Origin of the sequence: Nocardioides ochotonae (assembly GCF_011420305.2) — a bacterium.
GTDB classification, from domain to species: Bacteria; Actinomycetota; Actinomycetes; order Propionibacteriales; family Nocardioidaceae; genus Nocardioides; species Nocardioides ochotonae.
This window is the reverse complement of record NZ_CP061769.1, coordinates 280,026-391,578: the sequence shown is the minus strand read 5'-3', so window position 1 is coordinate 391,578 and position 111,553 is coordinate 280,026. Positions and strand designations below refer to the sequence as shown.

At 73.1% G+C, this 111,553-nt stretch carries 108 protein-coding genes and 1 riboswitch (2 of these 109 only partly in view); of the genes, 33 read left to right on the top strand and 75 right to left on the bottom strand.

What is annotated here, in order from left to right; translation table 11 throughout:
* A protein-coding gene (locus HBO46_RS01935; protein ID WP_166137480.1) for a glycosyltransferase crosses the window boundary here: on the bottom strand, positions 1–125 show its 5' end (the start). 2,671 nt of this gene lie to the left of the window's left edge; 125 of the gene's 2,796 nt are visible here — the first part of the coding sequence; its start codon is at positions 123–125; its stop codon lies off the left edge, out of view.
* A gap of 126 nt (positions 126–251) precedes the next feature.
* Between HBO46_RS01935 and HBO46_RS01930 the strand changes: the two genes are divergently transcribed.
* Entirely contained in the window at positions 252–1,343 is a 1,092-nt protein-coding gene (locus tag HBO46_RS01930; RefSeq protein ID WP_224769330.1) for a glycosyltransferase family 2 protein, read from the top strand.
* 31 nt (positions 1,344–1,374) lie between these two features.
* Here the strand turns inward: HBO46_RS01930 and HBO46_RS01925 are convergent, their stop codons facing one another.
* From HBO46_RS01925 to HBO46_RS01915, 3 genes are read right to left on the bottom strand one after another with little or no spacing between them, the layout of a single operon-like run.
* Positions 1,375–2,325, bottom strand: coding sequence for an ABC transporter substrate-binding protein (locus HBO46_RS01925; RefSeq protein ID WP_166137483.1), 951 nt, complete (start codon positions 2,323–2,325; stop codon positions 1,375–1,377).
* Between the two features lie 18 nt (positions 2,326–2,343).
* Positions 2,344–3,099, bottom strand: coding sequence for an ABC transporter permease (locus HBO46_RS01920; protein WP_224769329.1), 756 nt, complete (start codon positions 3,097–3,099; stop codon positions 2,344–2,346).
* Positions 3,096–3,821: an ABC transporter permease gene (locus HBO46_RS01915; RefSeq protein WP_224769328.1), complete on the bottom strand. Its 726-nt coding sequence runs from the start codon at positions 3,819–3,821 to the stop codon at positions 3,096–3,098. Before HBO46_RS01915 ends, HBO46_RS01920 begins: the two co-directional genes overlap by 4 nt.
* Positions 3,822–3,824: 3 nt before the next feature.
* Between HBO46_RS01915 and HBO46_RS01910 the strand changes: the two genes are divergently transcribed.
* Positions 3,825–4,832, top strand: a complete 1,008-nt coding sequence (locus HBO46_RS01910; protein WP_224769327.1) for an ABC transporter ATP-binding protein — start codon at positions 3,825–3,827, stop codon at positions 4,830–4,832.
* Positions 4,833–4,915: 83 nt separating this feature from the next.
* On the opposite strand, the gene HBO46_RS01905 is transcribed toward HBO46_RS01910, so the two are convergent.
* From HBO46_RS01905 to HBO46_RS01860, 10 genes are all read right to left on the bottom strand, one after another.
* Positions 4,916–6,007, bottom strand: coding sequence for a GNAT family N-acetyltransferase (locus tag HBO46_RS01905; RefSeq protein ID WP_166137486.1), 1,092 nt, complete (start codon positions 6,005–6,007; stop codon positions 4,916–4,918).
* A 101-nt stretch (positions 6,008–6,108) separates the two neighbouring features.
* Positions 6,109–6,714, bottom strand: coding sequence for a hypothetical protein (locus HBO46_RS01900; RefSeq protein ID WP_166137489.1), 606 nt, complete (start codon positions 6,712–6,714; stop codon positions 6,109–6,111).
* Positions 6,715–6,724: 10 nt separating this feature from the next.
* A complete protein-coding gene (locus HBO46_RS01895) occupies positions 6,725–7,234 on the bottom strand; it encodes a DUF3180 domain-containing protein (RefSeq protein ID WP_166137492.1) in 510 nt (169 codons plus the stop codon).
* Positions 7,235–7,249: 15 nt separating this feature from the next.
* Entirely contained in the window at positions 7,250–7,819 is a 570-nt protein-coding gene (gene folK / locus HBO46_RS01890) for a 2-amino-4-hydroxy-6-hydroxymethyldihydropteridine diphosphokinase (RefSeq protein WP_166137495.1), read from the bottom strand.
* Entirely contained in the window at positions 7,816–8,232 is a 417-nt protein-coding gene (gene folB, locus HBO46_RS01885; RefSeq protein WP_166137498.1) for a dihydroneopterin aldolase, read from the bottom strand. The genes folK and folB overlap by 4 nt, the downstream gene beginning before the upstream one ends.
* The gene (gene folP / locus HBO46_RS01880; RefSeq protein WP_166137852.1) at positions 8,229–9,056 is read right to left on the bottom strand and encodes a dihydropteroate synthase; all 828 of its coding nucleotides are present in this window, start codon (positions 9,054–9,056) and stop codon (positions 8,229–8,231) included. Before folP ends, folB begins: the two co-directional genes overlap by 4 nt.
* 91 nt (positions 9,057–9,147) lie before the next feature.
* Positions 9,148–9,756: a GTP cyclohydrolase I FolE gene (gene folE, locus HBO46_RS01875; RefSeq protein WP_263457783.1), complete on the bottom strand. Its 609-nt coding sequence runs from the start codon at positions 9,754–9,756 to the stop codon at positions 9,148–9,150.
* Positions 9,757–9,764: 8 nt separating this feature from the next.
* Entirely contained in the window at positions 9,765–11,849 is a 2,085-nt protein-coding gene (ftsH, locus tag HBO46_RS01870) for an ATP-dependent zinc metalloprotease FtsH (RefSeq protein WP_166137504.1), read from the bottom strand.
* A 112-nt stretch (positions 11,850–11,961) separates the two neighbouring features.
* A complete protein-coding gene (gene hpt, locus HBO46_RS01865) occupies positions 11,962–12,513 on the bottom strand; it encodes a hypoxanthine phosphoribosyltransferase (RefSeq protein WP_166137507.1) in 552 nt (183 codons plus the stop codon).
* A 75-nt stretch (positions 12,514–12,588) separates the two neighbouring features.
* Complete coding sequence (locus HBO46_RS01860) at positions 12,589–13,437, bottom strand: carboxypeptidase-like regulatory domain-containing protein (RefSeq protein ID WP_166137510.1); 849 nt, start codon at positions 13,435–13,437, stop codon at positions 12,589–12,591.
* 229 nt (positions 13,438–13,666) lie between these two features.
* Between HBO46_RS01860 and HBO46_RS01855 the strand changes: the two genes are divergently transcribed.
* The gene (locus tag HBO46_RS01855; RefSeq protein ID WP_166137512.1) at positions 13,667–14,503 is read left to right on the top strand and encodes an LppM family (lipo)protein; all 837 of its coding nucleotides are present in this window, start codon (positions 13,667–13,669) and stop codon (positions 14,501–14,503) included.
* On the opposite strand, the gene tilS is transcribed toward HBO46_RS01855, so the two are convergent.
* Genes tilS through dacB form a run of 3 tightly spaced genes read right to left on the bottom strand, consistent with a single transcriptional unit; the run spans position 14,494 to position 18,098 of the window.
* Complete coding sequence (tilS, locus tag HBO46_RS01850; protein WP_166137515.1) at positions 14,494–15,522, bottom strand: tRNA lysidine(34) synthetase TilS; 1,029 nt, start codon at positions 15,520–15,522, stop codon at positions 14,494–14,496. The two genes, HBO46_RS01855 and tilS, sit on opposite strands and share 10 nt — an antisense overlap.
* 4 nt (positions 15,523–15,526) lie before the next feature.
* Positions 15,527–16,570 (bottom strand): zinc-dependent metalloprotease, encoded by a 1,044-nt coding sequence (locus tag HBO46_RS01845; RefSeq protein ID WP_224769326.1) that lies wholly within the window; start codon positions 16,568–16,570, stop codon positions 15,527–15,529.
* Positions 16,571–16,604: 34 nt separating this feature from the next.
* Positions 16,605–18,098, bottom strand: coding sequence for a D-alanyl-D-alanine carboxypeptidase/D-alanyl-D-alanine endopeptidase (gene dacB, locus HBO46_RS01840; protein WP_166137518.1), 1,494 nt, complete (start codon positions 18,096–18,098; stop codon positions 16,605–16,607).
* A 161-nt stretch (positions 18,099–18,259) separates the two neighbouring features.
* Here dacB and HBO46_RS01835 point away from each other — a divergent pair, with 161 nt between their 5' ends.
* Positions 18,260–18,754, top strand: a complete 495-nt coding sequence (locus HBO46_RS01835) for an inorganic diphosphatase (protein WP_166137521.1) — start codon at positions 18,260–18,262, stop codon at positions 18,752–18,754.
* Between the two features lie 63 nt (positions 18,755–18,817).
* Here HBO46_RS01835 and HBO46_RS01830 read toward each other — a convergent pair whose 3' ends face one another.
* The 6 genes from HBO46_RS01830 to HBO46_RS01805 all read right to left on the bottom strand — a co-directional run bounded on the left by HBO46_RS01830 (position 18,818) and on the right by HBO46_RS01805 (position 27,338).
* Positions 18,818–20,863: an acyl-CoA dehydrogenase family protein gene (locus HBO46_RS01830; protein ID WP_166137524.1), complete on the bottom strand. Its 2,046-nt coding sequence runs from the start codon at positions 20,861–20,863 to the stop codon at positions 18,818–18,820.
* Between the two features lie 62 nt (positions 20,864–20,925).
* Positions 20,926–22,233 (bottom strand): C40 family peptidase, encoded by a 1,308-nt coding sequence (locus tag HBO46_RS01825; RefSeq protein WP_191480190.1) that lies wholly within the window; start codon positions 22,231–22,233, stop codon positions 20,926–20,928.
* A 304-nt stretch (positions 22,234–22,537) separates the two neighbouring features.
* The gene (locus tag HBO46_RS01820; RefSeq protein ID WP_224769325.1) at positions 22,538–23,578 is read right to left on the bottom strand and encodes a phosphatase PAP2 family protein; all 1,041 of its coding nucleotides are present in this window, start codon (positions 23,576–23,578) and stop codon (positions 22,538–22,540) included.
* Positions 23,579–23,639: 61 nt separating this feature from the next.
* Positions 23,640–24,629 (bottom strand): ABC transporter ATP-binding protein, encoded by a 990-nt coding sequence (locus HBO46_RS01815; RefSeq protein WP_166137530.1) that lies wholly within the window; start codon positions 24,627–24,629, stop codon positions 23,640–23,642.
* Positions 24,629–26,269, bottom strand: coding sequence for an ABC transporter permease (locus HBO46_RS01810; RefSeq protein ID WP_224769324.1), 1,641 nt, complete (start codon positions 26,267–26,269; stop codon positions 24,629–24,631). Before HBO46_RS01810 ends, HBO46_RS01815 begins: the two co-directional genes overlap by 1 nt.
* Before the next feature lies 1 nt (position 26,270).
* Positions 26,271–27,338 (bottom strand): thiamine ABC transporter substrate-binding protein, encoded by a 1,068-nt coding sequence (locus HBO46_RS01805; RefSeq protein WP_166137533.1) that lies wholly within the window; start codon positions 27,336–27,338, stop codon positions 26,271–26,273.
* Positions 27,329–27,437, bottom strand: a riboswitch (TPP riboswitch). Its footprint overlaps the gene before it by 10 nt.
* Before the next feature lie 65 nt (positions 27,438–27,502).
* Between HBO46_RS01805 and HBO46_RS01800 the strand changes: the two genes are divergently transcribed.
* Positions 27,503–27,952, top strand: coding sequence for a GNAT family N-acetyltransferase (locus tag HBO46_RS01800; protein WP_166137536.1), 450 nt, complete (start codon positions 27,503–27,505; stop codon positions 27,950–27,952).
* A 12-nt stretch (positions 27,953–27,964) separates the two neighbouring features.
* Here the strand turns inward: HBO46_RS01800 and HBO46_RS01795 are convergent, their stop codons facing one another.
* The 3 genes from HBO46_RS01795 to HBO46_RS01785 are packed head-to-tail and all read right to left on the bottom strand — an operon-like array spanning position 27,965 to position 30,685.
* Positions 27,965–29,023: an MBL fold metallo-hydrolase gene (locus HBO46_RS01795; RefSeq protein ID WP_166137539.1), complete on the bottom strand. Its 1,059-nt coding sequence runs from the start codon at positions 29,021–29,023 to the stop codon at positions 27,965–27,967.
* Between the two features lie 9 nt (positions 29,024–29,032).
* Positions 29,033–29,863 carry an SDR family oxidoreductase gene (locus HBO46_RS01790; RefSeq protein WP_166137541.1) on the bottom strand — a complete coding sequence of 277 codons (831 nt, stop codon included), beginning with the start codon at positions 29,861–29,863 and terminating at the stop codon, positions 29,033–29,035.
* Positions 29,864–29,902: 39 nt separating this feature from the next.
* Entirely contained in the window at positions 29,903–30,685 is a 783-nt protein-coding gene (locus HBO46_RS01785; RefSeq protein WP_166137544.1) for an alpha/beta fold hydrolase, read from the bottom strand.
* Positions 30,686–30,727: 42 nt separating this feature from the next.
* Between HBO46_RS01785 and HBO46_RS01780 the strand changes: the two genes are divergently transcribed.
* Positions 30,728–32,500 (top strand): GNAT family N-acetyltransferase, encoded by a 1,773-nt coding sequence (locus HBO46_RS01780; protein ID WP_166137547.1) that lies wholly within the window; start codon positions 30,728–30,730, stop codon positions 32,498–32,500.
* Here HBO46_RS01780 and HBO46_RS01775 read toward each other — a convergent pair.
* On the bottom strand, positions 32,484–33,689 hold the full coding sequence (locus HBO46_RS01775) for an oxidoreductase (RefSeq protein WP_224769323.1): 1,206 nt from the start codon (positions 33,687–33,689) through the stop codon (positions 32,484–32,486). The two genes, HBO46_RS01780 and HBO46_RS01775, sit on opposite strands and share 17 nt — an antisense overlap.
* Before the next feature lie 30 nt (positions 33,690–33,719).
* On the opposite strand from HBO46_RS01775, the gene HBO46_RS01770 reads away from it, so the two are divergent.
* Positions 33,720–34,508: a putative protein N(5)-glutamine methyltransferase gene (locus HBO46_RS01770; protein WP_224769322.1), complete on the top strand. Its 789-nt coding sequence runs from the start codon at positions 33,720–33,722 to the stop codon at positions 34,506–34,508.
* On the opposite strand, the gene HBO46_RS01765 is transcribed toward HBO46_RS01770, so the two are convergent.
* Entirely contained in the window at positions 34,454–35,533 is a 1,080-nt protein-coding gene (locus HBO46_RS01765) for an NAD(P)H-dependent amine dehydrogenase family protein (protein WP_166137553.1), read from the bottom strand. The two genes, HBO46_RS01770 and HBO46_RS01765, sit on opposite strands and share 55 nt — an antisense overlap.
* Positions 35,534–35,595: 62 nt before the next feature.
* On the opposite strand from HBO46_RS01765, the gene ilvA reads away from it, so the two are divergent.
* Positions 35,596–36,864, top strand: a complete 1,269-nt coding sequence (gene ilvA, locus HBO46_RS01760) for a threonine ammonia-lyase IlvA (protein ID WP_166137556.1) — start codon at positions 35,596–35,598, stop codon at positions 36,862–36,864.
* Positions 36,865–36,942: 78 nt separating this feature from the next.
* Here ilvA and HBO46_RS01755 read toward each other — a convergent pair whose 3' ends face one another.
* Together HBO46_RS01755 and HBO46_RS01750 are read right to left on the bottom strand one after the other, a co-directional pair.
* A complete protein-coding gene (locus HBO46_RS01755) occupies positions 36,943–38,070 on the bottom strand; it encodes an acyl-CoA dehydrogenase family protein (RefSeq protein ID WP_166137559.1) in 1,128 nt (375 codons plus the stop codon).
* Positions 38,071–38,096: 26 nt separating this feature from the next.
* Entirely contained in the window at positions 38,097–39,263 is a 1,167-nt protein-coding gene (locus HBO46_RS01750) for an acyl-CoA dehydrogenase family protein (protein ID WP_166137562.1), read from the bottom strand.
* A gap of 121 nt (positions 39,264–39,384) precedes the next feature.
* Here HBO46_RS01750 and HBO46_RS01745 point away from each other — a divergent pair, with 121 nt between their 5' ends.
* Positions 39,385–39,990, top strand: coding sequence for a TetR/AcrR family transcriptional regulator (locus HBO46_RS01745; RefSeq protein WP_166137565.1), 606 nt, complete (start codon positions 39,385–39,387; stop codon positions 39,988–39,990).
* Positions 39,991–40,020: 30 nt separating this feature from the next.
* Here HBO46_RS01745 and HBO46_RS01740 read toward each other — a convergent pair whose 3' ends face one another.
* Genes HBO46_RS01740 through HBO46_RS01725 form a run of 4 tightly spaced genes read right to left on the bottom strand, consistent with a single transcriptional unit; the run spans position 40,021 to position 43,530 of the window.
* Positions 40,021–40,857 (bottom strand): SDR family NAD(P)-dependent oxidoreductase, encoded by an 837-nt coding sequence (locus tag HBO46_RS01740; RefSeq protein ID WP_166137568.1) that lies wholly within the window; start codon positions 40,855–40,857, stop codon positions 40,021–40,023.
* Positions 40,854–41,783, bottom strand: a complete 930-nt coding sequence (locus HBO46_RS01735; RefSeq protein WP_166137571.1) for an NAD-dependent epimerase/dehydratase family protein — start codon at positions 41,781–41,783, stop codon at positions 40,854–40,856. The genes HBO46_RS01740 and HBO46_RS01735 overlap by 4 nt, the downstream gene beginning before the upstream one ends.
* Positions 41,784–41,839: 56 nt before the next feature.
* On the bottom strand, positions 41,840–42,628 hold the full coding sequence (locus HBO46_RS01730) for a MaoC/PaaZ C-terminal domain-containing protein (protein WP_166137574.1): 789 nt from the start codon (positions 42,626–42,628) through the stop codon (positions 41,840–41,842).
* The gene (locus tag HBO46_RS01725; RefSeq protein WP_166137577.1) at positions 42,625–43,530 is read right to left on the bottom strand and encodes an SDR family oxidoreductase; all 906 of its coding nucleotides are present in this window, start codon (positions 43,528–43,530) and stop codon (positions 42,625–42,627) included. Before HBO46_RS01725 ends, HBO46_RS01730 begins: the two co-directional genes overlap by 4 nt.
* Before the next feature lie 100 nt (positions 43,531–43,630).
* Between HBO46_RS01725 and HBO46_RS01720 the strand changes: the two genes are divergently transcribed.
* Positions 43,631–44,383: an enoyl-CoA hydratase family protein gene (locus tag HBO46_RS01720; protein ID WP_166137580.1), complete on the top strand. Its 753-nt coding sequence runs from the start codon at positions 43,631–43,633 to the stop codon at positions 44,381–44,383.
* Between the two features lie 50 nt (positions 44,384–44,433).
* The gene (locus HBO46_RS01715; protein ID WP_166137583.1) at positions 44,434–45,504 is read left to right on the top strand and encodes an NAD(P)H-dependent flavin oxidoreductase; all 1,071 of its coding nucleotides are present in this window, start codon (positions 44,434–44,436) and stop codon (positions 45,502–45,504) included.
* 62 nt (positions 45,505–45,566) lie between these two features.
* On the opposite strand, the gene HBO46_RS01710 is transcribed toward HBO46_RS01715, so the two are convergent.
* Positions 45,567–46,118, bottom strand: a complete 552-nt coding sequence (locus tag HBO46_RS01710; protein WP_166137585.1) for a GNAT family N-acetyltransferase — start codon at positions 46,116–46,118, stop codon at positions 45,567–45,569.
* Between the two features lie 137 nt (positions 46,119–46,255).
* Here HBO46_RS01710 and HBO46_RS01705 point away from each other — a divergent pair, with 137 nt between their 5' ends.
* Positions 46,256–46,510: a hypothetical protein gene (locus tag HBO46_RS01705; protein ID WP_166137588.1), complete on the top strand. Its 255-nt coding sequence runs from the start codon at positions 46,256–46,258 to the stop codon at positions 46,508–46,510.
* Between the two features lie 49 nt (positions 46,511–46,559).
* Here the strand turns inward: HBO46_RS01705 and HBO46_RS01700 are convergent, their stop codons facing one another.
* Positions 46,560–47,828: an HNH endonuclease signature motif containing protein gene (locus HBO46_RS01700; RefSeq protein WP_166137590.1), complete on the bottom strand. Its 1,269-nt coding sequence runs from the start codon at positions 47,826–47,828 to the stop codon at positions 46,560–46,562.
* Between the two features lie 309 nt (positions 47,829–48,137).
* Between HBO46_RS01700 and HBO46_RS01695 the strand changes: the two genes are divergently transcribed.
* Positions 48,138–48,572, top strand: a complete 435-nt coding sequence (locus tag HBO46_RS01695) for a VOC family protein (protein ID WP_166137593.1) — start codon at positions 48,138–48,140, stop codon at positions 48,570–48,572.
* 79 nt (positions 48,573–48,651) lie between these two features.
* Here HBO46_RS01695 and HBO46_RS01690 read toward each other — a convergent pair whose 3' ends face one another.
* From HBO46_RS01690 to HBO46_RS01680, 3 genes are read right to left on the bottom strand one after another with little or no spacing between them, the layout of a single operon-like run.
* Positions 48,652–49,815: an acetyl-CoA C-acetyltransferase gene (locus HBO46_RS01690; protein WP_166137596.1), complete on the bottom strand. Its 1,164-nt coding sequence runs from the start codon at positions 49,813–49,815 to the stop codon at positions 48,652–48,654.
* A 34-nt stretch (positions 49,816–49,849) separates the two neighbouring features.
* Entirely contained in the window at positions 49,850–50,647 is a 798-nt protein-coding gene (locus HBO46_RS01685) for an SDR family oxidoreductase (RefSeq protein WP_166137598.1), read from the bottom strand.
* Positions 50,644–51,825: an acyl-CoA dehydrogenase family protein gene (locus HBO46_RS01680; protein ID WP_166137601.1), complete on the bottom strand. Its 1,182-nt coding sequence runs from the start codon at positions 51,823–51,825 to the stop codon at positions 50,644–50,646. Before HBO46_RS01680 ends, HBO46_RS01685 begins: the two co-directional genes overlap by 4 nt.
* 115 nt (positions 51,826–51,940) lie before the next feature.
* Here HBO46_RS01680 and HBO46_RS01675 point away from each other — a divergent pair, with 115 nt between their 5' ends.
* From HBO46_RS01675 to HBO46_RS01650, 6 genes are all read left to right on the top strand, one after another.
* Positions 51,941–52,846, top strand: coding sequence for an enoyl-CoA hydratase (locus HBO46_RS01675; protein WP_166137603.1), 906 nt, complete (start codon positions 51,941–51,943; stop codon positions 52,844–52,846).
* The gene (locus HBO46_RS01670; protein WP_166137606.1) at positions 52,843–54,036 is read left to right on the top strand and encodes an acyl-CoA dehydrogenase family protein; all 1,194 of its coding nucleotides are present in this window, start codon (positions 52,843–52,845) and stop codon (positions 54,034–54,036) included. The genes HBO46_RS01675 and HBO46_RS01670 overlap by 4 nt, the downstream gene beginning before the upstream one ends.
* Positions 54,033–55,013, top strand: a complete 981-nt coding sequence (locus tag HBO46_RS01665; RefSeq protein ID WP_166137609.1) for an acyl-CoA dehydrogenase family protein — start codon at positions 54,033–54,035, stop codon at positions 55,011–55,013. Before HBO46_RS01670 ends, HBO46_RS01665 begins: the two co-directional genes overlap by 4 nt.
* Positions 55,014–55,022: 9 nt before the next feature.
* Positions 55,023–56,126, top strand: coding sequence for an acyl-CoA dehydrogenase family protein (locus HBO46_RS01660; RefSeq protein ID WP_166137611.1), 1,104 nt, complete (start codon positions 55,023–55,025; stop codon positions 56,124–56,126).
* Positions 56,127–56,209: 83 nt separating this feature from the next.
* On the top strand, positions 56,210–57,076 hold the full coding sequence (locus HBO46_RS01655; protein ID WP_166137613.1) for a CoA transferase subunit A: 867 nt from the start codon (positions 56,210–56,212) through the stop codon (positions 57,074–57,076).
* Positions 57,073–57,834 carry a CoA-transferase subunit beta gene (locus HBO46_RS01650; RefSeq protein ID WP_153321832.1) on the top strand — a complete coding sequence of 254 codons (762 nt, stop codon included), beginning with the start codon at positions 57,073–57,075 and terminating at the stop codon, positions 57,832–57,834. The genes HBO46_RS01655 and HBO46_RS01650 overlap by 4 nt, the downstream gene beginning before the upstream one ends.
* A 104-nt stretch (positions 57,835–57,938) precedes the next feature.
* Here HBO46_RS01650 and HBO46_RS01645 read toward each other — a convergent pair whose 3' ends face one another.
* Positions 57,939–58,571, bottom strand: coding sequence for a TetR/AcrR family transcriptional regulator (locus tag HBO46_RS01645; RefSeq protein WP_166137615.1), 633 nt, complete (start codon positions 58,569–58,571; stop codon positions 57,939–57,941).
* 127 nt (positions 58,572–58,698) lie between these two features.
* Between HBO46_RS01645 and HBO46_RS01640 the strand changes: the two genes are divergently transcribed.
* Positions 58,699–60,303 carry a FadD3 family acyl-CoA ligase gene (locus HBO46_RS01640; RefSeq protein ID WP_317983888.1) on the top strand — a complete coding sequence of 535 codons (1,605 nt, stop codon included), beginning with the start codon at positions 58,699–58,701 and terminating at the stop codon, positions 60,301–60,303.
* A gap of 76 nt (positions 60,304–60,379) precedes the next feature.
* On the opposite strand, the gene HBO46_RS01635 is transcribed toward HBO46_RS01640, so the two are convergent.
* Positions 60,380–61,597, bottom strand: coding sequence for an acetyl-CoA C-acetyltransferase (locus tag HBO46_RS01635; RefSeq protein ID WP_166137618.1), 1,218 nt, complete (start codon positions 61,595–61,597; stop codon positions 60,380–60,382).
* Between the two features lie 72 nt (positions 61,598–61,669).
* Positions 61,670–62,440: an SDR family oxidoreductase gene (locus HBO46_RS01630; protein ID WP_224769321.1), complete on the bottom strand. Its 771-nt coding sequence runs from the start codon at positions 62,438–62,440 to the stop codon at positions 61,670–61,672.
* A gap of 66 nt (positions 62,441–62,506) precedes the next feature.
* Between HBO46_RS01630 and HBO46_RS01625 the strand changes: the two genes are divergently transcribed.
* The 3 genes from HBO46_RS01625 (at position 62,507) to HBO46_RS01615 (ending at position 65,637) form a co-directional block, all read left to right on the top strand.
* A complete protein-coding gene (locus HBO46_RS01625) occupies positions 62,507–63,328 on the top strand; it encodes an SDR family NAD(P)-dependent oxidoreductase (protein WP_166137643.1) in 822 nt (273 codons plus the stop codon).
* Positions 63,329–63,352: 24 nt separating this feature from the next.
* The gene (locus HBO46_RS01620; RefSeq protein ID WP_207949871.1) at positions 63,353–63,844 is read left to right on the top strand and encodes a nuclear transport factor 2 family protein; all 492 of its coding nucleotides are present in this window, start codon (positions 63,353–63,355) and stop codon (positions 63,842–63,844) included.
* Positions 63,845–64,011: 167 nt separating this feature from the next.
* Positions 64,012–65,637, top strand: coding sequence for an ABC transporter substrate-binding protein (locus tag HBO46_RS01615; RefSeq protein ID WP_166137645.1), 1,626 nt, complete (start codon positions 64,012–64,014; stop codon positions 65,635–65,637).
* Between the two features lie 225 nt (positions 65,638–65,862).
* Here the strand turns inward: HBO46_RS01615 and HBO46_RS01610 are convergent, their stop codons facing one another.
* A complete protein-coding gene (locus HBO46_RS01610) occupies positions 65,863–67,164 on the bottom strand; it encodes an HNH endonuclease signature motif containing protein (protein WP_166137648.1) in 1,302 nt (433 codons plus the stop codon).
* 190 nt (positions 67,165–67,354) lie between these two features.
* Here HBO46_RS01610 and HBO46_RS01605 point away from each other — a divergent pair, with 190 nt between their 5' ends.
* Positions 67,355–67,768 (top strand): VOC family protein, encoded by a 414-nt coding sequence (locus tag HBO46_RS01605; RefSeq protein WP_166137650.1) that lies wholly within the window; start codon positions 67,355–67,357, stop codon positions 67,766–67,768.
* Between the two features lie 61 nt (positions 67,769–67,829).
* On the opposite strand, the gene HBO46_RS01600 is transcribed toward HBO46_RS01605, so the two are convergent.
* The 6 genes from HBO46_RS01600 to HBO46_RS01575 all read right to left on the bottom strand — a co-directional run bounded on the left by HBO46_RS01600 (position 67,830) and on the right by HBO46_RS01575 (position 74,251).
* Positions 67,830–69,233: an amidase gene (locus HBO46_RS01600; RefSeq protein ID WP_166137653.1), complete on the bottom strand. Its 1,404-nt coding sequence runs from the start codon at positions 69,231–69,233 to the stop codon at positions 67,830–67,832.
* A gap of 10 nt (positions 69,234–69,243) precedes the next feature.
* Positions 69,244–70,233, bottom strand: coding sequence for an ABC transporter ATP-binding protein (locus HBO46_RS01595; RefSeq protein WP_166137656.1), 990 nt, complete (start codon positions 70,231–70,233; stop codon positions 69,244–69,246).
* Positions 70,233–71,297 carry an ABC transporter ATP-binding protein gene (locus tag HBO46_RS01590; protein WP_166137659.1) on the bottom strand — a complete coding sequence of 355 codons (1,065 nt, stop codon included), beginning with the start codon at positions 71,295–71,297 and terminating at the stop codon, positions 70,233–70,235. Before HBO46_RS01590 ends, HBO46_RS01595 begins: the two co-directional genes overlap by 1 nt.
* Positions 71,294–72,331 (bottom strand): ABC transporter permease, encoded by a 1,038-nt coding sequence (locus tag HBO46_RS01585; RefSeq protein WP_191480189.1) that lies wholly within the window; start codon positions 72,329–72,331, stop codon positions 71,294–71,296. Before HBO46_RS01585 ends, HBO46_RS01590 begins: the two co-directional genes overlap by 4 nt.
* Positions 72,324–73,274, bottom strand: a complete 951-nt coding sequence (locus HBO46_RS01580) for an ABC transporter permease (RefSeq protein ID WP_224769320.1) — start codon at positions 73,272–73,274, stop codon at positions 72,324–72,326. The genes HBO46_RS01585 and HBO46_RS01580 overlap by 8 nt, the downstream gene beginning before the upstream one ends.
* Before the next feature lie 215 nt (positions 73,275–73,489).
* Positions 73,490–74,251, bottom strand: a complete 762-nt coding sequence (locus HBO46_RS01575; protein WP_166137666.1) for an SDR family NAD(P)-dependent oxidoreductase — start codon at positions 74,249–74,251, stop codon at positions 73,490–73,492.
* A 203-nt stretch (positions 74,252–74,454) separates the two neighbouring features.
* Here HBO46_RS01575 and HBO46_RS01570 point away from each other — a divergent pair, with 203 nt between their 5' ends.
* The gene (locus HBO46_RS01570) at positions 74,455–76,104 is read left to right on the top strand and encodes a class I adenylate-forming enzyme family protein (RefSeq protein ID WP_166137669.1); all 1,650 of its coding nucleotides are present in this window, start codon (positions 74,455–74,457) and stop codon (positions 76,102–76,104) included.
* Positions 76,105–76,112: 8 nt separating this feature from the next.
* On the opposite strand, the gene HBO46_RS01565 is transcribed toward HBO46_RS01570, so the two are convergent.
* From HBO46_RS01565 to HBO46_RS01550, 4 genes are all read right to left on the bottom strand, one after another.
* Entirely contained in the window at positions 76,113–77,081 is a 969-nt protein-coding gene (locus HBO46_RS01565; protein ID WP_191480188.1) for an MsnO8 family LLM class oxidoreductase, read from the bottom strand.
* Between the two features lie 127 nt (positions 77,082–77,208).
* A complete protein-coding gene (locus HBO46_RS01560; RefSeq protein ID WP_166137676.1) occupies positions 77,209–78,675 on the bottom strand; it encodes an MFS transporter in 1,467 nt (488 codons plus the stop codon).
* Between the two features lie 7 nt (positions 78,676–78,682).
* The gene (locus HBO46_RS01555) at positions 78,683–79,309 is read right to left on the bottom strand and encodes a PaaI family thioesterase (protein WP_166137679.1); all 627 of its coding nucleotides are present in this window, start codon (positions 79,307–79,309) and stop codon (positions 78,683–78,685) included.
* A gap of 1 nt (position 79,310) precedes the next feature.
* Positions 79,311–80,183: a MaoC/PaaZ C-terminal domain-containing protein gene (locus HBO46_RS01550; protein ID WP_166137682.1), complete on the bottom strand. Its 873-nt coding sequence runs from the start codon at positions 80,181–80,183 to the stop codon at positions 79,311–79,313.
* A 174-nt stretch (positions 80,184–80,357) separates the two neighbouring features.
* On the opposite strand from HBO46_RS01550, the gene HBO46_RS01545 reads away from it, so the two are divergent.
* Positions 80,358–81,281, top strand: coding sequence for a 3-oxoacyl-ACP reductase (locus tag HBO46_RS01545; RefSeq protein WP_166137685.1), 924 nt, complete (start codon positions 80,358–80,360; stop codon positions 81,279–81,281).
* 28 nt (positions 81,282–81,309) lie between these two features.
* Here HBO46_RS01545 and HBO46_RS01540 read toward each other — a convergent pair whose 3' ends face one another.
* On the bottom strand, positions 81,310–81,909 hold the full coding sequence (locus tag HBO46_RS01540; RefSeq protein WP_166137871.1) for a TetR family transcriptional regulator: 600 nt from the start codon (positions 81,907–81,909) through the stop codon (positions 81,310–81,312).
* Between the two features lie 259 nt (positions 81,910–82,168).
* Here HBO46_RS01540 and HBO46_RS01535 point away from each other — a divergent pair, with 259 nt between their 5' ends.
* From HBO46_RS01535 to HBO46_RS01525, 3 genes are read left to right on the top strand one after another with little or no spacing between them, the layout of a single operon-like run.
* Positions 82,169–83,332 carry a Rieske 2Fe-2S domain-containing protein gene (locus HBO46_RS01535; protein ID WP_166137688.1) on the top strand — a complete coding sequence of 388 codons (1,164 nt, stop codon included), beginning with the start codon at positions 82,169–82,171 and terminating at the stop codon, positions 83,330–83,332.
* Positions 83,332–83,649 (top strand): ferredoxin, encoded by a 318-nt coding sequence (locus HBO46_RS01530; protein WP_166137691.1) that lies wholly within the window; start codon positions 83,332–83,334, stop codon positions 83,647–83,649. The genes HBO46_RS01535 and HBO46_RS01530 overlap by 1 nt, the downstream gene beginning before the upstream one ends.
* Positions 83,646–84,443 carry an SDR family NAD(P)-dependent oxidoreductase gene (locus tag HBO46_RS01525; RefSeq protein WP_166137693.1) on the top strand — a complete coding sequence of 266 codons (798 nt, stop codon included), beginning with the start codon at positions 83,646–83,648 and terminating at the stop codon, positions 84,441–84,443. The genes HBO46_RS01530 and HBO46_RS01525 overlap by 4 nt, the downstream gene beginning before the upstream one ends.
* 245 nt (positions 84,444–84,688) lie before the next feature.
* Here the strand turns inward: HBO46_RS01525 and HBO46_RS01520 are convergent, their stop codons facing one another.
* From HBO46_RS01520 to HBO46_RS01495, 6 genes are all read right to left on the bottom strand, one after another.
* Positions 84,689–86,140: an FAD-dependent oxidoreductase gene (locus tag HBO46_RS01520; RefSeq protein WP_166137696.1), complete on the bottom strand. Its 1,452-nt coding sequence runs from the start codon at positions 86,138–86,140 to the stop codon at positions 84,689–84,691.
* Positions 86,137–87,054 carry a VOC family protein gene (locus HBO46_RS01515; RefSeq protein ID WP_166137699.1) on the bottom strand — a complete coding sequence of 306 codons (918 nt, stop codon included), beginning with the start codon at positions 87,052–87,054 and terminating at the stop codon, positions 86,137–86,139. Before HBO46_RS01515 ends, HBO46_RS01520 begins: the two co-directional genes overlap by 4 nt.
* A gap of 79 nt (positions 87,055–87,133) precedes the next feature.
* Positions 87,134–88,318 (bottom strand): acyl-CoA dehydrogenase family protein, encoded by a 1,185-nt coding sequence (locus tag HBO46_RS01510; RefSeq protein WP_166137702.1) that lies wholly within the window; start codon positions 88,316–88,318, stop codon positions 87,134–87,136.
* Between the two features lie 124 nt (positions 88,319–88,442).
* Positions 88,443–89,468, bottom strand: a complete 1,026-nt coding sequence (locus tag HBO46_RS01505) for a ferredoxin--NADP reductase (RefSeq protein WP_166137705.1) — start codon at positions 89,466–89,468, stop codon at positions 88,443–88,445.
* Positions 89,469–89,474: 6 nt separating this feature from the next.
* Entirely contained in the window at positions 89,475–91,184 is a 1,710-nt protein-coding gene (locus HBO46_RS01500; protein WP_166137708.1) for an FAD-binding protein, read from the bottom strand.
* Entirely contained in the window at positions 91,181–92,050 is an 870-nt protein-coding gene (locus HBO46_RS01495; RefSeq protein WP_166137712.1) for an alpha/beta fold hydrolase, read from the bottom strand. Before HBO46_RS01495 ends, HBO46_RS01500 begins: the two co-directional genes overlap by 4 nt.
* 180 nt (positions 92,051–92,230) lie before the next feature.
* On the opposite strand from HBO46_RS01495, the gene HBO46_RS01490 reads away from it, so the two are divergent.
* Positions 92,231–92,848: a flavin reductase family protein gene (locus HBO46_RS01490; RefSeq protein WP_224769319.1), complete on the top strand. Its 618-nt coding sequence runs from the start codon at positions 92,231–92,233 to the stop codon at positions 92,846–92,848.
* 213 nt (positions 92,849–93,061) lie between these two features.
* On the opposite strand, the gene HBO46_RS01485 is transcribed toward HBO46_RS01490, so the two are convergent.
* Positions 93,062–93,952 (bottom strand): IclR family transcriptional regulator, encoded by an 891-nt coding sequence (locus HBO46_RS01485; RefSeq protein WP_207949868.1) that lies wholly within the window; start codon positions 93,950–93,952, stop codon positions 93,062–93,064.
* Positions 93,953–94,130: 178 nt separating this feature from the next.
* Here HBO46_RS01485 and HBO46_RS01480 point away from each other — a divergent pair, with 178 nt between their 5' ends.
* From HBO46_RS01480 to HBO46_RS01470, 3 genes are read left to right on the top strand one after another with little or no spacing between them, the layout of a single operon-like run.
* Complete coding sequence (locus tag HBO46_RS01480; RefSeq protein ID WP_166137714.1) at positions 94,131–94,988, top strand: TIGR03619 family F420-dependent LLM class oxidoreductase; 858 nt, start codon at positions 94,131–94,133, stop codon at positions 94,986–94,988.
* A gap of 30 nt (positions 94,989–95,018) precedes the next feature.
* Positions 95,019–95,513 (top strand): nuclear transport factor 2 family protein, encoded by a 495-nt coding sequence (locus HBO46_RS01475; protein ID WP_153321803.1) that lies wholly within the window; start codon positions 95,019–95,021, stop codon positions 95,511–95,513.
* Positions 95,510–96,298 (top strand): SDR family NAD(P)-dependent oxidoreductase, encoded by a 789-nt coding sequence (locus HBO46_RS01470; protein ID WP_166137717.1) that lies wholly within the window; start codon positions 95,510–95,512, stop codon positions 96,296–96,298. The genes HBO46_RS01475 and HBO46_RS01470 overlap by 4 nt, the downstream gene beginning before the upstream one ends.
* 80 nt (positions 96,299–96,378) lie before the next feature.
* Here the strand turns inward: HBO46_RS01470 and HBO46_RS01465 are convergent, their stop codons facing one another.
* The 14 genes from HBO46_RS01465 to HBO46_RS01400 form a co-directional block, all read right to left on the bottom strand.
* Positions 96,379–98,046, bottom strand: a complete 1,668-nt coding sequence (locus HBO46_RS01465; protein WP_166137720.1) for an AMP-binding protein — start codon at positions 98,044–98,046, stop codon at positions 96,379–96,381.
* A 70-nt stretch (positions 98,047–98,116) separates the two neighbouring features.
* Complete coding sequence (locus HBO46_RS01460; protein WP_166137723.1) at positions 98,117–99,550, bottom strand: MFS transporter; 1,434 nt, start codon at positions 99,548–99,550, stop codon at positions 98,117–98,119.
* A gap of 120 nt (positions 99,551–99,670) precedes the next feature.
* Entirely contained in the window at positions 99,671–101,266 is a 1,596-nt protein-coding gene (locus HBO46_RS01455; RefSeq protein ID WP_207949867.1) for an ABC transporter substrate-binding protein, read from the bottom strand.
* Between the two features lie 139 nt (positions 101,267–101,405).
* Positions 101,406–102,230, bottom strand: a complete 825-nt coding sequence (locus HBO46_RS01450; protein WP_166135875.1) for an SDR family NAD(P)-dependent oxidoreductase — start codon at positions 102,228–102,230, stop codon at positions 101,406–101,408.
* Positions 102,227–102,838, bottom strand: coding sequence for a PaaI family thioesterase (locus HBO46_RS01445; RefSeq protein ID WP_166135872.1), 612 nt, complete (start codon positions 102,836–102,838; stop codon positions 102,227–102,229). Before HBO46_RS01445 ends, HBO46_RS01450 begins: the two co-directional genes overlap by 4 nt.
* The gene (locus HBO46_RS01440; protein ID WP_166135869.1) at positions 102,835–103,965 is read right to left on the bottom strand and encodes an acyl-CoA dehydrogenase family protein; all 1,131 of its coding nucleotides are present in this window, start codon (positions 103,963–103,965) and stop codon (positions 102,835–102,837) included. Before HBO46_RS01440 ends, HBO46_RS01445 begins: the two co-directional genes overlap by 4 nt.
* A gap of 1 nt (position 103,966) precedes the next feature.
* Positions 103,967–105,190: an acyl-CoA dehydrogenase family protein gene (locus HBO46_RS01435; protein ID WP_166135866.1), complete on the bottom strand. Its 1,224-nt coding sequence runs from the start codon at positions 105,188–105,190 to the stop codon at positions 103,967–103,969.
* 71 nt (positions 105,191–105,261) lie between these two features.
* Entirely contained in the window at positions 105,262–107,493 is a 2,232-nt protein-coding gene (locus tag HBO46_RS01430) for an acyl-CoA dehydrogenase (protein WP_166135863.1), read from the bottom strand.
* A 40-nt stretch (positions 107,494–107,533) separates the two neighbouring features.
* Positions 107,534–108,673, bottom strand: a complete 1,140-nt coding sequence (locus tag HBO46_RS01425; RefSeq protein ID WP_166135860.1) for a steroid 3-ketoacyl-CoA thiolase — start codon at positions 108,671–108,673, stop codon at positions 107,534–107,536.
* Positions 108,670–109,503: an SDR family NAD(P)-dependent oxidoreductase gene (locus HBO46_RS01420; protein ID WP_166135857.1), complete on the bottom strand. Its 834-nt coding sequence runs from the start codon at positions 109,501–109,503 to the stop codon at positions 108,670–108,672. Before HBO46_RS01420 ends, HBO46_RS01425 begins: the two co-directional genes overlap by 4 nt.
* 24 nt (positions 109,504–109,527) lie before the next feature.
* Entirely contained in the window at positions 109,528–110,709 is a 1,182-nt protein-coding gene (locus HBO46_RS01415) for a lipid-transfer protein (protein ID WP_166135854.1), read from the bottom strand.
* Complete coding sequence (locus HBO46_RS01410) at positions 110,706–111,131, bottom strand: MaoC family dehydratase (RefSeq protein WP_166135851.1); 426 nt, start codon at positions 111,129–111,131, stop codon at positions 110,706–110,708. Before HBO46_RS01410 ends, HBO46_RS01415 begins: the two co-directional genes overlap by 4 nt.
* Complete coding sequence (locus HBO46_RS01405) at positions 111,128–111,550, bottom strand: Zn-ribbon domain-containing OB-fold protein (protein WP_166135848.1); 423 nt, start codon at positions 111,548–111,550, stop codon at positions 111,128–111,130. Before HBO46_RS01405 ends, HBO46_RS01410 begins: the two co-directional genes overlap by 4 nt.
* On the bottom strand, positions 111,547–111,553 hold the end of the coding sequence (locus tag HBO46_RS01400) for an FAS1-like dehydratase domain-containing protein (RefSeq protein WP_166135845.1). It continues 548 nt past the right edge of the window; 7 of the gene's 555 nt are visible here — the last part of the coding sequence; the start codon falls outside the window, past its right edge; its stop codon occupies positions 111,547–111,549. The genes HBO46_RS01405 and HBO46_RS01400 overlap by 4 nt, the downstream gene beginning before the upstream one ends.

Sequence of the window (111,553 nt, the reverse complement as noted above, 5' to 3'; positions counted from 1 at the left end):
GCGCCGCCGTTGCTCGTGGCCAGGCGCTCCGCGGCGGAGGCGGCGGCAGCGGTGCGCGCACGGAGGGACCGAGCCGCGCGACGTACGACGTCGCGGGACTCCGGCAGGGACGGAAGGGGGGACATGTGACCTCTTCGTTGAGACTGCGGTAGACCGACCATGGACGGTATCGCGCGGGGGGCGTCATCGCTGCGCCCACAGGTAGGTTGCGGGACGTGAGATTGCTCCGCCGCCGTCCGAGGAACCCTGTCGTGAGCCTGGTCGTTCCTGCCTACGACGTCGCCGACTTCCTGCCCGCCTGTCTCGACAGCATCCTCGCCCAGACCTTCGAGGACCTCGAGGTGGTCGTCGTCGACGACGGCTCGCCGGACGCCTCCGGCGACATCGCCGAGGCCTACGCCGCGCGCGACCCCCGGGTGCGGGTGCTGCACATCGCCAACCGGGGCCTCGGCGGGGCGCGCAACGAGGGCATGCGCCACGTGCGCGGCGAGCTGCTCGGCTTCGCCGACTCCGACGACCTGCTGCCGCCGGACGCGATCGCGCGGATGGTCGAGGCCCAGCGCGCGGACGGCGCCGACTTCGTGGTCGGCGGCGTCGAGCGGCTCCATGGCGACGGGGCCGACGTCGAGCTCGTCGGGCTGCCCTGGATGCGCCGGCTGCATCGCGAGCGGCGCACCGTCGCCATCGAGGAGCACCCCGAGATCCTCGGCGACGTGTTCGCCTGGAACAAGCTCTTCCACCGCGACTTCGTCGCCGCCGGGGCGCTGCACTGGCCCGAGGGGCTGCGCTACGAGGACCAGCCCGCCACCACCGAGGCCTACCTGCGCGCGCGCCGGTTCACGGTGATCCCCGAGGTCGTCTACCACTGGCGGCTGCGCGAGGACGGCGGCTCGATCACCCAGCAGCGCGCCACCCTGGCGGACCTGCGCGACCGGTGGCGGACCAAGCAGATGAGCCTCGACGCGGTCCAGGCCCACGGCTCGGCGAAGGTCACCCGGATCTTCCGCAACCGGGTGCTGCCCGGGGACCTGGCGCGCTACTTCACCGAGATCCCGGGCTGCCAGGACGAGTGGTGGAAGGAGCTGCGGGAGGGAGTCGCCCACTTCTGGGACGCCGAGTGGCCGATCACCGACACCCGGATGGCGCCGGTCTTCCGGCTGGTCGGGTGGCTGGTCCTCCAGGACCGTCGCGAGGACGCCGCGGCGGTGGTGACCTACGCCCGCGAGCTGGGCCGCCCTCTGGACCGGGTCCGCGAGGCCGACCACGTGCGCATCGACGTCCCGGTCCTCGACCTGGCGGGTGTGGATCCCGCAGCGCTGCGCCTGCACCCCGAGGAGACCTGAGCGAGCCGAGCCGCCGCGCCGCGGTGCCCGGTCAGGAGACCAGGCCCTGCTCCTGCAGCCACTCCTCGGCGACGTCGTCGGCCTGCTCCCGGTCGACGGTGACCCGGGCGATCAGATCGCCGAGCGTCTCGTTGTCGAGGGCGGCCATCAGCTCGTCGAGGCGCTCCTCGACGTCCGGGTGCTGCTCGAGGAACTCCTGGCTGATGAGCGGCACGAGGTTCTGCGCGGGCTGGATGGACTCGTCGTCCTCGAGGAGCACCAGGCCCTGGTCGTCGAGCGTGCCGTCGAGGGTGCCGGTCTGGCCCAGGTCGGCCTCGCCGTCGAGCACCGCCTTGAAGGTCTGCGGCGAGGCGAAGCCCAGCGGCAGCACCTCGGTGACGTCGATGCCGTAGGTGTCGACCAGCCCGGCCTCGCAGTCGGGCCGGCCGGGGCAGTCCTCGGCCGCGGCCAGCACCACCGAGCGGCCCTCGAGGTCGGACAGCGCGGTGACGCCCTCGCTGTCGGCGAACTCCTGGGTCACGAAGTAGGCGTTCTGGGAGGTGGCCGGGGACGGCTCGAGCAGTACCAGGCCCTTGTCCTCGAGGAGCGGGGTGACCGCCTCCACCGTCTCGGTGGTGTCGCTGGTCGTGATCGGCTCGGCCTCGGCGCCGTTGACGGTGGTGTTCATGAAGTCGGCGATGCCGCCGACGTACTCCGGGGCGACGTCGACCTGGTCGGGCATCTGGTTGACGTAGATGTCGCGGCGCCCGACCTCCTTGACGGTGACGTCGTAGCCGGCGTCGTCGAGGACCTGCTCGTACATCGCGGCGACCAGGACCGCCTCGTCGAAGTTCTGGGTGCCGATGGTGACCTCGCCCCCGGCCTGGGCCGAGGCGGAGGTCGAGGGCTCGTCGTCCTCGGCGAGGTCGTCACCGGCGCAGCCGGCGGAGAGGGCGAGGGCGCCGACAGCGGCGAGCGACAGCAGGGAGCGGCGTACGTGCATGGGTCCACCTTCGTGCGGTCAGCGACCGGGCTCCCCGGCCGGGGACTCCACCCTAGGGGCGTGCGCCGACGCTGTCCCCCGCCTCACCGCGCGCCGGTGCGGCGTCGCGAGCCGCTGCACCAGCGCCGCGAACACCTCCAGGCCGAGCGCGACGATGGCCACCACCACCGCCCCGGCGATGCCCTTGCCGTAGTCGTTGGCCGCGAAGCCGTCGGTGATCACCCGGCCCAGCCCGGGACCGGCGACCAGGGCGGCGATCGTGGCGGTCGCCCAGACCTGGACCAGCGCGAGGCGCAGGCCCGAGAGCACCAGCGGCAGCGCCAGCGGCAGCTCGGCGCGGGCGAACAGCTGCCAGCCGGTCATCCCCATCCCGCGTGCGGCCTCGACGACGTCGCCGGGCACCTCACGGACCGCGACGTAGGCGTTGGTGATGATCGGTGGGAGCGCGAACAGGGTCAGCGCGATCAGGGTCGCCAGCCCGGCGCGGCCGTAGGGGCCCAGGGAGGCGGTGCCGGGCCAGTCGGCGGTCACCAGCAGCGCCAGCAGGGCGAAGGTCGGCACCGCCCGGCCGATGTTGGACACGTTGATGGCGAGGAAGCCACCCCGGCCCAGGTGGCCCAGCGCGAGCGCGACCGGCAGTCCGATCAGCGCCGCGAGGGCCAGCGCGGTCACGCTGAGCAGCAGCTGCTCGAGGAGGAGCGCCAGCATCCCGCCGCTGCCGGTCCAGCTGGCGGGGTCGCTGAGGTAGGCCCAGGTGTCGGCGAGGATCCTCACGGGCGCGCTCCCCTGGTCTCCCTGCTCCAGGGCGTCAGCAGCCGTTGGGCGCCGACGATCAGGGCGTCGAGGAGCAGCGCGAGCAGCACGCACAGCACGGACGCGGTCAGGAGCTCGGCGCGGAAGTCGCGCGCGACGCCGTGGGAGATCAGGTTGCCGAGGCCGCCGTAGGACACCAGCGTGCCGACCGTGGTCAGCGCCACCGTGGAGACCGCGGCGACCCGCAGCCCGGCCATCAGCACCGGCAGTGCCAGCGGCAGCTCGACCCCGAGCAGCAGCCGGGTGGGGCCGTGGCCCAGCCCGCGCGCCGCCTCGCGCACGTCCTCCGGCACCGCGCGCAGGCCGTCGAGCACCGCCCGGACCAGGATGGTCAGCGCGTAGAGCGCCAGCCCGAGGATCACGGTGGCCGCGGACAGCCCGGTGAACGGCAGGAACAGCGGGAAGAGCGCGAGCGAGGGGATCGTGTAGATCCCGGTGCTGACCCCCAGCACCGCCGACTCCAGGCGCGGGTAGCGGCGGGCGATCAGCCCCAGCGGCAGCGCGACGGCGACCGCCAGCAGCAGCGCGGCCAGGGTGATGGTCACGTGCTGGGTGGTCGCGTCGATGAGCTCCTCGCGGCGGTCGGTGACGTAGTCCCAGCAGAACCAGTCGTTGCGCAGCTGGCTGTAGCAGGTCGGCCCGCTGGCCTGCTGCACGGGCGCTCCGGGCGACAGTAGGGTCACCGCATGGACGCTACCGGCACTCCGGACGCCCCGGCGATGATCCGGCTGAGGGGTGTCGCGAAGACCTACGACGACGGCACCCGCGCCGTGCAGGACCTCGACCTCGAGGTCCGCGCGGGCGAGCTGGCCTGCCTGGTCGGCCCCTCCGGGTGCGGCAAGTCGACGACGCTGAAGATGGTCAACCGGCTGATCGAGCCGACCCGGGGCACCATCGAGGTCGACGGCCGCGACGTCACGCACGGCGACCCGGTGGCGCTGCGCCGCAGCATCGGCTACGTCATCCAGCAGGTCGGGCTGTTCCCGCACCGCACCGTCGAGGCCAACGTGATGACGGTGCCGCGGCTCCTCGGCCGGGCCGGTCGGGGCGCCCGGCGCAACCGCGAGCGGGCCCGGGAGCTGCTGGAGCTGGTCGGGCTCGACCCCGCGGCCCACGGCGGGCGCTACCCCCACCAGCTGTCGGGCGGTCAGCGGCAGCGGGTGGGGGTCGCCCGCGCCCTCGCCGCCGACCCTCCGGTGCTGCTGATGGACGAGCCGTTCGGCGCCGTCGACCCCGTCGTACGCCTGCGCCTGCAGGACGAGTTCCTGCGCCTCCAGCGCGAGCTGGGCAAGACGGTGCTGCTGGTCACCCATGACATCGACGAGGCGGTACGCCTCGGCGACCGGGTCGCGGTCCTCGCCGCCGGTGGCCGGCTGGCGCAGTACGCCACCCCCGCGGACCTCCTCGCCCGGCCGGCCGACGACTTCGTCGCCGACTTCGTGGGCTCCACCAGCGGCCTGCGCCGGCTGCGGGTGACCACCGTCGACCCGGCCCTGCTCGAGCCGCTCGACGGGGTGCGCGCCGGCGACCTCGGCGGCGCCATCGACGTCGGCGCGACGCTGGAGGAGGCGCTCGCCGCCATGCTGCGCGACGACCGGCCGATGGTCGGCGTCCGCGATGGGGTCAGATTCCTCGGCGTACTCACCCCCGCCGGCGTGCACCGCACGCTGCGCGCCAGCCTGCGGACGGCCTGACGCTCCTCGGCGACCGGTGGCCCGGGGTTGCGCAGAACCGCCCCCGGCCGCGCCCCGGGTGGTGCCCCCCGGAGGGGCGAGGCTCAGTCGGGTACGACGACGTCCCGGTGCCAGGACTCGGTGATGTAGCGGGTCTCCCAGCCGAGGGAGGTGTAGAGCTTCTCGGCGCCGGTGGAGGAGTCGGCGTCGACCTCGAGGCCCACGCGGTTGCGGCCGCGCGAGGCGGCGTCCGCGATGATCGTGTTGAGCAGGCCCTTGGCCACGCCGCGACCGCGGGCCGAGGCGCGCACGCCGATGTAGGAGACGTAGGAGCCGTCGGGGCCCTCGGTGCTCTCCGAGACGGTGCCGATCAGCGCGCCGACCGGCTCGGGCGTGCTGCCGTCGACGAGCTCGGCGAGCCACCAGTGGTCCCAGCGGTGACCGGGGTCCTCGCGCAGCCGGTGGATGAACTCGTCGAACGTCTCCTCGCGGGAGTTGAAGTGGTCGAGGAACGCCTCCTCGAGCACGTCGTGCACGGCACGCAGGTCGTCCTCGTCGGGCATCCCGTCCGCGGCGCGACGTACCTGCCGGAAGCGGACGCCGCGGTCCTCCCACAACTCGATGTCCGGCACCTGGGCGGCCTCCTCCGGGCCCACGGGGCGGCTCATCTGCCACCAGGTGCGGACCTGCTCGAAGCCGGCGTCGGCGAGCCACTTGTGCTGGCGCTCGTCGTCGGCGAAGGCGCCGGTGTCGATCTGCTGGAGCTCCAGCCCGCGTGCGGCGCCGACGGCCTTGGCCTGGCCGACCGCCCACTCGACGAGGACGTCGGAGCAGGCCTGGGCGACCCGCTCAGGCAGGTCGCGCTCGACGATGTGGACGTAGAGCATCCGGCCACCGGCGCGGTCGTGGACGCTGCCCCAGGCCCGGATCTCGCCGGCCTCGTCGCGGACGACGACGTTCTCGCGGGTGCGCAGTCCCTGCTCGGAGACCTCGACCAGCACGTCGTCGACACCCGAGCCCGCCCAGCCGCGCCCGTGGCTCTCGTGGGCACGCAGCAGGTGGGTCAGCCGGGCGATGTCGAAGCGGTCTCCGGGGTCCGGGCTCGCGATCTGCCACCCGTCGGGGAGGCTGGGAGCCTCCGCCACGAGCTGGTCGGGATCACTCTCGAACCGGGAGTCCTGGGGAATCACAGTCATTGATTCTGCCCGACCGGCCCAGGGGTACACCCGGTGGGACCGTGAAGGAGGTCACCCGGGCGGGCGGGATCCGCCGGCGCGTCGCGCCGGGGATCGAGGTGTCAGGCGCGCTTGCGGACCAGCTCGGCCTCGCGCCAGGCGGCGGTGACCGTCTCGAGCTCGGCGCGCAGGACGAGGACCTCCTGCTCCAGCTCGACCATCCGCACGATGGCGTCGGCGGCACGCGACTCGGCGTCGTCGAGACGGGCCGTGATGCGGTCGCGCTCGTGCTCGGCGACGTCGCCGCGCCGGGCCTCGGCGTTCATCTTGCGGGTGACGTCGGCGGCCCGCTTCTGGGTGGCGCCGAGCTCCTCCTGCAGGACGACCAGGGTCTCCTCACGCTCCGCGATCCGGCTCTGCATCTCCTCGACGTACGCCGCGTGCTCGGCCGTGCGCTCCTCGGTGAGGCGCCGGTAGGCCTGGGCCTGCTCGGCACGGTCCCGCGCGGCGTCGCGGCGCGACTGGAGCAGCTCGGAGTGGGTGATCTTGGTGGCCGCGGCGCCCAGCAGCACGCCCAGCGGGGCGGCGAGGCAGACCAGCAGCCACGAACCGCTCAGCACGGCTCCGATCACGGCGACCGCGGCGATCACGAGGAGCGAGACCGCGACCGTCAGACGGGTGCTGCGCTGACGTCGACGGGTCACTCGTGATGCGGTTGCGGAAGCCATGGGGATCAGGTTAGGCGTCTTCGTCGTCGGAACGGACGCGACACGCACGTTCGAGGAGCAGCCCGCACACGATGATCGCCACACCGGCCAGGACGGACAGTCCGGACCACAGGATCCGGGCGCGCGCGAGGTCGCTGTCGACCCCCAGCCAGCTGACGGCGTACCCGCCGTAGCCGCCGGCGAGCAGCGCGCCGACGTAGGAGCAGGCGCGGGCGAGCGCGAGGCGGTTGAGGGCACGTCGCGGGTCCAGCCGCTCGTGGCGCACCTGCACCGCACGCCAGGTGAACCAGGCGGCGAGGCCGAGGATCAGCGCCACGACGAGGAACGCCGCGGGCTGCACCCACGTGACCACGGGTGCGTAGCCGCGCACCGACTCCACGAGCGGGTGCAGCAGCCAGCCGCCGATCAGGCCGACGACCGCGCAGGTCGTCAGGACGGCCGGCGAGGCCGGGCGGACCCGGCCGCCGCCCGGGGGCCCCGGGGGGTCCTCGTCGGGCGGGAGCGGCGGCTGGTCACGCACGTCGGTGCGCGCCGGTCACTCGACGACGAGCTCGAGGTCGTCGCGCCGCACCAGGCCGTCGACACCGACCTTGGCGAGGAGCTCGGAGATCGGGCCCTTGCCGGGCAGCTCGGCGTCGGGCTCGAGGTCGAACCACGGCTTGAGCACGAACGCGCGCTCGGCGGCACGCGGGTGCGGCAGGCGCAGGAAGTCCTCGTTGCTGCGTCGGTCGCCGACGGCGATCAGGTCGACGTCGAGGGTGCGCGGGGCGTTCGGGGTCTCGCCGCGCTCGCGCTCGAAGGCGTCCTCGATCGCCAGCGCGCGGTCCATGAGGCGCGTCGCGGCGAGCGTGGTGTCGATGAGCAGGATGGCGTTGAGGAACGGCTTCGCCTCCGGCGGGCAGTCCACGGGCTCGGTCTCGTAGACCGGCGAGACGGCGGTGACCCACACGTCGGGGGTGTCGGCGATCGCGTTGATCGCGCCCTGCAGGCTCGCCATCCGCTCGCCGAGGTTGGATCCCAGCGCCAGGACGGCGCGACGGATCGGACGCATCTCACCGGTGAGGGTGTCGGCGTCGATGATGTGCGGGTTGGGAGTCTCAGTCACTTGTCGGCCTCGCGTCTACGGGTGATCGTGAGGGTTACGTCGGTGAACGTTCCCTCGATGGGTGCGTTGGGCTTGTGGACCGTGACCCGCGCCCATTGAACACGCAGGTCCAAGAGGCAGACATCGGCGATGCGCTGGGCCAGGGTTTCGATCAGGTCGACCGGATCGTTCTCCACGGCGGTCCTCACCGCGGCCACGAGACTTCCGTAGTCGACGGTGTCGTGCAAGTCGTCCGAGCCGGCGGCCGGGCGGGTGTCGATGCCGAGCACGAGGTCGATGACGAAGGTCTGTCCCTCGCGCCGCTCGAAGTCGAAGACGCCGTGGTGGCCGAGGCACTCGATGCCGAGGACGGCCAGCTCGTCAGGGTCGCCCGGGGGGCTGGCAGCGGGTGTCCGGAGTGTTCCGGGGGTCACGACGGGTCCTCTCGGTGGTACGGCGGGGTGGTGAGCATCTGGTGGGCGGCGAGGGCGTCGCGACTGGCCCGGACCTCGTGCACCCGCACGCACCAGACCTGCTCGCGCGCGCAGTGCAGGGTGATCGCGACGTTGGCGTACTCGCGCTCCCCCACCGGTCTCGGCTCCCCGTCAGGATCGGCGAGCAGCCGGCCCAGGAAGGTCTTGCGGCTGGCGCCGACGAGCACCGGGAAGCCCAGGTCGCGCAGCCAGGACAGGTCGCGCAGCAGCTCCCAGTTGTGCTCGCCGATCTTGGCGAAGCCCAGCCCGGGGTCCAGCACGACCTGCTCGTCGCGCACACCGGCGGCGCGCATCGCCTCGACGCGCTGCGAGAGCTCCTCGCGCACCGCCGCGACGACCCCGCCGGGGCCGTCGTAGCGGGCGAAGTCGTTCATGTGGTGGGAGTGCGCGCGCCAGTGCATCGCGACGTACGTCGCCCCGGTCGCGGCGACCACGTCGAGGATCTCGGGGTCCGCCAGGCCGCCGGAGACGTCGTTGACGACGACCGCGCCGGCCTCGATCGCGGCCGCGGCGACCTCGGCGCGCATGGTGTCGACCGAGACCACCGCACCCGCGGCCGCCAGCTCGGAGATCACGGGTACGACGCGGGAGAGCTCCTCGGAGACCAGCGGCCGGGTCGAGCCCGGCCGGGTGGACTCACCGCCGATGTCGAGCAGGTCGGCGCCCTCGGCGAGCAACCGGCGGCCGTGCGCCACGGCCGCCTCCGGCTCGACGTAGCGGCCGCCGTCGGAGAAGGAGTCAGGGGTGACGTTGACGATGCCCATCACCGCGGGACGGGTGAGGTCCCGGAGCTCGGGGGGCAGCGTCGACACGGCCTTGACGCTACCGGGCCGCGGACGGCGCCGGCACCACGGGTCAGCGGCGCGGGCTGCTGATGAGCGCCATCGCCTCGCTGCGCGTCGCCGGCTCGGTGAGCATCGTCCCCCGCACCGCGGAGGTGATCGTGCGGGCGCCGGCCTTGCGCACGCCGCGCATGGTCATGCACAGGTGCTCGGCCTCGATCACGACGATCACGCCGCGCGCCTCGAGGATCCGCATCAGCGCGTCCGCGACCTGGCTGGTGAGGCGCTCCTGCACCTGCGGGCGCTTGGCGTAGACGTCGACGAGGCGGGCCAGCTTGGACAGCCCGGTGATCTTGCCGGTCTCCGCGGGGATGTAGCCGACGTGGGCCACCCCGGTGAACGGGACGAGATGGTGCTCGCACATCGACCACAGCTCGATGTCACGGACCAGCACCATCTCCTCGTGGCCGAGGTCGAAGGTGGTGGTCAGCACCTCCTCGGGGGTCATCCGCAGGCCGGCCGTCAGCTCGGCGTAGGCGCGGGCCACCCGCGCGGGCGTCTCCCGCAGGCCCTCGCGCTCGGGGTCCTCGCCGATGGCGTACAGCAGCTCGCGGACGGCCGCCTCGGCGCGCGGGTGGTCGTAGGCGGGGAGCTCACCGGGAGCGCGGTCGGGAAGGCTCACCGGGTCCGTCACACCGCACCCGGAGGGGTCGAGGATGAACCGGACGAGGGCGGGGTGGGCGTGCTGCCACCGCCACCGAGACCGGGGTCGCCGTGCACGTCGCCGCCGGGACCGGGCGGGGTCACCACGACCGAGGAGCCGTTCTCCTCGACGCGTCCGCCGTTGTGGGCGCGGGCGCGGATCTCGGCCGGGATCTCGACCGCGGGACGGTCCGAGGGGCGTCGCGTGGGCGACCCGGTCCATGCGGGGCGCACGGGGCGCCGGCGCAGCGGCTCGAAGATGCGGGCCACCTCGGCCTTGTCGAGGGTCTCCTTGTCCAGGAGCTCCAGGACGAGCTGGTCGAGCACGTCGCGGTTCTCCTCGAGGATGTCGAAGGCCTCCTGGTGCGCCGCGGCCAGCAGCTTCTTGGTCTCGTCGTCGACGATCGCGGCGACGTCCTCGGAGTAGTTGCGCGCGTGGCCCATGTCGCGGCCCAGGAACGGCTCGCCCTGCGTCTCGCCCAGCTTGATCGCGCCGAGGCGCTCGGTCATGCCGTACTGGGTGACCATCGCGCGGGCCAGGTTGGTGGCCTTCTCGATGTCGTTGCCGGCGCCGGTGGTCGGGTCGTGGAAGACCATCTCCTCCGCGGCGCGGCCACCGAGCATGTAGGCCAGCTTGTCGAGCATCTCCGCACGGGTCTGGGAGTACTTGTCCTCGTCGGGCAGCACCATCGTGTAGCCGAGGGCACGACCGCGCGGGAGGATCGTGATCTTGTGCACCGGGTCGGTGCCCGGCAGCGCCGCGGCGACCAGGGCGTGGCCGCCCTCGTGATAGGCGGTGATGAGCTTCTCGTTCTCGCTCATCAGCCGGGTCCGGCGCTGCGGGCCGGCGATGACGCGGTCGATCGCCTCGTCCAGGGCGGCGTTGGTGATCAGCTTCTGGTTGGTGCGCGCGGTGAGCAGCGCGGCCTCGTTCAGCACGTTGGCCAGGTCGGCGCCGGTGAAACCGGGCGTACGGCGCGCGACGGAGCGCAGGTCGATGTCGGGGGCCATCGGCTTGCCGCGCGAGTGGACCTGGAGGATCTGGTGGCGCCCGGACAGGTCGGGGGCGTCGACCTGGATCTGGCGGTCGAAGCGGCCCGGCCGCAGCAGCGCGGGGTCGAGCACGTCGGGACGGTTGGTCGCGGCGATGAGGATGACCCCGCCGCGGACGTCGAAGCCGTCCATCTCGACCAGCAGCTGGTTGAGGGTCTGCTCGCGCTCGTCGTGACCGCCGCCCATGCCGGCGCCGCGGTGGCGGCCGACGGCGTCGATCTCGTCGATGAAGACGATCGCCGGGGCGTTCTCCTTGGCCTGCTCGAACAGGTCGCGGACGCGCGAGGCGCCGACGCCGACGAACATCTCGACGAAGTCGGAGCCGGAGATCGAGTAGAAGGGGACGCCGGCCTCGCCGGCGACGGCGCGGGCCAGCAGGGTCTTGCCGGTGCCGGGCGGGCCGTAGAGCAGCACGCCCTTGGGGATCTTGGCGCCCACGGCCTGGAACTTGGCGGGCTCCTGGAGGAACTCCTTGATCTCGCCGAGCTCCTCGATGGCCTCCTCGGCGCCGGCGACGTCGCTGAACGTCGTCTTCGGCATGTCCTTGGTGATGAGCTTGGCCTTGGACTTGGCGAACTGCATGACGCCGCGGCCGCCGCCGCCCTGCATGCTGTTGATCAGCCAGAAGAACACCACGACGATCAGGATGATCGGCAGGAAGGTCAGCAGCAGCGAGCCGAGGAAGCTGGCCTCCGCGACCTCGGTGTTGTACTCCTCGATCTCGTCGGCGTCGATCTGACGCTGCACCTCGTCGGCGATGCCGGCCTGGGTGCCGTTGAGCCAGTGCGTCATCACCTCGTCGCCGTCGTCGCGCACGCCCTCGTCGAGGGTCGCGCGGATCTCCTGGTCACCGTCGACGAAGGTGATCTCCTTGACCTGGCCCGCCTCGATGTAGGCGGTCATCTCCGAGGTGCTGATCTCGTCGCCACCCGCATTGGGAGCGAGGTACTGCAAAGCGAGCAGCACACCGACCACTGCGACGACGATCCAGACCCAGGGACCCTTGAATATGCGCTTCACTGACTTCTCTCGACTCGAGCACGACTGAAGTGCCGACGGTACAGCCCGTCGACAATCATGATTCTCTCAGGAACCCGGCGCACCCGGGCCGACGTCCGCCGGCGCCCGGCGCTCAGGAGTAGACGTGCGGCGCCAGGGTGCCGATGTCGCGCAGGTTGCGGTAGCGCTCCTTGAAGTCCAGGCCGTAGCCGACCACGAACTCGTTGGGGATGTCCCAGCCGACGTACTTGACGTCGACCGGCATCGTCAGCGCCTCGGGCTTGCGCAGCAGCGTGCAGATCTCGACGCTCGCGGGGTTGCGCGAGGTGAGGTTGCTGGTGAGCCAGGACAGGGTCAGGCCGGTGTCGATGATCTCGTCGACGACGATGACGTGACGGCCCGAGATGTCGGTGTCGAGGTCCTTGAGGATGCGGACCACGCCGCTGGACTTGGTGCCGGAGCCGTAGGAGGACACCGCCATCCAGTCCATCTCGATGTGGCGGGAGAAGGAGCGGGCCATGTCGGCCATCACCATCACCGCACCGCGCAGGATGCCGACGATGAGGAGGTCCTCCCCCTCGTAGTCCCGCTCGATCTCGCGGGCGAGTTCACCGATCCGCTCCTGGATCTGGGCCTCGGTGAAGAGAACGTTGACGAGGTCCTGCTCGACGTGGGCTGCGTCCATGGGCGACACCCTAGACCCGCCGGCCGGGTGGTCCCGACGGCGGGCGCGGGGGCGGGCGGCCGCCCCCGCGACGGCTCACCGGCGGAAGGTGACCGCGAACCGCACCACGGCGGCCGAGGAGGCCTTGAACTGGGTCGATCCGGCGTAGGAGACCCGGACCGAGTAGTCCCGCTTCTGCGGCTGCACGGGGCAGCGCTTCTTCTTGCGCTGGGCCTTGGTGCAGGTGACCTTGGCCGGACCGGCGAGCTTGGCGGTGCGCACCCGGACCGCGCCGTTGCGCAGGGTGGCCGTGCCCGCGTCCACGGTCTTCCCGCCCGCCTTCACCAGGTAGGTCACCTTCCCCGCGGGGACGAGCGTGCTGCCGGCGCCGGGTGCGACGCGCACGGTGAGAGCCGCCCGGGAGCGGTTGCCGAGGGTGCTGCGCACGGCCTTCGCCGTGGTCCGGGAGGCGACCTTCTGGTACCGCACGGTGATCGGGTCGAGCTCGAGCACCTCGCGCCGCTTGAGCTCGATGCCGTCGTCGACGCCGACCCAGGTGGTGCGGATCGGGTGCGCGGAGTCGGGGCCGGTGCTGACCCGGAGCATGTACAGCGCGTCGGGGCCTCCGGGCAGCCGGTAGAGCTCGAAGTCCCCGCCGTACGTCAGGCCGCTGGACATCACGCCGTCGACCTCCTCCCAGTAGTCGTAGGCCTCGACGCGGGCGTTCTCGACGGGGTTGCCGGAGGGGTCCACGACGGTGCCGAAGATCCAGCCGCGGCCGGGGTCGGGCTGGCCGGCCAGCTGGGCGGCGCTGAGGGTGGGTGCGGCGAAGCGGGGTGCGTCGCCGCCGTCGACGGCCTGGGCCGTGACGGGGCCGAGGCCGGCGGCGAGCAGCCCGGTGAGGGTGAGTGCGAGCACGCCGGAACGGCGGGGGCGGAGGGCCATGAGGGGGAGGTTCCTTCGTGAGATCGGGTGCCCGGGACCCGGGCCGACCGAGCCTAGGGCGGCCCGCGGGGTCGGGGCAGGGAGAACTCCCGGAATGACCCGGCCGCGCGCCGCCTGGTCCAGATGGGCCAGCGTGCGCGCTCCCGCCCGCGCACCCGTTCGCGCCATCCTCGTCCCAGCCCTCCCGCCGCTCGGTCAGCCGGCCGGTGTACCGACCGAAGGACAGCCCATGAACCGCCCCCTCGCGACCGCTGCGGTTGCCGCCACCGCGCTGCTCACCCTCACCGGCTGCTTCCGGCTCGACCTCGACCTCGCGGTCGACGCCGGCGATGTCGTGTCGGGCACGATCGTGACCGCCGTCGACACCGAGGTGCTCGAGGAGCTGAGCACGGTGTTCGCCGACCTGGAGGACGCCTTCCCCGAGGGCGGCGCCGGCGGGGAGACCGGCGGCGAGGCCACCGACCCCGCCGAGGGCTTCCCGGGCTTCGAGGGCCTGGCCGACTCCGATGAGCTCTCCGCGGAGACCGTCGAGTCGCTGAAGGCCCAGGGCGCGCAGGTCACCGTCACGGAGTACGCCGAGGACGGCTTCGCCGGCGACGAGGTCTCCTTCACCGACCTGCCCCTGGCCGGCCTCACCGAGGCGTTCACCGACGGGGACGGCGAGGAGACCCTGGAGATCACCCGCGACGGCGACACCTACCGGGTGGCGATGGTCCTCGACCTGAGCGACGCCGCCGGCGAGAGCCCGGTCGAGGAGATGGACCCCGCAGCGCTGGGGATGCGTGCGCCGGAGGCGCGGGTCAGCGTCACCCTGCCCGGGCCGATCGTCGAGGCCAACGGCGAGATCGACGGGAACACCGTGACCTGGGAGCTCGCCGCGACCGAGGGCAACGAGCTGACCGCGACCGCGACCCTCGCCGACGAGACCGGCCCGGCGGCGGCGCAGGAACCCGCGGAGGACTCCTCGAGCACCGGCGTGGTCGCGGCGGTGGTGGGCGGAGCGGTCCTGCTCGCGCTGGTCGGCGGGCTGGTGCTCGCGCGGTCGCGCCGCCGGTCTCAGGCCTGAGCGGCGTCCGGCGGTCCGTCTCCCGGGCGGTGGGCCGCCACCCGCAGCAGCCCGGCCGAGCGCGTCCCCCGCACGTGGCCCGGCAGGTCGACCCACTTCTGCCCCCGCCACCCGGTGACGAGCGCGTCGAGGGCGAGCACGTGGTCGTGGAAGAGCTCCGAGGCCGGTGAGCCGGCGGCGAGCGCGGCCAGCCGCAGCACCCGGCGGCGTACGGCGTCGGGCAGCGCGGCCAGGCCGGCCACCGCCATCCCGTCGGCCGTCCCCTCGGCGGGCCGGCCGGGCACGAGGTCGGCGTAGGCCTGCTCGGCGAGGTCGTCGAGCAGGTCCATGTCGACGCGCAGCTGGTCGGCCGTGCGCGCCAGCGTCGCGGCCACGCCGGGGCCGAGGTGCTCCTCGAGCACCGGCAGCACCGAGCGGCGCACCCGCACCCGTGCGTAGCCGGGGTCGTCGTTGTGCGGGTCGTGCCACACCTCGATCCCCTCGACCTGGCAGGCGGTCACGGTGTCGTCGCGGGTGACGTCGAGCAGCGGGCGGCGGTAGCGGTCGAAGCGGCGGCGCATCCCGGCCAGCGAGCGCCCGCCCGAGCCGCGGGCCAGGCCCAGCAGCACGGTCTCGGCCTGGTCGTCGCGGGTGTGCCCGAGCAGGACCGCGGCCGCGCCGAGGTGGGTGGCCATCTGATCGAGCACCGCGTAGCGCGCCCGGCGCGCGGCGGCCTCGGGGCCGAGCCCGGCGCCCTCGACCTGCACGCGCGCGGAGATCGTCTCGTCGGCGCCGAGTCGCGCCATCTGCTGCACCACGCCCGCGGTGACCTCGGCGGAGCCGGTTTGCAGGCCGTGGTCGACGCTCGCCCCGGCGACCCGCAGCCCGGCCCGGTAGCCCTCGAACACCGTTGCGGCGAGCAGCGCCATCGAGTCCGGGCCGCCGGAGCAGGCCACGAGGACCGTCGCGCCGGCGTCCAGGTCGGCGAGGTCGCGTCGTACGCCGCGGCGTACGGCGGCCACGGCAGGGTGTAGGCCCACCGCGTCAGAGGACCCGGCGCAGCCAGGCGTCGGGGTCGTGGATCTCCGCGGTGGTGGGCAGGTTGGCCGGGCCCTCCCAGACGGCGTTGAACTGCTCCATGCCCGCGGTGTCGACGACGTGGCGCACGAAGCGCGCGCCGTCGCGGTACTGCGCCATCTTGGCGTCGAGGCCGAGCAGGCGGCGCAGCAGCCGGTCGAGGGTGCCGACGCCCTGGCGCCGCTGGTCGAAGGAGGCGCGGATCCGCGCGACGCTCGGGATCACGGTCGGCCCGACGCCGTCCATCACGACGTCGGCGTGGCCCTCGAGCAGCGACATCACCCCGGTGACGCGGTCCACGATCTCGCGCTGGGCCGGCGAGCCGAGCACGTCCATCAGGCTGCCGCGGTTGCCCCCGCGCAGCGCCTCGACGACGCGCTGGAGCCCGGTCTCGACCAGCTCGGTGGAGTCGATGGTGTCGGCGATCGCGCCGATCTCGGAGAACAGGTGCCCGCGCATCCACGGCACGGCGGTGAACTGCACGCGGTGGGTCTCCTCGTGCAGGCAGACCCAGAGCCGGAAGTCGCGCGGGTCGGCGTCGATGGCCTGCTCGACGTGGACGATGTTGGGCGCGACGAGCAGCAGCCGTCCGTGCGGGTCGTGGAAGGGATCGAACTGCCCGAGCACGCGCGAGGACAAGAACCCGAGCAGCGAGCCGACCTCGGCGCCGGTCACCTTGGAGCCGACGCTGAGCGCCAGGCCGGACGGCGGGCGCTTGGCACTGAGCTGGTCGATGATCGGCGCCAGGACGGTGCGGAAGCCGTCGGCGTTGGCCTGCACCCAGCCGGGCCGGTCGACCACCAGCACCGGCGCGGTGTCGTCGGGGGCGTCGAGCCCGGTGAACTCCCGGACCAGGTCGGTGGAGCGCCGCGCCCCCTCGCGCAACTCCGCGACCGTGGCCGCGGCGGACTCCCGGCTGACCTGCGGGCCGTCGCCGGCGATGCGGGAGCCGACCTTGACCGCGAAGCCCCAGTCGATCATCTCGGGCGCGGGCGGGAGCTGCTGAGTCATGTCCTGAACGTACCTGTGGGTACCGACTCGTCGGTCACGGCGAGCTCGCGCAGCGGCACGCGCCGAGCGCGGCAGCCGCCTCGTCGAGCGCGTCGCGGGCGTCGAGGGTGTCGTCCACGGCCACCTTGTCGGCCATCAGCACGAACACCACGGGGACGCCGTCGAGGGTGGTGGCGGTGCCGGCCAGGCTGCTGACGTTGGTGAGCGTGCCCGTCTTGGCGCGCACCCGCCCGCGCCCCTCGGGGGCCCCGGTGTCGAAGCGGTCGGTCAGCGAGCCCGAGAACGCCGCCACCGGCAGGCCGGACAGCAGCGAGGAGAGCTCCTCGCGCGGGTCCGTGGCCGCCACCCGCAGCACCCCGAGCAGGGTCTCCGGGCGCAGCCGGTTGGCGCGCGAGAGCCCGCTGCCGTCGAAGATCCGCGCCCCGGCGATGGGCACCCCGAGGCCCTCGAGCACCTGGAGCACGGCCCTGGTGCCGGCCTCGAAGCTGCCGGTCCCGGCGACCGCGAGCCCGACGTGGTGCAGCACCACCTCGGTCGTCTCGTTGTCGCTGACCAGCACCAGGTGCTCCACCAGCTCGCGCAGGGTCGGCCCGGTGACCGAGGCGACCGGCGTCGCGTCGGCGCCGGCGCGGCGGTGCTTCGGCTCGCCGAGCACCCGCACCCCCGCGCGGCGCAGCGCCGCGGCGAACTCGTCGGCGGCGGTGCGCGCGGGGTCTGCGACCCGGCCGAACCCGGTCTGCGGCCGCCCGCCGTCGACCCAGAGCGCGCCGATCGGGGCGACCACCCCGTCGGGCAGGTAGCTCGGCTCCCAGCGGGTGCTGGCCGGGGGGCCGGTGAACAGGAAGTCGTCGTAGGACAGGCGCACCGCGGTGCGTCCCTCGGCGGCCAGCGCGGCAGCGGTCTCCCGGGCCAGGGTCACCACGTCGGCACGCGGCGGCCAGCGGGTCTCCCCCTCCTCGACCGGGCGCGAGGCGAGCAGCGGGTCGCCGCCGCCGACCAGGGTGATCCGAGCCGGGCCGGTGCCGTTGCCCGGCTTCTGCACCACGCGGGTGACGAAGCCCGTGTCGGGGTCGAGCACCGCCAGCGCGGCCAGCGAGGTCAGGAGCTTGGTGGTCGAGGCCGGGATCGCGGTCGCGCTCCCCCGCCGTACGACGACCGGGGCACCGCCGCGCAGCGGAGCGACGGCGGCCAGGACGTGCGGGCCGAGGTCGTCGTCGCGCAGCCCCGGCTCGAGGGCACGGCGTACGGCGCGGAGGTCGAGGCGACCGGTGTCCGCGGTGTCGATCGGGTCGGCGAGGGGCGCCGGCGACACCACCGGGGCGAGCTCGAGCCCCTCGGGCGGGTCGACCTCGGCGGGCGAGGCGGCCTCGCGCGGCCCGAGCCACTCGTCGAGCAGGCCGTCGGCCGCCTGGAAGCGGTAGGTGGCCACGCCGCCGGCCGCGAGCACCAGGACCAGGAGGAGCACCAGCCAGGTCGTGGCCCGCCCCTGTTCGGGCGCGCCGCCGTGGCGTCGGTCACGTCGAGGCACCCAGTCACTCCCATCAAGTGTGTGTTGCGGCCATTGTGCGCGAGACTGACCCGGTGCATCCCCGGCGGGGGTGACACCCTGATCTGCAACACCCCGACCAGCAACGGCTGGTCACGACCAAGTGGGCCCGTCGGCCCGGACCCAAAACGCGGAGGAATGACGTGCTCGAGTTCGACGTGCTGGTGGAGATCCCCAAGGGCGAGCGCAACAAGTACGAGGTGGACCACGAGTCCGGCCGGCTGCGCCTGGACCGGACGCTCTTCACGTCGACGCAGTACCCCGCCGACTACGGCTACATCGAGGAGACCCTCGGCCAGGACGGCGACCCGCTGGACGCGCTCGTGCTGCTCCAGCAGCCGACCTTCCCCGGCTGCCTGATCCGCTGCCGCGCGATCGGCATGTTCCGCATGACCGACGAGGCCGGCGGCGACGACAAGGTCCTGTGCGTCCCGGCGACCGACCCGCGCCTGGAGCACCTGCGCGACATCAGCCACGTCTCGCGCTTCGACCGCCTGGAGATCCAGCACTTCTTCGAGGTCTACAAGGACCTCGAGCCCGGCAAGTCCGTCGAGGGCGCCGAGTGGGTCGGCCGCGCCGAGGCCGAGGCCGAGGTCCTCGCCTCCTTCGAGCGTGCGAAGGAGACCGGCGGCCACTGAGCCCCGACAGTCGAACGACGAGCGCCAGTGCCCCGCGGGGCCCTGGCGCTCGTTGCGTCTGGCTCAGCCCACGAGGTCGGGGCTGCGCAGCATCGCCGGCGGGATCGCGAAGGCGTCGACGAGGTCCTCGGCCAGCGGGCGCACCCGGCGGCACAGGCTGCCGATCTCCCGGGTGATCGCCTTGGAGCGGGCGACCGAGAGCCGGCCGTGCTCCAGGAACCAGGCCCGGTCGGCCTCCAGCGCGCTCAGCGCGTGCAGGTCGCACAGCAGCGCCATCGCGACCTTCTCCTCGCCCTCGGGCATCGCGCGCACCTTCGCGACGAAGGCCTCGAGGACCAGCCGCTCCACGTGGGCGTGGGCCGCGCCGATCACGTGGTCCTGGACCCGGGAGAAGACCTCGCCCGGTGCCATGCCGTCGTCCATGCCGCGCTTGAGCCGGCGCGCGGCTCCGCTGATCATGTGCTCCTCGCGGAAGCGGAACATCGCCAGCTGGTAGTCGGAGTCGAGGATCCCCGCCTCCTGATCCCAGTCGTCGCCGCCGGGCAGCACGTCCTTGATCCGCTCGAGCAGCTGGTGCACCCGAGTCCTCTCCACGACCGTCTCGACCGCGAGGCCGGCGACGAAGCGCACCAGGCCGAGCTGGTCCATGTCCTCGAACTCGCTGGCGTAGTCGGTCAGCAGGCCCTTGGCGACCAGCTGGAGCAGCACGTGGTTGTCGCCCTCGAAGGTGGTGAAGACGTCGGTGTCGGCCTTGAGCGCGGCGAACCGGTTGACCGCGAGGTAGCCCGCCCCGCCGCAGGCCTCGCGGCACTCCTGGATGGTGCGGGTGGCGTGCCAGGTGCCGAGCGCCTTGGTCCCGGCGGCGCGTGCCTCGAGCTCGCGCTTCGCGTGCTCGTCGGTGACCAGGCCGGAGGTGACGTCGTGCAGCTGCCCGGCGACGACCTCCTGGGCGAAGTGCATCGCGTAGGTGCGCGCCAGGAGCGGGAACAGCCGGCGCTGGTGCAGCCCGTAGTCGAGCAGCAGCTCCTCGGGCGCGTCGCTGCTCGCCTCGAACTGCCGGCGCCGCAGCCCGTACTTGATCGCGATCGTGAGCGCGACCTTGGCGGCGTTGATGCCGGCGCCGCCGACGCAGACGCGGCCCTGGACCAGGGTGCCGAGCATCGTGAAGAAGCGCCGCCCGGGGCTCTCGATCGCGCTCTCGTAGACCCCGTCCGGGGTCACGTCGGCGAACCGGTTCAGCAGCGCCTCGCGCGAGACGCGCACGTCGTCGAACCAGATCCGGCCGTTGTCGACGCCGTTGAGACCCATCTTGAGCCCGTCGTCCTCGATGCGGATGCCGGGCAGGCAGGCGCCCTGCTCGTCGCGCAGCGGCACCACGAAGGCGTGCACGCCCTCGCTGCTCCCGCCGACCTCGAGCTGGGCGAAGACGACGGCCACCCGGGCATGACGCGCGGCGTTGCCGATGTAGTCCTTGCGCGCGCCGTCGTCGGGCGTGGTGATCACGAACTCCTGCGTCGCAGGGTCGTACGTCGCGCGGGTGCCGAGCGCCTGGACGTTGGAGCCGTGCCCGGTCTCGGTCATCGCGAAGCAGCCGAGCAGGTCGCCGCGCACCAGGTCGGCGAGGTAGCGGTCGTGGTGCTCCCGGGTGCCGAGCTGGAGGATCGCGCCGCCGAAGAGGCCGAACTGCACCCCGACCTTCACCAGCACCGAGAGGTCGCCGTACGCGAGGGTCTCGAAGGCGGCCACCGAGGCGCCGATGTCGCCGCCCCCGCCGTACTCCTCGGGGAAGCCCATGCCGGTCTGGCCGGTCGCGGCCAGCTCCAGCACGATGTCCTTGACCCGCTCGCGGAACGCGTGGTGGTCCATCGTCTCGGCGTCCTCCAGGACGCCCGACCAGGTGTCGAGGTTGGCGCGCACCAGGTCGCGGACCTCGGCGTAGCGCCCGTCGAGCAGCGCGGTCAGCGCGCCGACGTCGACGGCGGGGCTGCGCCGGGCATCGGTGCCCGTCTCCCCGGGGACGGCACTCGGGCCGGGCCCGGTGGGGACGGCAGGGACGTCAGGGACGGCGGGCGGGGACACGGCGGAGGGGTGCACGGTGTCGGCGGACATGGCCCCACGTTACCCGCGGGTCACCAAGCCCAGACGTGGTCCGGACAGGTGCCTCGGCGGGGTCAGGGCCGCGCGTGGAAGGTGGGCGGGGTCCAGTAGTACATCGACTCCTCGGTCACCGGGCGGCCGGTGCGCGGGGCGTGCACGATGCGCCCGTCGCCGACGTAGAGCGCGACGTGGAAGATCGAGGACGGGCTCGAGGTGGAGCCCCAGAAGACCAGGTCGCCGGCGCGCAGGTCACCGGCCCCGATCGGGGTGGACTGCTCGTACTGCGCGACCGAGTAGTGCGGCAGCGACTTCCCGCCGGCCGCCCAGGCGCCGGAGGTGAGACCGGAGCAGTCCCACGCGTCGGGGCCGGCGGCGGCCCAGCGGTACGGCTCCCCGAGCTGGGCGCGGGCGAACGCCACGGCGGCCGCGGCCCCCGATGCCACCGGCGGCGCCGGGGTGGGCGCGGGAGCGGGCGGTGCCGGCGGGGCGGGCTGGCTGGGCTGGGCCGGCTGGGCGACCGGCGCGGGGTCCGGGTCCAGCGGGGCGGAGGGGGCGGGCTGGGTGGCCTGCTGGGCTGCGGCAGCGGACTCGGCCTCGGCGGCCGCGGCGGCCGTCTCGGCGGCGCGGCGCTCGAGGGCGGACTGGCGGCGCTCGGCGAGCGCGACGCTGATCCCCTCGAGGCGGGCCAGGTCGGCCACCAGGGCGCTCTTCTCCGCAGCGACCGCGGCGGCCTCCTCGGCGGCCGCGCGGGCGGCGCCGGCGGCCGCGTCGCGTGCCGCCCGCGCCTGCTCGGCGCTCTCGCGGGCCCGGTCCTCGGCCTGCGCCGCCTGCCCGGCGCTGACCTCGGCGACGGTCGATGCCGCGCGATAGGCCTGGGCGCGTTGGTCGAGCGCCTCCTGGGCGTTGCCGACGACGGTGGTGGTCTCCAGCACCGCGGCGATGCCGTCGGACTCGGTGAGCGCCGCGAGGGCGCTCAGCTCGGGCGCCAGCTGATAGCTGGCGACCATCGCGTCGGCGTACACCCGGCGCTGGCGCTCGCTGAGCTCGCCGGCGCGGGCGGCGGAGCGCTGCGAGGCGCGCAGCTCGCGGCGCGCCTCGGCGGCCGCCCACCGGGCGCCGTTGTAGGCCTCGGCCGCCTGCGCTGCGGACTGGGCGGCCATCCGGAGCCGCTCGTCGGCCACGGCCAGCCGGGCACGGGTCGCGGCGAGGTCGCCGGCCCGGTCCAGCACGGCGTCCTCGGCCTCGGCCACCTGGGTGCGCGAGGGGACGTCCTCGTCGGCGGACGCGATCGCGCCGCCCCCGAGACCGCCCAGCGCGAGCGCGCCGGCGAGCCCGGTCGCGACGAGCGAGACCGAGAGGGCCCGGGGGTTCCCGCGGGCCACGTGGGGCAACCGCTGGGGGTTCCTGGTGCGCACACGCTGCCTCTCGCCGGGGTCCTGACGACACGACACCCCGGGCGCCTTCCTCGCCGTCCGGGGCGTCTGGCAGTCACGCTAGTGAACTTTCGTCACAAAGGCCACAACTTCCCCAGAATCATCAGAGGCAGGCGGCGTGTCGGCTTGACGAATTACATGATTGTCATTCGCCGCGGACTGCAGAACGGCGACGGCGGAAATGCAGCGGACCCCCGGTCGGGCGTCGCGGGGGACGGGGCCGACCGGGGGTCCGGTGAGGTCGCAGCGAGGCTCAGTGGCGGCCGACGGGGACCGCGGAGGTCGTGGTCGTCGGGTGCGCGCGCAGCCCGCCGCGCTCGAACTTCTGGCCGGTGGCGATGCCGCCCAGCCAGAAGGCGATCAGCGCGATCAGGATGCCGCCGGCGACGTCGGCGACGTAGTGCCAGCCGAAGTAGATGGTCGCCACCACGGTGACCGCGAAGTTCGCCCAGGCGATGATGCGCAGCGCCTTGTTGCGCACCGTGTACTGGATCATCAGCGCCCACAGCAGCGTGACCCCGGTGTGCAGGCTGGCGAAGCCGGCCACGGTCTGCGCCTCGCCGGTGCCCCAGCGGACTCCCTGGCGCGCGTTGACCAGCGAGTTCATCAGGTCGGTGGTGCCGGTGTGGGTCAGGTCCGTGTAGAGGAACGGGTACTCCAGCCCCGGCCCGATGGTGGGCAGCAGGTAGTAGGAGACCGTCCCGAGGGTCCAGATGATCCCCTGCGAGGTGACGAACCACCATCCGAACGAGATGTTGCGCGACCACACCAGCCACACGGTCACCAGGATCGCGACCAGCGGGATGAACCACAGGTAGATCGTGGACAGGAAGTGCGCCACGAAGAAGGTGCCGAACACCTCGTGGAAGATCGGGCCCGGCTCGTGGCCGAAGAACAGCACCCGGTCGAGCATGTGCAGCTCGCGGTCGTACATCGCCGGGTTCACGTCGGGCAGGAACGACTTCAGGTTGCGGTAGCAGACGTAGATCACGTAGAAGCACACGACGCCGACGGCGACCAGGGTGAAGCGCTCCCGATTCCAGTGGGTGCGCCAGCGCTCGCGCAGGATCCCCGGCATCTCGCGGGGCCTGCCCTTGGACAGCCAGATCGTGCGCGGGACGAGGTCGAGCAGCACCGCGCCGCCGAGCAGGAGCGGCAGCCGCAGCCACGAGGGCCCGAGGAAGCTGCCCTCCGGGTCGATCAGGCGGCGGTCCAGAGCCACCGCGGTGATCACCGCCCAGGCACCCATGAACACGGCCAGCACGACGAGCAGGACATAGGAGCGGCGATACACGCCCGCAGTCTAGGAGACGGAACCCTCGCCGCCGGCCGGGGATCACGCCCCGCACCGTTCCTCAGCCCGGGATGACCGCCACCCGGCCCGGGTCGACGCGCAGGCGCACCGCCTCCCCCGGCGCCGGAGGACGCCCGAGCCCGGCGACCGCGTCGATCTCGCCCACCCCGGCCACGTCCACGACCAGGCGCACCTGCCCCGGCGTGTCGCGGGCCGCGCGCACCGTGCCGGACAGCGGCCCGCCCGGGTCCGCGCTCAGCGCCGATCGTCGTACGGCGAGAGCCGGCGCGGCCGGCAGGCCGGCGGCGTCGAGCACGAGGGCCGCGGCCGGGCCGGTGAGCACCCGGGCGTAGCCGAGGAAGAGCGCGGTCGCGGTGTCGGCCGGCGCGCGCCAGACCTGGCCGATCTCGCCCTCCTGGACCAGGCGCCCGTCGCGGAGCACGGCGAGCCGGTCGGCGACCGCGAACGCCTCCTCGTGGTCGTGGGTGACCAGCAGCGCGGTGGTGCCGGCGGCGCGCAGGATCCGGCGCAGGTCCGCGGCCAGCCGCTCACGCAGCCCGGCGTCCAGGGCGGAGAGCGGCTCGTCGAGCAGCAGCAGCCGTGGCTCGACGGCCAGCGAGCGGGCCAGCGCGACCCGCTGGCGCTCGCCGCCGGACAGGGTGCCGGGCAGCCGGTCGCCGTACCCGCCGAGGCCGACGAGGTCGAGCAGCTCGGCGACCCGGCCGGCCACCTGGGCGCGGGGGACGCGTCGCAGCCGCAGCGCGTAGCCGACGTTGCGCGCGACGCTGAGGTGGGCGAAGAGCTGGCCGTCCTGGAACATCAGCGCGAAGCCGCGCTTGTGGGTGGGCACGCGGGCCAGGTCGCGGCCGTCCCAGGCCACGGTGCCGCCGGTGACGTCCTCGAGCCCGGCGACCGCGCGCAGCAGCGTCGACTTGCCGCTGCCGGAGGGCCCGAGCACCGCCAGCACCTGGCCGTCGGGCAGGTCGAGGGACACCTCCCGCACGGCGGGCTCGCCGTCGTAGGAGACCGAGACGTCACGCAGGGACAGCACTAGAACGCTCCTACCGAGCCCACGCGGAGCCGTTCGACGGCCAGCATCACCAGGGCGGTGACGGCGGCCAGGACGACGGACGCGGCGAGGGCCATGCCGTAGTTCATCGCACCGGGGTGGCCGATGAGCCGGAAGATCACGACCGGCACCGTGGGCCGGTCGTCGCGGGCGAGGAAGGACGTCGCCCCGAACTCGCCGAGGGAGACCGCGAAGGCGAAGCCAGCCGCGGCGAGCAGCGGCTTCCACACGATCGGGAGGTCCACGGTGGTCAGCGTGCGCAGCGGGCCGGCGCCCAGCGCGGCCGCGGCCTGGCGCTGCCGGTCGTCGATGCCGCCGAGCACCGGCGCCAGGGTGCGCACCACCAGCGGCAGCGCCACCAGCGCCTGCGCGATCGGCACCAGCAGGGGCGAGTCGCGCAGGTCGACCGGGCCGCGCCCGAGGGTCACCAGGAGCCCGAACCCGACGGTCACCGCCGAGACGCCGAGCGGCAGCATGAAGAAGGCGTCGAGCGCCCCGCGCAGCCGCCGCTCCGCGCGACCACGCGAGCGCCGGGTGACCACCAGCGCCACCAGCCCGCCGAGCAGGAGCGCCATCCAGGTGGCGTCGACCGCGACCCGCGCCGAGTTCGCCAGCGCGTCGGTCACCGGCACCAGCAGCGCCTGCTCGGAGCCCGTGGTGCCCAGCGCCCGGTAGTTGCCCAGGCTCCACTCCCCCTCCACCCGCAGCGAGCCCGCGACGAGGGTGGCGATCGGCGCCCCGACGTACACGAGCAGCACGGCGGTGGCGCCGAGCCACGGCCAGTCGCTGCGGCGCACCGGGCGCGGGCGCGCGACGACGCGCGCCGTACCGCCGGGCACCGCCCGCAGCCGGGCCGACACCGCCAGCAGCACGGTCACGATCACCAGCTGGAGGATGGACAGCGCGGCGGCGGCCTGGAGGTCGAGCAGGTTGGTGGTGAGCAGGTAGATCTCGGTCTCGACGCTGGCCCAGCGCAGGCCGCCCAGGGTCAGCACCACCCCGAACCCGGAGGCGCAGAACAGGAACACCACGCTCGCCGCCGACACGATCGCCGGGCGCAGCGCGGGCAGGGTGACGGTGGTGAGGACCTGGCGCGGGGAGGCGCCCAGGGCCGCCGCGGCCTCGCCGGGGCGCGGGTCGAGGGACTCCCACGCCCCGCCGACCACCCGGATCACCACCGAGACGTTGAAGAACGCCAGGCCCAGCACGATCGCGACCGGGCTCCCGGCCAGGCCGAGGAACCCCAGCGGCCCGTCCTCGCCGAGCAGCTGGGTGAAGGCGACCCCGACGACCACCGTGGGCAGCACGAACGGCACCAGCAGCACCGCCCGCAGCACGCCGCGCAGCGGGAGCGCGAGGCGGTGGAGCACGTACGCCGCGGGCAGGCCGAGCACCAGCGCGAGCGCGGTCGCGGCGCCGGCGGACCAGGCGGTGAACCACAGCACCCGGTGCACCCGCGGACGGCTCAGCACCTCCAGCACCGCGCCCGGGTCGAACACCCCGTCCACGACGAAGCCCCGCGCCAGCATGCCGCTCACCGGCACCACGAAGAACAGCCCGAGCGCGACGACCGGCACGACGGCCAGCGCCGCGAGCGTGAGCAGCCTCCTCAGCGCGGTCACGTCAGCGGGCGACCAGGTCGTTCCACTCCCGCAGCCAGGCGGCGCGGTTCTCGTCGATCTCCGCCGGGTCCACCTGCCAGGTCCGCTCCGGGCGCGGGGCGTGCCTGGCCCACGCGGCGGGCAACTCGACCTGCGCGGAGACCGGGAAGACGTACATGCTCTCCGGCAGGGCGGCCTGCACCTCGTCGCTGAGCAGGAAGTCGATGACCTGCTCGGCGCCGTCGGGGTTGTCGGCACCGGCCAGCACCCCGGCGTACTCGACCTGCTCGAAGCAGGTGTCGAGCAGGGCGCTGGTGGTGGAGGCGCCGCCGGAGACGGTGAACGCCGGGGAGGAGTCGTAGGACAGCACCAGCGGGCGCTCGCCCTCGCCGCCGCCCTGGGTGAACTCCGCCTGGTAGGCCTCCGACCAGCCGCTGGTCAGCCGGGCGCCGTTGGCCATCAGCTCGCGCCAGTAGTCGGCCCACCCCTCGCCGTAGCGCGCGATGGTGGTGAGCAGGAAGGCCATGCCCGGTGAGCTGGTCGCCGCCCCGGGCAGCACCAGCTGGTCGCGGTAGGCGGGCTCGGTGAGGTCCTCGAGGGTGCGCGGCGGGGCGAGGTCGCGCTCGGCGTACCAGGCGTCGTCGACGTTGAGGCAGACCGCGCCGGTGTCGACGGGGGTGAGCAGGTCGTCGGCGTCCCCGGGCAGCTCGTGGTCGGCGGCCCCCGGCGGCAGCTCGGGGGCGTAGGAGGCGAAGACGCCCTCGCCCAGCGCGCGCGAGGCGAAGGTGTTGTCGACGCCGAAGGCGACATCGCCGATCGGGTCGTCCTTGGTCAGCACGAGCTTGTTGGTCAGGGTCCCGGCGTCGCCGGACGGGCGGACCTCGAGGTCCAGGCCGGTGCGCTTCTCGAAGTCCGCGACCAGCTCGTCGGGGAGCGAGAAGGAGTCGTGCGTGACGAGCACGACCCGCTCGGCAGCCGAGGCGCCCTCGTCCTCGGAGGACCCGGTCAGCGAGCAGCCGCCGAGCACGGAGGTCGCGAGGACGGCCAGTCCCGTGAGGACGGCCGAGCGGGCATGGGTGGACAGCACCATCGGTGACTCCCTTCGCCGGTGTTAACCGGAGCAGGTTCGGAGGGTCTGCGGCTGGTCCGCACTCTCAGCACGCTCGCGCGTGCTCCCCTGTCTTGTGCTGGACACCCTAGCCCGGTGCTGGTCCGTCGTCCCGGCGGCGCTCGGCCGTCTGTGAGACTCGGAGTGTGGAGATCCGCACCTTGGCCTTCGACGAGCTCGACCCGCGCACGGCGTACGCCGTCTGGCGGCTGCGCCAGGACGTCTTCGTCGTCGAGCAGGAGTGCCCCTACCCCGACCTCGACGGCCGCGACCTGGAGCCGGGCACCCGGCACCTGCTGCTGCTCGAGGAGGGCCCGGGCGGGGCCGGCCGGCTGATCGGCTACCTGCGCCTGCTCGAGGAGGGCACCCACGCCCGGATCGGCCGGGTGGTGCTGGTCGCGTCCGTGCGCGGTCGCGGGCTGGCCGACGAGCTGATGCACGCCGCGCTCCGCGAGATCGGGGAGCGCCCCTGTGTGCTGGACGCCCAGTCCCCGCTCGCCGACTGGTACGCGTCGTTCGGCTTCCGCGTCAGCGGCCCGGAGTTCCTCGAGGACGACATCCCGCACACCCCCATGCGCCGCGACCCCACCCCCTGACCCCTTCGGGGGTCAGGCGCTGAGGGCGAAGAGGATGCCGTCGGGGGCGTGGGTGGCGGTGGCCTGGCCGCGGGCGACGAGCAGTTCGAGGTGGGCCTTCGTCTCCATCGCGGCCATCCCACGGCTGAACGCGTCGAGGGTGTCGAAGTGGTGGTCGTGGCGGGTCCAGGGCAGCTCCGCGGCGACCTGCCGCGAGGTGCGCGGACCGCCCGAGAGTGCGGCGAGGCTCTGGGCCAGGCGGCCCTCGTGGTGCACGAGGAGCTCGTCGACGCGGGCGTGCGCGGACGGCGCGACCGGCCCGTGCGCGGGCAGCAGCTGGAGGTCCGGCAGGGCACGGACCTTGGCGAGGGAAGCCATGAAGTCCCCGAGCGGCTGGTCCGCCGGGGGCACCGTGAACCCGATCGACGGAGTGATGGTCGGCAGCACGTGGTCCCCGGCGAAGAGCATCCCGGCCGCGGTGTCGGCGAAGACGAAGTGCCCGGGCGTGTGCCCCGGCGTGTGTACGGCGCGCACCGTGCGGGTGCCGAGGTCGATGTCGTGGTCGCCGTCCAGCCAGGTGTCGGGGTAGCGCCACAGGCCGAGGTCGGGCCGGTCCCCGTTGCCGGAGCCCCACTCCTCGGCGATGTCCTGCGCGCCGGCGGTGCGGAGCACGGCGAGGAACGGGCTCTCGTCGAGGTCCGGGTCGTTGAGCAGGTCGAGCGCCGGCTTCTCCCCTGCGCCGAGCGACACCTGTGCACCGGTCTCCGCGCCCAGCACCGAGGCCATCGTGTAGTGGTCGCGGTGCACGTGGGTCACCAGGAACCGGCTGATGTCGCCGAACCCGTAGCCCACCTCGCGCAGGCACCGCTCGAGCAGCTCGCGGGCCACCGGGATCGCCCAGCCGCCGTCGATGAGCGTGAGGCCGTCGCCGGTCTCGACGACGTACACGTTGACCGCCTTGAGCCCGTCCATCGGCAGCGGCAGCGGGATCCGGTGGATCCCGTCCGCGACCCGCCACGCGCCCTCGGCGGACCAGTGGGTGCCGGAGTCCGGCGAGATCGCGCGGGCGGTGGGGGTGGAGGAGGAGGTCACTCCCGCACCCTAGGAGAGAGCGGCGGGTTCGAGGTCACCAAGTCCCAGATCCAGGTTGGGCTGCTGGATGCCGCCGTCGACCTCGAGCAGCTTGCCGGTGACGTACTGCCCCGCGCGCGAGGCGAGGTAGAGCACCGCCGCGGCGATGTCCTCGGGCTCCCCGACCCGGCCCAGCGGCGTGCTGCCCTCGAGCTGCTCCATCAGCTCGGGCTGGCCGGCGACGTAGTCCAGGGCGCTGGTGCGGATCGAGCCCACGAAGATGCCGTTGACCCGCACCCGCGGCGCGAGGTCGGTGGCCGCCAGCCGGGTCCAGTGCGCCAGCGCGGCCTTCGCGGTGCCGTAGGCGAGGTAGCCGCGCCCGGCCGTGCGTCCGAGCATCGAGGAGATCGTCACGATCGACTGCTGGGCCGCGCCCGCCCCAAGGGGCGCCGAGCGCAGCATCAGCGGCACCGCCGCCCGGCTCAGCGCGTGCGCGGTGAGGACGTTGAAGCGGAACGCCTCGTCCAGGAACCGCTCGCTGGTCTCGAGGAAGCCGCGCGGGAACGTGCCGCCGACGTTGTTGACGACCGTGTCCAGCCGCCCCAGCTCGTCGTACGCCGTCTGCGCGAGCCCGGCCACGGCGTCGAGGTCGCTGAGGTCGGCGGCCACGACCACGCAGCGCCGCCCGGTGGCGCGCACCGCCGCGGCGACCTGCTCCAGCTGGCTCTCGGTGCGCGCGGAGATCAGCACGTCGGCGCCGGCCTCGGCGAGGGCCACGGCCGTGGCGGCGCCCAGCCCGCGCCCGGCGCCGGTGACGATCGCGACCTGATCGGTGACCGCGAACCTGTCCAGGATGCTCATGCCGGGCACCCTAGCGGCGCGCGGAGCCCCTGTCCCCGATCAACGGTGGACGGCCACGACCTGCTCGTGGAGCAGCCGCGGCCACTGCCCCGCCTGGGCCGGGGTGGCGGCCACGACCAGCTCGCTGCCGGCCACCAGCGAGGCGATCCGCTCGGCGGTGCGCAGCGGGTGCGCCGGGTCCTCGGTCCAGGCGAGCACCGTCGTCGGCACACCGATGCGGGCGACCGCCTCGGGCGCCGGCAGGTCGCTGAGCGCGGCGCCCCGCAGCAGCGACGGCAGCAGCTCCTCGCGCACGTCCGGCACCGTCTCCGGCGCCTCCACCGTGGCGGGCGGCCGCGGCGCGGCCCGGCCGACCTCGACGAACGCCGCCATCCCGTCCCGCTCGACCAGCTCGGCGGCGGCGAGGTAGTCGCCCGCCTTCGCGACCCGGGTCTCCCAGGCCGTCGGCGGCACCACCAGGGTCAGCGCGGAGAACCGCTGCGGCTCGCGGGTGATCGCGTGCAGCAGCGTGGCGCACCCCATCGAGGGGCCGACGCCGTGCACGGCCTCCCCGGGAAACACCTCCTCGAGGATCCGCAGCAGGTCGTCGGCGAGCACCTCCCAGCGGTAGTCCTCGGGCACTGCTCGCCCCGTGGAGCGGCCGTGCCCGCGGGCGTCGTAGCGCAGCAGCCGGGTGCCGCTGAGCCCGATCCCGAGGTCGAGGTCGAGCAACCGGTCGCGGTAGCGGCTGGAGGTCAGCCCGTGCAGCTGGACCACGGGCTCGCCGCCCTCGTCGCTGAGCTCGAAGTCCAGTGCGGCGCCGGGGACGGTGAAGGTGGACAACGCGGCGGCTCCTGGCAGGGGACGGGGCCCTAGAGTACGGCCATGCGGCTGACGAACGTGGCCCACCTGAGACTCCCGTTCGGACGCCTCCTCGGTTACGACCTCGGCGTCGAACCGCAGCCGCGCGCCCTGCCGGTCTCCTTCGACCAGCGCCGCCACGTCGGCGCCGGCGACCGGGCGGGCTCGTGGATGGCGCTGTCCTTCCGGCTCCCCGGCCCACGCGACCTCGCCGACGTGGAGGCCGCGTGGCGCGCGGTCCTGCACCGCCACGGCACCCTGCGCTCGGTCTTCTCCCCCGGCCCCGACGGACCCCTCCTGCACGCCGCGAGGCTCGGCGAGGGCCGGTGGGTCGAGCACCCGATCGCCCCCGGGCAGGCGGTCAACGACGCGCTGCGCGAGGTGCTGGACGCCACCTGCGCGCCGTACGCCGCCCCGGCGCACCGGCTCTGCCTGCTGGAGACCGCCGACGGCCCGACGCTGGTGGTCGGCGCCGACCACTCCCATGTCGACATGTGGTCGATGCTGGTCATCGCCCGCGACCTGCTCGCCGCGCTCGACGCCCGCCGCCGCGGCACCGAGCCGTTCGCGGGCTGGCCGGACGCCGCTCCCTTCGCCGAGCACACCGCGGCGCTGCGGGCCGGGCCGCGGGCCCCGCAGGAGGTACGCCGGCGCTGGGCCGAGGTGCTCGAGGCCTCCGGCGGCGTGATGCCGCGGTTCCCGATGCCGCTGGGCGAGGGCGAGGGCCCGCAGCGCGAGCGGGTCGAGGTGCGCGACGTCCTCGACGTGGACGACGCGGCCGCGCTCGGGGTGTCCGCCGCCGAGGCCGGCGTCTCCACCCTGGGGCTGGTGGTCTCGGCGATGACCCGAGTGACCCGGATCCTCGCCGACGAGCCGCTGCGCGCCGTCTTCCCCGTGCACAGCCGCTACGAGCCGACCTGGCACGACTCCGTCGGCTGGTTCATCACCAACTCCGTCCTCACCTGCGACGACCCGCACCCCAAGGCCGCCGCGGCGGCGGTGAAGGAGGCGGTCTCGCTCGGGTCGTGGCCGCTGGAGGACGTGCTCGCCCCCTGGGGCGGGATGCCGGAGGCACCCGGCATGTTCGCGATCTCCTGGCTCGACCTGCGCCGACTGCCGGTCCGGGTCGATGCGAAGGGCCTGGAGGCGCAGTACGTCGGGGCCTCGATCCTCACCGACGGCGTGATGCTCTGGTTCGTCCTGGACGAGTCCGGCCTGCACCTGCGCTGCCGCTACCCCGACACCGACGAGGCCCGCCGCAACGTCGGGCGCTGGCTGGACCGTCTCGTCGCCGAGCTGCGCCACCGGGCCCGGGAGTCGGCGGGCGGGGTCCTGCGGGTTGCCGGGCGCCGGTTCCGGGTGCAGCGGGCCGCGCGCGGCGACGTCCCGGCGCTGGTCGCCCTGCTGGCCGACGACCCGATCGGTGCCACCCGCGAGAGCGGCGACCCGGTGGACTACGAGGCGGCGTACGACGCCGTCGCCCGCGACCCCGCGCAGTTCCTCGCGGTGGTGCGCGACGACGAGGACACCGTGGTCGCCACGATGCAGCTGAGCATCGTGCCGGGCCTGTCCCGCTCCGGCGCCACCCGGCTCCAGGTCGAGGGCGTCCGGGTGGGCGCGACGGCGCGCGGGCTCGGCCTGGGCACCGCGATGCTGGAGTGGGCGCACGACCACGGCCGGGCCCGGGGCGCCACCCTGGCCCAGCTGACCAGCGACGCCGCGCGCACCGGCGCGCACGGGTTCTACGAGCGGCTGGGCTACCAGGCCAGCCACCTCGGGTTCAAGAAGCAGCTGTGAGGCCGACACCACCGGGGCTGCGCACCGGGCAGTGGGTGCCGCCGGCGGCGTAGATCGTGGGCATGCAGAGGTTGCAGTGGATGCAGGCCCCCTGCGCGACCTCCTCGCGCCGCAGCCGGTCGACCAGGTCGGGCTCGCGCAGCACGGCGCGGCCCATCGCGACGTACTCGAAGCCCAGCTCCATCGCCCGCTGCATGGTGTCGCGCCGGTTGATCCCGCCCAGCAGCATCAGCGGGGTCGACAGCGCCTCGCGGAAGCGCAGCGCCTTGTCCAGGAAGTAGGCCTCCTCGAACGGGATCGACTTCAGGAACGAGCGCCCCACCGGGGTCCGCATGCCGAGGCGCACCGGCAGCGGCATCGAGGCGGCGAACTCCTTGAGCGGGACGTCGCCGCGGAACAGGTACATCGGGTTCATCAGCGAGCTGCCGCCGCTGAGCTGCATCGCGTCCAGGGTGCCGTCGGACTCCAGCAGCCGGGCGACCTCCAGCCCGATGTCGGTGGTCACCCCGCCGCGGAAGCCGTCGCCGAGGCTCAGCTTGGCGGTCACCGCGACCTCGTCGCCGACCTCCTCGCGCACGGCGCGGGCGACCTGGCGGGCCAGCCGGGCACGGTTCTCCAGGCTGCCGCCCCAGCGGTCCTTGCGCCGGTTCAGCCCGGGTGCGAGGAAGGAGGAGATCAGGTAGCTGTGCGCCATGTGCAGCTCGAGCACGTCGAACCCGGCCCGCACCAGCGTCCGGGCGGCGGTGACGTAGGCCCCGGTGACACGGGTCAGGTCGGCCTCGCTCGCTGCCCGCACCAGCTGCATCGACAGCGGGCTGGGCATCGCGCTGGCCGCGATCGCGTGCACCCGGTTGGAGCGCCCGTTGGCCACCGGTCCCGCGTGCCCGACCTGCCCGGCGATCGCCGCGCCGGTCTCGTGGACGGCGTCCGTGAGCCGGCTCAGGCCGGCCAGCGTGTCGGGGCCGACCACGATCTGCTCGTGGTGGGTGCGGCCCTCGGGGGCCACCGCGAGGTAGGCGACGGTGGTCAGCCCGATCCCGCCGCGGGCCGGGGCGAGGTGGTAGTCGATCAGCTCGTCGGTGACCTGGCCGTGCGGCGAACGGCCCTCGAAGGTGGCCGCCTTGACCGTACGGTTGCGGAGGGTGACCGGCCCCAGGGTGGCCGGCGCGAAGACGTCGGGAGCACTCACGATCGTGAACGATAACGTGTTCTAGTGCTGGTGGAGAGGCTCCGCGCCGCCGGCTGCGTGTACGCCGAGCAGGAGGCGGCCGTCCTGCGGGAGGCCGCCGGGGGTGACCCGCGCGCACTGGAGCGGCTGCTCGCCGAGCGGCTGGCCGGGCGTCCGCTGGAGGTCGTCGTCGGCTGGGCCGAGCTCGACGGGGTGCGCGTCGCGATCGACCCGGGGGTGTTCGTGCCGCGCCGGCGCACGGCGTACGTCGCGCGGCTCGGGGCCACGGGCCTGCCGGACGGCGCGGTGGTGGTGGATTTGTGCTGCGGCTCGGGGGCGCTCGGCGCGGCGATCGCGCACCGAGTGCCCGGTGCGGTGGTGCACGCCGCCGACATCGACCCGGTCGCGGTGACCTGCGCCCGGCGCAACCTGTCCCCGGAGCGGGTGCACGCCGGGGACCTGTACGCCGCCCTGCCCGACGACCTGCGCGGCCGCGTCGACCTGCTGGCGGTCAACGCGCCGTACGTGCCGAGCGACGAGATCGACCTGATGCCACCGGAGGCGCGGCTGCACGAGCCGCGGACCGCCCTCGACGGCGGCGCCGACGGGCTGGACCTGCACCGCCGGGTCGCGGCGGGTGCCCCGGACTGGCTGGCTCCCGGTGGCCGGCTGCTGCTCGAGACCAGCGCCTCCCAGTCGACGCGCACCGTCGGCCTGCTCGCGGCGGCGGGCCTCGCGGTGCGGCTGCACGAGGACGAGGAGCTCGGCGCGACGGTCGCCGAGGGTCAGCGGGCCAGGTGCGGCGCCGCCCGGCCGGCGATCAGCGGCAGGTCGAGGTAGGTGCGGATGCCCGGCTCGGCGGCGCAGACGTAGGGGATCGCGCTCACGCAGTGGTTGGCTGTCGACACGATCCCGGGGTTGCGCACCAGGCCGGCGGCCACCGACTCGGGCTGGAGGCCGTGCAGGGTCAGGCGCACCGTCGGGTCGCCGGTCACCTCGATCTCGAAGCGCTCGCCGTCCGCACCGAAGGTCCAGGGCCGCCCGTCGGTCCCGGCCAGGTGCTCCTCCCCCATCAGCCAGTTCACCGCGGCGGTGACCACCGGCTCGCCGTCGACGAGCGCGTCCCAGCGGAACCGTCGCCCGGCCACCCGGCCGGGCTCGATCACACCGATCGGGCTGTCGATCGGCGCGGTGGCCACGGCGTTCTCCGCGGTGGTGCGGACCTCCTCGGCGCGGAAGCCGAGCTCGGCCACCACCATCCGCACCGACGCCTTGAAGCCGCCGCCGAGCAGCCGCGCCATCGGGCTCGCCTCGGCCTCCTCGACGGTGCCGCCGAACCCCATCACGTGGCGGACCACGTCGGGGGCGTCGTAGGTGCGGATGTCGCTGAACTCCTCCGCGCGCACGTGGGTGACCGAGCCGGTGACCGCGGAGACCATCAGCGGGAACCGCTCGGTGATGCCGCCGGGGTGGATGCCGGTGCCGTGCAGCGTGCTGCCGCCCTCGAGGCACGCCTCGCGCAGCGCCGCGGTGCGGGCGGGGTCGGGGAAGATCCAGCCGACCGGGGTGACGACGTTCGCGCCCGAGCGCAGCAGCGCCGCCACCTCCTCCTCGTCGGGCACCAGCGGGGCGTAGACGACGCAGTCGGCGCCCAGCGCCACCACCTCCGCCAGGCTGGTGACCGCGTGCACCCCGACCGGCTCGAGGCCGGCGAGCTCGCCGACGTCGCGTCCGGCCTTGTCCGGGCTGTGCACCCACGCCCCGGCGAGCTCCAGCTCGGGGTGGGCCAGCACCCCCTGGATCGCGGCGCGGCCGACGCCGCCGGTGGCCCACTGCACGACGCGGAGGCTGCTCTGGTGGCTCATGGGCGCTCAGTCAGTCAGCACCGCCTGCCTGTGTCAACGGTGCCGGGTGAGAGGCTGGGGGCGTGGATCTGCCCACCTCCTCCGACGTCGACCACGCCGCGGCCCGCATCGCCGGCGTGGTCACCCGCACCCCGCTCCAGCACAGCGCCCGACTGTCCTCGCTGCTCGGCCTCGAGGTCTGGCTCAAGCGCGAGGACCTCCAACCGGTCCGCTCCTACAAGCTGCGTGGCGCCTACAACCTCATCGAACAGCTCTCCGACGAGGCGCGCGCCCGTGGCGTCACCTGCGCCAGCGCCGGCAACCACGCCCAGGGCGTCGCGCTCGCGTGCGCGCGCGCCGGCGTGCAGGCTCGGGTGCACCTGCCCCGCACCACGCCGCGCCAGAAGCGCGAGCGGATCAAGGTCCTCGGCGGCCGCTACGTCGAGATCGTGATCGTCGGCGACAGCTACGACGACGCAGCCGCCGCCAGCGCGGCGTACGCCGAGGCGACCGGGGCCACCCCGGTCCCCGCCTTCGACGACCCGCGCACGATCGCCGGACAGGGCACCGTCGCCCGCGAGGTCCTCGAGCAGCTCGGCCGCGAGCCGGACGCGGTGGTCGTCCCGGTCGGCGGCGGCGGGCTGCTGGCCGGCATGGTCACCTACCTCGCCGACCGGGCGCCCGGCGTCCGCGTCATCGGCGCCGAGCCGGCCGCCGCCGCGTGCATGGCCGCCGCCCTCGCGGCCGGCGAGCCGGTCGAGCTCGACGCCGCAGGTCTCGACGGGTTCGTCGACGGCGCCGCCGTACGCCGGTCCGGCGACTGGACCTTCGAGGTCGTCCAGCAGGTCAAGCCGGAGCTGGTCGCGGTGCCCGAGGGGCTGGTGGCCGTCGAGATGCTCGACCTCTACCAGTCCGACGGGATCATCGCGGAGCCCGCCGGCGCGCTCGCCTCGGCCACCCTGCGCCTCTCCGAGGCCGACGGCGGCGTGCACCTCGAGCCCGCCTCCACGGTCGTGGTGATCGTCTCGGGCGGCAACAACGACGTGTCGCGCTACGCCGAGGTCGTCGAGCGCGCGCTGGTCTACGAAGGCCTCAAGCACTACTTCCTGGTCGAGTTCCCCCAGGAGCCCGGTGCGCTGCGGCGCTTCCTCGACGAGGTGCTCGGCCCCGACGACGACATCACGCTCTTCGAGTACGTCAAGCGCTCCAACCGCGAGACCGGGCCCGCGCTCGTCGGCATCGAGCTCCAGCACGCCGCCGACCTCGCCGGCCTGCTGGCGCGCATGGAGCGCTCCCCGATCCGCTTCGAGACCGTCGACGCCGACAGCCCGCTCTTCCGCTTCGTGCAGTAGCACCGCCGCGATCGGCGGGGTGTGCGCAAACGGAAGCGGCCCCGCCGTCCGCACGGGACGACGGGGCCGGGACCTGGCTCAGCGCGTGGGCAGCAGCGCGCCCAGGTCGGCGAGGGCCGCGCCCGCGCCGCCGAGCGTGGTCGAGAGCTGCTTGCCCCACAGGAAGAACCGGTGGACGGGGTAGTCCACGTCCACGCCGATGCCGCCGTGCAGGTGCTGCACGCGGTGCACCACGTCGAGCCCGGCCTGGGTGCGCCACCAGGTGGCGACCATCGCGGAGCGGTCGGCCGCGGCGCGCACCGCCGGGTCGTCGCCAGCCTCGGCCAGGTCACCCAGGTCCGAGAGCGCCTGCCACAGCGTCACGCGCATCGCGTCGACGTCGATCCAGCAGTCGGCCAGCTGGTGCTGCACCGCCTGGAAGGTGCCCAGCGGGCGGCCGAACTGCTCACGCTCGGAGAGGTACGACGCCGCGAGGTGCATCGCCCCCTGGGCCACGCCGAGCTGGACGGCCGCGAGCGCGACCCGGGACAGGCGCAGCACGTCGGCGAGGGCGTTCCCGCCCGGGGTGCCGACGGGCTCGGCGACCTGGCCGTCGAGGCGCAGCTCCGCGGCGAGGTCGTGGGAGGTGACCGCGGACAGCTCGGTCTTGACGCCGGCCCCGTCGAGCGGGACCAGGAACAGCCCAGCCCCGTCGGGCGTGGTCGCGGAGACCAGCACCGCGGCCGCTCCCTGCACGCTCGGCACGACCGCCTTGGTGCCGGTGAGGCGCCAGGTGCCGTCGTCGTCGCGGGTGGCCGCGCACTGCGGCGCGTCCGGCTCCCCGACGTACTCCTCGAGGGCGAGGGTCAGGCGGGTGCTGCCGTCGCAGGTGCCGGGCAGCAGCCGGGCGCGCTGCTCGTCGGTGCCGTGCTCGGCGATCGCGAGCTGGGCCACGCCGGCCGCCCACAGCGGGACCGGGGCGACGGTGCGGCCCTGCTCCTCGAGCAGCAGCGCGAGCGCCCACGGGCCCATGCCCGCGCCGCCGAGCTCCTCGGGGAGCGCGATGCCGAGCAGGCCGGTCTCGGCCAGCGAGCCCCACAGCTCCTCATCGATGCGCGTCTCGGTGGTCTCGATCTCGCGGACGCGGTCCGTGCTCGCCTTGCCGGCGAACACGGTGCTCGCCAGCTCGGCCACGGTGGCCAGGTCCTCGTCGAGGTTGAAGTCCATGTCTGTCTCCTGTCCTGGTCCGGGTCTCAGCGCTTCGCGCGGGGCATGCCGAGGCCCTGCATGGCGACCATGTCGCGCAGCACCTCGTTGACCCCTCCGCCGAAGGTGTTCACGATGCCCTGGCGCGAGAGCTGCTCGACCTGCCCGGAGAGCACCGCGGCGGGCTGCCCGGGGCGGACCCGGCCGGCCGCGCCGAGCACCTGGCTCAGGGTGCGCTGGACGTCGATGTGGGTCTCGGTGCCGTAGGCCTTGGCCGCGCCGGCGGTGGCGCCGCTGAGGGTGCCGTCCCCGACCGCGGCGGTCATCCGCCAGTTCATCAGGCGCATCGCCTCGAGCCGGGCCCAGGTGCGCGCCATCTCCGCGCGCACCCACGGCACCTCGCTGACACCGTTGTCCTGCGCCCAGTCCCAGACGTCCTCCCACAGCTGGATCATCCGGCCGCCGAGCGCGGCCAGCGCCACCCGCTCGTGGTTGAGCTGGGCGGTGATCAGCTTCCAGCCGCCGTTGACCTCGCCGACGAGCTCGGCGTCGGAGACCCGGATGCCGGAGTAGTACGTCGCGGTGACGCTCATCCCGCCCACCGCGCGGATCGGGCTCCAGGTGTAGCCCGGGTCGTCGCACGGCGTGATCAGGATCGAGATGCCGCGGTGCTTGGGCGCCTCGGGGTCGGTGCGGCAGGCCAGCCACACGTAGTCGGCGGTGTTGCCGCCGGTGGTGAAGATCTTCTGTCCGTCGACGACCCACTCGCCGCTGGCGTCGTCGCGCACCGCGCGGGTGCGCACCGAGGCGAGGTCGGTGCCGGCCTCGGGCTCGGTGTAGCCGATCGCGAAGACGATGTCGCCGGTGAGCATGCCGGGCAGGTACTTCGCCTTCTGCTCCTCGGTGCCGAACGCCATCAGCGTCGGCCCGACGGTGTTGATCGTGACCAGGGGGAACGGCACGCCGGCGCGCTGCACCTCGTCGTAGAAGATGAACTGCTCCTCGGCACCCAGGCCGCGCCCGCCGTACTCCGTGGGCCAGCCGACGCCCAGCCAGCCGTCGCGGCCGAGCATCCGGACCACCTCACGGAAGCGGGGGCCACCGGCGCCGGCCTCGCCGACCTCGCGGCGCTCGTCGGCGGGGAGCAGCTGGGCGAAGTACGCCCGCAGCTCGCGGCGCAGCTCGGTCTGCGCCGGGGTCTCGCGCAGGTCCATGGGACTCCTCCTGGGGTCGGGTGGCTCGGTCAGCTGATCCTGACGGTCCGATAGACATGTGTCAACCATCCGTCTATCCAGCAGGATGACACCCGTCTGATCTCCCCCTACACTCCCGGACATGGAGCAGCAGGGACAGGTCGTGCGGCGTGTGCTCTCCCCCGCGCGCGCCGCGACCCGGGAGCGCCTCATCCAGGCCGCGATCGAGCTCGCCACCGAGGGCGGGTACGACGCGGTCGGCATCCGCCCGGTCGCCGCGCACGCCGGGGTGTCGGTGCCGACGGCGTACCAGCACGTGAGCTCCAAGGACGAGCTGCTGACCGAGGCGCTGCTCGCCCTCGGCGCGCGCTCGACCGCCGACGTGCGCGAGCGGACCCCCGCCGGGCGCAGCCCCGCCGACCGGCTGACCGTGGTGTTCCGCCGGATCCTGCGCGAGGCGGCCGCGAAGCCGCTGCTCTACCAGGCGCTCTACCGCGCCTGGGTCGCCAGCGCACCGACCCTGCTCGCGATCGACGGGCAGGCCGGCTTCGGGCCCGAGAAGGCCGCCTGGATCGGCACCACCCTGCGAGCGGGCGACACCGCCGGACACGACGAGGAGGCCATCGAGTCCGCGTCGCGGATCCTCTCGATGCTCTTCCTCGGGGCGATGACCGGCGTCGCGGCCGGTCGCGACGCCGGCGAGGCGGGCGACGTCCTCGAGGACGCCACCCGGCGCCTGCTGCCCTGAGCCTGTTGCCCTGAGCCTGTTGCCGGGAGCTCAGCCGAGCTGCTCGACCACCCGCGCGGCGCGGACCACCGTCCCCAGGTGGGCATCGGCCTCCGGACTGGTGGCCAGCCACGCGATCGCCCGGCCGGCGGTGTCCTCGGCCACGGTGTCCACCCCGTGCGCCGCGATCCGGTCGGTGCCGCCGCGCGCCGCGGCTGCCTCGGTGACCACGAACCCCGGGTCGACGTTGAACGCGCGCACCCCGGCCTCGCGGTACTCCGCGTTGATCGCGCCGGCGATCCGCCCGAAGGCGGCCTTGGCCGAGGAGTAGGCCAGTCCCCAGCCGCCCTCGCCGGGCGGCGCGGGCGGGTCGTTGCGGATCGAGCCGGACCACAGGTCGACGATCGTGCCGCCGCCCTGGGCCACCATCGCCGGCACCATCTCCTGCACCAGGGCGAGCTGGTGCACGTGGTTGGCGGTGAGACTGCGCGTGAGCGCGTCGAGATCGAGCTCGAGCAGCCGCGCGTGGGGCACGTGCAGGATCGCGTTGTTGACGAGCACGTCGACGCGGCCCCAGGCGTCCAGCACGGTGCGCGCCGCGGCCCGCACGCTCGCCAGGTCGGTGAGGTCCATCGGCACCGGCAGTGCCCGCACCCCGAGCGCCGCCACCTCCGCGGCGGTGCTGTCCAGGCTGCCGGGCACCGCGATCGCCCGGTCGCCCTCGCGCTGGGTGCGCGGCGGCACGACGCCCTCGCCCTCGCGCACGGTCCGCGCGGTGAAGGCGACGTCGAAGCCGGCGCGGGCCAGCGCGAGCGCGACCTGCTTGCCGATGCCGCGGCTCGCGCCGGTCACCAGGGCGGTGCGCCGCGGAGGCGCAGCCGCGGTCATCGTCCGGCGTTCCCGGCGCCCGACTCCGCGGCCGCGGCCATCTCGGCGAGCATCGGGCGCACGTCGTCGCGGCGGTAGCCCAGCAGCGTCACGACCGCCGGGTCCGGCTCGTAGGCGATCACCGCGCCGCGCCCCGGCACGATCATCGAGTCCGGCATGAACGGGTGCGGCTCGTCGCGCTCCTCGAGCACCCGGCCGCCCCCGCTGAGGTCGAAGATGATCTGGAAGTAGTCGCGGTAGCTCAGGTTGACGTCCCCGATGAGGTACGCCGCCCCGGGCTCGGCCCGCTCCAGCGCCCCGTCGACGGCCTCGGCCAGCGAGCGCACCGACATGTAGTTGGTGCCGCCCGCCGGTGCGTGGTCGGGGACCTTCGCGGTCAGCTCGCCCCGGCCCCAGGCCAGCTGCTTGGCGAAGCGCCGCACCGCGACCCCGGGGATCATCCCGACGATCGACGGCGGGTTGAGCGTCGAGACGTGGAAGTCCGCGTCAGCGAGCTCGCGCGAGCGATCGTCGGCCAGCTGGCGGGCCCGCACGTAGGGGTTCGACTCCACCAGGTCCGGGCGGACCATGTGGTAGTAGCTGCCGACCTGCACCGCCCGGCGTACGCCGGCCCGCTTGGCGCGCTGCATCAGCTGCGGCACGCCGTCGCTCTGGTAGCGCGCCCAGAACTCCGCGTCGCCGCCGTCCGCACCCGCGTGCCGCACGTCCTGCCCGGCGCAGAAGACCAGGGCCTCGAAGCCCTCGAGCTCGGCCTCGGAGAAGCCCCCGTCGGCGTAGTCGCCGGGGAGGAAGTCGAAGGACTCCACCAGCGAGCCCGGCTCTGGCGCCGAACGGCCGGCGACGCTCACCTCGTGGCCACGGTCGGCCAGCAGCGTCGCGACGTGGCCGCCGATCATCCCGGCACCACCGATCACCAGTGTCTTCATCTCGCTCCTCCTCGGTGTCTCCCGCGCCGGACCGGCACGGGTCGTGCGGACGGGCGTCAGCCGAAGACCGCGAGCCCCGCGTCGATCGCGGTGCCGCGCTCGGAGGCGACCTCGAAGCCGCCGTCGGCCCAGCCGCGGACCGCTAGGGTCTCCCCCGGGAAGACCGGGCCCGCGAAGCGGCCCTCGAGGCGGGTCAGGTCCGCCGGGTGGGCGCCGGCCGCGTCGGCCGCCGCCAGGGTGGCCGCGGCCAGCGTGGCGAGGCCGTGCAGGATCGGGCGGGGCTGCCCGATCCCGGCCGCCGCCTCGGGGTCGATGTGGATGTGGTGACGGTCGCCGAGCAGGCGGTAGAGCGCCGCCGCGTTGGCGGCCACCGGCAGCTCGCGGGTCCAGGTCGGCTCCTCGGTGCGTGCCGGCGGACGGCTCGGCCCGCGCTCGCCGCCGAAGCCGCCGCAGCCGGGCGCGAAGATCGACCAGGTCGCGGCGAAGTAGTCGCTCTCCACCGTCACGTCGAAGACCGCAGCGCCACCCTTGTCCCACACGTCGCCGACGCGGGCCGACATCGTCAGCTCACCGCTGGCGGGCATCGGCGCGAGCACGTCGAGGCGCTGCGAGCCGTGCACGGCCGTGCCGACGTCGAAGGCGCCACCGGAGCCGAGCACGTCGGGCGCCCACTGCGCGAGCGTGAGCGCGAACGACGGCAGCACCCGCAGCCGGTCCTCGAAGACGAGGTCGAGCTGCTCGGGCCGCGCGCCGATGGCCAGCGCGAACAGGATCGGGTCCCGGTCGCTCCAGGCCACGGTGCGCTCGCCGAGGTGGCGACCCGCCCACTCACCGGCGTGGCTCATGCGCCGTACACCGGCTCGGGGGTCTGCGCCTGGCCGAGCAGCGAGCGGACCTCGGCACCGACGGCGCCGGCGTCCCAGCGCTTGCCCAGGTCGGTCGCCGGGCCGTGGCGCCAGCCCTCCTCGACGCAGATCCGGCCACCCTCGACCTCGATCACGCGACCGGTGACGTCCGCGGCGTCCTCGCTGGCCAGCCAGGCCACGACCGGGGAGACGTTGCCGGGGTGCATGACGTCGAAGCCGCCCTCGGGCGCCGCCATCTTGTCGGCGAACGGGCCCTCGGTCATGCGGGTGCGCGCCGACGGCGCGATCGCGTTGACGGTGACGCCGTAGCGGCCCATCTCGGCGGCGGCGACCAGCGTCATCGCGGCGATGCCGGCCTTCGCGGCCGAGTACGTCGTCTGCCCGATGCTGCCCTGCAGGCCGGCGCCGGAGGAGGTGTTGATGACGCGGGCGGCGCGGGTGCGGCCGGCCTTGCCCTCCGCACGCCAGTACGCGCCGGCGTGGCGCAGCGGCGCGAAGTGGCCCTTGAGGTGCACGCGGATGACGGCGTCCCACTCCTCCTCGGAGGTGTTGACGAGCATCCGGTCGCGCACGAACCCGGCGTTGTTCACCAGGATGTCGAGGCCGCCGAACGTGTCGATCGCCTGCTGCACCATGTCCGCCGCCTGCTGGAAGTCGGCCACGTCGGCGGGGTTCGCCACGGCCTGACCACCGGCGGCCACGATCTCCGCGACCACGGACTCGGCGGGAGTCTCGCCGGTCCCCTCGCCGGCCAGGGAGACGCCGTAGTCGTTGACCACGACCGCCGCACCCTGACGCGCGAGCTCCAGCGCGTGCTCACGTCCGAGCCCACGGCCCGCTCCGGTCACGATCGCGACCCGCCCTTGAAGAATCCCAGCCATCGGTTCCGTCTCCCTGCTCATGGATAGTTCGATCTCGACCATTCCAGCCGAACCAAGCGGGTGCTAGGGTACCAAGCAATCGCTAGGTTAGGAACCGACCATGACAGTCACCACGTCGACCGTCGACGAGAACATCGCCGTCGTCACCATGAACTACCCGCCCGTGAACGCGCTGCCCGTCGCGGGTTGGTACGCCGTCGCGAGCGCCGTGACCGCGGCCGGCGCGGACCACCACGTCGTGGTCCTGCGCGCCGAGGGTCGTGGCTTCAACGCCGGCGTCGACATCAAGGAGATGCAGCACACCGACGGGTTCGAGGCGATCCTGGGCGCCAACCGCGGCTGCTACGCGGCCTTCAAGGCGATCTATGAGTGCCCCGTCCCGGTGATCTCCGCGGTCAACGGATTCTGCGTCGGCGGCGGCGTCGGGATGGTCGGCAACTCCGACATCGTCGTCGCCAGCGACGACGCCTACTTCGGCGTCCCGGAGGTCAACCAGGGCGCGCTCGGCGCGGCCACCCACATGGCCCGCCTGGTCCCCCAGCACCTGATGCGCTCGCTGTACTTCACCGCGCGCACGATCAAGGCCGCCGACCTCGTGCAGCACGGCTCCGTGCTCGAGGTCGTGCCCCGCGACCAGCTCGACGACGCCGCGCTCGCCGTGGCCCGCGACATCGCCGCGAAGGACACCCGCGTCATCCGGGCCGCGAAGGAGGCCCTCAACGGCATCGACCCGATCGACGTCAACAAGTCCTACCGCTTCGAGCAGGGCTTCACCTTCGAGCTCAACCTCGCCGGCGTCGCCGACGAGCTCCGCGACGACTTCGCCGGCACCGACAAGGCCGCCCGGCGCTGACGCAGCGCCACCGTCTCCCCCACCATCACGACCCGGAAGGTCTCCACTCCATGACCACGCCGCAGCGCATCCGCACCCCGCTCACCGAGCTGACCGGGGTGGACCACCCCATCGTGCAGACCGGCATGGGCTGGGTCGCCGGCCCGCGCCTGGTCTCCGCGACCGCCAACGCCGGCGCCCTGGGCATCCTGGCCTCGGCCACCATGACCTACGAGGAGCTCGAGCGGGCGATCATCGAGGTCAAGGAGCGCACCGACAAGCCGTTCGGCGTCAACCTGCGCGCCGACGCCGGGGACGCCGGCAAGCGCGTCGAGCTGCTCATCCGCCACGGCGTCAAGGTCGCCTCGTTCGCCCTGGCGCCCAAGCAGGAGCTCATCGCCCGGCTCAAGGAGCACGACATCGTCGTGATGCCCTCGGTCGGCGCGGCCCGCCACGCGGAGAAGGTCGCCGGCTGGGGCGCCGACGCGGTGATGATCCAGGGCGGCGAGGGCGGCGGCCACACCGGTGCCACCCCGACCACCCTGCTCCTGCCCAGCGTGCTGGACGCCGTCGACATCCCGGTCGTCGCCGCAGGTGGCTTCTTCGACGGCCGCGGCCTCGCCGCCGCCCTGTCGTACGGCGCGGTCGGCATCGGCATGGGCACCCGCTTCCTGCTCACCAGCGACAGCGCCGTGCCCGAGGAGATCCGTCGCCAGTACCTCGGCTTCGGCCTCGACGGCACCGTCGTCACCACCAAGGCCGACGGGATGCCGCACCGCCTGCTGCGTACGCCGTTCATCCAGGGCCTCGAGGAGACCAGCGTGGTCAAGCGCGCGGTCCCCACCGCCCGCCGAATGCTGGAGTTCAAGAAGCTCAGCGGCGCCGGGTGGCGCGAGTTCGCCGGCGACGGCCTGCGGATGAAGCGCAGCAGCGACCGCTCCTGGGTGCAGATGACGATGGCCGCCAACACCCCGATGCTGCTCAAGGCCGGACTCGTCGACGGCGACACCGAGGCCGGCATGCTCGCCTCCGGGCAGGTCGTCGGCATGATCGACGACCTCCCGAGCTGCGAGGAGCTGGTCGACCGGATCATCGCCCAGGCGGTCGAGCGGCTCGGCTCGCTGGCCGGCAACCTCGTCTGAGGCCTCCGCACCGCTCTCCCCGCACGCCGGGCGCCGTCCAACGGCGTCCGGCGTGCGTCGTCTCAGGCCGCCCAGGTCTCGGCGAGCAGCCCGTAGACCGCCACGTCGCGACGCTCCTCCCCGACCCACATGGCCGACCGCAGGGTGCCCTCGTGGGTGAAGCCGAGGCGCTGCGCCAAGGCACGGCTGCGCGCGTTGTCGACGTCGGCGCGGATCTCCACGCGGGCGACCTGTCGCTCCTCGAAGAGGATCTCGATCAGCGTCCTGACCGCGCGCGAGACCGCACCTCGCCCCTCGTGCTCGCCATCGATCCAGCAGCCGAGGTCGGCGGTGCCGATGTAGTGGTCGATGCGCGCGCCGGCGGCGCCGATGACCGTCTCGCCGGCCAGGATCACGCACGGGACGGTGCGCCCCTCGACCCACTCGGCGAGCAGCGCCCGCGCATAGGCGCGCTGGCCCTCCTCGGTCAGCTCCTCATGGGCCCAGTGCTCCCACCGGCGCAACCGCGCGCGGTTCTCCAGCGTCAGCCGGTGGACCGCAGGCACCGAGGACTCATCGAGCAGCGCCAGCACGTAGCCGGCACCGAGGTCGCGGGTGAACGTGGGGCTCGGCATGGGCCGAGTCTACGAACGGCGCCGGCCGCGGGCGCCCGCCTCGGCGCCACGGGGGTTCTCCGATCCCCCGTTCGCCGCTACGGTGCTGAGCACCACGGAGCCGGAACCATCGGGCCCACCGACGCAGGGAGAGCCACATGCTCGGTTTCCTCATCGGCACCGGCGTCGTCGTGACCGGCGCGCTGGCCTGGGACTGGCGCAGGAGCGAGAAGCTGAAGAAGGCCCTCGCCACCCCGGTCCCCTACCCGAACAGCCCCGGCGCGGACGGCAACACCCCCGGCACCGCCGCCCGGGCCAAGCGCAGCGGCGCGGGCAAGGACCCTGCCCGGCAGTGGCCGGCGTACCGGCCCGACCTCAACAACGGCGGAGGAGGCGGCGGCGGCGCCTTCTGACCCGGCACGCCCACCCCGCACCGAGCCCGGCTGCCCGGCCCCCACATGTCTACGTCCCCCGAGCGAACCGAAGGTCGCCGTTCGGCATCCGCTCATGCAGGTAACGGTCGTCATGGACCAGATGATGGTGATGACTGCAGAGCAGCAACCCATTCTCGAGATCGGTCTTCCCGCCCTCCGACCACGGCCGCAGATGATGCGCCTCGCACCACGTCGCGGGAATCGAACAGCCGCTCGCCCGGCATTCCCGGTCCCGAATTGCCAGGGCTTTTCTCTGGCCCGGGCTGAAGAGCCGGGTCGAGTGGCCCAGGTCCAGCGGGATCGAACGGGTGCCGAGCACCGCTGGCACCAGGTTGGCGGTGCACGCGAGGCGCCGAGCCTCTCCCGCAGTGATGCGGGAGCCGTCGGCCAGCGTCGCGGACCCCAGTCCCTCGACCAGTGCCGTCAGGTCCATCGTGATCACCACCGTGGTGGCATCGCCGCCGTGCAGCGGCAGCCGGGACGGATCCAGTGACTCCAACAAGCTGCAGAACGCCTCACCCAGCCGCCGCTCATAGGGCACCCGCCGCCCATCGGCGCCGAGCTCCGCGCTCTCGCCATCTTCACGGCGCGGGTTGGTGAACGACTCCAGCAACGTCGTCAACCGCAACGCCACCGACTCCGGCACCCGCGCCTTGATGAGCGCCGTCCCATCGCCGAGGCCCTGCACCTTCAAGGTCGTACGCCGCCGCGCCGCCCGCTCCGCATCACGCAGCCGACGCTCCGCCAACTCATCCACCCACTCCGGCGCCACCACCTCGAGCAGCCGCTCACCCAGCCGCTGCAGCGCCCGCGGCCCGAAGTCGACCGCCTGTTCCACCAGATAGGCCTCCGCGCGGACCAGCACGTCGCCCCACTCCGCCGCGGTCGCCTCGACCAGGCGGCCGGCGGAGCAGACCTCATCCAGGGCCGCGACAACGACATGGCCCTGGTCGATGCTCATTCGCCCCTCGCCCAGCGCCTCCCCGACCCGATGCCAGCGCTGCTCGCAGGCGAGGCCGAGCCGCTGCGCGCGTCGCACCGAGCTGCTCGAGGCATGCGCGCGTTGAGCCACCCACGCGGCGGCATCACGGAACCCCTCGGCGTCCGCCACGTCCTCGGCGCACGCGATCACCCGCGACTCGAGAGCCTGCGCCCGCGAGGACACCCGCACCATCGACAACAGCGCCTGCCGTTTGTCGGCCAGCGACAAGAACCCCGGATCCAGGCCCGCGAGCTCATCCAGCTCGGCCTCCACGCGCTCCACACCGGCGACGTAGGGATGAGCCAGACCGGCCATCGACGCCTCCCGAGAAAGGTGTAGCGGCGTCCTTCACCGCTACGCCAATGATACCTCTGTTCGAATGGGTGCCACACAGCCAAAACTGGTGAGGTATGAATGTGGACAACTTATCCACAGGTGAATGTCCACACGTGACATGTGGAATTCGTGCTCACTGCCCCTCACCCAGCAGGTCTTCCACACCGCCGAACCCGTCGCTTTGTTACCACCTCCACGCGGCCACGCCTGGGCGGATGGCGTACCGATCCAGCCGGACGCTCACCCAAGGGGCATGACGAGGCGGCGCGCCGTCGCTACCGTGGCCCGATGGCTGCGGCGAGAGAGTTCCAGGTCACCTTCGACTGCGCGGAGCCCGAGCGCGTGGCCCGCTTCTGGTGCGAGGTGCTGGGGTACGTCGTCCCGCCGCCCCCGCCCGACTTCGACAGCTGGGAGGAGTTCGACCGCACGCTCCCGCCGGAGCAGCGCGGGTCGGCGTTCGCGTGCGTGGACCCCGCCGGGGTCGGCCCACGCCTGTACTTCCAGCGCGTGCCCGAGGGCAAGGTCGTCAAGAACCGGCTCCACCTCGACGTGCGGGTCGGCACCGGCCTCGTGGGCGAGGAGCGCCTGGCCGCGCTCGAGGCCGAGTGCGCGCGACTGCTCCCGCTCGGCGCGACCCGCGTGCGCCTGCTGGAGGCCGACGAGGAGAACGAGTCGTGCCTGGTCATGCAGGACGTCGAGGGCAACGAGTTCTGCCTCGACTGAGGAACGCCGCAGGGCGGCCACCCCGTGGGATGACCGCCCTGCGTGGTCTCGACGGCCTCGGCCGACGGGGCCGAGAGCCTCAGAGGCGCTCGATGATCGTCACGTTGGCCTGACCGCCGCCCTCGCACATCGTCTGCAGGCCGAATCGGCCGCCGGTGCGCTCGAGCTCGTGGAGCATCGTCGTCATCAGGCGGGTGCCGGTGGCGCCGATCGGGTGGCCCAGCGCGATGCCGCCGCCGTTGACGTTGACCTTCTCGTGCGGCGCGCCGGTCTCCTTCATCCAGGCCAGCACGACCGAGGCGAACGCCTCGTTGCACTCGAACAGGTCGATGTCCTCGATGCTCATGCCGGTCTTGGCCAGCGCGTGCTTGGTGGCGCCGATCGGGCCGGTGAGCATCCAGATCGGGTCGTCGCCGCGCACCGAGAGGTGGTGGATCCGGGCCCGCGGCGTGAGGCCGTGGTCCTTGACCGCCTGCTCGGAGGCGATCAGCATCGCCGAGGCGCCGTCGCAGATCTGCGAGGCGACACCGGCGGTGATCCGGCCGCCGGGGGCGAGCGGGTTGAGCCCGGCCATCTTCTCCAGCGAGGTCTCGCGCGGGCACTCGTCGGTGGTGAACACCGTGCCGTCGGCCAGGGTGACCGGCGCGATCTCGCGCTCGAAGCGGCCCTCGGCGATCGCGGCCTTCGCGCGCTGGTGCGAGGCGAGCGCGTAGCGCTCCATGTCCTCGCGGCTGCAGTCCCACTTCTCCGCGATCATCTCGGCGGAGTTGAACTGGCTGACCTCGACGTCGCCGTAGCGCGCCCGCCAGCCCGGCGACTCCGCGAACGGCGTGGTGAAGCCGTACTGCTGCGCCACCAGCATCGCCGCGGAGATCGGGATCGCGGACATGTTCTGCAGCCCGCCGGCGACCACCAGGTCCTGGGTGCCGGACATGACGCCCTGGGCCGCGAAGTGCACGGCCTGCTGGGAGGAGCCGCACTGCCGGTCGATGGTCACGCCGGGCACGTGGTCGGGCAGCCCGGCCACCAGCCACGCCGTACGCGCGACGTCGCCGGCCTGTGAGCCGATGGTGTCGCAGCAGCCCATGATCACGTCGTCCACCGCGCCGGCGTCGACGCCGGTGCGCTCGATGAGGGACTTCAGCACGTGCCCACCGAGGTCGGCGGAGTGCATGGACGCGAGCGAGCCGCCGCGCTTGCCGACCGGGGTCCGGACGGCGTCGACGATGTAGGCCTCAGCCATGTCAGTTCTCCTCGTGCTCGGGTTGCGTGGGGGGTCAGGCGTGCTGGCTGGACACGGCGAGGACCTCGCCGGTCATGTAGCTGGAGTAGTCGCTGGCCAGGAAGACCATGACGTTCGCGATCTCCCAGGGTGCCGCGGCGCGACCGAAGGCCTCCTTGCCCTTGAGCTCGGCGAGCAGCTCGGGGGTGGTGACCTTCTCCAGGAAGGGGTGCATGGCCAGGCTCGGCGAGACCGCGTTGACGCGGATGCCGTGCTGGGCCAGGTCGGCGGCGGCGGAACGGGTCAGCGCCTTCACGCCGGCCTTCGCGGCGGCGTAGTGGGACTGGCCCTCCTGGAAGCGCCAGCCGATCACCGAGGAGTTGTTGACGATGACGCCCTTCTTGCCGGCGGCGACGAAGCGGCGACCCGCCTCCCGGATGCAGCGCATCGTGCCGGTGAGGGTGATGTCGAGGACCAGGTTCCAGGTCTCGTCGGGCATCTCGAGGATGTCGTCGGTGCCGCCGAGGCCGGCGTTGTTGATCATCACGTCGACCCCGCCGAACGGCTCCGCGGCGTCGAGGAGCGCGACCACGTCGTCCTGCTTGGTCACGTTGCACACGATCGAGGCGACCCGGTCCGCGCCGAACTCCTTGGCCAGGAGCTCGTGCGCCTCGCCCAGGCGGCGCTCGTGGGTGTCGGAGATGACGACCGCCTTGGCACCCTCCTCCAGCACCTTGCGGGCCACCGCGGCGCCGATGCCGGCACCGGCCGCAGCGGTCACCACGACGACGCGTCCGGCGAGCAGGTCGTGACCCGGGACGTAGTCGGGGGTGGGCTGCTCGGGCTTGGTCATGGGCGGGGCTCCTTCGGCAGGCCGAGCACGCGCTCGGCGATGATGTTGCGCTGGATCTCGTCCGAGCCGCCGTAGATCGTGTCGGCCCGGCTGAAGAGGAAGTTGGTCTGCTGGTCGTCGAGCTCGTACGGCGCGCCGGCGGCGACGAGCGCCTCGGGGCCGCGCACGGCCATCGCGAGCTCGCCGAGGTCACGGTGCCACCGCGCCCACAGCAGCTTGGAGACCGAGGCCTCCGGGCCGCTCGAGCCGGAGTCGTAGGCGCTGAGGGTCCGCAGGGCGTGGATCCGCATGACCTCGAGCTCGACGCGGGCCTGGGCGATCCGGTCGGCGATCGCCGGGTCGTCGATGGTGCCCACCCGGCGGGCGGTCTCGACGACGTCGTCGAGCTCGCGGGCGAACCCGACCTGCTGGCCGATCGTGGAGACGCCGCGCTCGAAGCCGAGCGTGGCCATCGCCACCGCCCAGCCGGCACCGGGCTCGCCGACCACGAGGCCGGCCTCGGTGCGGGCGTCGTCGAAGAAGACCTCGTTGAACTCCGAGGTCCCGGTCAGCTGGAGGATCGGGCGGACCTCGACCCCGGGCTGGTCCATCGGGACCAGCAGGTAGGACAGGCCGGCGTGGCGGCGCGAGCCGGGCTCGGTGCGCACGACGGCGAAGCACCAGTCGGAGTGGTGGGCCAGCGAGGTCCACACCTTCTGGCCGTTGATCACCCACTCATCGCCCTGGAGCTCGGCGCGCGAGCGCACCGCCGCCAGGTCGGAGCCGGCGCCGGGCTCGGAGTAGCCCTGGCACCACAGCTCGGTCACGTTCACGATGCCGGGCAGGAAGCGGCGCTTCTGCTCCTCGGTGCCGTGCGCGATGAGGGTCGGTCCGAGCAGCTGCTCGCCGAGGTGGTTGACGCCCGCGGGCGCGTTCGCCCGGGCGTACTCCTCATGGAAGATCACCTGCTGGAACAGCGGCAGGTCGCGCCCGCCGTGCTCGACCGGCCAGCCCAGGCAGGTCCACCCGTGCTTGGCCAGGTGCTGGTTCCAGGCGACCCGCTCCTCGTGGAACTCGTGCTCGCGCCCGGATCCACCGCGCCCCTTGATGGCGGCGAACTCGCCGACGAGGTTGTCGGCGAGCCACTCGCGCACCTCGGCACGGAACTGCTCGTCCTCCGCGGAATAGCTCAGGTCCACTCGATGCCTCCGATTCACCCGGCGCGACCCGCCGGAATGTGTGACGACCACGTTACCAAACCAAGCACTTGTTTGGTAGTGTGCGTCGCGACAGGCCACCCGCGGAGGAGAAGAAGTGAGCGACGAAGAGACCCAGGGCGAAGCGCCCGTCGTCACCTACGAGGTGCGCGGCAGCGTCGCCGTCGTGACCCTGAACCGCCCCGAGTACACCAACGCGCAGAACTCGAAGATGACCTACGCGCTCGACGCGGCGTTCGTGCGCGCGGTCAACGACGACGCGGTCAAGGCGATCGTGCTCGCGGGTGCCGGCAAGCACTTCAGCGGCGGCCACGACATCGGTACGCCGGGCCGCGACATCGATGAGTCCTTCGACCGCAAGGCAGTCATCCACTGGGACCACGTCGGCACCGAGGGCGTCGAGTCCCGCTTCGCACGCGAGTCCGAGGTCTACCTCGGCATGTGCCGGCGCTGGGCCGAGATCCCCAAGCCGATGATCGCCATGGTGCAGGGCGCCTGCATCGCCGGCGGGCTGATGCTCGCCTGGTCCTGCGACTTCATCATCGCCTCCGACGACGCCTTCTTCGCCGACCCGGTCGTGCGCATGGGCATCCCCGGCGTCGAGTACTTCGCCCACCCGTGGGTGATGAACCCGCGCGCGGCCAAGGAGTTCCTCTACACCGCCGACCGGTTCCCCGCCCAGCGCGCCAAGGAGCTCGGCATGGTCAACCACGTCGTGCCGCGCGAGGAGCTCGAGGACTTCACCTTCGCGATGGCCGACCGGATCGCGGCGATGCCGCGCCTGGGCCTCGCACTGACCAAGAAGGCGGTCAACCAGGCCGAGGACCTGATGGGTCTGCGCGCCGGGATGGACTCCGTCTTCGGGCTGCACCACGCCGCCCACGCCCACAACGCCGAGGTCGGCCGCGACTCCCTGGCCGGCCTCGACAGCCGCGCCATGGCCAAGGCCGGCAAGCAGGCCGCAGCCCAGGCTGCGGGAAAGGACACGGTGAGCCCCGCATGAGCCACACCCACCCCGAGGGCCCCGAGCTCACCGACTCCGAGCGGGCCTTCCGCGCGGAGGCGCGTGAGTGGCTGGCCGCCCACAACCCCGGCCGACTGCCGTCGATGGACACCGACGAGGGCGCCGCGCTGCACCGCGCCTGGGAGGCGACCCTCGCCGAGGGCCGCTGGTCGGTCGTCGCCTGGCCCGAGCAGTACGGCGGCCGCGAGGCCTCGCTGACCGAGTGGGTCATCTTCGAGGAGGAGTACTACCTCGCCGGAGCCCCCACCCGGATCGCCCAGAACGGCATCTCGCTGCTGGCCCCGATCATCTTCGAGCACGGCACCCCCGAGCAGCAGGAGCGCTGGCTGCGCCCGATGACCGACGGCTCGCTCGTCTGGGCCCAGGCCTGGTCGGAGCCGGAGGCCGGGTCCGACCTGGCCGGCATCCGCTCCCGCGCCGTCCGCGACGACGAGCGCGGCGGCTGGGTGCTCAGCGGCCAGAAGACCTGGAGCTCGCGGGCGCCGTACGCCGACCGCGGCTTCGGGCTGTTCCGCACCGACCCGGAGGCCGCCCGCCACCGGGGCCTGACCTACATGACCTTCCCGCTCGACGTCCCGGGCATCACCGTGCGCCCGGTGCACCAGCTCGACGGCGACGCCGGCTTCGCGGAGATCTTCTTCGACGACGTCTTCGTCCCCGACGCCGACGTCCTCGGCGGCGTGGGCGACGGCTGGCGGGTGGCGATGAGCACCGCCGGCAACGAGCGCGGGCTCTCGCTGCGCGCGCCCGGCCGGTTCATGGCCGCCGCCGACCGGCTGCTCGACCTGTGGGCCGAGCGCGGCGCGGACGCCCCGCACCTGCGCGACCGCGTGGTCGACGCCTGGATCGGTGCGGAGGCCTACCGCCTCTACACCTGGGGCACCGTCGACAAGCTCTCCGGCGGCGGCGACATGGGCGCCGACGGCTCGGTCAACAAGCTCTTCTGGTCCGAGCTCGACCTCGAGCTGCACGAGACCGCGCTCGACCTGCTCGGCCCCGAGGCCGAGCTGCGCGGGCCCGGCGCCCCCTCCGGGGGCAGCTGGGTGGACGACCATCTCTTCTCGCTGGCCGGCCCGATCTATGCGGGCACCAACGAGATCCAGCGCAACATCGTCGCGGAGCGCATCCTCGGTCTCCCGCGCGGTGAGAACAGGAGGGCAGGGGCATGAGGTTCTCCCTGAACGACGAGCAGCGCTCGTTCGCCAGCGCCATCGACGGGCTGCTCGCGGGCGCCGACGTCCCCGCGGTCAACCGCGCCTGGGGCGCCGGCGACACCGCCCCCGGCCTGGCCCTGTGGGGCCGGCTCGCCGAGCTCGGCGTACCCGCCCTGACCGTGCCCGAGGCGGCCGGCGGCATCGGCGCCAGCCCGCTCGACGTGGTCGTGGCCTTCGAGCTGCTCGGTCGCCACGGCGTCCCCGGGCCGTGGATCGAGTCGGTCGCCGTGGCCCCCCTGCTGCTGGCCGACACCCCGCACGCGGACCTCCTCGAGGGGCTCGCCGAGGGCACGGTCCGCGCGACGCTGGCCGTCGACGGCGTGGCCCCCTACGCCCTGGACGCCGACGCCGCCACGCACGTCTTCCACGTCTCCCCCGACGGGATCGCGGTCGCCGAGGCGGGCGACGCGATCGGCTCGGTCGACCCCTCGCGCCGGCTCTTCCCGGTCACCCCCGGTGAGCGCACCCCGCTCGCCGAGGGCGTGCTGGACCGGGCACTCGACCTGGCCGCACTGGCCACCGCGGCGGCCCAGGTCGGCGCCGCCGACCGGATGCTGCGCACCGCGGTGGAGTACGTCGGCCAGCGCCGCCAGTTCGGTCGCGTGATCGGCGAGTACCAGGCGGTCAAGCACCGCCTGGCCGACGTCAAGGTGGCGCTCGACTTCGCCCGGCCGCTGGTCCACGGCGCCGCGCTCGAGCTGGAGGAGAAGTCCTCGACCGCCCCGCGCGCCGTCTCCGCCGCCAAGGTGTTCGCCTCCGAGACCGCGCACGGCGCCGGTCGCGCGGCGCTCCAGGTGCACGGCGCCATCGGCTACACCCTCGAGTGCGACCTGAGCATCTGGCTGCTGCGCTCGCGCGCGCTGCACGGCGCCTGGGGCACGGTCGCGGCCCACCGCGCCCGGGTGCTCGACCACCTGACCACCGCGCGCTGAGGAGCTGACGTGCATTTCGCCCTGACCGAGGAACAGATCGAGCTGGGCCGCGCGGTGCGCGGCCTGGTCGAGCGACGCGCCGGCAGCGTCGACCTCCGCGCCGCCATGGAGTCCGAGCGCGGCTACGACACCGAGCTCTGGCAGGCGCTCGCCGGCCAGATCGGCGTCGCCGCGCTCGCCGTGCCGGAGGAGTACGGCGGGGCCGGCTTCAGCTCCTTCGAGACCCACGTGGTCCTCGAGGAGCTCGGCCGCTCGCTCACCCCCTCCCCGCTGCTGGGCTCCGGCGTGCTGGCCACCCAGGCGCTGCTGCTCGGCGCCGGCCCGGAGGACTGCGAGCGGCTGCTGCCCGACCTGGCCGAGGGCTCGGCGATCGCCGCGCTCGCCTGGGCCGGCCGTGACGGCCGCTGGCGCACCGACGGCTCCGACGTCGTGGCCACCGGCACGGGCGCGGAGCGGACCCTGTCCGGCACCGCCACCCTGGTCCTCGACGGCGCCCACGCCGACCTGCTGCTGGTGGTCGCAACCACCGACGCCGGCGTCGGGCTCTTCGAGGTGGCCACGGACGCCGCCGGGCTGACCCGCACCGCCACGCCCGCGCTCGACCAGACGCTGCGCTTCGCCACCGTCGAGCTCGCCGACACCCCCGCGCGCACCCTCTCCGACGACCTCGGCGACGCCCTCGAGCGCCTCCACGCGGTCGCCGCGACGGCCGTCACCGCTCTCCAGGTCGGCGGCGCCGAGGCGGCGATGGACCGCACCGTGGCCTACCTCAAGGAACGCGAGCAGTTCGGGCGCCCGCTGGGGTCCTTCCAGGCGCTCAAGCACCGGGTCGCCGACATGCTGGTCAAGGTCGAGACCGCGCGGTCGATGTCGTGGGCGGCGGGCTTCGCGGCCAGCCAGGGCGCCGACGACCTGCCGCTCCAGGCAGCGCACGCCAAGGCCTGGTGCTCGGACGCGTTCTCCCACGTCGCCGGCGACATGATCCAGCTGCACGGCGGCATCGCGATCACCTGGGAGCACGACGCCCACCTGTACTTCAAGCGTGCCCACGCCACGGCCCAGCTCTTCGGCCAGGCGCACGAGCACCGGCGCAGGGTGCTGGCCAGCACCTGAGCCCGCCGCTCGGCCCGCAGCCGCCCCACGGTGGCGCGCTGCTACTCTCACCAAACAAGCGCTAGGTTAGAATGGAGTCTCGTATGGGCGACAAGACCATGCCGCTGGAGGATCTCACCCAGCACATCGAGTCCGGCATGACGATCGGCATCGGCGGCTGGGGCTCGCGGCGCAAGCCGATGGCGCTGGTGCGCCAGCTCCTGCGCAGCGACGTCACCGACCTGACGGTCGTGACCTTCGGCGGCCCCGACGTGGGCCTGCTGTGCGCGGCCGGCAAGGTGCGCAAGCTGATCTACGGCTTCGTCTCGCTGGACAGCATCGCGCTCGACCCGCACTTCCAGGCGATCCGCGAGAGCGGCGGCATCGAGACCTGGGAGTACGACGAGGGCATGTTCGTCGCCGCGCTCAAGGCCGGCGCCAACCGCCTCTCGTTCCTGCCCACCCGGGCCGGGCTGGAGAGCGCCGTGATGGAGATGAACCCGCACCTGCGCACCGTCGACTCGCCGTACGACGACGAGGTGTACGTCGCGGTGCCGGGCGTGCGCATGGACGTCTCCCTGATCCACCTCAACCGCGCCGACGCGACGGGCAACGCCCAGTACCTCGGCCCGGACCCGTACTTCGACGACCTCTACGCGATGGCCTCGACCAAGACCATCGTGTCGACGGAGAAGATCGTGCCCACCGAGGAGCTCGGCGCCTCCGCACCGCAGACCCTGCTGGTGAGCCGGATCTTCACCGACGCCGTGGTCGAGGCGCCCAACGGCGCCCACTTCACCACGTGCGAGCCGGACTACGGCCGCGACGAGGCCTTCCAGAAGCACTACGCCGCCAGCGCGAAGGACCCGGACGCCTGGAAGGCGTTCACCGACCGGTTCCTGTCCGGCGACGAGGCCGCCTACCAGGCGGCCGTCCAGCAGTTCCACGCGGAGAGCAAGGAGCAGGCATGAGCACCGACATCACCCGCGCCGAGGTCTGCGTCGCCGCATGCAGCGACGCCTGGCGCGGCTCCGGCGAGGTCCTCGCGCACGCGGTCGGCCTGGTGCCGACGATCAGCGCGCGCCTGGCCAAGCTGACCCACTCCCCCGACCTGGTGCTCACCGACGGTGAGTGCTTCTTGATGTCGGAGCCGCCGCCGCTGGGCCGCAGCGCCGCCGCGGGCGGGACCATCGAGAGCTGGGCGCCGTTCCGGCTGATCTTCGACATCCTGGCCACCGGCAAGCGCCACAGCATGATGGGCGCCAGCCAGGTCGACCGCTTCGGCAACCAGAACATCTCCTCGATCGGCGACTGGCGCAAGCCGAAGCGCCAGCTGATCGGCGTGCGCGGCGCTCCGGGCAACACCGTGAACCACCGCACCGACTACTGGATCGCCAAGCACTCCTCGCGGGTGTTCGTGGAGTCGGTCGACGTGGTCTCGGGCGTCGGCAACGACCGCGCCCGCGCCCACGGCACCCCGTCGCTGCGCTTCCACGACCTCGGCGTGGTGATCACCGACCTCGCCGTCCTCGACTACGACGACGAGGGCCGGCTCAAGGTCCGCTCGCTGCACCCCGGCGTCACCGCCGAGCAGGTGCAGGAGGCGACCGGCTTCGACATCGACGTCTCCTCCGCGGGCACCACCCGCGTCCCGGACGCCGAGGAGCTGCGCCTGATCCGCGAGGTGCTCGACCCCCGCAGCCTGCGCGACCGCGAGGTCCGCAGCTGACCGGAGGCGGTCAGCACCAGGCAGCACAGCACAGCAGCACGAAACGACTCCGGCCCGGCTCCGTGGCACTGCCACGGAGCCGGGCCGGGTCGGCTCAGGTCAGATCAGGTCGCGTCGGCCAGCAGGCCGTCGTGGACGAGCTCGAGGTACTGCTCGGCCAGCTTGTCGTGGCGCAGCTTGCCGCGGGGGTTGTACCAGCGCACCGTCGACCACATCGCGTCGCGCAGCAGGCGGTAGACGATCTTCATCTCCAGCGCGGGGCGGAAGTCGCCGCTCTCCCGGCCCGCCTCGAGCACCTCGATCCAGGTCCGCTCGATCGAGCGGCTGGTGCGGGTGACGAAGTCGAAGCCGGGCAGGTTCGCGGTCACGGCGTACTCGTTCTGGTACAGCGCGACGGCATGCTGCTGCTCGTGGATCGTGCGGAACGAGGAGCGGACGAGGCCGTCGAACTTCTCGCGCGCGCTCACGTCTTGGGCCACCACCTCGGCGTACTGCGCGTGCAGCCCCTCGAGGAAGCCGTGCAGGATCTCCCCGAGCATCGCCTCCTTGGAGTCGAAGTGGTGGTAGAGGCTTCCGGAGAGGATCCCCGCCTCGTCCGCGATGTCGCGGACGGTGGTCTGGGAGTAGCCGCGGGTGGCGAACAGCTGGGCAGCGATCGCCAGCAGCTCGGTACGGCGGTTCGAGCCGTTGGCGCCGGCGGCCTTCCGCGGCCCTCTGGCCGGTCCGGTGGGGGTCATGGGGTGGTCCCTTCTGCAACGAGCGTCGCGGATGCCGCGGACGACATTCGACTCGCAAGACGCGTGACGCGACACATCGGTCTGACGTAGGTTACCTAACAAGCACTTGGTTAGTAAGGAGCTTTCCGTGGACACTCCACGCACGATGCCGGCACTGCTCGACGAAGCCGCCCGACGCTTCGGGCACCTCCCGGCGATCGTCGACGGTGAGCACCGTCTGACCTACGCGGAGCTCGCTGACGCGGCCCGCACCGCTGCCCGAGCCTACGCCGCGCGAGGCGTCGCCCTCGGCGACCGTGTGGCGATCTGGGCCCCCAACCGGGTGGAGTACGCCGTCGCGCTGCTCGGCGCCCAGGTGATGGGCGCGGCCGTCGTACCGCTCAACACCCGCTACCGCGGCCACGAGGCCCGCGTGGTGCTCGAGCGATCCCGCGCCAGCGCCCTGGTGGTGACCAACGGCTTCCTCGGCACCGACTTCGTGGAGATGCTCGCCGGCTCCGCCGCTGCCGGCGACGCCCCGGCGAGCGACGAGCGACCCGTGCCCGGGCTGCCCGACCTGCACACGGTCATCGACCTCGGCGACGGCCCGCACCGGCCCGACACGCTGTCCTGGGACGCCTTCCTCGCCGGCGCCGAGGGCGTGAGCGAGGCCGACCTCGACGCGCTCGTCGCCCAGGTCACCCCCGACACCGTCTGCGACATCCTCTTCACCTCCGGCACCACCGGCGTGCCGAAGGGCGTCATGAGCGCGCACCGCCAGACGATCGGCGTGGCCGCCGTGTGGGCGCGCGGCGCCTCGCTGCGCGAGGACGACCGGTACGCCGTGGTGAACCCGTTCTTCCACTCCTTCGGCTACAAGGCGGGCCTGATCGCCGCCATCACCGTCGGCGCCAGCATCTACCCGGTCCAGACCTTCGACCCCGAGGGCCTGATGGCGCTCGTGGAGCGCGAGCGGATCACGGTGCTGCCCGGGGCGCCCACGATCTTCACCACCCTGATCAACCACCCGCGGCGCACCGACTTCGACCTGTCCTCGCTCCGCTTCTCGATCGCCGGCGCCGCCTCGGTGCCGGAGCGGCTCTTCGCGGAGATGCAGGAGGTCTTGGGCATCGACGCGGTCGCCCAGGCCTACGGGCTCACCGAGTGCGTCGTGGCGACCCAGTCGCGCCCGAACGAGGACCCCCTGCACGTCGCCCAGACCACCGGGCCGGCCGTGCCCGGCATCGAGGTCCGGGTCGTCGACGCGGAGGGCACCGACCAGCCGATCGGCGTGGACGGCGAGATCTGGCTGCGCGGCGACAACGTCATGCTGGGCTACTTCGAGGACCCCGAGGCGACCGCGGACGCGATCGACCCCGAGGGCTGGCTGCACACCGGCGACGTGGGACGCCTCGACGAGCACGGCTGCCTGAAGATCACCGACCGGATCAAGGACATGTTCATCGTCGGCGGGTTCAACGTCTATCCCGCGGAGGTCGAGAACGTCCTGTGCGCCCACCCCGGCGTGCTCGAGGCCGCCGTCGTGGGCATCCCGGACGACCGGATGGGCAGCGTCGGTCGCGCGTACGTCGTGACCCGGCCGGACGCGGGCGTGGGCGCCGCGGAGCTGACCACGTGGTGCCGCGAGCGGCTGGCCAACTTCAAGGTGCCGCGCGAGATCGTCGCCCTCGGCGAGTTCCCGCGCAACGCCGCCGGCAAGATCCTCAAGCGCGACCTGCGCGAGGACGCCTGAGCCCCGACGGTCTCACAGACGCAGAACGGCGCCGCCCCCGCGAGGGGAGCGGCGCCGTTCTGCGTGGTGGGGCAGGTCAGCTGAGGCGCTCGAGCACCATCGCCATGCCCTGGCCGCCAGCCGCGCACATGGTCTCGAGGCCGAACTGCACGTCGCGCTCCTGCATGCCGTGGATGAGCGTGGTCGCCATCCGCGCGCCGGTGGAGCCGAACGGGTGGCCCAGCGCGATCGCGCCGCCGTTGACGTTGACCCGGTCGATGTCGAGACCGAGCTGGTCGATGCTCGGGAGCACCTGGGCGGCGAACGCCTCGTTCATCTCGACCAGGCCGAGGTCCCCGGCGGAGATGCCGGCGCGGGCCATCGCCTGGCGGCTGGCCTCGACCGGGCCCAGGCCCATGACCTCGGGGCTGAGCGCGGAGACGCCGGTGGACACGATGCGCGCCAGCGGGGTCAGGCCGAGCTCGGCGGCGCGCCGGTCGCTCATGACCACGAGGGCGGCGGCGCCGTCGTTGAGCGGGCAGCAGTTGGCGGCCGTGACGGTGCCGTCGGGCCGGAACACCGGCTGCATCGACTGCACCTTCTCCAGGGTGACGCCGCGGCGCGGGCCGTCGTCGGTGCTGACCACGGTGCCGTCGGCCAGGGTCACCGGCGTGATGTCGCGCTCCCAGAAGCCGCGGTCGGCCGCCTGCTCGGCCAGGTTCTGGCTGCGCACGGCGTACTCGTCCTGGTCCTCGCGGGAGACCTTGCAGTGCTCGGCGACGTTCTCGGCGGTCTCACCCATCGCGAGGTAGGCGTCGGGCAGCTGGCCGAGCGAGCGCGGGTCGACCCACGGCTCGCCGGCCGCGATGCGCGCCTTGGTGCGCTCGGCGGCCTCGTCGTAGATCGGGTTCTTGGTGTCCGGCATGCCGTCGGACTTGCCCTGGGCGAAGCGCGAGACGCACTCGACGCCCGCGGAGACGAAGACGTCGCCCTCGCCGGCGCGGATGGCGTGCATGGCCATCCGCGTGGTCTGCAGCGAGGAGGCGCAGTAGCGGTGCACGGTGGTGCCCGGCAGGCCGTCGAGGCCCAGGCGCAGGGCGACCATGCGGCCGAGGTTGTAGGCCTGCTCGCCGGCCGGCTGCGCGCAGCCGAGCATCAGGTCGTCGATCTCGCTGCGGTCCAGCGCGGGCACGGCCGCGAGCGCGGCCTCGACCATCTGGGCGGCGAGGTCGTCGGGGCGCACGTCCTTGAGCGAGCCCTTGAAGGCCCGCCCGATCGGGGACCGGGCGACGGAGACGATGACTGCTTCAGGCATGGCTTTCCTTCGTTCGTGAAGCGGTGGGGACGGGGCACGGCCGGGTCGACCGGCGCCGTCTGGCGCGGATGGTCAGGAGTTCGGGGTGTGGGCGAGGAACGCCGGCCACTCGCCGCCGCCGTCGACGTTGAGCACGGCGCCGGTGATGTGGCTCGACAGCGGCGAGGCCAGCATCAGGCAGGCCGCACCGACCTCCTGCGGCGTCGCGAACACGCCCCGCGGGATGGTGGCGGCGACCTTGGCGGACTGCTCCTCGTCGCCGTAGTGGTCGGTCGAGCCGGGGGTCGCGACGAGGCCGCAGCTGACGGCGTTGACGCGGACCGCGGGCGCCCACTCCACCGCGAGGCTGGTGGTCAGGCTCTCCACGGCCGCCTTCGCCGCGCCGTACACCGCGGTGCCGGGGCTGGGGCGGCGCGCCGAGATCGAGGTGATGTTGAGCAGCACCCCTTCGCCGGCGGCCACCAGGTGGCGGTGCGCCGCGTGCGCGACGTTGACGGTGGCCATGAAGTTGAGGTCGGTGATCTTCTGGTGGAAGCGCACCGAGGCGTCGCGGAAGTCCGCGAACGGCGCGCCACCCGCGTTGTTGACCGCGACGTCGAGGCGGCCGTGGCGCTCGACGATGTCCTCGACCCAGCGCACGACCTGGTCGGCCTCGCGGACGTCCACCGCGGTGAACACCGGACGTCGTCCGTCGACCTCGCGGAGCGTTTCGGGCGTGCTGCGCCCGCAGATCTCGACCTCGGCACCAGCGCGCAGGAAGGTCTCGACGATGCCGTCGCCGACCCCGCGCGCTCCCCCGGTCACCAGCACGACCTGACCGGTCATGTCGATCGTGAACGACACGGTGATCCTCTCTCTCGGTTGCGAGCAGCATAGGCCAGTTCCCAAGCAAGTGCTAGGTTGCCGAGCATGGCTGAGCAACGATCGGACCGGGTGAGCATCGTGACCGGCGGGGCGCACGGGATCGGCGGCGCGACCTCCCACCTCCTGGCCGCCCGGGGCGACCTGGTGGTGCTCAACGACCTCGACGCCGACGGCGCCGAGGCCACCCGCGCGGAGATCGAGGCCGCCGGCGGGCGCTGCGTGACGGTGGTCGGCGACATCACCGAGGTCCCGGTCGTGGAGCGCGTCGTCGCGGCCGCGCTCGAGGCCGGCGGGCGCATCGACGTGCTGGTCAACAACGTCGGCGACTTCCGCCCGGCGTCGAAGGACTTCGCCCGCAGCCGCCCCGAGCAGTGGCAGCGCCTCTACGAGCTCAACCTGCTGCACGTGCTGACCGTGACCCACGCGGTGCTCCCGCACATGCAGGCCCAGGGCAGCGGCGCGATCGTGAACAACTCGACGGTCGAGGCGTTCCGCGGCATCCCCGGGCACGCCGTCTACTCCGCCTACAACGCCGGGGTCTCGGCGTTCACCAAGAGCCTCGCGGTCGAGGTCGGCGCGCACGGCATCCGGGTCAACGCGATCGCGCCCGACCTCGCCGACAGCCAGCAGACCCCCGCGGAGCTGATGCTCAAGGGCAAGGACCCCGAGCGGGTCGGCACCTGGGTCCCGCTCGGCCGCTTCGGGCACGTCAGGGAGTACGCCGAGGTCATCGGGTTCCTGACCTCCGACGCCGCGTCGTACGTCACCGGGCACACGATCCCTGTCGACGGCGGCACGCTGGCCGCCTCGGGCTGGTACGCCCGGGTCGACGGCAAGGGCTGGACCAACTTCCCCCTCCACACCTGACGACCCCCGAGCCCAGGAGCCCCGATGAGCGACGAGCAGTCCCCGCACCAGATGGCGATGCCCTGGTCGGCCGCCCTGCGCCCGGCCCTCTCGGACCTGGTGCACCGCTACGCCGCGCTCGGCGACCAGCGCCGACCCGGAGCGCTGGCGGCGCTGTTCACGCCCACGGGCGAGCTGGTGATCCCCACCCCGCCGGACCGGCTGGACGCGCACCGGGTGCTGGCCGGGCCCCGCAAGATCGGGGAGCACCTGGCCGTGCTCGAGGAGCTCTCGTTGACCGTGCATCAGATCGTCGGCGAGGTGTACGACGTACCGACCTCCGCCGCGCCCGGGCCGCCGAGCACCGCCACCGGGCGGGTGGCCTGCATCGCGAACCACCTCACCGGCGAGCGCAACCTGGTCTGGCACCTGCACTACGACGACCGCTACGTGCGCGAGGGCGAGCGCTGGCTGTTCGCCCGACGCGAGCTGCACATCGACTTCATCGAGACCCGCCAGGTGCGACGACACCGCTGACCTGCGAAGACGGATCGCCACGAAATTTCAGATCCGTCGACACATCCGCCCACTGAGTGGGAATGGCGCCGATGGCGTGTGACGTCCCACACCTACCGTGATGCACCGCACAAGAGATGCGACCCCGCAGGCTCGGGCCTTGTCGGTGCGAACTTTCTGGAGGAACAGTGAAGACAGCGAACAACCTGCGCACGCGCATCGCCGCGGTGCTCTGCGCGAGCGCCCTGCTCGCCACGGGCTGCGCGAGCGACTCGTCCGACGACGAGGACAAGGGCTCCGGCTCCGGTTCGCTCGGCATGGACGAGATCTACCGGACCGGCCTGGTGGACGTGCCGGAGGCGAGCGGCGACCCGAAGCAGGGCGGCACCCTGACGGTGGCCGAGTACGCCGAGGCGGTGTCGCTCAACCCGGTGCAGACCTACGCCACCGGACAGACCGGCATGAACGTGCTCGCCGCGATCTACGACACCCTGATGCGCTACGACGTCGAGTCCAAGACCTTCGAGCCCCGCCTCGCGGAGTCGCTCGAGACCACCGACAACGTCACCTGGACGCTCAAGCTGCGTGACGGGGTGAAGTTCAGCGACGGCACCACGCTCGACGCCGACGCCGTCGTGGGCAGCATCGAGTACTACATGGCCAACTACGGCTTCCAGGGCACCCTGATCCAGGCCAACCTGAAGTCGATGAAGGCGACCGACAAGAGCACCGTCGAGTTCACCTTCAATTCCCCGTGGGCGACGTTCCCGAACCTGCTCGCCAGCGGCCCGGGCCTGATCATGGCCCCCGCGGCGTACAAGAACCCGGAGAAGTTCCAGCCCATCGGCGCGGGCCCGTTCGTGCTCAAGTCGCAGGCCCCCGGCGAGAAGACCATCGTCGCCGCCAACGAGGACTACATCGACGGCCGCCCCTACCTCGACGAGATCGAGTTCGTGATGGTCGGCGCCGACCAGGCCAAGTGGGAGTCGCTGCGCGCCGGCGAGGTCGACATGGCCTACATCCGGCAGGACGACGTGGTCCAGGACGTCCGTGAGGCGGGCTACCCCGCGATGGTCAACGCCCAAAGCGGTGTCCGCATCCTCACCCTGAACGCCCGCGAGGGGCGTCCGAGCTCCGACGTGCGCGTGCGCCAGGCGATCAACTACGCCATCGACGCCGAGACCTACATGGAGCGCACCACCGGCACCGGCGAGACCGCCGACCGCGGCCTGATCGCCGAGTTCTCCGAGTGGGCCAGCGACGCCGAGCCGGTCGAGACCGACCCCGAGAAGGCGAAGGAGCTGCTCGAGGAGGCCAAGGCCGACGGCTACGACGGCAAGATCACCTACCTCGGCCAGTCCGACTCCACCTCCAAGGACGCCGCGGTCGCCGTCAAGGCGATGCTCGAGGCGGTCGGCTTCGAGGTCGAGCTCGACCTGGTGAACAACGTCGCCGAGCAGACCAAGAAGGTCTACATCGACGGTGACTTCGACATGGCGATCGGCGCCACGTCCATCCCGGACGAGGACGTCTACTCCCGCCTGTACGCCGCCCTCGGCAGCGCCTCCATGTCCAACCCGGGCCGCTACGCCAACCCGGCGATGGACAAGCTGCTGACCGACCTGCAGGCCGCTGCCTCCCCCGAGGACGGCGCCGAGGAGATGGCCGCCGTCGAGAACCTCTGGCGCGAGGACGTCCCCTACGTCAACATCGCCGGTGGCGCCTTCGTGAACGCCTGGCACGACGACGTGCACGGCATCGTGCCCACCGCCGAGTCGAGCATCCTCTTCGACAAGGTGTGGATCGAGGACTGATCGCACTGCACTCCCGCCGGGGCCCGGCACCGCACTCGCGGTGCCGGGCCCCGGTGCATTTCGGCGGCCCGGACGCCCGTCGCTGCGAAAGTATTGGCGGAAGTCGGTGCAGGAGCCGGGGCTCCCACGTGAAGAATCAAGGCGCGGCGGGACTTCCACCAGTAGTTCGGCGGGACAGATGTGTGGCCCCGCCGGCGGGGTGCGGGCGGGGTCCGGGGTCGGGATCTACGCGTCGGGCGGGTGCGCGGTGACGAGCCGGGTGGTGCCGCGGTCCTTCACGAGGTGGAGTCCGTGTGGGGATCGCCAGACGTACGTCGCCGCGTCGGTCTTGTCGTAGGTCCAGCCCGTGTGGGTCTTGGCCCGATGATGTCGGCGACAGAGCGGCGCCAGGTTGCAGCTGCAGGTCGGACCGCCGTCGCCATGTGCGGTGACGTGGTCGGTGTCGCAACGCCGCGCAGGGCGTTCGCACCACGGGAACGCGCACACCGGCTGGGTCAGACGGGTCTGCTCGACGAGCCGGTCGGGGATGGCATAGGCGTCGGTGTGGTGGTGGGCCTCGAGGTCGATGACCGGCTTGACGACCACCTGGGCGTCACCGCTGCACCAGTCGCGGACCTGCTCGGTCGACACGATGGACCGGGTCTCCTCGACGTTGGCGACGCCGGCCTCGTTGCGGGAGATAGCGGCGTGCGACAGGTGAACGTGGATGACGACCTGCCGCGGCTTCACCACCGAGGCGGCACCGTCGCCGGCCTCGGCCCGCAGGTCGAAGGCGAGCTGGCGTCGGGCGAGCTCGCCGGCCCCCATCGAGCGGCGCACATCGAGGGAATCGCTGGAACCCAGCGCCGCGAGCTCCTCGGCGCCCTGCCGGATCGCGGTGTCGAGGTCGATCGCGTCGGCAAGATCGAGGACACCCTCGACGTGCACGGTGCCGTCGTGGGTGGCCTCGCGGGTGTGGACGTCGAAGCGACGCCCGTCAGCGGCAGCGAGGCGCTGCTTCTCCGCGCCTTCGGGGTCGAAGGCGACGCGGGCCTGGTCGACGAGGCGCTCGATCCCGGCCCAGCTGATCTTTCCCACGACGCCGGCGAGCTGGCGGTCCACGAACTCCGCACCGTCGAGCGGCAGGCCGGTCGTCAGCTGCGCGAGTCGCCGGGCCTTCCAGAGCGGGACCTTGCCGGCGCGGACCAGCTTCCAGGTCCGCTTCAACCGGTGCGCCAGCTCCAACGCATCGCCCACCAGGGAACGGGCGGAGTCGGCGGACAGGCCGATCGCCGCGCCGAACTCCATCGGCGCGAACTCCGCCACCAGCGGAGCACCCTCACCAGCGAGCGGGACGGCCAGCTCGCCGAAGACCAACCCGGTCGCCGGTGCCGCGTCGGCGACCGACTCTTCGGGGTGCATCGACGCCCACACCAGAGCGGCCTCCAAGACGTCGATCTCCGCCCGCTGGGCCGCAGCCCGGCGGCGCTGCGCGAACGCCAGCACGGCGGCTGGGGTGTCGCACTCGGGGAGTTCGGGATCGGCCATGCCTCATTCTACTCGAACGTACGTTCGATAACAATGGTTTCTCCACCGCTGTTTCAGCTTCGTCGGCCGTCGTCTCGACGAGCTCGACCGGCGGGGGCTCCCACGCAGGCACAGCGCTGAAAGCAGTTGCCGCCGCCGCTACCGCCTGACACTGTCGCCCCGACCGCGAGACAGCGAGAACGGGGAGCTCATGCAGGTGACACAGATCGGTGCGGCATTCGCCTCGACGGATCCGACTGCTGCCGGCGGATGGTTCGCCGAGCACCTCGGCTTCACGATCCTGGTGGATCTCGGCTGGTACGTCAGCACCCAGCACCCGGACCGTGAAGAGCTACGCGTCGACTTCGTCCGGCACGACCACCAGACCTGGGTCGGGCCCGCGAACCGGGTTCAGGGCGCCATGCTCGCGCTCGTCGTGCACGACGTCGACGGCCAGCACGAGCGAATGGCGTCCAACCGGGTCCAGATCCTCACACCACTCGTCACCGAGCCGTGGGGACAGCGCCGGCTTCAGGTGGCCGGGCCGGACGGACTCGTCATCGAGCTCGTGCAGCAGGTCGACCCCGACCCCGAGTGGATGGCAGCACAGGGGTTGTCTGCCTGACCGCTGCGCCGCCGAGAGGACCCCACCGCACCCACCGCACCGGACCCACGGCACGCTCGACCTACGGGGCGCGGGTCGGCCAGGGGGCGGCCTGCTCGAGCTGGGCGGCGAGGGAGAGCAGCAGCTCCTCCCCGCCCAGGTCGGTGAAGAAGTGCGCACCGAGCGGGAGGCCACGCTCGTCGAGGCCGGCGGGCACCGACATCGCGGGTGCGCCGGAGACGTTGCCCGGGCTGGTGTAGGCCGAGTAGCTCGACACGCGCTCGTACATCGCCGCGGGGTCGGTGGTGTCCAGGAAGCCCAGCTGCGGGGTGGGCTGGCACAGCGCCGGTGTCAGCACCACGTCGAGGTCGGCGAACATCGCGCCGAGGCTGCGCCCGGTGCGCTCGAAGCCCTGCAGCGCCCGCGCGACCTCGGCGGCCGGCGCCTGGCGGTAGTGCTCGTACATCCCCCGGGTGAACGGCTCGAGGTCGTCCTCGCGCAGCTCGCGGCCGAGCTCGGCCAGCCGGTCGTCGACCAGGGCCACGAGCGAGGCGCCCATGATGAGCCCCGACCACGCCGCCATCTCGGCGTAGCGGTAGCCGAGCGTGACCTCGCGGACCTCGTGGCCCAGGGAGGCGAGCAGGTCGGCGGTGCGCCGCACCGCGGCGACGTACTCCGGGGAGGTGGGCGGGCCGTCGGGCACGGAGGTGGCGACGCCGATCCGCAGCCGTCCCGGGTCGCGCCCGACCGCGTCGAGGAACGTCCCCGAGGGGGCCGGGGCGTCGAACGGCGCCCCGGGCACCCGGCCGTGGGAGACGTCGAGCAGGAGCGCGGAGTCGCGGACGGTGGTGGTCAGCGCGTGGTGGACGCTGGTGGGGTTCGAGAGTCCCGAGAGGTACGGCGCCGCGGGCACCCGGCCCCGGCTGGGCTTGAGGCCGAACAGCCCGCACATCGCCGCCGGGATCCGGATCGAGCCGCCCCCGTCGTTGCCGTGCGCGACCGGGACCATGCCCGAGGCGACCGCCGCGGCGGACCCGCCGCTCGACCCGCCCGGCGAGTACGCCGGGTTCCACGGGTTGTGCGTGGGGCCGTAGAGGAGGGGCTCGGTGCTGGCGTTCTTGCCCAGCTCGGGGGTGTTGGTGATCCCGAGGACCACCATCCCGGCGCGCCGGTAGCGGGCCACGAGCTCGCTGTCGGTCGCGGCGACCTTGTCGCGGAGCAGCCGGCTGCCGCCGGTGGTGGGCAGCCCGGCGACGTCGGTCGACAGCGTCTTCACCAGCGTCGGTACGCCGCGCAGCGGACCGTCCGGGAGGCCAGCGTCGACCTCGGCGAGCGCCTGCTGGAAGCGCTCGCCGACGACCGCGTTCAGCGCCGGGTCGAGCTTCTCGATGCGCGTGATCGCCGCCTCGACGACCTCGCGGGCCGACACCTCCCCCCGGCGCACGGCAGCGGCGGTCGCAGTGGCGTCGTCCCGCTCCAGGTCCATGTCGCCGGCCCTACCCGACCGGGTGGTGGCAGGCGACGAACTGGCCGGGGTGCAGCTCGCGCAGCTGGGGCTCCTCGGCCGCGCAGCGCTCGGTGGCCAGCGGGCACCGGGTGCGGAACCGGCAGCCCGAGGGCGGGTTCAGCGGCGAGGGGAGCTCGACGGCCGCCGCGGTGCTGGCGACCTCGCGGTCGCCGGCGCCGGGGATGGAGGCCAGCAGCATCCGGGTGTAGGGGTGCGCCGCGCGCACCTCCATGTCCGCGGACGGGATCACCTCGCACGTCTTGCCGAGGTAGAGCACCATCACCCGGTCGCTGATGTTCTTGACCACCGACACGTCGTGGGCGATGAAGATCATGCTCAGGTCGTACTGCTCCTTGGTGCGCTCGAGCAGGTTGAGGATCTGCGCCTGCACCGAGACGTCGAGGGACGAGACCGGCTCGTCGCAGATGAGCACCTTCGGGTTCATCATCAGCGCCCGCGCGATGCACACGCGCTGGCACTGACCTCCGGAGAGCTCGTGCGGACGCCGCTCCCACACCACCGTCGGGTCCAGCCCGACCGCGGTGAGGGTCTCGCGGATCAGCGTCTCCTTCTCCTCCGCGGTGCCCTCGAAGCCCCAGATGGCGAGGCCCTCGGCGACCAGGTCCTTGACCTTGCGCCGCGGGTTCAGCGAGGAGGTGGGGTCCTGCATGATCATCTGCATCCGGGACCGCGCCTTGCGCAGGTCACGGGTCTTGAGCCCGGTCAGCTCGCGCTCGCCGAGGCGCACCTTCCCCGACGTCGGGGAGGGCAGCTGCATGACCGCACGGCCGGCGGTGGACTTGCCGCAGCCGGACTCCCCGAGGATGCCCAGGGTCTCGCCCGGGAGCAGGTCGAGGTTGAGGCCGGAGACGGCGTGCACCTTCTGCTTGCGACCCACCGGGAACTCCACGACGAGGTCGTCGACACTGAGGACCGGGGAGTCCTCGGACCGCATGTGCGCGGTTCCGCTGCCTGCCATCAGTTGATCTCCTTCACGAGGCCGAGGTCGAGCGCGGCGCTGTCGGCGGGCGTGGCGGCGGGCGTGCGTCCGGGCACGGCCAGCGGGAAGTGGCAGGCGACGCGGTGCGGCTCCTGCACGGTGCCGAGGTCCTCCAGCAGCGGAGTCTCGGTGCGGCACCGGTCGGCGGCGTACACGCAGCGCGGGGCGAAGCGGCAGCCCGACGGCGGGTTCGCCATGTCCGGCGGGGTGCCGTTGATGGCGCGCAGCAGGGTGTGCGGCGCGTCCTGGAGCCGCGGGATCGAGGCCAGCAGCGCCTCGGCGTAGGGGTGCGAGGGGGCTGCGAAGACCGCGCTCGTGTGCGCGGTCTCCACGACGCGGCCGGCGTACATCACCTGCACGCGGTCGGTGCGGCCCTCGACGGCGCCGAGGTCGTGGCTGATCAGGATCGTGGCCATGTTCATGGTCGTGCTGAGCGAGGCGAGCAGGTCGAGGATCTGCTTCTGCACGGTCACGTCGAGCGCGGTGGTGGGCTCGTCGGCGATCAGCAGCTCGGGGTCGCACGACAGTGCCATCGCGATGACCACGCGCTGCCGCATGCCGCCGGAGAGCTCGTGGGGGTACTGGGCCATCCGCCGGGCGGGCTCGGGGATGCCGACCTTCTTGAGCAGCTCGATCGCGCGCTCGCGCGCCTCCGCCTTGCCGAGGCCCAGGTGCAGGCGCAGCGCCTCGGTGATGTGCACGCCGACCTTCTTGACCGGGTTCAGCGAGGTCATCGGGTCCTGGAAGACCATCGCGACCTTGGGGCCCCACAGCTTGCGGCGCTGGCTGGCCGAGATCGCGTGGACGTCCTGGCCGGCGATCCGCACGGTGCCGCTGACGGTGGTCGTGGGCCCGTTGGTGATCAGGCCCATGATCGTGCGCCCGAGCACCGACTTGCCCGACCCGGACTCGCCGACGATGCCGAGGGTCTCGCCCGGGCGCAGGGTCAGCGAGACCCCGTCGACCGCACGGACCGGGCCGCGCGCGGTGGCGAACTCGGTGCGGACGTCCTCGACCTCGAGGAGGGGATGGATCGTCGTCATATCTTCGCGCTCCTTGCGTCCCAACGCTTCTGGGCCTTCTCGCCCAGCAGGTTGAAGGAGAAAACAGTGAGGAAGAGGAAGGTGCCCGGCACGAGGACGACGTGCGGGTACTCCTGCATCGTCCCGCCCTCGCCCTCGGAGATCATGTTGCCCCAGGTGGGCTCCGGGGCCTGGATGCCGAGCCCGAGGAAGCTGAGCGAGGCTTCGGCGACGATGAGCACCGAGATCATCACGATCATCATCGAGAACACCGGCAGCATGACGTTCGGCGTGAGCTCGCGGACCATCACCCGCAGCCGGGTGGCGCCCATCGCCCGCGCCGCGAGCACGAACTCGCGCTGGGCGAAGGCGATCGTGTTGGCCCGCGCCAGCCGGATCATGCTCGGGATCGTGATGATGGCCAGCGCCAACGCGATGTTGCGGATCTTCGGGTCCAGCACGGTGCCCAGGGCGATCAGCAGGATCAGCGGCGGCACCGCGAGCAGCGCGTTGGTGAAGATGCCGACCACGCTGTCGACGCCGGAGCGGAAGTAGCCCGCCACGATGCCGATCGAGCCGCCGACGATCGTGCCGATCGCGACCGCGAGCAGCGAGATCACCAGCGAGGTCCGGGCGCCGTAGATGGAGCGCGCCAGCAGGTCCAGGCCGTAGTTGTTGGTCCCCAGCGGGTGCTCGGAGAGCAGCTCCGGGGTCTGGTACGTCGGCGCGGTGAGCGCCGAGGCGACGTCGACGTGCTCGCCCAGCGGCAGCACCGGCGCCAGCACCGCCACGGTGATCAGCACGACCAGCCAGGCCGAGCACAGCCACACCATGATGTCGGGGCGGTGCCCGCGGATGGCCCACACGACCCGGGTCAGACCCTGGGAGGTCACCACGACGCCCGCCAGGACGAGGACCGCCTTGGCGAACAGCACGAGCGGGGCGGACCAGCCGACCACCAGGAGCGCCAGGCCGGCGAGGAGGAGACCGGCGCCGACGGCACCGAGCTGGGAACGGGTCAGCGAGGACCCCTGCGGGGTCTGCTTCCTAGGCATGAACACGGCGGGTCCTTGGGTCGAGGTAGCCATAGGAGAGGTCGATACCGGCGTTCACGAGCACGTAGATCGCCGCGATGACGAGCACGGAGCCCTGGACCAGCGGGTAGTCGCCCTGGTTGGCGGCGTTCACCACCACGCCGCCCATGCCGGGCAGCGCGAAGAGGTACTCGACGATCACCGTGCTGCCGACGAGGCGGCCCATGCTGATGCCGAGCAGGGTGATCAGCGAGAACGACGAGGGGCGCAGGGCGTCGATCACGAGGATCCGCCACGGCGGCATGCCCTTCGCCTTCGCCGAGAGGATGTAGTCCTCGTTGAGCGTCCCGATCAGGTCGTTGCGCAGCACCCGGGTGAATGTCGCGAGCTCCATCAGCGCGATGGTCAGCGCCGGCAGGAAGGAGTGGTAGAGGCTGCCGATCGGGTCCTCGGTGATGCGCACCCACTGGGCGCGCGGGAACCAGCCCAGGCCGTTGGCGAAGACCGCGATCAGCAGCAGGCCGGCGAGGAACGACGGCACCGAGAGGACGGCGAACATCGAGGCGCCGATGATCCGGTCGGCCAGGCCGCCGGGGCGCGAGGCGCTCCACATGGCCAGCGGGATCGCCATCGCCAGCGCCATCAGCAGGCCCATCGCGGCGAGCTGGACGCTCACCGGGAGCGCGGCGAGGATGCGGTCGACGACGTCGTTCTGCGGCGGGATCAGCGAGGTGCCCAGGTCGCCACGCAGGGCCGACCCGAGCCAGTCCAGGTAGCGGACGATGACGTTGTCGTCGAGCCCGAGCTCGGCGCGCTTGGCGGCGTACTCCTCAGGGCTGCGGCCGTCACCGAGGATCGAGACGGCCGGGTCGCCGGGCAGCAGCGAGACCAGCATGAAGACGCCGAAGCTCACGATCATCAGCACGGCGACGAGCTCGCCGATGCGAATCAGTGCTGTGCGCATCAGCGGCCACGTCCGGCCGGTGACACACGAGCTGCGGTTGACATCCAGGGAGTTCCCTTCGGGCGGGCCGGTCTCGAGGACCGGCCGGGAGAACGTGACGCGGGGGGACGCACGGCAAGCCGGCGGACCTCAGACGCTAGGGCTCGTGTGGTCGGGGCCACACGGCGTTTCTCACTGACCGGGAGCCTCTTTGGCGCCGCCGCAGCGCCCGCCTGTCAGCCGAAGAACGCCTGCCCGCCGTCCAGCGGCAGGGTGGCCCCGGTGAGGTAGCGCAGGTCGTCACCGACCAGCGCGACGACGGCGCGGCCGATGTCCATCTCGCAGTCGCCGATGCGCCCGGCGGGGATGGTCGCGGTGAACTCCGCCGCCTCCTCGGGGAAGGCCTCGGTCCACGCCTTCAGCCCCGGCGAGAGCGCGTGCGGCGCGATGCAGTTGGCGCGGATCCCGTCGCTCGCCCACTCGACCGCCGCGGTGCGGGTCAGCGAGCGCACCGCCTGCTTCGCCGCGGCGTACCCGCCGTACGTCGAGGGGTCCCAGCGCACCATCGCGGAGGTGACCAGGTTGACGACGTGGCCGTTGCCGGTGGCCGCCAGGTGCGGGTGACAGGCGCGCATCATCGCCATCGTCGCGAACGGGCCGGAGACGAAGCCACGCTGGAACTGCTCGTCGCTCAGCTCCAACAGCGGGCCGAACGCGCCGGTGTAGGCGTTGTTGACCAGGATGTCGATGCGCCCGAAGCGGGCGGCGACCGCGTCGACCACCGCCGGCACCCCGGCCGTGTCGGCGACGTCGAAGGCGAACGCCTCGGCCCGCACCCCGCGCTCGCGCAGCAGCCCGCACGTCGTCTCCAGCTTGGCCGGCGTGCGGCCGAGCACCGCGACGTCGGCACCCTCGGTGGCCAGCGCGAGCGCGATGCCCTGCCCGACGCCTTGTCCGGCGCCCGTCACCAGCGCGACCCTGCCCTCGAGCGATCCCATCGATGCCTCCTCCTGGCGGGAGTCGGCACCCGCCACAGGCCGCCCATGCAAGGGGGCGACACCGGATCCGGGGCGGTGTGATCCCGATCACCGGAACCCGGTGGTGTCCCCGTCCCGGTGATCGGGAAGTGTGGCGGGTGTCGCTTCGAGGCGGCCCACACTGACCGCCTCCCCCGTCACGCCACCACCCGATCGAGGGCACGATGACCACGGACCTGCAAGCCCACGCCATGCGTGTGATCGCCGACCTCACGGGTCCCGGCGGTCGCTTCGAGCTCGTCGAGGAGGAGGTCCTCGGGACCACGCTGCGCGTCCACGCGCACCGCGACCGCTCGCTGCGGGCCCTGCTCGAGCAGTCGGTCGAGCACGGGGAGCGCGACTACCTCGTGACCATGGAGTCGCGACTGTCCTATGCCGAGCACGCCGAGCAGGTCACGGCCCTGGCGCACGCGCTGCGCGAGGAGTACGACGTGCAGCCCGGCGACCGGGTGGCGATCGCCTCGGCGAACAACCCCGGCTGGGTCCTCGCCTTCTGGGCGACGGTCTCGATCGGTGCCGTGGCAGTCGCCTACAACGCCTGGTGGACCGAGCGCGAGCTCGCCTACGGCCTGGGCCACACCCGGCCCAAGGTGCTCGTCGCGGACCAGCGCCGCGCGGCGCTGGTGACCCCCACCGACGGGCTCACCGTGCTCAGCATCGAGGAGGACCTGCCGCGGCTGGTGGACGAGCACCGGGGCAGCGCCCTGCCCGAGGCCACCATCGCCGAGGACGACCCGGCGGTGATCATCTACACCTCCGGCACGTCGGGGCGGCCCAAGGGCGCCGTGCACACCCACCGCAACCTGCTGGCCGTCGTGGAGTACCACCGTTACAACGACGCGCTGCTCGCCGGGTTCGGCGACCCGACCGACCCCCGCGACCGCAACCACCTGCTGGTGATGCCGCTGTTCCACATCGGCAGCCTGCACAACCTGGTGGTCACCCGGCTCGCGACCGGCTCCAAGATCAGCATGCACCTCGGTGGCTTCGACGTGGACGCCATCATGCGGCTGATCGAGCGCGAGCGCGTGACCAACTGGGGAGCGGTGCCGACGATGGCCAAGCGGCTGCTCGAGCACGGCGACCTGGGTCGCTACGACACCTCCTCGCTGACCGCCTTCGCGCTGGCCTCGGCACCCTCCACCCCGCAGTTCAAGGACCAGCTGCGCGCCGAGCTGCCGTTCGCCGCGTCGCTGGCCGACAGCTACGGCCTCACCGAGTCGTGCACCGCCCTCGCCGTGGCCACCCCGATCGACCTCGAGCAGGCCCCGGGCACCCTCGGCCGGCCGATCATCGGCGTCGAGCTGGAGGTGCGGGACCCGATGGGCAACGCGCTGCCGCCCGGCGTCGAGGGCGAGATCTGCTCGCGCAGCGTCTACAACATGCTCGGCTACTGGGAGGACCCCGAGGCCACCGCTGCCGCGATCGGTCCGGACCGCTGGCTGCACACCGGCGACCTCGGCCAGCTCGACGAGCAGGGCCGGGTGCGCCTGTCCACGCGACGCTCGGACCTGATCATCCGCGGCGGCGAGAACGTCTACCCCGCCGAGGTGGAGGGCGTGGTGATGGAGCACCCCGACGTCGCCGAGGTCCTCGTCATGGGCATCGACCACGACGACCTGGGCCAGGAGGTCGCCGCGGTCGTCGTCCGACGCAGCAAGGACGTCGACGCGGAGGTCCTCGAGCAGCAGCTGCGCGAGCACGCCGCCGCCTCGCTGGCCTACTTCAAGGTCCCCAGCCACTGGCGCATCACCGACCAGGCCCTGCCCCGCAACGCCACCGGCAAGGTCGTCCGGGCGCGCGTGCAGGTCTGAGCGCGCCCTCAGCCCACCAGGTCGCGCAGCATCCGGTCGGAGACGAGCAGGGCGTCGCGGTCGTACGTCGAGGCGCTGGACATCAGCTCGTCGGCGCCGGTGTGCTCGGCGAGCCGCTCAAGGCGCCGGCGCACGGTCGCGGGGCTGCCGAGCACGACGCGGTCCAGCGAGGCCTCGACGCGGCGGCGCACCTGGTCGGGCCAGGTCGCCGCGTGGATGTCGGCCACCGGCTCCAGCGGCGGGAACTCGCCGTCGCGGCGCGCCAGCGCCATCGCCCATGCCTCCGGGAGCGCGAGCTCGCGGGCCGTGGCGTCGTCGGCGGCGACGAGCACGTCGAGGGAGACCGTCACCCACGGGGTGCTGCCCAGGTGCGGATGGAACTGCCGCCGGTAGCCGGCCAGCAGGTCGGGGAGCTCCTCGGCGTCGAGGACCGGTCCGCCGACCACCACCGGCAGGCCGAGCCGCGCGGCCACGTCGATGCCGCGGCCGGTGGCCAGCACGTGCATCGGCACCCGGCCGCGGGTCGCGGGGCGTGCGGTCACCTCGGCGCTGCCCTCGAGGTAGCCGCGCAGCTGTGCCAGGTCCTCGGCGAAGGTGTCGGGCACGTCGAGGTCGCGGCGCAGCGCGCGGCGTACGGGTGCGGTGAACCCGAGGGAGCGGCCCAGGCCGAGGTCCACCCGCCCGGGGTGCAGCGCGTCGAGCACCAGGAACTGCTCGGCGACCACCAGCGGCTGGTGCAGCGGGAGCATCACGCCTCCCGAGCCGATCCGGATCCGCGAGGTGCGGGCCCCGACCGCGGCCAGCAGCACCGCGGGCGCGCCCGAGGCGATGCCGCGGACGCCGTGGTGCTCGGCCACCCAGAACCGCTCGTAGCCGATCAGCTCGGCGTGCTCGGCGCGCGCCACCGTCGCGTGCAGCGCCTCCGCGTCGGGGTGGCCGACGCGGGTCCGGGAGCGGTCGAGCAGGGAGAGCCTCACCCTGTCCTCAACGCCCGGGGGCGGGCTGGGCTTCCCGGGGTGTCCGGGGGCGGTGTCTTTCGGCGCACCTGCTGGGAAGGACACCGGTCCCTTGCCGTACCAGGTACTTGTCCGCGCAGTTGCGCAGTTACGAGCGCTCCGCCGGACCCGCCCCCACCGCACCCACACCCGCCACCCCGGCGCGCGGCACCCGCCAGGCGCAGACGACGACCAGGAGCGCGGCCAGCAGTGTGACCGCATAGCTCAGCCGCAGCGAGCCGAGGGTGGGGTACGTCGCGCCGCCGGCGTCGAGAGTGGAGGAGGCCAGCACGATGCTGACCACGGCACCGGAGACCGCGAGGCCCAGCGACCGCATCAGGGCGTTGACGCCGTTCGCGGCGCCGGTCTCCCCGACCGGGACCGCCGACATCACCAGCTGGGGCAGCGCGCCCATCCCGAAGGCGAGGCCGGCGCACATGACGATGCTGGCGAGCGCGAAGTACCAGGGCTCGTCGTACCAGACGAGCGGCACGAGGTAGGACACCGCGACCAGGACGCCGGCGACCATCAGGCTCACCCGCGCGCCGCGTACGACGATGAAGCGGGCCGCGAGCGGGGCGAGCAGCAGCATCGTCAGGCCGCCGATGCCGATGACGAGGCCGGCGATGACCATGTCGAGGCCGAGGCCGTAGCCGGTCGAGGCCGGGGCGTTCATCATCTGCGGGAAGGCCAGGCCCTGGGGGTACATCGAGAAGCCGAGCGCGAGCGCGGCGAGGTTGGCCCACACCATCGTCGGGCGCGCCGCGACCCGCAGGTCGACCAGGGCGTCGCGCCGGCGCAGCTCGAAGCGGGTCCACCACGCCAGCACCACGACGACGAGCAGGGCGAGGGCGGCGATCGGCGGGCTCGCCCAACCCCACTCCTGGCCGCGGGTGACCACCAGGAGGAACGCGACCAGCACCACCGCGAGGCCGAGGGCCCCGACGAGGTCGAAGCGGCCCGGCCGGGCCACCCGCGACGGCGGGACGACCACCAGCACCGCCACCGCGCACACCGAGGCGAGCAGCGCGACCAGCAGGAACATCGCCCGCCACGACGCGACCGCGAGCACCAGCGCGCTCAGCGGCATGCCGATCGACCCGCCGATGCCCATCGTCGCGCTCATCACCGCGATGCCGGTGGCCATCTGGCGGGTGGTCAGCTCCTCGCGCATCACGCTGATCCCCAGCGGGATGGTGCCCATCGCCAGGCCCTGGAGCGCCCGGCCGACGATCATCGGCAGCAGGCTCGAGGACGCCGCGCAGACCAGCGACCCGAGGATCAGGAAGCCCAGGCTGGCCAGGATCACCCGGCGCTTGCCGACCATGTCGCCGAGGCGCCCGCTCACCGGCGTCGCCACCGCGGCGGCCATCAGCGTCGCGCTGACCACCCAGGTCGCGTCGGCGGCGCTGGTGTCGAGCAGGCCGGGCAGCGACGGCACCAGCGGGAAGATCATCGCCTGCACCAGGGCCACGCAGATGCCGGCCGCGCACAGCACGATGATCACCGCGGCCGGTCGCGGAGCGCCCGGTGCGGCGTCCCCCGACCGCGGAGTGGTGGTGCTGCCCGAGGTCACCTGCTGCTCAACGGGGGCGCTGCAGCAGCGCGTCGATGAAGAGCCCCTCGGTGCTCACCAGCACCTTCCCGTCGTGGGAGATCGTCCCGGTGGTCCAGATCTTGCGTCCCTCGACCCGCTCCTGGCGCCCGCTGACCACCAGGTCCTCGTGCAGCGGCACGGGTGCGTGGTAGCGGACCGTCAGCGTGCCGGTCATCCCGGCCGTGCCGGCCCAGGCGTTGGCGACGCCGAGGGTGTGGTCGAGCAGCAGGGCGCTCACACCGCCGTGCACGCAGCCGGGCGGGCCCTGGTAGAGCACCCCGAGCCGGACCGTGCCGGAGACCGAGCCGTCGTCGTGGCCGGTGAGGTGCAGCGGTGGCGCGAGGGCGTTCTCGGGGCCGGTGACCGGGTCGTGGCGGGTCGCTCCCTCGCCGGACCACATGTCCACCATCCGGGTGTCCAGCGCCGGGGTGTGCTCCTCGACCTCCTCGCTGAGCGCGGTGATCCGCCGGGCCAGGTCGTCGAGGTCGACCGCCGTACCGTCGCCGGTGCGCAGCAGCGCCTCCGCGAGCCGTCGTACGGCGGCCACGGCGGCGTCCACGCCGCCGTCGACCGGCGGCGCCGAGCACTCCCGGAACGACTCCCCCGCGACCACGTCAGCGCACCCGGGCTGTCGCGTGGGTCAGGACCGGCTGGCCGTCGCGCTCGGGGCAGGTCGCGGACAGCAGCAGCTCCTCGCCGTCACGCCACACCGAGGTGCGGATCGTCTCGCCGGGGTGGATCGAGCCGGCGAAGCGCACCGACAGCGACTCCAGCCGGGTCGCGTCGCCGTCGAGCAGCCCGTCGACGATCGCCTTGGCGACGATGCCGTAGGAGGCGAGCCCGTGCAGGATCGGTTGCTCGAAGCCGGCGGCCCGGGCGAAGCCGGGGTCGATGTGCAGGGGGTTGAGGTCGCCGTTGAGCCGGTAGAGCAGCGCCTGGTCGGCGCGCGTCGGGGACTCCAGCACGTGGTCGGGCTCGCGCTCCGGGGCGCTCCAGGCGCTCTCCGGGCCGGGCTCGCCGCCGAAGCCGCCCTCGCCGCGCGCGAAGATCTGCATGCGGGTGGTCCACAGCGGCTGGTCCTGCTCGTCGCGGGCGTCGTGCTCGAGCACGATCACCGCCGCCTTGCCCTTGTCCCAGACCTCGGCGACCCGGGTGCGGAGGGTGGCGCGTCCCTGGGCCGGCAGCGGCCGGTGCACGGTCAGCGCCTGGCCGCCGTGCAGGATCCGGCGCAGGTCGATGTCGATGCCGGGCATCCGCAGCTCCGGGGCGCTGCCCTCGTCGCCCGCGGACAGCCCCTTGCCGGCGACCATGGCGAAGGTCGGCAGCACCTGCAGGCCGCGCTCGAAGGTGTAGGCGAGCTCCGGGTCGCTCGCGGCGTCCCGGCCCGCCCCGAGGGACAGGTGGTAGAGGAGCACGTCGCGCGGGGTCCAGCAGACCTCGCGCACGGTGGGTTCCGCGCCGAGCGCGGTCGCGACGTCGATGGGCACGGCCTTACGCCACCACCCGGCGCGGACCGGGTCGAGCCCCGGTCCCACTGACTGGACCGCGGTCCACTCATCGGGATCCCCGCCGGGGCGGCGTACGCACCCCCTCCTAGGGTCGCCACGACCGGGGGCCGGGCTGCCGCCCGCCCCGACGAGCAGCAGAACAGGAGTGTGTCGATGGGCAACACCGACCTCACGGGGCGCACCGCCGTCGTGACCGGAGCGGGCGCCGGACTGGGGCGCGCCGAGGCGCTGGCCCTTGCCGCGCGTGGCGCGAACGTGGTCGTCAACGACATGGGCGACGCTGCGGACGGGGTGGTCGGCGAGATCGAGGCCCTCGGCTCCGCAGCGATCGCCGTCAAGGGCGACATCGGCACCTGGGAGATGGGCCAGCAGCTCGTCGACGCCGCCGTGGACACCTACGGCGGGCTCGACATCATCGTCAACAACGCCGGCATCACCCGCGACACGATGCTGTTCAACATGTCCGAGCAGCAGTGGGACGACGTGGTCCGGGTGCACCTCAAGGGCCACGCCTCGCTCTCGCGCGCCGCGTCGGTGCACTTCCGCGCCGCGTCGAAGGCCGCGGGCGCGCCGGTCTTCGGGCGGATCATCAACACCGCCTCCGAGGCGTTCCTCTTCGGCGCCCCCGGCCAGGCGAACTACGCCGCGGCCAAGGCCGGCATCGTCGCGCTGACGCTGTCGACCTCGCGCGGCCTGGCCCGCTACGGCGTCACCGCCAACGCGATCTGCCCGCGGGCGCGCACCGAGATGACCTCCAAGGTCTTCGCGGAGGACCCGGAGAACCGCGAGCTCGACATCCTGGCCCCCGAGCGCGTCGCCACCTTCGTGGCCTACCTCGCCTCCCCCGCCGCCGAGCGGATCAGCGGCCAGGTGTTCGTGACCTACGGCGACTTCGTGGCGCTGATGGCCGCCCCGGTCGTGGAGCAGAAGTTCACCGCCGCCGGCGGCACGTTCTCGGTGGAGGAGCTCGACGAGCAGCTCACGTCGTACTTCGCCGACCGTTCCGAGCACCAGACCTACGCGGCGTACAGCGTGGCGAAGCTGGACACCACCGGGGTCGAGACGCTCAACGGCTGACCCGCACCACGACAGGGCCGGGGGCGGCTCAGGGACGTTCGGCGAGCAGCAGCCGGGCGGCCATCTTGATGTCGCCCTCGGCCTCTGCCATGCCCAGGCGTCCGTTGAGCACCGAGATCAGGACGCCGTACCAGCAGTGCACGATCAGGCGCACCCGGCGGTCGTCCTCCTCGGTGGGGTCGCTGAGCCCCGCGGTCTCGAGGACGACCTGCTGGAAGATCGCGTCGTTGGCCGCCGACTCCGGCGTCGCGGCGGACTGGGCCTGGTTGTTGGACTGGATCATCGCCAGCGAGAGCTTCGGGCGCCGCGCCATCTCGTGGGTCATCCCCACCAGCAGCGACTCCACCGCCTCCGCGGGCGGCAGCCCCACGGGCAGCGCGCCACTCGTCGAGAACCGCTCGACCTGGTAGCGCATCACCGAGGTGAACAGGTGGGTCTTGGAGGGGAAGTAGCGGTAGAGCGTCGCGATGGCGACGCCGGCGGACTTCGCCACGTCGTGCATCTGCACGTGCTCCAGGCCGTGCTCGGCACCGAGGCGGGAGGCGGCACGCAGGATGCGCTGGTGGCGCTCCTTCTGCTCCGAGGAGCTGGGCTCTGCGGCCGGTCGGCCTTCTGCGATCCGCGGCACGGGCACGCCACCTCTTCCTCTGCTCTCGGGGTCCAACCGGCGACGATGCTGGGACCGGATGGGTCGCCGGCGGGTTCGAGGCTACCGGTGAGTGGGATCGGACGCCGCCGGACGCAGCAGTGCCCGATCCTCGCGTGACGTTTCGATGAGTGGGACTCGGGTCGGGGGCAGGCTGTGGCTACGAGCACACTCGGAGATCCTCAGATCGGCCGCTGATGCGGTCCGACACGGGACTCTTGACAGGGAACGGAGAAGCACAATGACCGCAGTCGAGGACGAGGTTCGCCACATCGAGACGGGCCCCGCGCCCACCCGGTACGCCCGTGGCTGGCACTGCCTGGGCCTGATCCGGGACTTCACCGACGGCAAGCCCCACCAGATCAAGGCCTTCGGCCAGAAGCTGGTGGTGTTCGCGGGTGAGGACGGCAAGGTCAACGTCCTCGACGCCTACTGCCGCCACATGGGTGGCGACCTCTCGCAGGGCGAGGTCAAGGGCAACGAGATCGCCTGCCCGTTCCACGACTGGCGCTGGGGCGGCGACGGCCGCTGCAAGTCGATCCCCTACGCCCGCCGCGTCCCGCTGCGCGCCCGCACCGCCGCCTGGCCGACGATGGTCCAGGACGGCATGCTCTTCGTCTGGAACGACCCGGAGGGCAACCCGCCGCCGGCCGAGGCCGCGATCCCGAAGATCGCCGGCTACGAGGACCCCGAGTGGACCGACTGGGTCTGGTACACCACGACGATCGAGGGCGCGAACTGCCGCGAGATCGTCGACAACGTGGTCGACATGGCGCACTTCTTCTACGTGCACTACTCGTTCCCGACGTACTTCAAGAACATCTTCGAGGGCCACGTGGCCACGCAGATCATGAACGGCGAGGGCCGCGAGGACGTCGCCCGTCCGCAGGCCAGCGGGAGCGGCGCGCCCAAGAACAAGGGCACCAGCTCCACCGCGAGCTACTACGGCCCGTCGTTCATGATCGACGACCTGACCTACCACTACGAGGACGGCAACGACGTCCCCTCGGTGCTCATCAACTGCCACTACCCGATCGACGAGAACTCCTTCGTCCTCCAGTACGGCGTGATGGTCAAGAAGCTGCCCGGCCTCGACGACGAGGCCGCGACGGGGATGGCGCGCAAGATGGGCGACTTCATCCGCATCGGCTTCGAGCAGGACGTGGAGATCTGGCGCAACAAGGCGCGCATCGAGAACCCGCTGCTGTGCGAGGAGGACGGGCCGGTCTACCAGCTGCGTCGCTGGTACGAGCAGTTCTACGTCGACGTCGCGGAGGTGCAGGCCGAGATGGTCGACCGCTTCGAGTTCGAGATCGACACGACCAAGCCGAACGCCGCCTGGCGTCGCGAGGTCGAGGAGAACATGGCCCGTCGCGCCGCTGCCCAGCAGGAGCAGCCGGTCTGATGGCAGTGCGCCCCGACGTCCGCCTGGAGACGGCTCCCATGCAGCCGGTGTCCTGCACCAGCTGCGGGGTCACCGTCCAGGCTCGCAAGAGCAGCTGGGACCAGACCACGATCCAGTGGAACGACCAGGCCGTCGCGGCCTGCGTCGAGCGCCGCGCCTCCAAGCCCCGCCCGGGGCCCAACGGCGCGACGTTCGTCGGCTGCTTCGCGCTGCGCGACTCCGTGCGAGCCGCTGCGGTGCGGGGCGACCTGGACGTCCTGTCCGACGAACCGCTGCCGAGCAACCCGGCAGCCCTGACCGAAGCGAGCAACGCGTGATCGATCCGTCCCGCTACGGCCCCTGGGCCGTCATCGCCGGTGGCTCCGAGGGGGTGGGCGCGTCCTTCGCCCACCAGCTCGCCGACGCCGGTCTCAACCTCGTGCTCCTGGCCCGCAAGCCCGGACCGCTCGAGGAGACCGCGGAGGCGGTCCGGGCGAAGGGCGTGGAGGTGCGCACCCTCGCGGTCGACCTCGTCGACCCCGACTCGGTGAAGCGGATCCAGGAGGCGACCTCGGACCTCGAGGTCGGCCTGCTGGTCTACAACGCCGGCGCGAACACCTACGGCCACGAGTTCGTCACCGGCGACCTCGACCGGTTCCGCAACGTCGTCGACCTCAACATCACCGCCCAGATGGCGCTCGTGCAGCTCTTCGGCGCGCCGATGAAGGAGCGCCGCCGCGGCGGTCTGCTGCTCGTCGGGTCGCTGGCCGGCTTCATGGGTGCCTCGCAGATCAGCGTGTACGCCGCGGTGAAGTCGTTCTGCCGCGTCTTCGCCGAGGGTCTCTGGCTGGAGATGGCCGACTACGACGTCGACGTGCTCGAGTTCATCCTCGGCGTCACCCGGACCCCCGCCATGGAGCGGGCCGGGCTGAACTTCGACATCCCCGGCATGCACGTCTCCGAGCCCGACGACGTCGCCCGCCAGGCGCTGTCGCAGCTCAGCGAGGGGCCGGTGCAGATCGCGGCCGGCAACGAGCGCCTCGTCGAGATCCGCAGCGGCCACGACCGCTCCGCGCTCCTGCGCGCCGCGCTCGAGAAGACCCGCAACCTGCTCCCGCCCCCGAGCGAGTAGCACCCGCGTCACCACACGAGAGCCGGTCGTCCCCCCAGGGGGGCGGCCGGCTCTCGTCGTTCTCGTCGAATCGAGACCTCTGACGCTCGAGTCGAGACTTCTCACGCTCGAGTCGAGACTTCTGGACGGGTACGTCGCCACGAGCGCCGACTCGGCACACCACAAGAGCCGACTCGCCGGACGACATGAAAAGACCGCCCCGGCCGCCGTGGAGGCGCGACCGGGGCGGCCGTAGAGGCGAGGAGTCAGCCGGCGGCGGCGGTGCGGCCGGCGCGACGGCCGAAGAACGTGCCGTCGCCCAGCGAGGTGCCGGAGACGTAGCCGTGGCCGTGGATGCCGGAGGTCGCCCGGCCCGCGGCGTACAGGCCGGGCACCGGCGCACCCGCGACCGACAGCACCTGGCCGTCGACGTCGGTGTGCAGGCCACCGAGGGTGAACCCGCGGAAGCCGGTGTTCTCCTGGCCGGCCGTGGTGCCGAAGCCGAGCCGCGGGTCGACCGCGGCGAACGGCCCGGTGAGGGGACGCAGCCAGCGGGCGTTCTTGTGGAAGTACGGGTCCTCGCCCCGCGCCGCGTGCTCGTTGTACGCCGCGACGGTGTCGCGCAGCGACCCGGGCGGCATCGCGAGCTCCTCCTCGAGCTCCTCGAGGGTCTCCGCGGCGTGCGTGGGCCGCACGCCCCACAGGTCCTGCGCGGGGATCGACTCCAGCCCCTCCTCGTCGAGGATCACCCAGCACGGGCCGGGCTGGTGCAGGGCGGCGTGGCTGTACACGCCGGGGTACACGTCCTCGTTGACGAAGCGCCGACCCAGTCCGTTGACCAGCATCCCGCGCACCGCCATCGCCGGCAGCGCCGTGTAGGCGACCTCGACCGCGGCCATCCGCCGGGTCGCGGCGCCGAGCGCGGCCGCCATCTCGATGCCGCTGCCGTCGTCGAGGCCGTCGCTGACCTTGTCGTGGCCGAGCAGGTCGGGGGCGTGGTTGCGGAGCATGCGCTCGTTGTCCACGAACCCGCCGGTGGTCAGCACGACCCCGCGCCGGGCCAGGTAGGTCACGTCCTCGCCGAAGCGGCGCGCGGTGACCCCCACGACCCGGCCCGCGTCGTCCACCACGAGGGCGGTGGCGCGGGTGTCGGTGTGGGTCTCGACGCCGGCCTCGGTGCACGCGGCGGTGAGCCGGTCCATCAGCAGCCAGCCACCGAAGCCCTCGGTCGAGGGCCGGTGCCCGCGCGGGACCGGTCGGGCGATCTGGTCGAAGGGCCAGGCGTTCTCGCCCAGCCACATCAGCCCGTCACGCGTCGGCGGCATCCAGCTCGGGGCGTCGTACAGGCTCTCCTCGAAGTCGATCCCGAGGGAGCAGAACCAGTCGAAGTGCTCGAGGCTGCCCGCGCAGTACAGCCGCAGCTTCTCCTCGTCGGCGTGCGGCCCGAGGGCGGCGAGGAGGTAGGCGAACATGTTCTCCGGGTCGTCGTCGTACCCGAGCGCCTTCTGCACCCGGGTCCCGCCGCCGAGGTAGAGCTCCCCGCCCGACTGGGCCGAGGATCCACCGGCTCCGCTGGCACGCTCGAGCACCACCACCTCGGCACCGGTACGCCGGGCCTCCAGCGCCGCAGCGCCGCCCGCGCAGCCGAGACCGACGACGAGCACGTCGGTCTCGTGGTCCACGCGGGCGACGTCGGCGAGACGGACCGGGACGGTCACGACGGCGGGGTGAAGGCCGCGAGCGGCTCCGAGCCGGCCCAGTCGTGACCCCAGTAGCTGTCCGCCGTGATCTCCTCGGCCGTGTAGTGGTCCTCCTCGACCAGCATGCCCTCGCAGCCGTACTCGAGGTCCCAGCCACCGGGCGCCCGCACGTAGAACGACACCATCTTGTCGTTGGTGTGGCGGCCCAGCGTCGAGGAGAGCGAGAAGCCGTGCTTGTTGACCTTGTCCAGCGCGCGCCCGACGGAGTCGAGGTCGGCGACCTCCATCATCAGGTGCACCAGGCCGGGCGCCTCGCCGTGGGGCGCCGGGCAGACCGCGAGGCTGTGGTGGCGCTGGTTGACGCCCATGAACCGCACGCGGCGCGCCGGGGAGACCCCGGGCGGGCTGACGCGGATCGAGCCGCGGGGCAGGAAGCCGAGCACCTCGGTGTAGAAGGCGACGGTCTCGTCGGGCATCGTCGTCGGGAGGACGACGTGGCCCATGCCCTGGCCACCGGTGACGAAGGTGTTGCCGTGCACGGTGATCACCGGACTGTGGTCCAGGATCGGGCCGAAGAAGACCTCGGTCGGGGTGCCGGCGGGGTCGTCGAAGCGGATGCCGGCCTCGAAGCGCCGCAGGTCGCACTCCTCCTGCGTGAGCACCTTGACCGCGGTGCCCGCGGCCTCGACGGCACGGCCGACGGCGGCGAGCGCGAACTGGTCGCGGACCTCCCAGCCGACCGCGAGCACGCGGTCGGTGTCGCCGGGCACGACGATCAGGCGCGCGGCCCGCTCGTCCATGCGCAGGTGGAGCGCGTCCGGCTCGGGGCCGGTGGTCTCCTGGAGGCCGAGGCACTCCACGGTCAGCTCACGCCACCGCGGGATGTCCTGGCTCTGCACCTTCAGGTAGCCGAGTCCTCGGATCTGCGTCATCTTTCCTCTTTCCAGACTGCACTTCTGCGTGCCCGGGCCGCGGAGGGCCCGGGCACGGCGATTGCGGTAGGCGGTCGCGTCAGATCATCGACAGCATCGGGCCGGGCGGCGGCGTCACGTCGAGCGACGTCAGCGACGCCACGTGGAACACCGAGCCGGGCACGTGGATGGCGTGCGCCAGGCCCATGTGGCCGTCGCGCCAGAACCGCTGGATCGGGTTGTCCATGCGCATGCCGTTGCCGCCGGAGCGGGCCACGACCTCGTCCATCGCCCGGGCGGCGCGCCATGCGGCGGACACCTGGGTACGACGCGACTGCGCGCGCTCGGCGAGCGTCACCGGCTCGCCCCGCGCCGCCTTGTCGTAGAAGGAGCGCACGTTGTCGAGCATCGTCACGCGCGAGGCGTGGATCTCCGCCGCGGCGTTGCCGATGGCGTAGAGCACGTGCGAGTCGTCCTTGATCTTGGTGCCGGTGATCTGCACGCGCTTCTTCTGGTAGGCCAGGTGAGCGGCGAGCGCGCCCTCGGCGATGCCGATGACCGCGGAGCTGATGCCCATCGGGAAGGCCGTCGTGAACGGGATGTGGTACGTCGGGTTGGTCAGGCCGGCCTCGCGGGGCTGGCTGCCGTCCATGAACTTCGAGAACTCCACGACCCGGTAGTCCGGCACGAACGCGTCCTTGACGAGGATGTCCTTGGAGCCGGTGCCGCGCAGGCCCACGACGTCCCAGGAGTCCTCCACGATCGTGTAGTCCGCGCGCGGCAGGATCACGTGGTAGACCTGCGGCGGGCTCACCGGGTTGCCCTCGGCGTCGCCGAGGAAGGCACCCAGGAAGATCCAGTCGCAGTGGTCGGTGCCCGACGAGAACTGCCAGTGGCCGTTGAAGACGTAGCCGCCGTCGACCGGGCGCAGCACGCCCATCGGGGCGTACGGCGAGGCGATCCAGGTGTCGTGGTCGGAGCCCCAGATCTCCTCCTGCACCCGGGCGTCGCACATCGCCATCTCCCAGGGGTGGACGCCGACGATGCCGGCGACCCAGCCGGTGGAGCCGTCGAGGCTCGCCAGGCGCATGACGGCCTCGGCGAAGTCGGCGGGGTGCGCCTCGGCGCCGCCGTACTTGGCCGGCTGAAGCATCTTGATGACGCCGGTCTCCCGCAGGATCTCGGCGGCCCGGTCGTCGAGGCGGCCCAGCTTCTCGTTGCTGGGACCCAGCGCGGCGATCTCCTCGGCGTGTGCCTCGATCTTGGCCAGCACTTCGTTGCTCATGAGTTCTTCACTTCCTCACCCGGACGCGGTGTCCGCCACCACACCGTGACACCGCTGAATTGGTCGTCTCGGAGCCGTTCCCGCTGATCGGGACCGGCTAGCGGACGGGGTCGCGACCCCGCCCTCAGCCGTCGTAGGACAGCCTGATCCGCGCGCTCCGCGGACGTGCCTGACAGCCCAGGACGAGGCCGTCGGCGAGGTCGGCGTCGTCGAGCACCTCGTTGCGGTCCATGCTCACCTCGCCGTCCAGGACGATGCACGCGCAGGCGCTGCAGGCGCCCTCCCGACAGGAGTACGGCGCCTCCATCCCGGCCGCGAGCATCACGTCGACGAGGTTGTTGCTCTCGGGCCACGCGAGCACCCGGGTCTCCCCGTTGAGGGTCACCTCGACCTCGCTGGCCGCGCCGGTCTCGTCGATCTCGGCGGGTGCGGCGAACGGGTCGCCGGTGAGCGAGGTGAACCGCTCCACGTGCACCCGGCGCTCGGGCACACCGAGCCCGGCCAGGGTCCGCTCGACCAGGTCCATGAACGGCGCGGGGCCGCACACGAACGCCTCGGGGGCGATCGCGTCACGGTCCCAGAACCCGCGCAGCAGACCGCCCAGGGACGCCTGCGAGGGCAGCCCCTGGACCGACTCCAGCCAGTGCACGACGCGCAGCCGGTCGGGGAAGCGCGCCACGAGGTCGCGCAGCTGCTCGGCGAAGATCACCGAGTGCTCGTCGCGGTTGCCGTAGACGAGGACCACCGAGCCGGTCCCGCTGTGCAGGACCGTCTTGAGGATCGACATCACCGGCGTGATGCCGCTGCCGCCGGCGAGCAGCAGCACGTCGTCGGCCAGCGAGGAGGGGGTGAAGATCCCCGAGGGGGCCAGCACCTCCAGCTCGGTCCCGACGCCGGCGTGGTCGCACAGCCAGTTGGAGGCGTAGCCCCCGGCGGTCCGCTTGACCGTGACCGCCGGGAACTCGTCGTGGTCGGGCGCGGTGCACAGCGAGTAGCAGCGCGCCGCCCCCTCGGGCCGCTCGCTGGGGATCCGCACGGTGAGGAACTGCCCGGCGACGTAGTCGAGGCGCTCCCCCTCGCGCGACTCGAGCACCAGGGTGTGGGCGTCGGAGGTCTCCTTGATGACCTCGCGCACGCGGACGATGGGCATGGCGACCTACCCTTCCTGCGCTGCGGGCGCGTGCGAGCCGACCACGGCCGAGCCGGAGTCGGCACCGATGCCGGCGGCGTGCCGCGCGGCGATGTAGCCGAAGACGATCGAGGGGCCGATGGTCGCGCCGGGGCCGGCGTACTCGTTGCCCATGACCGAGGCCGAGGCGTTGCCGGTGGCGTAGAGCCCCTCGATGACCGAGCCGTCCTCGCGCAGCACGCGGGAGGTCTCGTCGCAGACGAGCCCGCCCTTGGTGCCGAGGTCGCCGACCTGGATGCGCACCGCGTAGAACGGCGCCTTGTCGATCGAGTCGAGGTTCGGGTTGGGCAGCGTCGGGTCGCCGTAGTAGCGGTCGTGCGCGCTCTCGCCGCGGTGGAAGTCCAGGTCGCGGCCGGCGCGGACGAAGCCGTTGAACCGGTCCAGCGTCTCCTGGAGGGCCTCGGCCGGGAGGCCGGTCGAGGCGGCCAGCTCGGCCACCGTGTCCGCGCGGTGCACCAGGCCGGAGTCGTAGAACGACTTCGGGAACGGCGCGCCGGGGAGGATCTGGGCGAACGGGTAGCGCGCCCGGGCCCGGGAGTCCATCACGAACCAGGCCTCGTGGTGCCCGCCCGCGAGCTGGTCGTGGACGAAGTTCACGTACGGCGCCGCCTCGTTGGTGAAGCGGCGACCGTCCTCGCCCACGATCACCTGGCCGGGGATCGCGCGCTCGGAGACCAGCGGGATCGTCGCGCCGCTCGGGTGCTCGACCGACGGCATCCACCAGGCGTCGTCCATGAAGTCGACCGCGGCGCCGAGGCCCTGCCCGGCGAGGATCCCGTCGCCGGTGTTCTCGGCGGCGCCGAGGGTGTGGTTGTCCTTGCCGCCCTCGGGCAGGTAGGTGGAGCGCATCTCCTGGTTGTGGTCGAAGCCGCCGCTGGCCAGCAGCACGCCACGGCGGGCGTGGATGCGCACCGGGGTGCCCTCGCGGGTCGCGAGCACACCGACCACGCGGCCGTCCTCGACGACCAGCTCGGTCATCGGCGTCTGCAGCCACAGCGGGATCCCGGCGTCCTTGAGCGCCATCCGCATGCGCGCCACCAGCGCGCGGCCGCCGGTGGCCATGTGGCGCCGGCGGATCACGTTGGAGCTGACCCGCCAGGCGGCGGTGAGCGAGGCCCGGCGGCCCTGCCAGGTCCGCTTGACCATCGCGAGGTCGTGGTAGTCCTTGCTCGTGATCCACAGGCCCAGCGGGCCCTTCATGCTGTTCGGGCGCTGGAAGACCTCGTCCTCGCGGAGCTTGCGGGTGTCGAACGGCTTCGGCTCGATGGAGCGGCCGCGCGGTCGCCCGCCCTCCAGCTCGGGGTGGTAGTCGGCGTAGCCCTTGGTCCAGACGAACTTCATCCACTTGGAGCGCTCGAGCAGCTCCATCGCGGCGGGGCCCTGGTCGACGTAGGCCTCGAGGCGGGCGCGGGGCACCCGGCCCTCGGTCAGCGTGTCGAGGTAGGTCAGGACCGACTCACGCGAGTCGTCGTGGCCGGCGCGGCGCAGCGTCGGGTTGTTGGGGACCCAGATGCCGCCGCCGGAGATGCCGGTGCTGCCGCCGAACTTCTTGCCCTTCTCCAGGACCACGACGCTGAGGCCGGCGTCGACCGCGGCGAGCGCCGCGGCCATGCCGCCGCCGCCGGAGCCGACGACGACGAGGTCGTAGGTGTGGTCCCAGCCGGTCGCGGTGCTCATGCCTGGTCCTCGGCGAGCAGGAACGCCTCGACGGTGCTCTCCCAGGCGGCCTTCTGCTCGATCATCGCCCAGTGTCCGCACTGGGAGAAGATGTGCACCTGGACGTCGCGGATCGTGCGCATCGGGATCAGCATCTGGTCCAGCGGGCTGACCCGGTCGTCGCGGCCCCAGGTGATCAGCGTCTTGGCGCGGATCTTGTCGAACTCCGCCCAGCCGGGGGTGCCGTGCGTGGAGCTGTCGATCGCGGCGAACGTCGCCTCGATCGCGGCGCGGCTGTACATCCGGCGCGCGACCTCGAGGGTCTCCGGCTCGGTGGCCTGCTCCCAGCGCTGCTCGATGAGCTCCTCGGTGACCATCGACTGGTCGAAGACCATCGAGCGCAGCCAGGAGATCAGCCGGTCGCGGGTCGGGTCCTCGGTGAAGTCCACGAGCAGCTTGATGCCCTCGCCCGGGGCGGGGCTGAAGATGTTGCGGCCGATGCCGCCGACCGTGACCAGCCGGCGCACCCGCTCGGGCTGCGCGATGGCGAAGCGCGCGCCGACGCTGCCGCCCATGGAGTTGCCGATGATGTCGACCTGCTCGAGGCCGAGGCCGTCGAGGAAGGCACCGACGGCCGGCAGGGCGGCCATCATCGGGTGCTGGTCGGTGGTGTCGCTGACCCCGAAGCCCGGGAACTCCAGCACCAGGCAGCGGAAGTGCTTGGCGAACCGCGGCAGGTTGTCGCCGAAGTTGCGCCAGCCCGTCACGCCGGGGCCGGAGCCGTGGAGCATCAGCAGCGGCGGCCCGTCACCCGCCTCGTGGTAGCGCAGGACGCCGGCGGGCGTGGACAGCTCACGGAGCGTGGATTCATACGTCAGGTCACTCACCCCGCCACGGTAGGAACGCCCTCCGGTCGCGTCCTGTGACGATCCCGGTCACTGGGAGGGTCGTCACACCGACGCCCCGCCCCGGCGGCGCCGTACACCCGGCGAAGGCCGTACGCCGCCCGCGGCCACTGATCGGGACCTCTCGCGGTCGGGCCGCGGCGCGGGCGTACGTTGACGTGGATGAGCACGGAACAGCCCGCCCGGGGCGCGGACCAGCCGGTCCTCGCGGGCAGCAGGTCAGGAAGGGACGAGACCATGACGAGCACCCAGATCACCGGACCGTCGCCGTTGGAGATGCGCCGCGCGATGGGCTCCTTCGCCACCGGCGTGACGGTCGTGACCGGGTACGACGGGGAGGAGCCGGTCGGCTTCGCCTGCCAGTCCTTCGCCTCGGTCTCCCTCGAGCCGCCGCTCGTGCTGTTCTGCGCCGACCACCGCGGCCGTGCGTGGCCGCGGATCCGCACCAGCGGCCGGTTCACCGTCAACGTGCTCGGCGAGGACCAGACCGACCTGTGCAACCGCTTCGGCTCGAGCCGCGGTGCCAAGTTCGAGGGCCTGGACTTCGACACCTCCGCGATCGGCACCCCCAGCCTGCGCGGGGTGCTGATGCGCGTGCACGCCGAGGTCCACGAGGTGCACGTCGCCGGCGACCACGACATCGTGATCGGCCGCGTCCTGGAGCTCGAGACCCCTACCGCCGACCGCCCGATGCTGTTCTTCCGCGGCAAGTTCGGCGTCGAGGACCAGCACGAGTACACCGCCCCGGACCTGTGGGGCTGGGGCGACCACTGGGGCTGAGTCCCGGCACCCCTGGGCGAAGGACTCTCGCCGGGGGTAGGTGCTTCTCGGCGCAGGTGCTGGGAGGAACACCGGTCCCGCGACGTACGACGCGCCAAACCCAGCAATTGCGCAGTTACGCGCAACCACCGGCCACCGGCCCGCCGATCCCGGCACCAACGACACAGGCCCCCGCTCCGTGTAGGAGCGGGGGCCTGTGTCGTGGTTTGCGGATCAGATCCAGTCGCCACCGTCGCTCGAGGCGACCAGGCGGCTCATGGTCTCGGTGGACCAGGCGCCCTCCGCGGGGCGCGCGATCGTACGACGCGCGACGCGCGGGCGCTGGGTCTCCAGGCCGGGGAACAGCGCCACCGACACGGCGCGGCCGGCCTTGAGGAGCAGCGGGGCGAGGCGCTCGACCGGGGCGTCCTTGTCGCCGACCAGCGAGATCGCGCCCAGCGGACCCTCGGGGCCACGCACCGCCACGGCGACGCACGAGATGTCGGGGAAGCTCTCCCCGCGCTCGAAGGCCAGCCCGTTGCGCCCGCGGATGCGGTGCAGCTCGTGGTGCAGCGTCGGCAGGTCGCCGATGGTGCGGCCGGTGAACCGGTTCAGGCCGGCCTCGAGGCGCAGGTCGACCTCCTCGGGGGTCAGCCAGGCGAGCATCGCCTTGCCGAGCGCGGTGGAGTGCGCGGGCGCCCGGCCTCCGACCCGCGAGGGCACGGAGGCGGCGAAGCGGCCGCCCATCTTGTCGAGGTAGTAGATCTCGGCGTCCTCGAGCACCGCGAGGTGCGCCACCATGCCGGTGCGCACCTGCAGCTCGTGCAGCACCGGGGCTGCCTCGGCGCGCAGGTCGCCGTAGGCCTTGTCCCCGCCGCCGAGCTCGAGCGCCCGCTGGCCCAGCGCGTAGCCGAAGCTGGTGTGGGTCAGCCAGTGCAGGCGCACCAGCTGGTCGAGGATCCGGTGGGTCGTCGACCGCGGCAGGTGGGTCGCCCGGGCGACCTCCTCCAGGGTCAGTCGCACCGACGGGCTCGTGAAGGTCTCCAGGATCAGGGACATCCGCTCCACCATCGACGGCGGCAGCTGCCGCGGCTCGACGACCGGCTCGACACCTTGAGCGCTCATGACGTCCTCCCAGACCCAGAAACAGACCAAAACTGAAATTCATTCTGCCTTGCGTGAGGACCGTAACAAGACCCCACCGGAAAGGGAAGCGGACACGCACCCGCTCACCGGGAGCGAGACGGGCGGGCGCCCCCGGCGCGGTGCTTGGATGACGCCGATCCCGCCTCGAAGGAGACCCATGCAGATCGGCATCACCAGTCCCGTGCTCACCGCCAACCCGGGGGCCCACGCCGCCTGGGAGGCAGACGCCGGCATCGAGGAGCTCGCCCGGATCGCCCGGACCGCCGACGCCCTCGGGCTGCACCACCTCACCTGCAGCGAGCACGTCGCGGTCCCCGTGGAGATCGCCGAGCAGCGCGGCGCGACGTACTGGGACCCGCTGGCGACCTTCGGCTACCTCGCCGCCCAGACCACCCAGCTGCGCCTGATGACCCAGGTCGTGGTGATCGGCTACCACCACCCGCTCGAGATCGCGAAGCGCTACGGCACGCTCGACCGGATCAGCAACGGCCGCCTGGTCCTCGGCATCGGCGTCGGCTCGCTCCAGGAGGAGTTCGAGCTCATCGGCGCGACCTTCGAGGGCCGCGGCGCGATCGCCGACGACGCGCTCGCCGCCCTGCGCGCCAGCCTGGGCCGCTCCCAGCCGGAGTACCACGGCACGCACTTCGACTTCTCCGGCTTCGTCGTGGAGCCGCACGCCGTGCAGGAGCGGGTGCCGCTCATCATCGGCGGCCGCACCGCGCGCTCGCTGCGCCGCGCGATCGAGCTCGGCGACGGCTGGGTGCCGTTCGGCCTGCCGCTGGAGGCGCTCTCCGCCATGCTCGCTTCCCGCGAGCTCCCGGAGGGCTTCGAGGTCTACTTCTCCCCCGGCCGCATGCTCGACCCGCTCGGCGACGCCGAGGACACCGCCCGCCGGCTGCGCCAGGTCCGGGAGGCCGGCGCGACGGTGGTCAGCACCACCGTCGACGCGACGTCCGCCGAGCACTACTGCGAGCAGCTCGAGGCGCTCGCGGCCATCGCCGCGCAGATCGACTGACCCCGTTCCTCCACCCGATCAGGAGCCACCATGACCGACGACCGGATCGCCGCACTCGAGCAGCGCCTCCAGACCCTCGAGGACGAGCGGGAGATCATCCAGCTCCTCGCCGGCTACGGAGCCCTCGCCGACTCCGGCAGCGCCGAGGAGCTCGCCGCCATCTGGGAGCCCGACGGTGTCTACGACAACGACGAGATCTCGATGGTCGGCAACGCCCAGCTCGTCGCGATGGTGAACTCCACCAACCACCAGGGCTGGATCGGCAATGGCGCCGCGCACTTCAACGGGCCCGTCAAGGTCACCCTCGACGGCGACACCGCCGTCGCGGTCAACCACTCGCTGATGGTCATCCACACCGACGAGGGCTTCGTCGTACGCCGCGCCACCGCCAACCACTGGGAGCTGCGTCGCGGCGAGCAGGGCTGGCGGGTCGTGGTGCGGACCGGGCGCCTGCTCGACGGTCGCCCCGAGGCGCGCGCACTGCTCGCGGCCGGGGCCCGCGGCCAGCACCTCGAGCGCGCGTGAGCGGCCGCCTCGAGGGCCGCGTCGCGGTCGTCACCGGTGGCGGGGACGGGATCGGCGCGGGCGTCGCGCGGCTGTTCGCGGCCGAGGGCGCGCGCGTGCTCGTCGCGGAGATCGACGAGGCCAAGGGCCGGGCGGTCGCCGAGGAGATCGGCGGGCTGTTCGTGCACGTCGACGTCACCGACCGCGACCAGGTCGAGGGCATGATCGCGACCGCGGTCGACACCTGGGGCAGCGTCGACATCCTGGTCAACAACGCCTGGGGCGGCGCCAGCCTCGGTCGCGTCGAGCACAAGACCGACGAGATGCTGCACCGCGGGTTCGCGATGGGCTACTACGGGCCCTTCTGGGCGATGCGCGCGGCGTTCCCGCACATGTCGCGCGCCGGCTGGGGCCGGGTGATCAACATGGTCAGCCTCAACGGTGTGAACGCCCACATCGGGTCGCTGGAGTACAACAGCGCCAAGGAGGCGCTGCGCACCCTCACCCGCACCGCCGCACGGGAGTGGGCGCCCACGGGCGTGGTCGTCAACGCGATCGCACCGGGCGCGAAGACCGCGGCGCTGCAGCGCCGGATCGCCCAGAACCCCGACATCGCGGCCGCCGTCGACGCCGCCAACCCGATGGGCCGTCTCGGCGACCCGCTGACCGACATCGCCCCGGTGGCGCTCTTCCTCGCCAGCGAGGACTGCCGCTACGTCACCGGCAACACGATCTTCGCCGACGGCGGGGGTCACATCAACGGCGTCGCCTGGGCCCCCGAGCTCCCCGACGCACCCGCGGGCTGAGCGCACCGCACCTCCGGACGCCCGACGGGCCGGGACCCCACCTCGGTGGAGTCCCGGCCCGTCGTCGTACCGCTCGTGGCTCAGGCCGGCGGCGCGGGGAGGTGCGCGGCGCGGCCGTGCTCGAGGAACTCCGCCTCGATCTCCTTGCGGGCGACGTCGTCGAGCGCGACGTACTCTGCGGTCCGCCCGACGCGCACGAACACCGGGTCGGTGGTCTGCCACGCCGCCTGGCGCAGCGGCGCCTTGTTGATCTTCCCGCTGCCGGTCAGCGGCATCGAGTCGACGATCCGCACGAACGAGGGCCACCACTTGGCGCCCATGTCGGGCTGGGCGTCGAGGTAGGCGCCGAACGCGATCGGGTCGAAGACCGCCCCGGGCTCGAGCTCGATGGCCGTCATCACCCGGTCGCCGGTGCGCGGGTCCGGTACGGCGAACACCGGCGCCACCGCCACGCCCTCGGCGCGGGCCAGGATGCGCTCGAGCGGTGCGGCGGAGAAGTTCTCGCTGTCCACCCGCAGCCAGTCCGAGGAGCGGCCGGCGAAGTAGAAGAACCCGTCGGCGTCGCGGTAGCCCAGGTCACCGGACCAGAAGTCCTCGCCCTTGACCCGGTCGGCCATCGCCTCGGGGTTCTTGTAGTAGCCCTCGAAGGTGTGCGCGAGCCCGACCGCGACGATCTGCCCGACGGCGGCGGCGTCGACCAGCCGCCCGGTCTCGTCGAAGCGGGCGCGGGGACACTCCTCGCCGGTGGCCTCGTCGAGGATCCGCACGTCCAGGCCGCCCGCTGGCAGGCCGAGCGAGCCGGTCGGGGTGTCCGGGGTCCGGTTGATCCGGAAGACGCCCTCGCTGAGCCCGTAGCCCTCCATGACCTCGCAGCCGAAGCGCTCGGAGAAGCGGGCCACGTCGGCCTCGGAGGCCTCGGTGCCGAAGGCCAGCTGCAGGGTGCTGGTGCGGTCGCGCGGGTCCTCGGGGCGGCTCAGCACGTAGGACAGCGCCCGGCCCACGTAGTTGACGTAGGTCGCGCCGACCCGGTGGATGTCCTCGGCGAAGGCGCTGGCGGAGAACTTGCGGGTCATCGCGACCGTCGCCCCGGCCTCCATCGCGGGCGCCAGGTTCATCATCACCGCGTTGCCGTGGAACAGCGGCATGCACAGGTAGGTGACCGAGGAGCGCTCCATGCGCACCCGCTCGACGATCGCCTCGACCAGGCGGCCGAGCCGGCCCTGGCCGACGATGACCGCCTTCGGGGCCCCGGTCGAGCCCGAGCTGAACAGCAGCATCGCGATGTCCTCGGGCGTGGGCCGGGCCTCGGGCAGTGGCGCCCCGCGGTGCGGCGCCAGCCACTCGGCGTACGCCGGGGTCTCGATGTCGTGGACCCGCTCGGCCGGGACGCCGTGGGCGGGGTCCTCGACGAGGTGGCGCAGGCGCGGCTCGGTGATGATCAGGTCGACGTCCGCGTGCCGCACGTCCTGGGCGATCTCCGGGGCGCTGCGGCTGGCGTTGATGCCGATGACCACGGCCCCGGCGAGGGCGCCGGCACCGATCCAGAAGACGAAGTCCGGGACGTTCTCCAGCAGCACCCCGACGTGGACCTGGCGTCCCTCGGGGGCCGGCACCGTGGCGCTCAGGGCCGCGGCCCGGGTCGCGGACTCGGCGACGACCTCGTCCCAGGTCCACTGGCGGTCCTCGAAGCGCAGGCCGACGGCGTCGTCGCCGACGCGGCTGCGCACGATCTCTGCGAATGTCTGCATATCTCATTCCTCCGGGGTCGGACGCGCCGATGCAAGCAGCCTCGGCGGGGGTGGGTCAGGGGGCTCCCGCTCAACGGAAGCGACGTGGTCGGCCCAGCAGCAGCGACAGCACCGCCGCCACCAGCGAGAGCCCGACCCCGCACAGTCCGCCGGCGACGAAACCGGCGTGGCTGGTCTGCATCCCGTCCGCGGCGAGCAGGTCGAGGATCGCCAGGGCGAGCGCGCTGCCGATCGACATGCCGAGGAACCGGAGCACGAGGTTGAGGCTGAGAGCGCTGCTGGTCTCGGCAGCCGGGACGTGGCGCATCATCAGCCAGGGCATCGAGTTGAAGGTCATGCCGCTGCCGATCCCGCCGACCAGCAGCACCAGCAGTACCTGCCACAGCTCCTGATGCCAGACCGCCAGCGCCAGGTTGGCCAGGCCGAAGCACAGGCAGCCCAGCGGCAGCAGCAGGTCGGCGCTGATCACGTTGCCCAGCCGCAGCGCGAGGCGGGAGCCGATCACGCTCGCGGCGGCGTACGGCGTCAGCATCAGGCCCGCGACCAGGACCGAGCGACCCAGGCCGTAGCCGTCCTCGCTCGAGGTCTGCACGAGGACCATGACCAGCGAGAGCATCACGTACATCCCGCAGCCGGCGAGCAGGCCGGCGGCGTTGGCCGCCGACACCCCGCGGCGTACGGCGATGCGCACGTCGACCAGCGGGTCGCGCACGCGCAGCAGCCACCACACGCAGACCGCGTAGAGCAGCAGCCCGGCGCCGATCAGGGTGGCCGTGAGCGGGGAGGCGTAGCCCCAGCCGGCCGCCTGGCTGATGCCGAGGAGCAGGGTGGCCGTGGCGGCGCTGAGCAGGACGGCGCCGAGCCAGTCGACCCCGGGTGGGACGGGCTCGGTGCTGCGCGGCACGACGAGCAGGGCGACGACGAACGCGAGGGCACACATCGCGAAGGCGAACCAGAAGGCGCCGCGGATGCCGGCGAAGGTCGCCACCAGCGCGGTGACCGGGAAGCCGAGGCCGGCGGCGGTCACGTTGGCGACCGAGACCGCCGCCACCGAGCGGCGCATGCGGTCCTCGGGCAGCTCGGTGCGGACCACCGAGATCACCAGCGGCACGATGCCGAAGGCGAGGCCGGTGAGGATGCGGCCGACGATCAGCATGGCGAAGCCCAGCGGCAGCGCGCCGAGGACGGTGCCCAGGGCGGCCAGGCCGACGCAGGTGAGCAGGACCGGACGGCGCCGCCGCCCGGCGCCGAGCCGGCCGATGACGGGTGTCGCCACCGCGCCGGTGATCAGGCTGACGGTGAGGGTCCACTGCGCGGCGACGAGGGAGACGCCCTCGGACCGGGCGATGCCCGGCACGAGCGGCGAGCCGAGGCTGCCGACGATGCCGGTCACGGTCGTGACGAGCAGCAGGCCCGGCAGCAGCCAGCGCAGCCGGCGCGGGCTGAGGGTGCTGCCCGCGCGGACGCTCGCGCTCGTGGCGGGGTCGGCCGCTGCTCTCCGCACGCTGTCGCCTTCGCTCTCGTGGCGCCGCAGCACCGGGTGGTCAGAGGGAGGGGCGGACCGGCCGTGCTCGGCCGGTCCGCCCCGGGGGTCTCGCGGGTGTTGCGGGTGTTGCGGGTTGGGTCAGCCGATCCAGGCGTCGGCGAGGTGGACCATCGACGCGGCCGCACCGACGATCCCGTGGACGTCCTCGTCCCACGCGGTGTACTCCGAGAACGGCGCCCAGTTGAGGTAGGGAACGTCGGTGTTGACCTGCTCCTGGATGCGGTCCATCGCCGCGACCCGCTCCTCGGGCGTCGCCGCCGCCTGGAGCTCCTCGAGCAGCGCGTCCATCTCGTCGCTGGTGTACATCCCGTAGACCTGCGTGCCGTCGCTGTGCATGGTCGCGAACATCTTCGAGAACGGGTCCGCCTCGCGGTAGTTCAGGCCCCACGCCGCGACGTCGAAGTCGCGCTCGACCACGATCGTGGAGATCTGCTCGGCGATGGTGCGCATCGGGCGGGTCGCGACCTCGAACCCGACGGCCTCGAGCGAGGCCTTGACCGCCTGCATCGTGGCGCGCGAGGCGGGGTCAGCGGCGTCGATGTACTCGATCTTGCCGTCCCAGCCGTCGGCCTTGACCTCCTCCACGAGCTCGCGGGCCCGCTCCTGGTCGGGCTCGAGCCCGGAGGTCTCGCCGTGCCAGGCGGAGTAGTCGCCGAAGAGCGTCGAGGACGCCAGGCCGGAGCCGCCGTACGCACGCTCCGCGATCAGCTCGGGGTCGATGGCCAGCGCCATCGCCTCGCGCAGCCGGACGTCGGCGCCCGGACGGCCCTCGGAGGCGTTGATCACCGCGGTGTTGGAGGCGGCGACCATGTTGACGTAGCCCGGCCACTCCTCGTCGAGCACCTCGTCGACGATGTCGGGGTCGCGCACGAAGACCGCGTCGACGCCGTCGGAGCGCAGCGACTCCAGGCCGGCGCGCTGGTCGTTGAGGTAGACGAAGCGGACCTTCTCCAGGTGCGGAGCCCCGCCCCAGTAGTCCTCGCGGGCGGCGAGCACCAGCTCCTCGCCCTGGGCCCAGCGCTCCAGCTCGAAGGCTCCGGCGCCGACCGGGGTGAAGGCACCGTCCTTGGCCGCGGCGCTCTTGGCGACCACCATGCCGGGACCGGTGCTCAGGATGCTGGGGAAGCCCGGCCACGGCTTGTTCAGCTCATAGACGACCGTCCGCTCGTCCTTGACGACGACGTCGCTGACGTTGCCGTTCCACAGCGCCGCCTCGGGCGCGGGCATCGAGGCGTAGCGCTCCTGGCTCCACTTGACCGCCGCCGCGTCGAGCGCGGTGCCGTCGGAGAAGGTCACGCCCTCGGGCAGGGTCAGGGTCCAGGTGTCGTGGTCCTTGTCGGGCTCGATCGCCTCGGCGAGCCGCGGCTCGAACTCCTGGGCGTCGGCGTCGAAGTTCACCAGGGTGTCGTAGATGTTGATCATCTCGGCGCCGCCGGTCGTGACCGCCGCGATCGTGACAGCGGGGTCGAGCGAGGCCGGCTCGGCGTACGCACCGTAGGTCAGGGTGCCGCCGGAGACGGGATCGCCGGCGTCGGATACGCCGCGCATGCCCTCGCTGAGGGCGGCGCCCTCGCGGGGCTTCGCGCCCTCGTCGTCCGTGGCCGCGCAGCCGGCGGCGAGCACCGCCACGGCCAGGGCCGCGCCGACGCGATGGGTCAGGGGGTGTCGTGCCACGTGTGGTCTCCTCGGGGACTTCGCCAGTTATCTAGCAAGCGCTTGGTCGTGTGACCACCGTCCCAGCCCGCCGCCGATCCCGCCACCGCAGTCCCACTCCCCCGAGTCGACCCTTGTGGTTGCGCGAATCGGCGGGGGGTCAGCGGACGGTGAGCTGGCCGCCGTCGACGTTCCAGGACTGGCCGGTGACCCAGGCGGCCTGGTCGCTGGCGAGGAAGACCGCCGTGGCCGCGACCTCCTGAGGGGTGCCGGCGCGACCGAGCGGCAGGTTGGCCGCGACGTAGGCCTGCCAGGCCTCCGGGCTCTGGTCGTCGAGGCGGCCGGTCTCGGTGACCCCCGGGCAGATCGCGTTGACCCGGATCCGGTGGCGCCCGAGCTCCTTGGCCGAGGAGGAGGTCAGCGACTGCACCCCCGCCTTCGAGGCGCTGTACGCCGCGGTGCCCGGGCCGCCGAGCTTGCCGCCGATCGAGGAGATGTTGATGATGCTGCCGCCCTCGCCCTGCTCGACCAGACGCCGGCCGAAGGCGCGGGTCATCAGGAAGGTGCCGCGCAGGTTCACCGAGACCACCCGGTCCCAGGCCTCGACCGGCACCTCGAGCACGGGCAGCCGGTCCGCACCCCGGGACGCGGCGGCGTTGTTGACGACCACGTCGACGCGGCCGAGCTCGGCCACCACCCGGGCCAGCAGCGAGTCGACCGAGGCCTCGTCGGAGACGTCGCAGACCACCGGCAGCGCCCGCCGCCCCAGGGTCCGGACCTCCTCGGCGACCGAGTCGATGTCGCGCCAGTCGGCGGCCACCTCGTCGGCGGGGCGGTTCTCCAGACCCCGGCCGGTGCCGGTGACGACCACGTCGCACCCGGCCCGCGCCAGTTCGACGGCGATCGCGCGGCCGATCGAGCGCATCCGTCCGGCCCCGGTGACGACCGCGACCCGGCCCTCCAGCCCACTCAGCTGATAGCTCATGACGTGCCTCCCGCGATCTCGATGAACAGGCCGGTGGCCTCGACGGTCCGCTGGCCCTCGTGCTCGACCCAGCCCTCGGCGTGGATCCGGCGACCGGTGCGCTCGATGATCCGCGCGTGCAGGTCCAGGGGTACGTCGAGCGGCGTACGGCGCAGGTAGCGCAGGTCCAGCGTGGCGGTGACCGCGAGCAGCCCCTGCGCCTGCACCATCGTGCCGAGCATGCAGTCGAGCAGGTGCGCGAGGTAGCCGCCGTGCACCGAGTCGCGCGGCCCCTCGTAGAGCGCGTCGCCGACGGTGCGCGCGTGCGCGGTGCCCTCGCCGAAGGTGATCTCCAGCGGCAGTGCCTGCGGGCTGAACCGGAAGATCGGCCACGGCTGGTCGGGCCCGGCGCTGCGGGCCCGGGCCGGCCCGTCCAGCGGCGCCCGGAGCACCCGGTCCCGGGTGCGGGTGCCCAGCCGGGCGCTGAGCTGCTCGATCTCGGCACGGGCGGCGCGGAGCTCCTCGACGCCGAGGTCGGTCGTGGCGACCGCCAGCATCAGCTCCCGGGTCGCCGCGACCAGGGCCACGGTCTCCTGCTCGACCTCGGTGGTCTCGTACACGGTCGTCATGCCGGGGCCCCGATCGCCGGGGCGTCCTCGAGCCGACCGCCGAGCTCGGCGGCCACGGCGGCCGCGCTGCCGAGGGAGAACGCGAGCTGGCGCCCCCACAGGAAGTAGCGGTGGATCGGGTAGTCGACGTCGGCGCCGATGCCGCCGTGCAGGTGCTGGGTGGCGTGCACGACCCGCAGCCCGCCCTGCGAGGCCCACCACTTCGCGATCAGCGACGCCGGTCCCGCGGCGGCCTCCTCGCCGCGGTCCAGCAGCCAGGCGGCACGAAGGGCGGTCACCCGGATGGCCTCGGTGTCGAGGTGGGCGTCGGCGGCGCGCAGCGCCACCGCCTGGTTGGTCGACAGCGGGCGCCCGAACTGCACCCGCTCGCTGGTGTACGCCGCGGTGAGGCGCACGGCCTCGGCGCAGACCCCGAGCTGGAGCGCAGCGAGCGCGACCCGGAGCCGGTTGCGCACCCACTCCAGCTGGGCGTCGCCGTCGCCGGCCAGTACGTCGTCGGGGCCCAGCACGACGTCCTCGAACGCGACGGCGGCCGCGTTCTCACGGCTGGTCGGCGCCACCGGGGTCACCACTACACCGGGGCGGTCGGTGGGCACCACGGCGAGCACGATCTCGCCGTCCGCGAGCTCGACGGGCACCACCAGGGCGGCGGCGCGGCCGGCGGCCGGCACCTGGGCGAGCCCGCCGGTGACGGTGATCGTGTCACCGGTGCGGGCCCCGCTCAGCGCGGTGCGACGCCCGGGCGGCGCGTCGAAGGCCCCGGTGACCAGGGCGCTGCCGTCGAGCAGTCCGGGCAGCCAGCGCCCGGCCTGCTCGGGCGAGGCGAACTCTGCGATCGGCAGTGCGGCGCCCGCGACGACCGACCAGAGCGGCACCGGGGCGACCCGGCGGCCCTGCTGCTCCAGCAGCGCGACCAGGCCGAGCATCCCGAGGCCGGCGCCGCCGGCGTGCTCGGGCACCGCGATGCCGAGCATCCCGGAGTCCGCGAGGGTGCCCCAGAGGCGCGCGTCGAAGGAGTCCTCGTCGGCCTCCACCTGGGCCACCCGCTCGGTGCTCGCGAGGTCGGTGAAGATCGTCGCGGCGAGGTCGCGGACCTCGACGTGGTCACCGGTCAGGTCGAACTCCATGTCAGCTCCTCGCGTTCTGGGTGGCCGCCGGCTGCACCGGCGGGGCGGCACGCCGCGCGCCGATCGGCATCCCGAGGGTCTTCGCGGCGACGATCTCCCGCATCACCTCGTTGGTGCCGCCGCCGAAGGTGTTGTTCTGGGCCCGGCGCCCCAGGTTCTCGACCCGGCCCTCGAGGGCGGCGCCGGGAGTGCCCGGGCGCAGCAGACCGGTGGCGCCGAGCACCTGCTGGAGCTGGCCGTAGGCGGTGACGACGGCCTCGGTGCCGAACACCTTGGCGGCCGCGGACTCGCCGCCGCCGAGGGTGTTGGCGGCGACGTCGGCGACCAGGCGCAGGTTGACGAGGTCGGCGGCGCTGAGGAGGGCGTAGACCTCCGCCAGGGTGCTGCGCACCCACGGCACGTCGTAGATCCGGTGCTCGCCGACCCGCTCGCTGAGCGTCCAGCGCAGCACCTCGTCGTACAGCTCGTTGGCGATGCCGCCGCGCGCGGCGAGGGCCACCCGCTCGTGGTTGAGCTGGTGGGTGATCAGCCCCCACCCCTCGTTCAGGCCGCCGACCAGGTTGCCGATCGGCACCCGGACGTCCTCGTAGTACGTCGCCGAGGTGCTGATCCCGCCGACCGTGTGGATCTCGGTGGCGGAGAAGCCGGGGTCGCTGGTCGGCACGAGCACCACCGAGATGCCGCGGTGCCGCGGCGCGTCCGGGTCGGTGCGCACGGCGAGCCAGACCCAGTCGGCGAAGACGCCGGCGCTGGTGAAGATCTTGTTGCCGTTGATCACCAGCTCCTCGCCCTCGACGCGCGCCCGGGTCTGCAGCGAGGCGAGGTCGGTGCCGGCGCCGGGCTCGGTGTAGCCGATCGCGAACATCAGCTCACCGCGCAGGATGCGGGGCAGGAAGTAGTCCTTCTGCTCCTGGGTGCCGGCCTTCATCAGCGCCGGGGCGACGGTGTTGAGGGTGACCAGCGACAGCGGCGCGTTGGCGCGGATGACCTCGTCGTAGAACACGTAGAGCGCCTCGGGGTCCTCCCCGCGCCCGCCGAACTCCTCGGGCCAGCCCAGGCCGAGCCAGCCGTCCGCGCCCATCTGGCGGTAGAGCCGCTCGAAGGTCGGGCCGCCCTCGGTCTGGTGCACCAGGTCGCGACGGTCCTCCTCGGTGATCAGCGCGGCGAAGTAGGCCCGCAGCTCGGCGCGGAGCCGCTGGGACCTCTCGGACAGATCAGGGTGCATGGGTGCGCCACCTCTCGTGGGCCAACGGGTGTGCGGGTGGGGTGGCAGGGTGCGGGGCCGGTACGCCGCGCTCAGCGCGGCAGGCGCAGCACCCGCCGGGCGATGACGTTGAGCTGGATCTCGATCGTGCCGCCGCCGAAGAGCACCGACGGGAGGCCGAGATGGTCGATCACCGGATCGGTGCTGCGGTGGTCGGTGGGGGCCACCGCGACCAGGCCGCGCGGGCCGAGCACCGCGAGCAGGTCGCGGGAGTTGTCGCGCTGGGCGATCGCGTTGAAGACCTTCTGCACGCTGATCTCGGCACCCAGCTCGAGGCGGCTGAGCCGGGCCAGCACGCTGCGCAGGTTGAGCGCGGCCAGCGCCATCTCGCGCCCGACGCAGCGTCCGAGCACGCGCACCACCTCCGCGCGGGGCACCGGGTGCGTCGGGTCGGCGAGGACCTCGCGGACCCGGTCGCTGGAGCCGTGGCTGAGGTGGGCGCCCATGCTCAGCCGCTCGTTGGCCAGGGTGGTCACGGCGAGGCGCCAACCGTCGCCGGGCGCAGCCACCAGGCACTCGTCGGGGACGAAGACGTCGTCGAGGAACACCTCGTTGAACTCCGCCATCCCGGTCGCCTGACGCAGCGGCCGGACGTCGATGCCGGCGGCGCGCATGTCGAGGAGGAAGTAGGAGATCCCCTCGTGCTTGGCCACGTCGGGATCGGTGCGGGCCAGGCACACGCCCCAGTCGGCCTCGTGGGCCATCGAGTTCCAGACCTTCTGGCCGTTCAGCACCCAGCCTCCCTCGACCTTGCGGGCGCGGGTGGAGAGCCCGGCCAGGTCCGACCCGGCCCCGGGCTCGCTGAACAGCTGGCACCAGAAGATCTCCCCGCGCAGCGTGGGGTCGACGAAGCGCTCCTGCTGGGCGGTGGTGCCGTGCACCAGCAGCGTGGGCAGCACCCACTCCCCGATCACCGTCGACGGGACGGCCAGCCCGGCGCGGGCGAACTCATCGGCGATCACCGCCTGCTCCTCGGCGCCGGCGTCGCGGCCCCAGGGTCGCGGGTAGTGCGGTGCGACGAGGCCCGCCTCGGCGAGCCGGCGCTGCCGCGCACCGCCGCGCGCGGGCACCCACCCCTGGGCGACCAGCCCGTCGTCGGGCAGCGCCGCGACCTCGGCCAGCACCTCGGCGACCTCCGCCCGCACCTCGGGCCACGCGTCGGCGTCGACGAAGGAGAAGTCGCGCCGGGCCTCGAGCGCCGTGGCGCCGAGCGCCGACTCCCAGCGGCCCTGGTCGCCACCCGCGGAGGCGAGGCTCACCGCGCGGCGCCAGTAGAGGTGCGCGTCGTGCTCCCAGGTGAAGCCGATGCCGCCGAGCAGGGAGATGCACTCGACGGCGGTGTCCACCACCGCCGGGAGGGCGCTCGCGCCGACCTGCGCGGCGACCAGCCGCTGCTGGGCGGGGTCCTGGTGCTCCGCGCGGGCGGCGTCCCACGCCGCGGCACAGACGAGCTCCGCGCGCACGAGCATCATCGCGGCCTTGTGCTGGACGGCCTGGAAGCTGCCGATCGGGCGGTCGAACTGCTTGCGGGTGCGGACGTGGTCGACCGCGGTCTCCAGGCACCAGCGCGCGACACCGGACGCCTCGGCCGCGAGCAGCGTGGCCACCACGAGGTCGACCCACTCCGGGCCAATGCCGGCGAGCCGGTCCTCGGCCGCGGCCCGGTGGCCGTTCAGCTCCAGCCGCCCCACGGAGCGGGTGAGGTCGGTGGGCTCGGCGGCGTGGCTGACCGCGCTCGGCCCGGGCCGTACGGCGAACCACGCGGGCGTGCCGTCCTCGAGCCCGGCGCGCACCACCAGCAGGTCGGCGCCGGGCACACCGAGCGCCGGCTCGCTGGTGCCGTCGAGCACCCAGCCGCCGTCGGCTCCCGGACGCGCCCGGAGGCCGGGGGTGCCCACGAGCGCGGCCGTGGCGCCGTCGGCGAGGTCGCCCAGCAGCGCCGGCACGGCGCCCTGCGGCGTCGCCCCGGCCAGCACCGCACTGGCCGTCACGGTGGGCAGGAACGGCCCGGGGTGGAGCCCGGCGCCCAGCTGCTCGGCCACGACCGCGAGCTCCGCGAGGCCGACGCCCGCCCCGCCGTACTGCTCGGGGAGGTGGAGGGCGTGCAGGCCCTGCTGGAGCAGCGCCGGCCAGGACGCAGGACGCTCGCCGGCGGCGAGCCCGTCGAGCTGCCCACGCGTCGACTCCATCGGAGCAGCGCGGCGGCTCCACGCGGCCACGGACGTCGCGAGGTCGCGGTGCTCCGTGGAGAGAGCGAGAGGCATGGCGCCTTCCTGGGTCGAGGTGACGGGGGTGTGGGGAGGTTCAGAGCCGTTCGAGCAGCAGGCAGGTGGTGGCGGCCGCGGCGCAGATGGCGACCATCGCCAGCTGCTTGTCGCGACGCTCCAGCTCCTCGATCGCGGTCGCGATCAGCCGGATGCCGGTGGCGCCGGCCGGGTGACCGAGCGCGATCGCGCCACCGAGGGGGTTGAGCAGGGCCTCGTCCACGCCGTGCACCCGGGCGAAGGACATCGGCACCGAGGCGAAGGCCTCGTTGACCTCGAGATGGTCGATGTCGGCCATCCGCAGGCCGGTGCGGGCCAGCACCCGCTCCGCGGCGGCGATCAGGCCGTCGAGCAGGTACGTCGTGTCGCCGCCGACCACGGCCTGGGACAGGATCCGGGCGCGCGGGCGGTGGCCGAGGGCGTGCGCCCGCTCGGCCGACATGAGCACCGCGGCGCTCGCCCCGTCGGAGACCTGCGAGGAGGTGCCGGCGGTGTGCAGGCCGCCCTCCTTCACCGGCCGCAGCCGGGCGAGGGCCTCCAGGCTGGTCTCGCGCAGGCCCTGGTCGCGGGTGACGACCCGCTCGCGACCGTCGGCGTCGAGGACGGTGACCGGGATGATCTGGGCGTCGAACAGGCCGGCGTCCCAGGCGGCCGCGGCGCGCTGCTGGGAGCGCAGGCCGTAGGCGTCGAGGTCGGCGCGGCCCAGCCCGCGGTGGACGGCGATCCGGTCGGCGCCGGTGTACTGGTCGGGGCTGTCGATGGACCAGCCGGCGGGGCGCGGGGTCCCGAGCCCGGCGCCGACCTTGTAGGTCAGCGGGACGTGCGACATCAGCTCGACGCCGCAGGCGATGCCGACGTCGACCGCGCCCATCGCGATCTGGCCGGCGAGCAGCAGCGTGGCCTGGGCGGCGGTGCCGCACTGGGCGTCGATGGTGGTGGCCCCGGTCTGCCAGGGCAGCCCGGCGTGCAGCCAGGCGGTGCGGGTGACGTTGCCGAACTGCTCGGCCAGCGGCGTCACGCAGCCGCCGACGACCTGCTCGACGAGCCGCGGGTCCACGCCGGTGCGCTCGAGCACGCCTCGCTGGGCGTGCCCGAGGAGCTCGGCCGCGTGGACGGAGTCCAGCCAGCCACCGCGTCTGCCGAACGGCGTACGAGCCGCGTCCACGATCACCGGGGTCATGCGCCGGCTCCGGCGAGCGGACGGGCGTCCAGCCCGTGCACCGTCAGCCCCCAGTCGCGGATCAGCTCGAGGCTGACCGTCACCTGCCCGGTGACGTCCTCGGGGCAGGCGCACAGCGCCACGGCGCCCTCGACCATCTCCTCCAGCGACTCGACCTGGTCGGGCCGGATGGTGTCCCCGACCAGCCGGGCGGCGCCCTCGCTGAGCACCGCGGCGGCCGGCTGGACCGTGTTCACCCGGATGCCGGTGCCGTGCAGCTCGGCGCCGAGCCCGTGGGTGATCCGGTCGAGCGCAGCCTTGGACGCGCCGTACACCGCCATCGCGGTGCCGGGCTCGACCAGCTCGAACGGCGGCCCCGGCGCGTGCCGGGTGGTCGCGCTGGAGAGGTTGACGATCCAGCCCGCCCCGGCCTCGCGCATGCCCGGCAGCACCGCCTGGGCGAGGTCGAGCGGGGCGTGCACGTTGACCTCGAAGACCAGCCGACGCCGCCGCAGCGGGTAGTCCACGAGCGGCTGGTAGATCGCCGCCGCGGCGTTGTTGACCAGTACGTCGACGGGGCCGCCGAGCAGCTCGACGGCCCGCGGCACGATCCGCGAGCGGCTCTCCTCGTCGCTGAGGTCGGCGGTGAGCGTCTCGACCCGGGTGCCGTAGCGCGCCAGACGCTGCGCGGTCTCGCGCAGGCTGCCGCCGAGCGGGTGCGAGTCGGGCTCGAGGGTGCGGGCCACGAGCACGACATCGGCACCCTCGGCGGCGAGCCGCTCGGCGATGCCGGCCCCGATGCCCCGGCTGGCGCCGGTCACCAGGGCGCGGCGCCCCTCGAACCGCCTCATCTCAGCTCCTCCGGATCATGGACCTCAGCGGTCGGTCGCCAGGACGATCGCGCTGTGCGGCACCGGCGAGCCGCCGGTGACCAGCACGTTGTCGAGGGTCTTGGCGGGCTGGTTCACCGAGGTCCCGCGGATCAGCCGGACGCCCTCGGCGATGCCGTTGACGCCGTGGATGTAGCCCTCGCCGAGCTGGCCGCCGTGGGTGTTGATCGGCAGCCGGCCGTCGAGCTCGAGGTTGCCGTCGGCGATGAAGTGGCGCGCCTCGCCGCGGCCGCAGAAGCCGTACTCCTCGAGCTGGAGCAGCACCATCGGGGTGAAGGCGTCGTAGAGGATCGCCGCGTCGATGTCGTCAGGACCGATGCCGGCCTGGCTCCACAGCTGGCGGGCGACGAGCTCGACCTCGGGCATCGCGTCGATGTCCTCGCGGTAGTAGCTGCTCATCGAGATCTGCTGCGGGCCGACGCCCTGCGCGGCGCCGGTGATCAGCGCCGGCGGGTGCGGGAGGTCGCGGCCGCGCTCGGCGCTCACGATGACCAGCGCCTGGCCGCCGTCGCTCTCCTGGCAGCAGTCGAGCAGGCGCAGCGGGTCCGCGATCATCCGGGAGGCCTGGTGCTCCTCGATCGTGATCGGACGACCGTGGAACCACGCCTTGGGATTGTTCGCCGCGTGCTTGCGCGAGAGCACCGAGATCGCGCCGAAGTCCGCGCTGGTCGCGCCGTAGCGCTCCATGTAGGTGCGCGCCAGGAACGCCTCCTGCTGGGCCGGCGTGAGCAGCCCGTAGGGGTTGATCCAGTTGCGGTACTCCTGGTCGGTGTTCTGGTTGTAGGCGAACGGCGGCGGGCCGGCGCCGAAGCGGTGGCCCGAGCGCTCGTTGAAGGCGCGGTAGACGACCACCACGTCCGCGACGCCGGAGGTGACCGCGAGGGCCGCCTGCTGCACCGGCGCGCACGCGCCGCCGCCGCCGTGCGGGATCCGGCTGAAGAACTTCAGCTCCGGGATGCCGAGCGCGCGGGCGACGGCGATCTCGGGGTTGGTCTCCATGGTGAACAGCGCGAAGCCGTCCACCTCCTCGACGCCGATCTGGGCGTCCTCGAGGGCGGCGAGCACCGACTCGCAGGCCAGCTGCCACTCGCTGCGCCCGGAGTTCTTGGAGAACTCGGTCGCGCCGATGCCGACGATCGCGGCGCCGCCGGAGAAACCCTTGCTCACTTCGCAGCCTCCTGGCTCGGGGTGATCGTGACGGTCGCGGTGACGTGCGCGCCGCGGGAGTTGCGGCCGACGACCTTGAGCGTGACGTCGTCGCCGGCGACCTCGGTGACCTCACCGGAGAAGGTCATGGTGTCCCCCGGGAAGTTCGGTACGCCGAGGCGCAGCGCGACCTTCTTGAACCGGGTCGCCGGGCCGAACACGTCGGTGACGTAGCGGTCCAGGAACCCGTTGGTGGAGTTGATCGACATGAAGATGTCGGGCGTGCCGCGCTCGTTGGCCTTCGTCGGGTCGTGGTGGACGTCCTCGAAGTCCTGCGAGGCGACGGCGGCCGCGACGATCGTCGTACGGTCCAGCGGGATGGCGAGCTCGGGCAGCGTGTCGCCGACCGAGCGGCCGCGGAGGTCGAGGGTCTCGATGCTCATGCCTGACCTCCGGCCGGTCGCAGCTGCGGCAGCACCTCGCCGTGGGCGTGCTCGGAGAAGCCGACCTCCAGCTCCATGCCGGTCTTGAGGTCGTCGTGGTCGACGCCGCTGATGTCGGCGACCAGGCGGGTGCCCTCCTCGAGGTCGACGAGGCCGACCGCGAGCGGGTAGGTGAACGCCGGGTCCTGGGGGTGGTGGATCACCGTCCAGCTGTGCAGGGTGCAGCGCCGGCTGGACTCCACGGTGTCCCACTCGAAGGAGCGGCACGACGGGCAGGCCGGGGCCGGGGGGTGGCGCAGCGTCTCGCAGGAGGTGCAGCGCTGGATCTCCAGACGCCCCTCGCGAGCGGCGCGGAAGAAGAACTCGTTGTCCTGGGTGACGGTCAGCCCGGGGACGGACGTGCGGGGGGCGTCGCTCATGCC

What these genes read in the sequence shown, in the direction of transcription:
- HBO46_RS01925 (WP_166137483.1), bottom strand. Translation starts at nt 2,325, where the DNA reads ATGCACGTACGCCGCTCCCTGCTGTCGCTCGCCGCTGTCGGCGCCCTC.
- HBO46_RS01910 (WP_224769327.1), top strand. Translation starts at nt 3,825, where the DNA reads ATGGACGCTACCGGCACTCCGGACGCCCCGGCGATGATCCGGCTGAGG.
- HBO46_RS01905 (WP_166137486.1), bottom strand. Translation starts at nt 6,007, where the DNA reads ATGACTGTGATTCCCCAGGACTCCCGGTTCGAGAGTGATCCCGACCAG.
- HBO46_RS01900 (WP_166137489.1), bottom strand. Translation starts at nt 6,714, where the DNA reads ATGGCTTCCGCAACCGCATCACGAGTGACCCGTCGACGTCAGCGCAGC.
- folP (WP_166137852.1), bottom strand. Translation starts at nt 9,056, where the DNA reads ATGGGCATCGTCAACGTCACCCCTGACTCCTTCTCCGACGGCGGCCGC.
- hpt (WP_166137507.1), bottom strand. Translation starts at nt 12,513, where the DNA reads ATGGACGCAGCCCACGTCGAGCAGGACCTCGTCAACGTTCTCTTCACC.
- HBO46_RS01860 (WP_166137510.1), bottom strand. Translation starts at nt 13,437, where the DNA reads ATGGCCCTCCGCCCCCGCCGTTCCGGCGTGCTCGCACTCACCCTCACC.
- HBO46_RS01855 (WP_166137512.1), top strand. Translation starts at nt 13,667, where the DNA reads ATGAACCGCCCCCTCGCGACCGCTGCGGTTGCCGCCACCGCGCTGCTC.
- HBO46_RS01845 (WP_224769326.1), bottom strand. Translation starts at nt 16,570, where the DNA reads ATGACTCAGCAGCTCCCGCCCGCGCCCGAGATGATCGACTGGGGCTTC.
- HBO46_RS01830 (WP_166137524.1), bottom strand. Translation starts at nt 20,863, where the DNA reads ATGTCCGCCGACACCGTGCACCCCTCCGCCGTGTCCCCGCCCGCCGTC.
- HBO46_RS01805 (WP_166137533.1), bottom strand. Translation starts at nt 27,338, where the DNA reads ATGGTGCTGTCCACCCATGCCCGCTCGGCCGTCCTCACGGGACTGGCC.
- HBO46_RS01790 (WP_166137541.1), bottom strand. Translation starts at nt 29,863, where the DNA reads ATGAGCATCCTGGACAGGTTCGCGGTCACCGATCAGGTCGCGATCGTC.
- HBO46_RS01780 (WP_166137547.1), top strand. Translation starts at nt 30,728, where the DNA reads ATGCGGCTGACGAACGTGGCCCACCTGAGACTCCCGTTCGGACGCCTC.
- HBO46_RS01765 (WP_166137553.1), bottom strand. Translation starts at nt 35,533, where the DNA reads ATGAGCCACCAGAGCAGCCTCCGCGTCGTGCAGTGGGCCACCGGCGGC.
- HBO46_RS01755 (WP_166137559.1), bottom strand. Translation starts at nt 38,070, where the DNA reads ATGGACTTCAACCTCGACGAGGACCTGGCCACCGTGGCCGAGCTGGCG.
- HBO46_RS01750 (WP_166137562.1), bottom strand. Translation starts at nt 39,263, where the DNA reads ATGGACCTGCGCGAGACCCCGGCGCAGACCGAGCTGCGCCGCGAGCTG.
- HBO46_RS01745 (WP_166137565.1), top strand. Translation starts at nt 39,385, where the DNA reads ATGGAGCAGCAGGGACAGGTCGTGCGGCGTGTGCTCTCCCCCGCGCGC.
- HBO46_RS01740 (WP_166137568.1), bottom strand. Translation starts at nt 40,857, where the DNA reads ATGACCGCGGCTGCGCCTCCGCGGCGCACCGCCCTGGTGACCGGCGCG.
- HBO46_RS01735 (WP_166137571.1), bottom strand. Translation starts at nt 41,783, where the DNA reads ATGAAGACACTGGTGATCGGTGGTGCCGGGATGATCGGCGGCCACGTC.
- HBO46_RS01730 (WP_166137574.1), bottom strand. Translation starts at nt 42,628, where the DNA reads ATGAGCCACGCCGGTGAGTGGGCGGGTCGCCACCTCGGCGAGCGCACC.
- HBO46_RS01725 (WP_166137577.1), bottom strand. Translation starts at nt 43,530, where the DNA reads ATGGCTGGGATTCTTCAAGGGCGGGTCGCGATCGTGACCGGAGCGGGC.
- HBO46_RS01720 (WP_166137580.1), top strand. Translation starts at nt 43,631, where the DNA reads ATGACAGTCACCACGTCGACCGTCGACGAGAACATCGCCGTCGTCACC.
- HBO46_RS01715 (WP_166137583.1), top strand. Translation starts at nt 44,434, where the DNA reads ATGACCACGCCGCAGCGCATCCGCACCCCGCTCACCGAGCTGACCGGG.
- HBO46_RS01710 (WP_166137585.1), bottom strand. Translation starts at nt 46,118, where the DNA reads ATGCCGAGCCCCACGTTCACCCGCGACCTCGGTGCCGGCTACGTGCTG.
- HBO46_RS01705 (WP_166137588.1), top strand. Translation starts at nt 46,256, where the DNA reads ATGCTCGGTTTCCTCATCGGCACCGGCGTCGTCGTGACCGGCGCGCTG.
- HBO46_RS01700 (WP_166137590.1), bottom strand. Translation starts at nt 47,828, where the DNA reads ATGGCCGGTCTGGCTCATCCCTACGTCGCCGGTGTGGAGCGCGTGGAG.
- HBO46_RS01695 (WP_166137593.1), top strand. Translation starts at nt 48,138, where the DNA reads ATGGCTGCGGCGAGAGAGTTCCAGGTCACCTTCGACTGCGCGGAGCCC.
- HBO46_RS01690 (WP_166137596.1), bottom strand. Translation starts at nt 49,815, where the DNA reads ATGGCTGAGGCCTACATCGTCGACGCCGTCCGGACCCCGGTCGGCAAG.
- HBO46_RS01685 (WP_166137598.1), bottom strand. Translation starts at nt 50,647, where the DNA reads ATGACCAAGCCCGAGCAGCCCACCCCCGACTACGTCCCGGGTCACGAC.
- HBO46_RS01670 (WP_166137606.1), top strand. Translation starts at nt 52,843, where the DNA reads ATGAGCCACACCCACCCCGAGGGCCCCGAGCTCACCGACTCCGAGCGG.
- HBO46_RS01665 (WP_166137609.1), top strand. Translation starts at nt 54,033, where the DNA reads ATGAGGTTCTCCCTGAACGACGAGCAGCGCTCGTTCGCCAGCGCCATC.
- HBO46_RS01655 (WP_166137613.1), top strand. Translation starts at nt 56,210, where the DNA reads ATGGGCGACAAGACCATGCCGCTGGAGGATCTCACCCAGCACATCGAG.
- HBO46_RS01650 (WP_153321832.1), top strand. Translation starts at nt 57,073, where the DNA reads ATGAGCACCGACATCACCCGCGCCGAGGTCTGCGTCGCCGCATGCAGC.
- HBO46_RS01645 (WP_166137615.1), bottom strand. Translation starts at nt 58,571, where the DNA reads ATGACCCCCACCGGACCGGCCAGAGGGCCGCGGAAGGCCGCCGGCGCC.
- HBO46_RS01635 (WP_166137618.1), bottom strand. Translation starts at nt 61,597, where the DNA reads ATGCCTGAAGCAGTCATCGTCTCCGTCGCCCGGTCCCCGATCGGGCGG.
- HBO46_RS01625 (WP_166137643.1), top strand. Translation starts at nt 62,507, where the DNA reads ATGGCTGAGCAACGATCGGACCGGGTGAGCATCGTGACCGGCGGGGCG.
- HBO46_RS01620 (WP_207949871.1), top strand. Translation starts at nt 63,353, where the DNA reads ATGAGCGACGAGCAGTCCCCGCACCAGATGGCGATGCCCTGGTCGGCC.
- HBO46_RS01610 (WP_166137648.1), bottom strand. Translation starts at nt 67,164, where the DNA reads ATGGCCGATCCCGAACTCCCCGAGTGCGACACCCCAGCCGCCGTGCTG.
- HBO46_RS01605 (WP_166137650.1), top strand. Translation starts at nt 67,355, where the DNA reads ATGCAGGTGACACAGATCGGTGCGGCATTCGCCTCGACGGATCCGACT.
- HBO46_RS01600 (WP_166137653.1), bottom strand. Translation starts at nt 69,233, where the DNA reads ATGGACCTGGAGCGGGACGACGCCACTGCGACCGCCGCTGCCGTGCGC.
- HBO46_RS01595 (WP_166137656.1), bottom strand. Translation starts at nt 70,233, where the DNA reads ATGGCAGGCAGCGGAACCGCGCACATGCGGTCCGAGGACTCCCCGGTC.
- HBO46_RS01590 (WP_166137659.1), bottom strand. Translation starts at nt 71,297, where the DNA reads ATGACGACGATCCATCCCCTCCTCGAGGTCGAGGACGTCCGCACCGAG.
- HBO46_RS01585 (WP_191480189.1), bottom strand. Translation starts at nt 72,331, where the DNA reads ATGCCTAGGAAGCAGACCCCGCAGGGGTCCTCGCTGACCCGTTCCCAG.
- HBO46_RS01580 (WP_224769320.1), bottom strand. Translation starts at nt 73,274, where the DNA reads ATGCGCACAGCACTGATTCGCATCGGCGAGCTCGTCGCCGTGCTGATG.
- HBO46_RS01575 (WP_166137666.1), bottom strand. Translation starts at nt 74,251, where the DNA reads ATGGGATCGCTCGAGGGCAGGGTCGCGCTGGTGACGGGCGCCGGACAA.
- HBO46_RS01570 (WP_166137669.1), top strand. Translation starts at nt 74,455, where the DNA reads ATGACCACGGACCTGCAAGCCCACGCCATGCGTGTGATCGCCGACCTC.
- HBO46_RS01545 (WP_166137685.1), top strand. Translation starts at nt 80,358, where the DNA reads ATGGGCAACACCGACCTCACGGGGCGCACCGCCGTCGTGACCGGAGCG.
- HBO46_RS01535 (WP_166137688.1), top strand. Translation starts at nt 82,169, where the DNA reads ATGACCGCAGTCGAGGACGAGGTTCGCCACATCGAGACGGGCCCCGCG.
- HBO46_RS01530 (WP_166137691.1), top strand. Translation starts at nt 83,332, where the DNA reads ATGGCAGTGCGCCCCGACGTCCGCCTGGAGACGGCTCCCATGCAGCCG.
- HBO46_RS01515 (WP_166137699.1), bottom strand. Translation starts at nt 87,054, where the DNA reads ATGACGCAGATCCGAGGACTCGGCTACCTGAAGGTGCAGAGCCAGGAC.
- HBO46_RS01510 (WP_166137702.1), bottom strand. Translation starts at nt 88,318, where the DNA reads ATGAGCAACGAAGTGCTGGCCAAGATCGAGGCACACGCCGAGGAGATC.
- HBO46_RS01505 (WP_166137705.1), bottom strand. Translation starts at nt 89,468, where the DNA reads ATGCCCATCGTCCGCGTGCGCGAGGTCATCAAGGAGACCTCCGACGCC.
- HBO46_RS01500 (WP_166137708.1), bottom strand. Translation starts at nt 91,184, where the DNA reads ATGAGCACCGCGACCGGCTGGGACCACACCTACGACCTCGTCGTCGTC.
- HBO46_RS01490 (WP_224769319.1), top strand. Translation starts at nt 92,231, where the DNA reads ATGAGCACGGAACAGCCCGCCCGGGGCGCGGACCAGCCGGTCCTCGCG.
- HBO46_RS01485 (WP_207949868.1), bottom strand. Translation starts at nt 93,952, where the DNA reads ATGAGCGCTCAAGGTGTCGAGCCGGTCGTCGAGCCGCGGCAGCTGCCG.
- HBO46_RS01480 (WP_166137714.1), top strand. Translation starts at nt 94,131, where the DNA reads ATGCAGATCGGCATCACCAGTCCCGTGCTCACCGCCAACCCGGGGGCC.
- HBO46_RS01475 (WP_153321803.1), top strand. Translation starts at nt 95,019, where the DNA reads ATGACCGACGACCGGATCGCCGCACTCGAGCAGCGCCTCCAGACCCTC.
- HBO46_RS01465 (WP_166137720.1), bottom strand. Translation starts at nt 98,046, where the DNA reads ATGCAGACATTCGCAGAGATCGTGCGCAGCCGCGTCGGCGACGACGCC.
- HBO46_RS01450 (WP_166135875.1), bottom strand. Translation starts at nt 102,230, where the DNA reads ATGAGCTATCAGCTGAGTGGGCTGGAGGGCCGGGTCGCGGTCGTCACC.
- HBO46_RS01445 (WP_166135872.1), bottom strand. Translation starts at nt 102,838, where the DNA reads ATGACGACCGTGTACGAGACCACCGAGGTCGAGCAGGAGACCGTGGCC.
- HBO46_RS01440 (WP_166135869.1), bottom strand. Translation starts at nt 103,965, where the DNA reads ATGGAGTTCGACCTGACCGGTGACCACGTCGAGGTCCGCGACCTCGCC.
- HBO46_RS01435 (WP_166135866.1), bottom strand. Translation starts at nt 105,190, where the DNA reads ATGCACCCTGATCTGTCCGAGAGGTCCCAGCGGCTCCGCGCCGAGCTG.
- HBO46_RS01430 (WP_166135863.1), bottom strand. Translation starts at nt 107,493, where the DNA reads ATGCCTCTCGCTCTCTCCACGGAGCACCGCGACCTCGCGACGTCCGTG.
- HBO46_RS01425 (WP_166135860.1), bottom strand. Translation starts at nt 108,673, where the DNA reads ATGACCCCGGTGATCGTGGACGCGGCTCGTACGCCGTTCGGCAGACGC.
- HBO46_RS01420 (WP_166135857.1), bottom strand. Translation starts at nt 109,503, where the DNA reads ATGAGGCGGTTCGAGGGGCGCCGCGCCCTGGTGACCGGCGCCAGCCGG.
- HBO46_RS01410 (WP_166135851.1), bottom strand. Translation starts at nt 111,131, where the DNA reads ATGAGCATCGAGACCCTCGACCTCCGCGGCCGCTCGGTCGGCGACACG.
- HBO46_RS01405 (WP_166135848.1), bottom strand. Translation starts at nt 111,550, where the DNA reads ATGAGCGACGCCCCCCGCACGTCCGTCCCCGGGCTGACCGTCACCCAG.